At 60.5% G+C, this 111,120-nt stretch carries 119 protein-coding genes and 5 tRNA genes (2 of these 124 cut by a window edge); 85 read left to right on the top strand and 39 right to left on the bottom strand.

Annotated features, from left to right (window positions below):
- Positions 1-121 carry the final stretch of a cob(I)yrinic acid a,c-diamide adenosyltransferase gene (locus SYNCC9605_RS01965; RefSeq protein WP_011363404.1) on the top strand. It extends 1,028 nt beyond the left edge of the window, so the window shows 121 of its 1,149 coding nt (coding positions 1,029-1,149); the start codon falls outside the window, past its left edge; it ends in the stop codon at positions 119-121.
- A gap of 9 nt (positions 122-130) precedes the next feature.
- Here SYNCC9605_RS01965 and moeB read toward each other — a convergent pair whose 3' ends face one another.
- Both moeB and SYNCC9605_RS01955 read right to left on the bottom strand, forming a co-directional pair.
- Positions 131-1,267 (bottom strand): molybdopterin-synthase adenylyltransferase MoeB, encoded by a 1,137-nt coding sequence (gene moeB, locus SYNCC9605_RS01960; RefSeq protein ID WP_011363403.1) that lies wholly within the window; start codon positions 1,265-1,267, stop codon positions 131-133.
- Positions 1,260-1,778: a M67 family metallopeptidase gene (locus tag SYNCC9605_RS01955; protein WP_049749405.1), complete on the bottom strand. Its 519-nt coding sequence runs from the start codon at positions 1,776-1,778 to the stop codon at positions 1,260-1,262. Before SYNCC9605_RS01955 ends, moeB begins: the two co-directional genes overlap by 8 nt.
- Here SYNCC9605_RS01955 and SYNCC9605_RS01950 point away from each other — a divergent pair.
- Complete coding sequence (locus SYNCC9605_RS01950) at positions 1,777-2,163, top strand: CAAD domain-containing protein (protein WP_011363401.1); 387 nt, start codon at positions 1,777-1,779, stop codon at positions 2,161-2,163. The genes SYNCC9605_RS01955 and SYNCC9605_RS01950 overlap by 2 nt on opposite strands.
- A 3-nt stretch (positions 2,164-2,166) precedes the next feature.
- On the opposite strand, the gene SYNCC9605_RS01945 is transcribed toward SYNCC9605_RS01950, so the two are convergent.
- The gene (locus tag SYNCC9605_RS01945) at positions 2,167-3,054 is read right to left on the bottom strand and encodes a fructosamine kinase family protein (protein WP_011363400.1); all 888 of its coding nucleotides are present in this window, start codon (positions 3,052-3,054) and stop codon (positions 2,167-2,169) included.
- 50 nt (positions 3,055-3,104) lie between these two features.
- On the opposite strand from SYNCC9605_RS01945, the gene crtD reads away from it, so the two are divergent.
- Entirely contained in the window at positions 3,105-4,607 is a 1,503-nt protein-coding gene (gene crtD / locus SYNCC9605_RS01940) for a C-3',4' desaturase CrtD (protein WP_011363399.1), read from the top strand.
- On the opposite strand, the gene SYNCC9605_RS01935 is transcribed toward crtD, so the two are convergent.
- Positions 4,591-5,472: a prephenate/arogenate dehydrogenase gene (locus SYNCC9605_RS01935; protein WP_041434351.1), complete on the bottom strand. Its 882-nt coding sequence runs from the start codon at positions 5,470-5,472 to the stop codon at positions 4,591-4,593. The genes crtD and SYNCC9605_RS01935 overlap by 17 nt on opposite strands.
- Positions 5,473-5,555: 83 nt before the next feature.
- On the opposite strand from SYNCC9605_RS01935, the gene SYNCC9605_RS01930 reads away from it, so the two are divergent.
- From SYNCC9605_RS01930 to SYNCC9605_RS01920, 3 genes are all read left to right on the top strand, one after another.
- A complete protein-coding gene (locus SYNCC9605_RS01930) occupies positions 5,556-7,001 on the top strand; it encodes a helicase (RefSeq protein WP_011363397.1) in 1,446 nt (481 codons plus the stop codon).
- A gap of 35 nt (positions 7,002-7,036) precedes the next feature.
- A complete protein-coding gene (locus SYNCC9605_RS01925; RefSeq protein WP_011363396.1) occupies positions 7,037-7,285 on the top strand; it encodes a DUF2839 domain-containing protein in 249 nt (82 codons plus the stop codon).
- Positions 7,286-7,354: 69 nt separating this feature from the next.
- Positions 7,355-7,699 (top strand): DUF1815 family protein, encoded by a 345-nt coding sequence (locus tag SYNCC9605_RS01920; RefSeq protein ID WP_011363395.1) that lies wholly within the window; start codon positions 7,355-7,357, stop codon positions 7,697-7,699.
- 2 nt (positions 7,700-7,701) lie between these two features.
- On the opposite strand, the gene recA is transcribed toward SYNCC9605_RS01920, so the two are convergent.
- The 6 genes from recA to SYNCC9605_RS01890 form a co-directional block, all read right to left on the bottom strand.
- Positions 7,702-8,826, bottom strand: a complete 1,125-nt coding sequence (gene recA, locus SYNCC9605_RS01915; protein ID WP_011363394.1) for a recombinase RecA — start codon at positions 8,824-8,826, stop codon at positions 7,702-7,704.
- A gap of 86 nt (positions 8,827-8,912) precedes the next feature.
- On the bottom strand, positions 8,913-9,662 hold the full coding sequence (locus SYNCC9605_RS01910) for an HAD family hydrolase (RefSeq protein WP_011363393.1): 750 nt from the start codon (positions 9,660-9,662) through the stop codon (positions 8,913-8,915).
- 9 nt (positions 9,663-9,671) lie between these two features.
- Positions 9,672-9,743 (bottom strand) — tRNA-Gln (locus SYNCC9605_RS01905).
- 102 nt (positions 9,744-9,845) lie between these two features.
- Positions 9,846-11,486 carry an AAA family ATPase gene (locus tag SYNCC9605_RS01900; protein ID WP_011363392.1) on the bottom strand — a complete coding sequence of 547 codons (1,641 nt, stop codon included), beginning with the start codon at positions 11,484-11,486 and terminating at the stop codon, positions 9,846-9,848.
- Positions 11,487-11,508: 22 nt separating this feature from the next.
- Positions 11,509-12,540: an LdpA C-terminal domain-containing domain gene (locus SYNCC9605_RS01895; protein ID WP_011363391.1), complete on the bottom strand. Its 1,032-nt coding sequence runs from the start codon at positions 12,538-12,540 to the stop codon at positions 11,509-11,511.
- Positions 12,507-12,968, bottom strand: coding sequence for an NAD(P)H-quinone oxidoreductase subunit N (locus SYNCC9605_RS01890; RefSeq protein ID WP_011363390.1), 462 nt, complete (start codon positions 12,966-12,968; stop codon positions 12,507-12,509). The genes SYNCC9605_RS01895 and SYNCC9605_RS01890 overlap by 34 nt, the downstream gene beginning before the upstream one ends.
- Positions 12,969-13,349: 381 nt before the next feature.
- Between SYNCC9605_RS01890 and rplC the strand changes: the two genes are divergently transcribed.
- The 30 genes from rplC (at position 13,350) to prfA (ending at position 29,798) form a co-directional block, all read left to right on the top strand.
- Positions 13,350-14,006 (top strand): 50S ribosomal protein L3, encoded by a 657-nt coding sequence (gene rplC, locus SYNCC9605_RS01885; RefSeq protein ID WP_011363389.1) that lies wholly within the window; start codon positions 13,350-13,352, stop codon positions 14,004-14,006.
- Positions 14,006-14,641, top strand: coding sequence for a 50S ribosomal protein L4 (rplD, locus tag SYNCC9605_RS01880; protein WP_011363388.1), 636 nt, complete (start codon positions 14,006-14,008; stop codon positions 14,639-14,641). The genes rplC and rplD overlap by 1 nt, the downstream gene beginning before the upstream one ends.
- Positions 14,634-14,936: a 50S ribosomal protein L23 gene (locus tag SYNCC9605_RS01875; protein WP_006850625.1), complete on the top strand. Its 303-nt coding sequence runs from the start codon at positions 14,634-14,636 to the stop codon at positions 14,934-14,936. Before rplD ends, SYNCC9605_RS01875 begins: the two co-directional genes overlap by 8 nt.
- A gap of 15 nt (positions 14,937-14,951) precedes the next feature.
- Entirely contained in the window at positions 14,952-15,815 is an 864-nt protein-coding gene (gene rplB, locus SYNCC9605_RS01870) for a 50S ribosomal protein L2 (protein ID WP_006851794.1), read from the top strand.
- 35 nt (positions 15,816-15,850) lie between these two features.
- Positions 15,851-16,126, top strand: coding sequence for a 30S ribosomal protein S19 (gene rpsS / locus SYNCC9605_RS01865; RefSeq protein WP_006849645.1), 276 nt, complete (start codon positions 15,851-15,853; stop codon positions 16,124-16,126).
- Between the two features lie 3 nt (positions 16,127-16,129).
- The gene (gene rplV / locus SYNCC9605_RS01860; RefSeq protein ID WP_011363387.1) at positions 16,130-16,495 is read left to right on the top strand and encodes a 50S ribosomal protein L22; all 366 of its coding nucleotides are present in this window, start codon (positions 16,130-16,132) and stop codon (positions 16,493-16,495) included.
- A 20-nt stretch (positions 16,496-16,515) separates the two neighbouring features.
- Entirely contained in the window at positions 16,516-17,244 is a 729-nt protein-coding gene (rpsC, locus tag SYNCC9605_RS01855; RefSeq protein ID WP_011363386.1) for a 30S ribosomal protein S3, read from the top strand.
- 16 nt (positions 17,245-17,260) lie between these two features.
- Positions 17,261-17,737, top strand: a complete 477-nt coding sequence (rplP, locus tag SYNCC9605_RS01850) for a 50S ribosomal protein L16 (RefSeq protein WP_011363385.1) — start codon at positions 17,261-17,263, stop codon at positions 17,735-17,737.
- Positions 17,738-17,739: 2 nt separating this feature from the next.
- On the top strand, positions 17,740-17,949 hold the full coding sequence (gene rpmC / locus SYNCC9605_RS01845) for a 50S ribosomal protein L29 (RefSeq protein ID WP_011363384.1): 210 nt from the start codon (positions 17,740-17,742) through the stop codon (positions 17,947-17,949).
- Positions 17,950-17,966: 17 nt separating this feature from the next.
- Entirely contained in the window at positions 17,967-18,263 is a 297-nt protein-coding gene (gene rpsQ / locus SYNCC9605_RS01840; RefSeq protein ID WP_006850241.1) for a 30S ribosomal protein S17, read from the top strand.
- Positions 18,260-18,625 carry a 50S ribosomal protein L14 gene (gene rplN / locus SYNCC9605_RS01835; protein ID WP_006851211.1) on the top strand — a complete coding sequence of 122 codons (366 nt, stop codon included), beginning with the start codon at positions 18,260-18,262 and terminating at the stop codon, positions 18,623-18,625. The genes rpsQ and rplN overlap by 4 nt, the downstream gene beginning before the upstream one ends.
- A 2-nt stretch (positions 18,626-18,627) precedes the next feature.
- A complete protein-coding gene (gene rplX / locus SYNCC9605_RS01830) occupies positions 18,628-18,984 on the top strand; it encodes a 50S ribosomal protein L24 (RefSeq protein WP_006852039.1) in 357 nt (118 codons plus the stop codon).
- Positions 18,985-19,024: 40 nt separating this feature from the next.
- Entirely contained in the window at positions 19,025-19,564 is a 540-nt protein-coding gene (gene rplE / locus SYNCC9605_RS01825; protein ID WP_011363383.1) for a 50S ribosomal protein L5, read from the top strand.
- 19 nt (positions 19,565-19,583) lie between these two features.
- Positions 19,584-19,985 (top strand): 30S ribosomal protein S8, encoded by a 402-nt coding sequence (gene rpsH / locus SYNCC9605_RS01820; protein WP_011363382.1) that lies wholly within the window; start codon positions 19,584-19,586, stop codon positions 19,983-19,985.
- A 14-nt stretch (positions 19,986-19,999) separates the two neighbouring features.
- A complete protein-coding gene (gene rplF, locus SYNCC9605_RS01815; protein ID WP_011363381.1) occupies positions 20,000-20,545 on the top strand; it encodes a 50S ribosomal protein L6 in 546 nt (181 codons plus the stop codon).
- Between the two features lie 33 nt (positions 20,546-20,578).
- Entirely contained in the window at positions 20,579-20,947 is a 369-nt protein-coding gene (gene rplR / locus SYNCC9605_RS01810) for a 50S ribosomal protein L18 (RefSeq protein ID WP_011363380.1), read from the top strand.
- A 14-nt stretch (positions 20,948-20,961) separates the two neighbouring features.
- Positions 20,962-21,606: a 30S ribosomal protein S5 gene (gene rpsE / locus SYNCC9605_RS01805; protein WP_011363379.1), complete on the top strand. Its 645-nt coding sequence runs from the start codon at positions 20,962-20,964 to the stop codon at positions 21,604-21,606.
- 6 nt (positions 21,607-21,612) lie between these two features.
- A complete protein-coding gene (gene rplO, locus SYNCC9605_RS01800) occupies positions 21,613-22,068 on the top strand; it encodes a 50S ribosomal protein L15 (RefSeq protein ID WP_011363378.1) in 456 nt (151 codons plus the stop codon).
- A 104-nt stretch (positions 22,069-22,172) separates the two neighbouring features.
- A complete protein-coding gene (gene secY, locus SYNCC9605_RS01795; protein ID WP_011363377.1) occupies positions 22,173-23,492 on the top strand; it encodes a preprotein translocase subunit SecY in 1,320 nt (439 codons plus the stop codon).
- Positions 23,493-23,544: 52 nt separating this feature from the next.
- Entirely contained in the window at positions 23,545-24,096 is a 552-nt protein-coding gene (locus SYNCC9605_RS01790) for an adenylate kinase (RefSeq protein WP_011363376.1), read from the top strand.
- 46 nt (positions 24,097-24,142) lie between these two features.
- Positions 24,143-24,256 (top strand): 50S ribosomal protein L36, encoded by a 114-nt coding sequence (gene rpmJ, locus SYNCC9605_RS13555; RefSeq protein WP_006850859.1) that lies wholly within the window; start codon positions 24,143-24,145, stop codon positions 24,254-24,256.
- Positions 24,257-24,327: 71 nt separating this feature from the next.
- Positions 24,328-24,693, top strand: a complete 366-nt coding sequence (gene rpsM / locus SYNCC9605_RS01785) for a 30S ribosomal protein S13 (RefSeq protein WP_011363375.1) — start codon at positions 24,328-24,330, stop codon at positions 24,691-24,693.
- A 36-nt stretch (positions 24,694-24,729) separates the two neighbouring features.
- Positions 24,730-25,122 carry a 30S ribosomal protein S11 gene (gene rpsK, locus SYNCC9605_RS01780; protein WP_006850182.1) on the top strand — a complete coding sequence of 131 codons (393 nt, stop codon included), beginning with the start codon at positions 24,730-24,732 and terminating at the stop codon, positions 25,120-25,122.
- 47 nt (positions 25,123-25,169) lie between these two features.
- Positions 25,170-26,108, top strand: coding sequence for a DNA-directed RNA polymerase subunit alpha (locus tag SYNCC9605_RS01775; RefSeq protein WP_011363374.1), 939 nt, complete (start codon positions 25,170-25,172; stop codon positions 26,106-26,108).
- A gap of 49 nt (positions 26,109-26,157) precedes the next feature.
- Positions 26,158-26,508 carry a 50S ribosomal protein L17 gene (rplQ, locus tag SYNCC9605_RS01770; protein WP_006851925.1) on the top strand — a complete coding sequence of 117 codons (351 nt, stop codon included), beginning with the start codon at positions 26,158-26,160 and terminating at the stop codon, positions 26,506-26,508.
- A 25-nt stretch (positions 26,509-26,533) separates the two neighbouring features.
- On the top strand, positions 26,534-27,415 hold the full coding sequence (truA, locus tag SYNCC9605_RS01765; RefSeq protein WP_011363373.1) for a tRNA pseudouridine(38-40) synthase TruA: 882 nt from the start codon (positions 26,534-26,536) through the stop codon (positions 27,413-27,415).
- Positions 27,416-27,571: 156 nt separating this feature from the next.
- Positions 27,572-28,024 carry a 50S ribosomal protein L13 gene (rplM, locus tag SYNCC9605_RS01760; RefSeq protein WP_011363372.1) on the top strand — a complete coding sequence of 151 codons (453 nt, stop codon included), beginning with the start codon at positions 27,572-27,574 and terminating at the stop codon, positions 28,022-28,024.
- Positions 28,021-28,422, top strand: coding sequence for a 30S ribosomal protein S9 (rpsI, locus tag SYNCC9605_RS01755; protein ID WP_006849745.1), 402 nt, complete (start codon positions 28,021-28,023; stop codon positions 28,420-28,422). The genes rplM and rpsI overlap by 4 nt, the downstream gene beginning before the upstream one ends.
- An 11-nt stretch (positions 28,423-28,433) precedes the next feature.
- Entirely contained in the window at positions 28,434-28,685 is a 252-nt protein-coding gene (gene rpmE / locus SYNCC9605_RS01750) for a 50S ribosomal protein L31 (RefSeq protein WP_006851595.1), read from the top strand.
- A 15-nt stretch (positions 28,686-28,700) separates the two neighbouring features.
- Positions 28,701-29,798 carry a peptide chain release factor 1 gene (prfA, locus tag SYNCC9605_RS01745; RefSeq protein ID WP_011363371.1) on the top strand — a complete coding sequence of 366 codons (1,098 nt, stop codon included), beginning with the start codon at positions 28,701-28,703 and terminating at the stop codon, positions 29,796-29,798.
- Between the two features lie 3 nt (positions 29,799-29,801).
- On the opposite strand, the gene SYNCC9605_RS01740 is transcribed toward prfA, so the two are convergent.
- Positions 29,802-30,302 (bottom strand): HNH endonuclease, encoded by a 501-nt coding sequence (locus SYNCC9605_RS01740; RefSeq protein ID WP_041434350.1) that lies wholly within the window; start codon positions 30,300-30,302, stop codon positions 29,802-29,804.
- A 69-nt stretch (positions 30,303-30,371) separates the two neighbouring features.
- On the opposite strand from SYNCC9605_RS01740, the gene alr reads away from it, so the two are divergent.
- The 5 genes from alr (at position 30,372) to SYNCC9605_RS01720 (ending at position 36,285) form a co-directional block, all read left to right on the top strand.
- Positions 30,372-31,502 carry an alanine racemase gene (gene alr, locus SYNCC9605_RS01735; protein WP_011363369.1) on the top strand — a complete coding sequence of 377 codons (1,131 nt, stop codon included), beginning with the start codon at positions 30,372-30,374 and terminating at the stop codon, positions 31,500-31,502.
- Between the two features lie 321 nt (positions 31,503-31,823).
- Positions 31,824-32,939 (top strand): glycosyltransferase family 61 protein, encoded by a 1,116-nt coding sequence (locus SYNCC9605_RS13550; protein ID WP_071812991.1) that lies wholly within the window; start codon positions 31,824-31,826, stop codon positions 32,937-32,939.
- 158 nt (positions 32,940-33,097) lie between these two features.
- Positions 33,098-33,697: a hypothetical protein gene (locus tag SYNCC9605_RS01730; protein WP_156782945.1), complete on the top strand. Its 600-nt coding sequence runs from the start codon at positions 33,098-33,100 to the stop codon at positions 33,695-33,697.
- Positions 33,698-33,798: 101 nt separating this feature from the next.
- The gene (locus SYNCC9605_RS13545; RefSeq protein WP_011363366.1) at positions 33,799-35,718 is read left to right on the top strand and encodes an NTP transferase domain-containing protein; all 1,920 of its coding nucleotides are present in this window, start codon (positions 33,799-33,801) and stop codon (positions 35,716-35,718) included.
- 478 nt (positions 35,719-36,196) lie between these two features.
- Positions 36,197-36,285 (top strand) — tRNA-Ser (locus SYNCC9605_RS01720).
- A gap of 16 nt (positions 36,286-36,301) precedes the next feature.
- Here SYNCC9605_RS01720 and SYNCC9605_RS01715 read toward each other — a convergent pair.
- Complete coding sequence (locus tag SYNCC9605_RS01715) at positions 36,302-37,216, bottom strand: serine hydrolase (RefSeq protein WP_011363365.1); 915 nt, start codon at positions 37,214-37,216, stop codon at positions 36,302-36,304.
- Between the two features lie 17 nt (positions 37,217-37,233).
- On the opposite strand from SYNCC9605_RS01715, the gene SYNCC9605_RS01710 reads away from it, so the two are divergent.
- Positions 37,234-37,962 carry a C40 family peptidase gene (locus SYNCC9605_RS01710; protein WP_011363364.1) on the top strand — a complete coding sequence of 243 codons (729 nt, stop codon included), beginning with the start codon at positions 37,234-37,236 and terminating at the stop codon, positions 37,960-37,962.
- Positions 37,963-38,022: 60 nt separating this feature from the next.
- Positions 38,023-38,985 carry a glycosyltransferase family 2 protein gene (locus tag SYNCC9605_RS01705; RefSeq protein WP_011363363.1) on the top strand — a complete coding sequence of 321 codons (963 nt, stop codon included), beginning with the start codon at positions 38,023-38,025 and terminating at the stop codon, positions 38,983-38,985.
- Here SYNCC9605_RS01705 and SYNCC9605_RS01700 read toward each other — a convergent pair.
- A complete protein-coding gene (locus tag SYNCC9605_RS01700) occupies positions 38,943-39,410 on the bottom strand; it encodes a HEAT repeat domain-containing protein (RefSeq protein WP_011363362.1) in 468 nt (155 codons plus the stop codon). The two genes, SYNCC9605_RS01705 and SYNCC9605_RS01700, sit on opposite strands and share 43 nt — an antisense overlap.
- A 90-nt stretch (positions 39,411-39,500) precedes the next feature.
- Here SYNCC9605_RS01700 and SYNCC9605_RS01695 point away from each other — a divergent pair, with 90 nt between their 5' ends.
- The 5 genes from SYNCC9605_RS01695 to SYNCC9605_RS01675 all read left to right on the top strand — a co-directional run bounded on the left by SYNCC9605_RS01695 (position 39,501) and on the right by SYNCC9605_RS01675 (position 45,538).
- Positions 39,501-39,617 (top strand): photosystem I reaction center subunit VIII, encoded by a 117-nt coding sequence (locus SYNCC9605_RS01695; RefSeq protein ID WP_006851672.1) that lies wholly within the window; start codon positions 39,501-39,503, stop codon positions 39,615-39,617.
- Positions 39,618-39,660: 43 nt separating this feature from the next.
- Complete coding sequence (locus tag SYNCC9605_RS01690) at positions 39,661-40,152, top strand: photosystem I reaction center protein subunit XI (RefSeq protein ID WP_011363361.1); 492 nt, start codon at positions 39,661-39,663, stop codon at positions 40,150-40,152.
- A gap of 108 nt (positions 40,153-40,260) precedes the next feature.
- Positions 40,261-43,371, top strand: coding sequence for an efflux RND transporter permease subunit (locus tag SYNCC9605_RS01685; RefSeq protein ID WP_011363360.1), 3,111 nt, complete (start codon positions 40,261-40,263; stop codon positions 43,369-43,371).
- Complete coding sequence (locus SYNCC9605_RS01680; RefSeq protein WP_011363359.1) at positions 43,368-44,492, top strand: hypothetical protein; 1,125 nt, start codon at positions 43,368-43,370, stop codon at positions 44,490-44,492. Before SYNCC9605_RS01685 ends, SYNCC9605_RS01680 begins: the two co-directional genes overlap by 4 nt.
- Positions 44,493-44,581: 89 nt before the next feature.
- A complete protein-coding gene (locus SYNCC9605_RS01675; protein ID WP_011363358.1) occupies positions 44,582-45,538 on the top strand; it encodes a cupin in 957 nt (318 codons plus the stop codon).
- A gap of 11 nt (positions 45,539-45,549) precedes the next feature.
- Here the strand turns inward: SYNCC9605_RS01675 and SYNCC9605_RS01670 are convergent, their stop codons facing one another.
- The 3 genes from SYNCC9605_RS01670 to psaA all read right to left on the bottom strand — a co-directional run bounded on the left by SYNCC9605_RS01670 (position 45,550) and on the right by psaA (position 50,985).
- Entirely contained in the window at positions 45,550-46,380 is an 831-nt protein-coding gene (locus SYNCC9605_RS01670) for a DUF3598 family protein (protein WP_011363357.1), read from the bottom strand.
- Positions 46,381-46,445: 65 nt separating this feature from the next.
- A complete protein-coding gene (gene psaB, locus SYNCC9605_RS01665) occupies positions 46,446-48,659 on the bottom strand; it encodes a photosystem I core protein PsaB (protein ID WP_011363356.1) in 2,214 nt (737 codons plus the stop codon).
- Between the two features lie 22 nt (positions 48,660-48,681).
- Positions 48,682-50,985, bottom strand: a complete 2,304-nt coding sequence (psaA, locus tag SYNCC9605_RS01660; protein WP_011363355.1) for a photosystem I core protein PsaA — start codon at positions 50,983-50,985, stop codon at positions 48,682-48,684.
- 404 nt (positions 50,986-51,389) lie between these two features.
- Between psaA and SYNCC9605_RS01655 the strand changes: the two genes are divergently transcribed.
- Together SYNCC9605_RS01655 and cobJ are read left to right on the top strand one after the other, a co-directional pair.
- On the top strand, positions 51,390-52,697 hold the full coding sequence (locus SYNCC9605_RS01655) for a hypothetical protein (RefSeq protein WP_011363354.1): 1,308 nt from the start codon (positions 51,390-51,392) through the stop codon (positions 52,695-52,697).
- 69 nt (positions 52,698-52,766) lie between these two features.
- Complete coding sequence (gene cobJ / locus SYNCC9605_RS01650; protein ID WP_011363353.1) at positions 52,767-54,506, top strand: precorrin-3B C(17)-methyltransferase; 1,740 nt, start codon at positions 52,767-52,769, stop codon at positions 54,504-54,506.
- Positions 54,507-54,573: 67 nt separating this feature from the next.
- Here cobJ and SYNCC9605_RS01645 read toward each other — a convergent pair.
- Positions 54,574-54,647, bottom strand: a tRNA-Pro gene (locus tag SYNCC9605_RS01645).
- An 86-nt stretch (positions 54,648-54,733) separates the two neighbouring features.
- Here SYNCC9605_RS01645 and lipA point away from each other — a divergent pair.
- Complete coding sequence (lipA, locus tag SYNCC9605_RS01640; RefSeq protein ID WP_011363352.1) at positions 54,734-55,603, top strand: lipoyl synthase; 870 nt, start codon at positions 54,734-54,736, stop codon at positions 55,601-55,603.
- Here lipA and SYNCC9605_RS01635 read toward each other — a convergent pair.
- Positions 55,581-55,889 (bottom strand): YciI family protein, encoded by a 309-nt coding sequence (locus SYNCC9605_RS01635; RefSeq protein WP_011363351.1) that lies wholly within the window; start codon positions 55,887-55,889, stop codon positions 55,581-55,583. The two genes, lipA and SYNCC9605_RS01635, sit on opposite strands and share 23 nt — an antisense overlap.
- Before the next feature lie 15 nt (positions 55,890-55,904).
- Positions 55,905-60,506 (bottom strand): glutamate synthase large subunit, encoded by a 4,602-nt coding sequence (gene gltB / locus SYNCC9605_RS01630; RefSeq protein ID WP_011363350.1) that lies wholly within the window; start codon positions 60,504-60,506, stop codon positions 55,905-55,907.
- Positions 60,507-60,608: 102 nt separating this feature from the next.
- Here gltB and SYNCC9605_RS01625 point away from each other — a divergent pair, with 102 nt between their 5' ends.
- From SYNCC9605_RS01625 to SYNCC9605_RS01585, 9 genes are all read left to right on the top strand, one after another.
- Positions 60,609-62,294: a phosphodiester glycosidase family protein gene (locus SYNCC9605_RS01625; protein ID WP_011363349.1), complete on the top strand. Its 1,686-nt coding sequence runs from the start codon at positions 60,609-60,611 to the stop codon at positions 62,292-62,294.
- 34 nt (positions 62,295-62,328) lie between these two features.
- A complete protein-coding gene (locus tag SYNCC9605_RS01620; RefSeq protein ID WP_011363348.1) occupies positions 62,329-62,655 on the top strand; it encodes a HesB/IscA family protein in 327 nt (108 codons plus the stop codon).
- A 72-nt stretch (positions 62,656-62,727) separates the two neighbouring features.
- Positions 62,728-63,102 carry a 30S ribosomal protein S12 gene (gene rpsL / locus SYNCC9605_RS01615; protein WP_006850614.1) on the top strand — a complete coding sequence of 125 codons (375 nt, stop codon included), beginning with the start codon at positions 62,728-62,730 and terminating at the stop codon, positions 63,100-63,102.
- A 41-nt stretch (positions 63,103-63,143) separates the two neighbouring features.
- A complete protein-coding gene (rpsG, locus tag SYNCC9605_RS01610) occupies positions 63,144-63,614 on the top strand; it encodes a 30S ribosomal protein S7 (RefSeq protein WP_006849937.1) in 471 nt (156 codons plus the stop codon).
- 89 nt (positions 63,615-63,703) lie between these two features.
- On the top strand, positions 63,704-65,779 hold the full coding sequence (gene fusA, locus SYNCC9605_RS01605) for an elongation factor G (protein ID WP_011363347.1): 2,076 nt from the start codon (positions 63,704-63,706) through the stop codon (positions 65,777-65,779).
- 44 nt (positions 65,780-65,823) lie between these two features.
- The gene (tuf, locus tag SYNCC9605_RS01600; RefSeq protein WP_006851621.1) at positions 65,824-67,023 is read left to right on the top strand and encodes an elongation factor Tu; all 1,200 of its coding nucleotides are present in this window, start codon (positions 65,824-65,826) and stop codon (positions 67,021-67,023) included.
- A 121-nt stretch (positions 67,024-67,144) separates the two neighbouring features.
- Positions 67,145-67,465, top strand: coding sequence for a 30S ribosomal protein S10 (gene rpsJ / locus SYNCC9605_RS01595; RefSeq protein WP_011363346.1), 321 nt, complete (start codon positions 67,145-67,147; stop codon positions 67,463-67,465).
- Positions 67,466-67,521: 56 nt separating this feature from the next.
- Positions 67,522-68,157 carry an LON peptidase substrate-binding domain-containing protein gene (locus tag SYNCC9605_RS01590; RefSeq protein WP_011363345.1) on the top strand — a complete coding sequence of 212 codons (636 nt, stop codon included), beginning with the start codon at positions 67,522-67,524 and terminating at the stop codon, positions 68,155-68,157.
- Positions 68,157-69,089 carry a methyltransferase domain-containing protein gene (locus SYNCC9605_RS01585; protein WP_041434346.1) on the top strand — a complete coding sequence of 311 codons (933 nt, stop codon included), beginning with the start codon at positions 68,157-68,159 and terminating at the stop codon, positions 69,087-69,089. The genes SYNCC9605_RS01590 and SYNCC9605_RS01585 overlap by 1 nt, the downstream gene beginning before the upstream one ends.
- Positions 69,090-69,092: 3 nt before the next feature.
- On the opposite strand, the gene pheA is transcribed toward SYNCC9605_RS01585, so the two are convergent.
- Positions 69,093-69,935: a prephenate dehydratase gene (gene pheA, locus SYNCC9605_RS01580; RefSeq protein WP_041434345.1), complete on the bottom strand. Its 843-nt coding sequence runs from the start codon at positions 69,933-69,935 to the stop codon at positions 69,093-69,095.
- A gap of 31 nt (positions 69,936-69,966) precedes the next feature.
- Between pheA and SYNCC9605_RS01575 the strand changes: the two genes are divergently transcribed.
- The gene (locus SYNCC9605_RS01575) at positions 69,967-70,563 is read left to right on the top strand and encodes a DUF1997 domain-containing protein (RefSeq protein ID WP_041434343.1); all 597 of its coding nucleotides are present in this window, start codon (positions 69,967-69,969) and stop codon (positions 70,561-70,563) included.
- Here SYNCC9605_RS01575 and SYNCC9605_RS01570 read toward each other — a convergent pair.
- From SYNCC9605_RS01570 to SYNCC9605_RS01560, 3 genes are all read right to left on the bottom strand, one after another.
- Positions 70,510-71,109, bottom strand: a complete 600-nt coding sequence (locus SYNCC9605_RS01570) for a ribonuclease HII (protein ID WP_011363341.1) — start codon at positions 71,107-71,109, stop codon at positions 70,510-70,512. The two genes, SYNCC9605_RS01575 and SYNCC9605_RS01570, sit on opposite strands and share 54 nt — an antisense overlap.
- Before the next feature lie 5 nt (positions 71,110-71,114).
- A complete protein-coding gene (locus tag SYNCC9605_RS01565) occupies positions 71,115-73,055 on the bottom strand; it encodes an Rne/Rng family ribonuclease (RefSeq protein ID WP_011363340.1) in 1,941 nt (646 codons plus the stop codon).
- Positions 73,056-73,311: 256 nt separating this feature from the next.
- Positions 73,312-75,975, bottom strand: a complete 2,664-nt coding sequence (locus tag SYNCC9605_RS01560) for a TIGR03960 family B12-binding radical SAM protein (protein ID WP_011363339.1) — start codon at positions 75,973-75,975, stop codon at positions 73,312-73,314.
- Between the two features lie 53 nt (positions 75,976-76,028).
- Here SYNCC9605_RS01560 and SYNCC9605_RS01555 point away from each other — a divergent pair, with 53 nt between their 5' ends.
- The 3 genes from SYNCC9605_RS01555 to SYNCC9605_RS01545 are packed head-to-tail and all read left to right on the top strand — an operon-like array spanning position 76,029 to position 78,500.
- The gene (locus SYNCC9605_RS01555) at positions 76,029-77,255 is read left to right on the top strand and encodes an LL-diaminopimelate aminotransferase (RefSeq protein ID WP_011363338.1); all 1,227 of its coding nucleotides are present in this window, start codon (positions 76,029-76,031) and stop codon (positions 77,253-77,255) included.
- 47 nt (positions 77,256-77,302) lie between these two features.
- Entirely contained in the window at positions 77,303-77,623 is a 321-nt protein-coding gene (clpS, locus tag SYNCC9605_RS01550; protein WP_011363337.1) for an ATP-dependent Clp protease adapter ClpS, read from the top strand.
- A 4-nt stretch (positions 77,624-77,627) separates the two neighbouring features.
- Positions 77,628-78,500, top strand: a complete 873-nt coding sequence (locus SYNCC9605_RS01545) for a CPBP family intramembrane glutamic endopeptidase (protein ID WP_011363336.1) — start codon at positions 77,628-77,630, stop codon at positions 78,498-78,500.
- On the opposite strand, the gene SYNCC9605_RS01540 is transcribed toward SYNCC9605_RS01545, so the two are convergent.
- Entirely contained in the window at positions 78,440-80,029 is a 1,590-nt protein-coding gene (locus SYNCC9605_RS01540) for a photosystem II high light acclimation radical SAM protein (RefSeq protein WP_011363335.1), read from the bottom strand. The two genes, SYNCC9605_RS01545 and SYNCC9605_RS01540, sit on opposite strands and share 61 nt — an antisense overlap.
- 171 nt (positions 80,030-80,200) lie before the next feature.
- On the opposite strand from SYNCC9605_RS01540, the gene psbA reads away from it, so the two are divergent.
- The 4 genes from psbA to aroC all read left to right on the top strand — a co-directional run bounded on the left by psbA (position 80,201) and on the right by aroC (position 83,848).
- A complete protein-coding gene (gene psbA / locus SYNCC9605_RS01535) occupies positions 80,201-81,280 on the top strand; it encodes a photosystem II q(b) protein (protein WP_006850357.1) in 1,080 nt (359 codons plus the stop codon).
- 220 nt (positions 81,281-81,500) lie between these two features.
- Entirely contained in the window at positions 81,501-82,259 is a 759-nt protein-coding gene (locus SYNCC9605_RS01530) for an aspartyl/asparaginyl beta-hydroxylase domain-containing protein (RefSeq protein WP_011363334.1), read from the top strand.
- Positions 82,256-82,714, top strand: a complete 459-nt coding sequence (locus tag SYNCC9605_RS01525; protein WP_011363333.1) for a cupin domain-containing protein — start codon at positions 82,256-82,258, stop codon at positions 82,712-82,714. Before SYNCC9605_RS01530 ends, SYNCC9605_RS01525 begins: the two co-directional genes overlap by 4 nt.
- Before the next feature lie 39 nt (positions 82,715-82,753).
- A complete protein-coding gene (gene aroC, locus SYNCC9605_RS01520; RefSeq protein ID WP_041435385.1) occupies positions 82,754-83,848 on the top strand; it encodes a chorismate synthase in 1,095 nt (364 codons plus the stop codon).
- A gap of 19 nt (positions 83,849-83,867) precedes the next feature.
- Here aroC and SYNCC9605_RS01515 read toward each other — a convergent pair whose 3' ends face one another.
- The 5 genes from SYNCC9605_RS01515 to SYNCC9605_RS01495 form a co-directional block, all read right to left on the bottom strand.
- Positions 83,868-84,335, bottom strand: coding sequence for a hypothetical protein (locus tag SYNCC9605_RS01515; RefSeq protein WP_011363331.1), 468 nt, complete (start codon positions 84,333-84,335; stop codon positions 83,868-83,870).
- A 62-nt stretch (positions 84,336-84,397) separates the two neighbouring features.
- The gene (locus SYNCC9605_RS01510) at positions 84,398-85,042 is read right to left on the bottom strand and encodes a bifunctional 4-hydroxy-2-oxoglutarate aldolase/2-dehydro-3-deoxy-phosphogluconate aldolase (protein ID WP_257929884.1); all 645 of its coding nucleotides are present in this window, start codon (positions 85,040-85,042) and stop codon (positions 84,398-84,400) included.
- A 28-nt stretch (positions 85,043-85,070) separates the two neighbouring features.
- Positions 85,071-86,921 (bottom strand): ATP-dependent zinc metalloprotease FtsH, encoded by a 1,851-nt coding sequence (ftsH, locus tag SYNCC9605_RS01505; protein WP_011363329.1) that lies wholly within the window; start codon positions 86,919-86,921, stop codon positions 85,071-85,073.
- A gap of 44 nt (positions 86,922-86,965) precedes the next feature.
- Complete coding sequence (sat, locus tag SYNCC9605_RS01500) at positions 86,966-88,138, bottom strand: sulfate adenylyltransferase (protein WP_011363328.1); 1,173 nt, start codon at positions 88,136-88,138, stop codon at positions 86,966-86,968.
- Between the two features lie 106 nt (positions 88,139-88,244).
- Positions 88,245-89,075 (bottom strand): photosystem II manganese-stabilizing polypeptide, encoded by an 831-nt coding sequence (locus SYNCC9605_RS01495; protein ID WP_011363327.1) that lies wholly within the window; start codon positions 89,073-89,075, stop codon positions 88,245-88,247.
- A gap of 120 nt (positions 89,076-89,195) precedes the next feature.
- On the opposite strand from SYNCC9605_RS01495, the gene SYNCC9605_RS01490 reads away from it, so the two are divergent.
- Complete coding sequence (locus tag SYNCC9605_RS01490; RefSeq protein ID WP_041434341.1) at positions 89,196-89,501, top strand: hypothetical protein; 306 nt, start codon at positions 89,196-89,198, stop codon at positions 89,499-89,501.
- Here SYNCC9605_RS01490 and coaBC read toward each other — a convergent pair.
- Together coaBC and SYNCC9605_RS01480 are read right to left on the bottom strand one after the other, a co-directional pair.
- Positions 89,474-90,760: a bifunctional phosphopantothenoylcysteine decarboxylase/phosphopantothenate--cysteine ligase CoaBC gene (coaBC, locus tag SYNCC9605_RS01485; protein WP_011363325.1), complete on the bottom strand. Its 1,287-nt coding sequence runs from the start codon at positions 90,758-90,760 to the stop codon at positions 89,474-89,476. The two genes, SYNCC9605_RS01490 and coaBC, sit on opposite strands and share 28 nt — an antisense overlap.
- The gene (locus SYNCC9605_RS01480) at positions 90,750-90,950 is read right to left on the bottom strand and encodes a protein IsiD (protein WP_011363324.1); all 201 of its coding nucleotides are present in this window, start codon (positions 90,948-90,950) and stop codon (positions 90,750-90,752) included. The genes coaBC and SYNCC9605_RS01480 overlap by 11 nt, the downstream gene beginning before the upstream one ends.
- A gap of 66 nt (positions 90,951-91,016) precedes the next feature.
- Here SYNCC9605_RS01480 and SYNCC9605_RS01475 point away from each other — a divergent pair.
- The 5 genes from SYNCC9605_RS01475 (at position 91,017) to SYNCC9605_RS01460 (ending at position 93,623) form a co-directional block, all read left to right on the top strand.
- Positions 91,017-91,089, top strand: a tRNA-Ala gene (locus tag SYNCC9605_RS01475).
- 8 nt (positions 91,090-91,097) lie between these two features.
- Positions 91,098-91,235, top strand: coding sequence for a hypothetical protein (locus tag SYNCC9605_RS14990; protein ID WP_198002463.1), 138 nt, complete (start codon positions 91,098-91,100; stop codon positions 91,233-91,235).
- A 44-nt stretch (positions 91,236-91,279) separates the two neighbouring features.
- On the top strand, positions 91,280-91,480 hold the full coding sequence (locus SYNCC9605_RS01470) for a hypothetical protein (protein ID WP_011363323.1): 201 nt from the start codon (positions 91,280-91,282) through the stop codon (positions 91,478-91,480).
- Between the two features lie 175 nt (positions 91,481-91,655).
- Positions 91,656-92,036, top strand: a complete 381-nt coding sequence (locus tag SYNCC9605_RS01465) for a DUF565 domain-containing protein (RefSeq protein WP_049749403.1) — start codon at positions 91,656-91,658, stop codon at positions 92,034-92,036.
- Between the two features lie 72 nt (positions 92,037-92,108).
- The gene (locus tag SYNCC9605_RS01460) at positions 92,109-93,623 is read left to right on the top strand and encodes an NAD(P)/FAD-dependent oxidoreductase (protein WP_011363321.1); all 1,515 of its coding nucleotides are present in this window, start codon (positions 92,109-92,111) and stop codon (positions 93,621-93,623) included.
- Here the strand turns inward: SYNCC9605_RS01460 and SYNCC9605_RS01455 are convergent.
- Together SYNCC9605_RS01455 and SYNCC9605_RS01450 are read right to left on the bottom strand one after the other, a co-directional pair.
- A complete protein-coding gene (locus SYNCC9605_RS01455; protein WP_011363320.1) occupies positions 93,563-94,612 on the bottom strand; it encodes an aspartate carbamoyltransferase catalytic subunit in 1,050 nt (349 codons plus the stop codon). The genes SYNCC9605_RS01460 and SYNCC9605_RS01455 overlap by 61 nt on opposite strands.
- Entirely contained in the window at positions 94,609-95,250 is a 642-nt protein-coding gene (locus tag SYNCC9605_RS01450; protein WP_049749402.1) for a DNA-3-methyladenine glycosylase, read from the bottom strand. Before SYNCC9605_RS01450 ends, SYNCC9605_RS01455 begins: the two co-directional genes overlap by 4 nt.
- 28 nt (positions 95,251-95,278) lie before the next feature.
- Here SYNCC9605_RS01450 and SYNCC9605_RS01445 point away from each other — a divergent pair, with 28 nt between their 5' ends.
- The 4 genes from SYNCC9605_RS01445 to gatC are packed head-to-tail and all read left to right on the top strand — an operon-like array spanning position 95,279 to position 97,317.
- Positions 95,279-96,010, top strand: a complete 732-nt coding sequence (locus tag SYNCC9605_RS01445; protein WP_156782941.1) for a queuosine precursor transporter — start codon at positions 95,279-95,281, stop codon at positions 96,008-96,010.
- A 41-nt stretch (positions 96,011-96,051) separates the two neighbouring features.
- Positions 96,052-96,195, top strand: coding sequence for a hypothetical protein (locus SYNCC9605_RS14985; protein WP_170950905.1), 144 nt, complete (start codon positions 96,052-96,054; stop codon positions 96,193-96,195).
- Between the two features lie 43 nt (positions 96,196-96,238).
- The gene (locus SYNCC9605_RS01440) at positions 96,239-97,027 is read left to right on the top strand and encodes a creatininase family protein (protein ID WP_011363316.1); all 789 of its coding nucleotides are present in this window, start codon (positions 96,239-96,241) and stop codon (positions 97,025-97,027) included.
- Positions 97,024-97,317, top strand: coding sequence for an Asp-tRNA(Asn)/Glu-tRNA(Gln) amidotransferase subunit GatC (gene gatC, locus SYNCC9605_RS01435; RefSeq protein WP_011363315.1), 294 nt, complete (start codon positions 97,024-97,026; stop codon positions 97,315-97,317). The genes SYNCC9605_RS01440 and gatC overlap by 4 nt, the downstream gene beginning before the upstream one ends.
- A 7-nt stretch (positions 97,318-97,324) precedes the next feature.
- Here the strand turns inward: gatC and crtR are convergent, their stop codons facing one another.
- Both crtR and SYNCC9605_RS01425 read right to left on the bottom strand, forming a co-directional pair.
- Positions 97,325-98,356: a beta-carotene hydroxylase gene (crtR, locus tag SYNCC9605_RS01430; protein WP_041434339.1), complete on the bottom strand. Its 1,032-nt coding sequence runs from the start codon at positions 98,354-98,356 to the stop codon at positions 97,325-97,327.
- Positions 98,357-98,410: 54 nt separating this feature from the next.
- Positions 98,411-98,492 (bottom strand) — tRNA-Leu (locus SYNCC9605_RS01425).
- Between the two features lie 54 nt (positions 98,493-98,546).
- Between SYNCC9605_RS01425 and SYNCC9605_RS01420 the strand changes: the two genes are divergently transcribed.
- Together SYNCC9605_RS01420 and ileS are read left to right on the top strand one after the other, a co-directional pair.
- Positions 98,547-99,053 (top strand): Ycf66 family protein, encoded by a 507-nt coding sequence (locus tag SYNCC9605_RS01420; RefSeq protein WP_011363313.1) that lies wholly within the window; start codon positions 98,547-98,549, stop codon positions 99,051-99,053.
- Positions 99,054-99,080: 27 nt separating this feature from the next.
- Positions 99,081-102,005 carry an isoleucine--tRNA ligase gene (ileS, locus tag SYNCC9605_RS01415; protein ID WP_011363312.1) on the top strand — a complete coding sequence of 975 codons (2,925 nt, stop codon included), beginning with the start codon at positions 99,081-99,083 and terminating at the stop codon, positions 102,003-102,005.
- On the opposite strand, the gene SYNCC9605_RS01410 is transcribed toward ileS, so the two are convergent.
- Together SYNCC9605_RS01410 and SYNCC9605_RS01405 are read right to left on the bottom strand one after the other, a co-directional pair.
- Complete coding sequence (locus SYNCC9605_RS01410) at positions 101,990-102,283, bottom strand: hypothetical protein (protein WP_011363311.1); 294 nt, start codon at positions 102,281-102,283, stop codon at positions 101,990-101,992. The two genes, ileS and SYNCC9605_RS01410, sit on opposite strands and share 16 nt — an antisense overlap.
- Positions 102,283-102,894 (bottom strand): DUF3177 family protein, encoded by a 612-nt coding sequence (locus SYNCC9605_RS01405; RefSeq protein WP_011363310.1) that lies wholly within the window; start codon positions 102,892-102,894, stop codon positions 102,283-102,285. The genes SYNCC9605_RS01410 and SYNCC9605_RS01405 overlap by 1 nt, the downstream gene beginning before the upstream one ends.
- A 69-nt stretch (positions 102,895-102,963) precedes the next feature.
- Between SYNCC9605_RS01405 and SYNCC9605_RS01400 the strand changes: the two genes are divergently transcribed.
- From SYNCC9605_RS01400 to SYNCC9605_RS01385, 4 genes are read left to right on the top strand one after another with little or no spacing between them, the layout of a single operon-like run.
- Positions 102,964-104,259, top strand: a complete 1,296-nt coding sequence (locus SYNCC9605_RS01400; protein WP_011363309.1) for an FIST signal transduction protein — start codon at positions 102,964-102,966, stop codon at positions 104,257-104,259.
- 24 nt (positions 104,260-104,283) lie between these two features.
- Positions 104,284-104,988, top strand: a complete 705-nt coding sequence (gene trmB / locus SYNCC9605_RS01395) for a tRNA (guanosine(46)-N7)-methyltransferase TrmB (RefSeq protein WP_011363308.1) — start codon at positions 104,284-104,286, stop codon at positions 104,986-104,988.
- 9 nt (positions 104,989-104,997) lie between these two features.
- Positions 104,998-106,314 carry an IctB family putative bicarbonate transporter gene (locus SYNCC9605_RS01390; protein WP_011363307.1) on the top strand — a complete coding sequence of 439 codons (1,317 nt, stop codon included), beginning with the start codon at positions 104,998-105,000 and terminating at the stop codon, positions 106,312-106,314.
- Positions 106,311-107,264, top strand: coding sequence for a BadF/BadG/BcrA/BcrD ATPase family protein (locus SYNCC9605_RS01385; protein WP_011363306.1), 954 nt, complete (start codon positions 106,311-106,313; stop codon positions 107,262-107,264). The genes SYNCC9605_RS01390 and SYNCC9605_RS01385 overlap by 4 nt, the downstream gene beginning before the upstream one ends.
- On the opposite strand, the gene glmM is transcribed toward SYNCC9605_RS01385, so the two are convergent.
- The gene (gene glmM, locus SYNCC9605_RS01380) at positions 107,251-108,645 is read right to left on the bottom strand and encodes a phosphoglucosamine mutase (RefSeq protein WP_011363305.1); all 1,395 of its coding nucleotides are present in this window, start codon (positions 108,643-108,645) and stop codon (positions 107,251-107,253) included. The two genes, SYNCC9605_RS01385 and glmM, sit on opposite strands and share 14 nt — an antisense overlap.
- Positions 108,646-108,798: 153 nt before the next feature.
- Between glmM and SYNCC9605_RS01375 the strand changes: the two genes are divergently transcribed.
- Entirely contained in the window at positions 108,799-110,844 is a 2,046-nt protein-coding gene (locus SYNCC9605_RS01375) for a transglycosylase SLT domain-containing protein (protein ID WP_011363304.1), read from the top strand.
- On the opposite strand, the gene SYNCC9605_RS01370 is transcribed toward SYNCC9605_RS01375, so the two are convergent.
- Positions 110,749-111,120, bottom strand: the 3' portion of a protein-coding gene (locus SYNCC9605_RS01370) for a hypothetical protein (protein ID WP_011363303.1). 132 nt of this gene lie beyond the right edge of the window; 372 of the gene's 504 nt are visible here — the last part of the coding sequence; its start codon lies beyond the right edge, outside the window — the gene reads right to left on this strand; its stop codon occupies positions 110,749-110,751. The genes SYNCC9605_RS01375 and SYNCC9605_RS01370 overlap by 96 nt on opposite strands.

Genomic DNA, 111,120 nt, shown 5'->3' with positions numbered 1-111,120 from the left:
CACGGGGCGCTGCAAAAACCCTCCGGCCTATTTCGACCTGGCCAGCATCCATTCAGAGATGGTGTGCCACAAGCACTACGCCGAACAGGGCGTCGACCTGAAGCGAGGGGTGGATTATTAACCCCCGGATTCAGTAGCGAGGGATTGCAGGATCCACCTGCTGTGACCAGGCATCAATTCCACCGGTCACATTCGTTGCCGCGATGCCCTGCTGAGCCAACAGCTCAACGGCACGCGCAGAGCGCCCCCCAAGCTTGCAGTGCACCAAGAGGCGTCGTCCCTCTGCCAATGCACGAACGCGATCGATCGCCTCTCCACTCTCCAGCGAGGCCAACGGAACCAAGTGGCTTCCTTCAATCGAAGCCATCTCTGCTTCAGCAGGATTGCGCACATCAACCAGCGCAATCTCGTCTGGAGCGGAGTCGAGCAGAGCCTTCAGCTCCGTGACAGTGATGGCTTCCATCTCCGATGACGCCGGACGGCAGAACTGGCGGTAGTCAATCAGGCTCTCGACCTTCGCTCGATCGGGATCAACGCGGAGGGTGAGTTCGCGAAATCGCATCGCCAGGGCATCAACCACCAGCAGCCGACCATCCAGGCATTCGCCAATGCCGGTGATCAGCTTGATCGCTTCGGTGGCCTGAAGCAGACCGATCAGTCCCGGCATCACACCCATCACCCCAGCCTCCGAGCAGGAAGGGACAGCATCCGGCGGAGGTGGTTCCGGCAGCAGATCGCGGTAATTGGGGCTCGTCGGCGTGCGGTTGAACACGCTCACCTGGCCGTCGAAGCGCTGCACGGAGCCATAGACCAGGGGCTTGCCAAGCAACACACAGGCGTCGTTGATCAGATACCGGCTGGGGAAGTTATCGGTGCCGTCACAGACCAGGTCGTAGTCAGCGATGAGGTCCAGGGCATTGCCCACATCCAGCATGTGTTCATGCACCTCCACCTGGCAGTGGGGGTTGAGGTCGTGGATCCGTGCTGCGGCTGAGCGGGCCTTGGAGCCGCCAACCCCGCTGGAGCTGTAGATCACCTGGCGCTGGAGATTGGAGAGCTCCACCACATCTCCATCCACGATTCCAATACGGCCCACGCCTGCCGCGGCCAGGTACAGCAGCAGGGGAGATCCCAGCCCTCCACTGCCAACACACAGCACAGAAGCCTCCTTCAACCGGAGCTGACCGGCCGGACCAACCTCAGGAAGAATCAGATGGCGGGCGTAACGCCCCCGCTCATCAGCACTCAGCATCGGTTGGTCATGCATTTTTGTGAGTGTCCCAGAGCTGAATCGGGATTTCATCCACGCTGCGGTCACCATGCAGCCACCAGGCCCGCAGGCCAAGCGAGGCAGACAGAATCAGCATCACACTCTCCGCCTCCCCCCACTGCCGATCATGGGGCGAGGGCACGGGCTCGGATGCTGGATGGGAGTGAGCCACGCCTAAACAATATTGATGGCGATTCCGGGCCCATCGCTGGGCGGCCAACTGCTCCCTCGGATCCACCAGAAACCGTCTGCAACGGTCGTGAACGGGCCGCTGGCCTGACGCCCCCCGTCCCCAGACGTTGCAACACGGCCAGGTCGTGGTCACCCTCAAACACCCTGAATTCGTCCGCTGTCCCAGCAGCAAGGCACAGCCTTCTTCGGGATGGGGCGCCAACAAAATGCGGCGCAGATCCGTGTGGCATCGGTGATCAATTTGCAGCACGGATGGCGTAGACCGCGTCGCACCGATACGCTCAGCTGAAATTGTGAAGGACTTAGTCGTTCTCATGAGTGACGCCACCACTGAAGTAAAGGATGCCGCCACAACCGTGACGACACCCGTCGACGCTCCCTCTCAGGAGGACACCACCTCCTTTGCTGAGCGCTACAGCGACGTTCTCGGCAAGGTGAACGACACCCTCGACCAGGTCGATTGGAGTCAGATGGGACGGATCGGCAAGATCGTCGGCATCTTTGCGGCAGTGATCATTGCTCAGATCCTGATCAAGGGAATCCTCGACACGATCAATCTGCTGCCGATCGTTCCGGGGCTGCTTGAACTGCTCGGCGTGGTTGTGGTGGGTCAGTGGAGCTGGAAGAACCTCACCACCAGCGACAAGCGCAATGCCCTGGTGCAGCGTGTTCAAACCCTCCGCAAGGAATACCTGGGCTGATGCTCAAAACCGCCGAGCCAGTTCTCTGAGACTGGCTCGGCATTGGCTCAAATAACTCCCCCCAAACAAATTGGCGTGGTTTAGCAGGTGGTAGAGGTTGTAAATCTCCACCCGACCGTCAGCGCCAGGAGCATCGGGCAGCACGTCCCGATAGCCCGACCTGAAGGCTTCGCCAAAGCCGCCAAAGAGCCTGGTCATCGCCAGATCAACTTCCCGATCAGCCCACCAGCTGGCGGGATCAAAAATGCTTCCCCGTCCATCGCTCAGGCTGGCGGCATTCCCTCCCCAGAGATCACCGTGCACCAAGGCCGGGTGTGGTTGATGCTCGTTCAGATGCTCGGCGAGACGAAGCAACAACGGATTGAGGTCCGTTGAATCCTGCTGCAAACCATCAAGGGCTTCCAGTTGCGGGCGCAGCCTGAGCTCCACGAAGGCCGATCCCCAGTCATCGCGCCACCCCCCCAGTTGAGGTCCAGCGCCAATGAAGCCGTCACGGTGCCAGCCGAAACGAGCAGGGCTGGAAGACATCGACGACTGATGCAGTAGTGCCAAACCCCGGCCGAGGGCTGTTTGGTCGTTGCCACCGCAATCCAACCAGGGCAACAACAGCACCGCACCATGGCGCAGTGCCGCCAGGGCGATGGGCTGCGGCACAACCAGGAACGAAGCATCGGCTTGGGCATGCAGGGTCTCAAGGGCCTCCGCCTCCACCTCAAACAGGGGCAGCGCGCTGGCGCCACCGCTTTTGGCAAACAACAGCTGGCCATCACTGAGGCAAAGCTTCCAGGCCTGATGAATGAAGCCCCCACCGACGGGGGAGACATCCGTGATCACAGCCCCCGCCAACGGCCCGTCCTCCGCGGTGAGATCCCGGCGCAGTTCGCTGTTCATCCTCGGCAGGCCCCCTGGCTTGCCAGCATGGCCTGATTCTTCAGGGCGTCGTGAGAGATTCCAGCGTGATCGTGGTGGGCGGCGGGATCGCTGGCTTAACGGCAGCGGCACTGCTGGCCCGCGACGGCGTCGACGTCACGCTGCTGGAAGCGCATCAACAACCGGGGGGGTGTGCAGGAACATTCCGGCGGGGTCCATGGGTGTTCGATGTTGGGGCGACCCAGGTGGCTGGGTTGGAGCCCGGAGGAAGTCATGCGCGACTGCTTAAGCATCTGAACATGCCTCTGCCCAGCGCAGAGCTTCTGGACCCAGGTTGTGTGGTCGACCTGGGCGATGGCTCCCCTCCCATTTCGCTCTGGCATGACCCGGAAGCCTGGGCCGCTGAACGTGAGCGTCAATTTCCAGGCAGCCACCGCTTCTGGAGCCTTTGCCACCAGTTGCATTCCAGCAACTGGCAGTTCGCCAGCGAAGACCCCGTGGTGACACCGCGTTCCCTCTGGGATCTCGGCACATTGCTGCGGGCCCTGCGGCCCGCAACGCTGGCATCGGGACTGTTCACAGGTCTGACCATTGCCGATCTGTTGCGGCTGTGTGGGTGCGGTGACGATCAACGGCTGCGGCGCTTTCTCGACCTCCAGCTGAAGCTGTACTCCCAGGAACCGGCCGATCGCACGGCGGCGCTGTACGGCGCAACCGTCCTGCACATGGCCCAAGCACCACTCGGGCTCTGGCATCTGGAGGGATCGATGCAGGTGTTGAGCAATCAGCTGGTGGCCGCCATTGAGCGCGACGGCGGGACGGTGCTGATGCAGCATCGGGTCACCAAGCTGCAGCCCAGCTCATCCGGTTGGCAGGTGACGATCAGCACCGGCAAGGGCGCGGAACACCAACGGAGCAGCCGGGATGTGGTCTGCAGCCTCCCCCCCCAATGCCTGCTGGAGCTGATCGAACCGGATCAGCTGCCGAACGGGTACCGCAAGCGACTGGACAACCTGCATGCACCGAGTGGTGCGCTGGTGCTCTACGGAGCGGTGCGGCGTGATGCACTCCCACATCCCTGCCCAGGCCATCTCCAGCGGGGCTGCGCATCCCCGGGGCCTCTGTTCGTCTCCATCAGCCGCGAGGGCGATGGGCGTGCGCCCCAGGGGCAGGCCACCTTGATTGCCAGCGTGTTTACCCCAACGGGCGACTGGTGCCGCTTGCCGGAGCCGGAGTACCAACAGCGCAAAATAGGGATGCTCAAGCTGATCCAAGCCGAGCTGAACCGCTGGCTGTCCCTCGAAGACGACGCCTGGTTGCACGCTGAACTGGCAACACCAAGGGGCTTCGCCGGCTGGACGGGTCGTCCCAACGGCATGGTCGGAGGCCTTGGACAGCATCCAAGCCGGTTCGGCCCCTTCGGCCTGGCAGGACGAACGCCCATGCCGGGTCTTTGGCTCTGCGGCGACAGCCTCCATCCAGGCGAGGGCACAGCGGGAGTGAGCCTGTCGGCCCTCAACGCCTGCCGTCAGCTCAGGGCCGAGCGGGGACAACCGCTCAGCTTTCGGAGCTGACCTCCCCCGGTGCCCTCAAAAAATCCGGGCGCAGGGTCTGGGTTCGGCGCAGTTCCAACGCGAGCTGAGACCAGCTTTGCTGAAGCACAGCATCTTCGAGCTGCTCCAGGCTCCAGCGGTAGGCCGCCAAGCCGCGTAACACCGCATCCCTGTTGGTGGAGGCCATCGCCACCCCCAGCTCGGGATTCCCTCCGCCCACACGACTGGTGTCGGCAAAGCCACTGGACGCCAGCACCATGGCCAGCTGCCGGATCTCCGGATCCCGTTCATCGCCCACGGCCCGCAGCAGTGCAGCACTCACCAGCACCGGCATGTGGGAAATCAGAGCAACCGCCTGGTCGTGCTGAAACGCGGTGGACGTCAGCCAGTGGCCACCCACACTGACGGCCAGATCACGAACCTTGGCCAGGGCAGCGGGGTCTGTTGCCGCATCAGGAGTCGCGATCCAAGGGCGACCACGGAACAGATCCACCACCCCGGCCTCAACGCCCGCCTGAGCTGTGCCTGCCATGGGGTGACTGGCCACAAAGCGTGGATGCCGCTGGCGCCAAGCCTCCAACACAGGCTGTTTGACCGAACCGACATCGGTGACCACCGCTGCCTCAGGCAGGGCCTCAATGAGCTCATCCGGTGGATTCAGCAGCAAGGGAATGGGCAATGCCAGGATCACCACATCGCAATCCGAGAGGCAGCTGGGATCGGTCGACACCGCTCCCACCAGCCCTCGGGCCATGGCGCGATCCGCCGTGGCCTGGCGATGCACGAGCCCCTGCACCGTCCAGCCCCGCGCCTGGAGATCCAGACCAAGGGATCCCCCGATCATGCCAAGGCCGACGATCCCCACACGTCCCGGTTGCACCGCCATCCCTCCCGCAGGGTCGTGAAGCCATGTTGATGGATGGATTGCCATGAACCAATCGCCAGGGGAACCCTGCTTAGGGTTTGACGATGTTGGAAGCCCAGGCCCACCACCAGATCAAAACCCTGCTCCGTCAGGAGGAATCCGACTGGCCCCACCACCTGACCCTGAGCCGGCTGGTGGCACGAAGCCTGAGGCGTCGCGACACGACACTCGTTCAACTCCCCCCCAGCAGCAGTGAACGCTGGTGGCTCGGCCTACTGGTGCCGCTGTGTCTGGCGCCCGAAGCGGGGGCACTGGTGCTGACGCCCCCCCAGCGCAGGCGCCTGCTCCAGTTGGAGTTGCCCCGTCTACGCAACCAGGGGCTACGGCTTCCCTGCTGGCAGGGATCAACCCCTCCCGAGGGGCCACAGCTCTGGCTGATGGATGTCGGCGAGCTGATTCAGGCCCATCGCGACGGGCACTTGGGCACACGCCAACTGCTGATCCCGGAGATGGATCAGTTGAGCCGGCGAATGCGCAACGCTCTCACCTTTGAGATCGAGCATCAGCACTGGGATGAGCTCCGCCAGGCCAGCCCCCAGGCGGAATCTGGATTGCTGGAGCTGCATGACCGCATGAGCCGCCAGCTGTTTGCTGATGCCACAAGGCCCGGTGGCGCGGTGCGACTCGAAGGCTCAGCCGGGCAAGCCCTGCGTGACCTGCTCCAGCTGCTGCCAGCCAGCCCGGAGCCGTGGAACACCCTCCGCAGCATCAACCCAGCGGAGTGGAGTCAATGGGCTGAACTGGATCACCGACTGCTGCAGTGGCGCTGGAAGCTGGCCCCCCTCGAACCGCTCCAACTGCTGAGGGGGGTGCTGCTGGATCACCCCTGCCTGATGTTCAGCAGCAATGGAGACAACGCCAGGCTTGATCTGGAATTTGAACAGGCCGGCGTTGTCCCCGACGTGCGAGCATCACTGCGGGAACGGGAGCTGAATGAACCCCTCCCCCTCTATGCCCCGCGTCGCCAACCGCTGCCGAACACCCGGATTTACGCTCAACATCTCCTGGAGGAGAGCAGAAGGCTCATCCTTGGCCAGGCGGGGCTCACCCTTGTTCTGATTAATGACGACCAGCTGCGTCGGCAACTGACCAGCTCCCTGGCTGCGGAATTTGGACGCCGTGTGCTGCATGAGTCGACAGCACCCGAAAGCAATGGCGTGGTGACCTGCAACTGGGACTGGTGGCTGGAGCATCAGGAGCAGCTGCCGGCCCCGGCGCAGCTGATTGTCGCCATGCTCCCCATCGCCAGCCTGGACAATCCGCTCACTTCAGCTCGGGTGGAGCGGTTGAAACAGCAGGGAGAGGACTGGTTCCGCACCCTGCTGCTGCCTGAAGCCCTGAGCCTGATTCCTGCCGCAATTGCGCCGCTGCGCCGCAGTGGTGGTCGCCTGGCCATCCTCGATGGCCGCCTCCGAGGGCGCAGCTGGGGTGATCAGGTGCTGCACCGACTGGAACCTTGGATTCCATTGCAGCGACTGCTTCCGGATTGAACAACGCCTAACCTCCCTTCAACGCTCAGAAGTGCATGGGAGAAGCACGCCGCCGGGCTGCCCAGGGCTTACCCCCTCGTCAGTCAAAGGCCAGCACCAAAACTGTGGACACCTCCCCAAGGGTCGTGTCCTGGCTTCCGCTTACCCGCAACCAGACGCAGCAGTTCATGGCGGTGACAACCCGCGGCGCCTGGATCGGAATCGGAGGGATGGTGGTGCTCTGGATCACGGTGCGCTTCATCGGCCCAGCGGCCGGCTGGTGGACGCTTGCAGATACCCCCTGAGCAACCGGCTCAACCGAACAAACGAAAACAAAAGAAAATCTTTAGACTGGTCTCAATGGAGACTCAGTTATGTTTCCGCGCCTAGCCGAGCACTACCGATCCGTCGTTGAAGACCTGGTGATGAGCCTTCAGGCCCTCGCCAGCAGTCTTCAAAGCGCGGGCTTCACAGCCACCTGTTACTCCTGTGGCGACGGCCGTGATGGCCATGGAGCTTCGTTTGTGGCTGACATCGGCGATGGCCACATGGTGCGCTTTCTTGTCTCAGATTTCGGCATCAGCTGGGTGGAATCCCGCAACGGGCGAGAACTGGTGAAGCTGGAGGGAGCCGAAGCCATCCAGGAATTGCAACGGATGGCCGATTTGGCCCAGGAGGGCCAGGTCCGCGTCATGCAGCCCCTGGCCCAGACCGCCTGAAATCAGGCCGCCGCCTCTGAGGCCTTGGCCGGAGCCGACTTATCGGCAGCAGCCGTCTTCGCAGCAGCGGCAAGGGGGCGCATCGAATTCGCCTTCACCTCAGAACCCTCCGTCAACTTCTGACGCACCAACGTTTCGATGGTGGCCGTTGCGTCCGGGTTCTCCTCCATCCAGGAGATGGTGTTGTCGCGACCCTGACCGATGTTGTCTCCCTCGTAGCTGTACCAGGCGCCCTTGCGGACAACAACGCCCGTTTCTTCAGCCAGATCAAGCAGACAGCCCAGGGTGCTGATGCCGCGGCCGAAGAGAATGTCGAATTCAGCGATGCGGAAGGGCGGCGCCACCTTGTTCTTCGCCACTTTCACCTTGGCCCTGATACCGAACTCTTCGGTTCCCTTCTTGAGCGTCTGAATTCGACGGATGTCGAGGCGAACCGAGGCATAGAACTTGAGCGCGTTGCCGCCAGTGGTGGTCTCTGGGTTGCCGTAGGTCACACCAATCTTGAGACGCAACTGGTTGAGGAAGATGACGGTGCAACCCGACTTGCCTATGTTGCCTGTGATCTTCCGCATCGCCTGACTCATCAGACGCGCTTGAGCACCAACCGCCAGGTCTCCCATCTCACCTTCGATCTCAGCACGAGGGGTGAGAGCCGCCACCGAGTCGACGACGACGAGGTCAACCGCCGCGGATCGCACCAACTGGTCAACAATTTCCAGCGCCATCTCACCGGTGTCGGGCTGGGAGACCAGCAGGTTCTCGACATCAACGCCCAGAGAAGCGGCATACACGGGATCCAGGGCATGCTCCGCATCCACAAAGGCCGCCACACCACCACGCTTTTGCACTTCAGCAATCGCGTGCAGAGTGAGCGTGGTTTTACCGGAACTTTCTGGGCCGTAGATCTCCACCACGCGACCCTTCGGATAACCACCACCCAACGCGAGGTCAAGGGTCAGCGCACCGGTGGAAATCGTCTCCACCCGCATGCGGGAGGCATCGCCCAGCCGCATGATCGATCCCTTGCCGAAGTTGCGTTCGATCTGACCCAAAACCAGATTCAGCGCCTTGTCCCTCTCTCCGGAGGGACGGGGATCGGAAGCGCCGGATTTCATATCTGCAGGCATGAGAAGGACCTGAAACTAAGGAACGAGAGATCCAATGCCACAGAAGCGCCGAATCGTCTCAAGTAGTACAAGCGTACCGTAACGAATCAGGGCCATTGCGCCAGGGGGGCCCGAAAGCGATCCGGATGGAGCAACGCAATTCCAGGCGGAAGACCGCTCTGATCCTGCGGGCGAAGATAGCCCCAACTCACCAGAAAACAGGGCAGCTGTTCCAACCCTGGCGTTAAGCGGACCGCCTCCAGGGTCGCCCGGCGGTCTTCCACGAAGCCACTCAGCCTTCGCTGCTGCTGAAGCTGGAGCAGAACCTGAGGTTTGGCGCCAGCCTCCCGACCATCCAGGCGCCAAGGATTCAGGCCAAGGCCGTTCAGCAGCTCGGCAGTGAAGGCCTGGGTTTTGGTGGTCAAAACAGACCAGTCCACCCCCTCAGCCTCCAACTGCTGCAGCCGCTCCACCAGGCCGGGGAAAGGTCGGTGCAGGGCCAACCAGGCGGAACGGTTCTGCCGAACGGCTTGATCTCTGGAGGCATCAAGTGCTGTCTGCAGCTGCTCCGGCTGCCATCCACGCCGTTGCAGTGCCGAGGCCTGCGCCTCCCCATAGGACTGCAGCCAAACCGGAAGGTTCAGCACGGGCAGCTCAGCGGCCAGCAGCACCATCTCCCAACCTTGATGCACCCACGGCCGCAGCTGACGGAAGGCGTCTGGCACCTGATCGGGCGTCAAGCCCTCGGGGGCAGCCTCAAGACGAAGGCAGGCATGCCAAGCACTCCACCAGTACTCCGCCATGCCATCGACGATGACTCCGTCGAAATCGAAGACCAGCAGAGGGCGATCATTCATGGACAAAAACTGGGCCGCTAGGATTCGAACCTAGGAATGGCGGGACCAAAACCCGCTGCCTTACCACTTGGCGACGGCCCATTGATCCGTTTGAACCGCAACCTGCGGATCACCGGAGTACCCATAGTTACCCACAGCAGCCAACCCTTCGTCAATCCACCGGGCGAATCAACCGACGGCCGATCAGCGGGGGAAAACCCTCAGCCTTGACATTTCAGCCTCACCGAAAACATCGCTGCGCAGTCGGTAACGGCGCACGAGGTCGGCCTGCATCCGGAGAACACGCTCGCTGCGAGGCAGCAACTCCACCGGCCGGCCTTGCGGCATCACCACCTGTTCCACCGCAAGACGGCATTCTTCGAGAGCAGCCAATTCATCGTCCTGAGACGCCTGATCCGGCGGGGTGACCTCTGGGGCTGTTTCGGTGGCCTGACGGCGCAGAAGACGGGCCATGGCACGGGTCACCTGGGGCAGAGTGTCGGACTTGATCACCAGGATCGGGATCCCCAGATCCCTGACCTGACGGCGCAGTGATGGTTGACGACTGAGACCCAGCCGAACGCTCAACACCACATCGGCCTCACTCAAGTCCTCCACAACCCGCGCCTTCCAGCCGTGGGACCGGATGGCCTCCTCCACCACACGGGGAGGAACCCCGCAACAGAGAACCTGCAGATGCTCGGCGCTGGTCTCCGGCGAAGCTGGTTTCTCTGCTGCACTGACCTCTCGGTCACTGGCCGCAGGCATGGGCACGGGAACAGAGACCGGCTGATCCGCGAACGACCGCTGGGACGGAGGCCGCAGCAGACCCGAAGATTGCGGCGGGTCCACCAGCTGAACGCCCCCTTCAGGCGTCAGCTCGCGCTCCTGAACCCTTGGCTTCAGGCCCCGGAGCAATTGATCCACGGTGGCGGCAACGTCGGTGTGCACGGCCCATCGCTGACGGCTGTGCATTTCAACCGCCACCGGAAACGTCGGTTCGGCGGCGCGCTCCAACACCGTTTTTTGACTGCGCCGCCTCCGGGCCTCCTCATCCCCGAGGGTGACCGCCTGTATTCCCCCCACCAGATCGCTGAGGGTGGGGTTCTTGATCAGGTTGGCCAAAGCATTGCCGTGGGCTGTGGCGACCAGCACCACGCCACGTTCAGCGATGGTGCGCGCGGCCTGCGCCTCCAGCTCCGTGCCGATCTCATCGATCACGATGACTTCGGGCATGTGGTTTTCCACCGCCTCGATCATGGTTTGGTGCTGCAGCTCAGGCCTGGCCACCTGCATGCGGCGGGCCCGACCGATCGCGGGGTGCGGAATGTCGCCATCACCGGCGATCTCATTGCTCGTGTCGATCACAACCACGCGCCGCTCCAGCTCATCCGCAAGCACCCGAGCGATCTCGCGCAACGCCGTTGTCTTGCCCACACCCGGGCGCCCCATCAACAGCAGGGACTGCCCTCCATCCAGAAGGTCCCGCACCATGGCAACGGTGCCGAACACGGCTCGGCCCACCCGGCAGGTCAGACCGACCACGTCGCCCTGACGGTTGCGGATCGCGCTGATCCGGTGAAGCGTTCGTTCGATTCCCGCACGGTTATCGCCACCGAACTGACCAAGCCTGGCCACCACGACCGCGAGATCCTCGCGGGACAGGGGCGTGGAGCCCAGCGCCAGGGCACGGCCTGGATAACGCGCTTCCGGAACCCGACCGAGATCGAGCACCACCTCAAGCAACTGCTGCCGCGCCTCCACCGGCCGCAACTGCTCCCGCACGGCCTCCGGCAGGAGCTCGAGGAGGCGATCCAGATCGTCGGTGACCCGTTGCGTGCCCATGGGATCTGCGCGTTTCAGCCTTCTAGCAAGAGCGCTGCAGCCATGGCGCCACCAATGGACGCGCGAGGGAGAGGGCACGCTCCCAACCCTCGGGCCATTGCCACAGGGCGAGCCGACGGGTTTGCGCCTCATCCAGCACAGGCATCAGCAAGCGACGGGCCACACCACCAAAGGCGATGCCAGCCGGCCGTTCCGTGGGACGCAAGAACTCCAGCGTTGCGGCGTTGGTACCACCGGCCAGCTGCAACGGGCCCGGCGGGGCCAGACTCCGCATGGCACGCCAGAGCTGAACTGCTGCCCGCGCGGTGCCAGCCCCCACATCGCCGCTCATCGGACGCCCATCCAGCTGCCAGAGGGGTCTGTAACCGGCTTGCCGCAGGCGGGAGTAGCGACGCCAAAGCAAATCAGCCAACTGATCGGCCTTCACGCCGTGGCCCTCCAAGCCGGAGCTCACAGCCAAGCGCCGCAAGGGAACCTTGTGCTGCTGAAGGCTTTGGATCAGCGTTGCGAAGCCCTCGTCATGCCCAGATGCGGTGTGAATCTCCAGAGCATCGGGCTGAATCGATTGGAGCAGGGAGATCACCTGCTCGGGCGCCAAGCGGTGGTCGCGCTCCTCGATCAACCCATGGGGGCAAGCCGGCAGGCAGCGGCCGCAGCCATAGCAACGCTGCTGGTCGATGCCAGCACCGGGCGGAATCGCTGCCGCCGGACAAATCCTTTCGCATGGCCGCGGACAGTCCACAGGGCAGCGACCAGGATCGAACCAAGCCTTGCGGAAGTGAGCATCGGTGCCATCGCTGAGGCTCACCATCAGCCAGGGGCGACGCCCTGTTTGCGCCTCAGCCCAGTCCAGGCCGCGACGGGCTGCAAGAGCGACCGCTGGATCGGCAGCCACGTCAACGCAATGAACGCCAACAGCCGCAAAGACTGCGGTCAGGTCGGCAATGGCAGGCAGATCCTGGTTGCTTGCCCCACAGATCAGCTTGACCCAGAGGCCCTGAGCGAGGGCGTCGTCAGGCGTCAGGCCTTCAGATATGTGGTCATCGGTTCCCACTTCAGGCTGCGAGCACCACCCATCTCCACGATGATGCGTAAACGCGGTTCGCGCTTGCACAGATCGCAGAGCGAGAGAAGTTCGGAGCGCGAGAGCACCTGGCCTTCCAGCAGCCAGAGAGCCACAGGAGCATCACTTTCAAACAAGTCGCCGAGCTGGGGAGCCACCTCCTGCACTTCTCCCACAGCAGCACCACGACCAACACTTTGATGGCCGAGATGGGGCGGACGAATGCCGTGCTTCTGGGTGAGAAACACCTCCGGATCACCAAGACCACGGGCCGATGTCATGCGAGTGCTGTATCCGGCGCCGCGCAGACGTCTTAATAGACGGGTTTCTGCACCGCCTTCGAGCGGAGCCTGCACCGCCAGGCAGCCATTGGCTTCGAGATCACGGCGAAATGCCTGACCGGTGAGAAGCAGAGGCATGGCAGCTACAGGGATTGAAGGGGATTCTGGCAGCAGGCAGAGGGATCAGGGGAGAGGGAAGGTCGGTGTTGTAAGTTCGTTGTTTGTTCTGTGTTTCTGTGCCCGTCCGCTAGCCGGGCCTCCAGTCGGCAGAACAGATTCGACGATTGCGTCGAATCCCCAGGCCAGTACGGAAGCTTTCTTCGGAGATTTCCGTCGGGAAACTGCAACAGCACATCGTGCAGATGCAAGTCCCAGCCTCGCTGAATCGTTCGCTAGCCCATTCGAATCAACTCCTTCGGGAGTTCCGCTTCGAAACACGTCTGCGTCCAATCGATCAGCACCTGACCCCATGCGGTTCTCCGCCTGGTGGTTGTCCACGCTGGCGCTTCCTCCCCATCCATGTCCATCGGCATCCTCGGGAAGAAGCTGGGTATGTCCCAGTTCTTCGACGAGCAGGGCAGAGCTGTTCCGGTCACCTTGATCGAAGCCGGCCCCTGCCGCATCACCCAACTCAAAAACGACGACACTGACGGTTATTCCGCAGTGCAGATCGGCTTTGGCGAAACCCGCGAGAAGCTGATCAACAAGCCCGCCCAGGGTCACCTCAACAAATCCGGTGAGGGTCTTCTGCGTCATCTGCGCGAATACCGCGTCGACAGCGTTGAAGGTCTCGAACTCGGTGGCGCCATCACCGTCGGCGATTTCGAAGCCGGCCAGAAGGTGGACGTCAGCGGTGACACCGTTGGCCGCGGCTTCGCTGGCTACCAGAAGCGCCACGGCTTCAGCCGGGGTCCAATGACCCACGGTTCGAAGAACCACCGCGAGCCCGGTTCGACCGGTGCCGGTACCACCCCGGGCCGCATCTATCCCGGAAAGCGGATGGCCGGTCGCTACGGCGGCAAGAAAATCACCACCCGCGGCCTAACCATCCTCAAGGTGGACAGCGAGCACAACCTGCTGGTGGTGAAGGGATCCGTGCCCGGCAAGCCTGGTGCGCTGCTCAACATCCGCCCGGCCTTGCGCGTGGGCGCCAAGCCCGCCAACGGAGGTAAGTGATGGCCAGTTGTGTCGTTCGTGATTGGCAGGGCAAGGAAGCCGGCAAGGCAACCCTGGACCTGAAGGTGGCCAAAGAGACCACCGCCGTTGATCTCATGCATCGGGCTGTTCTGCGTCAGCAGGCCCATGCACGCCAAGGAACCGCCAGCACCCTCACCCGCTCGGAAGTGCGCGGTGGTGGTCGCAAGCCCTACAAGCAGAAAGGAACGGGTCGGGCCCGTCAGGGATCCATCCGGACTCCCCTGAAACCTGGCGGCGGCATCATCTTTGGACCCAAGCCCCGCACGTACAACCTTGCGATGAACCGCAAGGAGCGTCGTCTGGCCCTGCGCACTGCGTTGATGGCCCGCATCGACGACGTCACCGTCGTGCAGGACTTCGGTGCTTCGCTGGAGGCCCCCAAGACCCGTGAGATCACGGATGCTCTGGGACGCCTCGGTGTTGCTGCCGGCTCCAAGGTGCTCATCGTTCTGACGAACCCCTCCGATGTTGTTCGCCGTTCCGTGCGCAACCTGGAGAAAGTCAAGTTGATCTCCGCAGATCAGCTGAACGTCTTCGACCTGCTCCACGCCAATGCTCTGGTGCTGGGCGAGGAAGCTCTCGCAACCATCCAGGAGGTCTACGGCGATGACTGAACGTTTCCAAGGACGCCTGGCGGATGTGATCCGACGTCCCCTGATCACCGAGAAGGCCACCCGCGCCCTCGAAATCAACCAGTACACCTTCGAGGTGGACCACCGCGCCGCGAAGCCCGACATCAAGGCCGCCATTGAGCAGCTCTTCGATGTGAAGGTCACCGGCATCAGCACCATGAATCCCCCGCGACGCTCCCGTCGCATGGGTCGCTTCGCCGGCAAACGTGCCCAGGTGAAGAAAGCCGTGGTGCGCCTGGCGGAGGGCAACTCGATCCAACTCTTCCCTGAGTCCTGAGGGGTCTGAATCGTCATGGCAATCCGTAATTTCCGCCCCTACACCCCCGGTACCCGCACCCGGGTGGTCACTGATTTCAGTGAGATCACCAGCCGCAAACCAGAGCGGACCCTGGTGGTGGCCAAACACCGCCGCAAGGGCCGCAACAACCGCGGTGTGATCACCTGCCGCCACCGTGGTGGTGGCCACAAGCGCCTTTATCGCGTGGTGGATTTCCGTCGCAACAAGCACGGTGTCCCCGCCAAGGTGGCCGCAATCCACTACGACCCGCACCGCAACGCGCGTCTGGCACTGCTCTTCTACGCCGATGGCGAGAAGCGCTACATCCTGGCTCCCGCAGGAGTTCAGGTGGGTCAGACCGTGGTCTCCGGCCCTGATGCCCCGATCGAAAACGGCAACGCCATGCCGTTGTCCTCGGTGCCCCTCGGTTCGGCGGTTCACTGCGTTGAGCTCTACGCCGGTCGTGGTGGCCAAATGGTCCGTACCGCCGGTGCCAGTGCCCAGGTGATGGCGAAAGAAGGCGACTACGTCGCTCTGAAGCTGCCCTCCACCGAGGTTCGCCTGGTTCGCCGCGAGTGCTACGCCACCCTCGGCGAGGTCGGTAACTCCGAGATGCGCAACACCAGCCTGGGTAAGGCCGGTCGTCGCCGCTGGCTCGGACGTCGTCCTCAGGTTCGAGGCAGTGTGATGAACCCTTGCGATCACCCCCACGGTGGTGGTGAGGGTCGTGCACCGATCGGCCGTTCCGGCCCGGTGACCCCCTGGGGCAAACCCGCCCTCGGTCTCAAGACCCGCAAGCGGAACAAACCCAGCAACCAATACGTGCTCCGGAAGCGTCGCAAGACCTCCAAGCGGAGCCGTGGCGGACGCGATTCCTGATGCAAACCATCACTTATCCGCTTGCTTAAACCGTTATGGGACGTTCACTCAAAAAAGGTCCGTTTATTGCCGACAGCCTGCTTCGCAAGGTTGAAAAGCAGAACGACAACGACGACAAGTCTGTGATCAAGACCTGGTCACGGGCCTCCACGATCCTGCCGATGATGATCGGCCACACGATCGCGGTTCACAACGGCCGCACCCATGTGCCGGTGTTCATCACCGAGCAGATGGTGGGCCACAAGCTGGGAGAGTTCGCTCCCACCCGCACATTCAAGGGCCACATCAGAGACAAGAAAGGAGGCCGCTAATCCATGACATCGTCAACACCAACGGCACCCACCGCCCAGGCTCACGGTCGCTTCATCCGAGGCTCCGTGTCGAAGGTGCGCCGTGTGCTCGACCAAATCCGTGGCCGCACTTATCGCGACGCGCTGATCATGCTCGAGTTCATGCCCTACCGCTCCACCGGCCCGATCACCAAGGTGCTCCGGTCTGCGGTGGCCAACGCTGAGCACAACCTCGGTCTCGATCCCTCATCTCTGGTGATCTCGAGCGCGACCGCTGACATGGGCCCCTCCATGAAGCGCTATCGCCCCCGCGCCCAGGGCCGGGCTTACCAGATCAAGAAACAGACCTGCCACATCAGCATTGCTGTGGCGGCTCAGACCGATTCCTGACCCCCGAGGACTCTGACCCAATGGGACACAAAATCAACCCAACCGGTCTGCGCCTGGGGATCACCCAGGAACACCGGTCACGCTGGTACGCCTCCAGCAAGAACTATCCGGCCCTCCTCCAGGAGGACGACCGGATTCGCAAGTTCATCCACAAGAAGTACGGCTCCGCCGGCATCAGTGATGTGCTGATCGCCCGCAAGGCCGATCAACTGGAAGTTGAACTCAAGACCGCACGCCCCGGCGTGCTGGTCGGCCGTCAAGGCAGCGGCATCGAAGAGCTTCGCTCCGGCATTCAGAAGACCATCGGCGACTCCAGTCGTCAGGTACGGATCAATGTTGTCGAGGTCGAACGCGTCGACGGCGATGCCTTCCTCCTTGCCGAGTACATCGCCCAGCAGCTGGAGAAGCGTGTGGCCTTCCGCCGCACCATCCGCATGGCTGTGCAGCGCGCTCAGCGTGCCGGCGTTCTGGGTCTGAAGATCCAGGTGTCCGGTCGCCTGAACGGTGCTGAGATCGCCCGGACGGAATGGACCCGCGAGGGTCGGGTGCCCCTGCACACCCTGCGTGCCGACATCGACTACGCCACCAAGGTGGCCAGCACGACCTACGGCGTGCTCGGCATCAAGGTTTGGGTATTCAAGGGCGAAGTGCTGAGCGAACAGGCTCAGCCCATGCCGGTGGGTGCAGCCCCCCGGCGCCGGGCCAGCCGTCGGCCCCAACAGTTCGAAGACCGCTCAAACGAGGGTTGAACAGGAGGCCTGAACCATGCTGAGTCCAAAACGCGTCAAATTCCGTAAGCAGCAGCGAGGCCGCATGCGCGGCGTCGCCACCCGGGGCAACACCATTGCCTTCGGACAATTCGCGCTGCAGGCACAGGAATGTGGCTGGATCACCTCGCGCCAGATCGAGGCCAGCCGTCGTGCCATGACCCGCTACGTCAAGCGTGGCGGAAAAATCTGGATCCGGATCTTCCCCGACAAGCCGGTCACCATGCGTGCTGCCGAAACCCGGATGGGTTCCGGTAAGGGCAACCCAGAATTCTGGGTGGCGGTGATCAAGCCCGGCCGGATCTTGTTCGAGATGGGCGGTGACGAAATCACCCCCGAAATCGCCAAGGAAGCCATGCGCCTCGCGCAGTACAAGCTTCCCGTGAAGACCAAGTTCATCCAACTGGATGAGCAGGAGAAGTCAGCTGGTGCCAAGGCTCCGGCAGCTTCTGAAGCCATCACCGTGGAGTCCTGACCATGGCCCGTCCCAACGCCGCCGATGTGCGCAGCCTGTCCGATTCGGACATCAACGAACAGATCGACGGCCTTCGCCGCGAACTGTTCCAACTCCGTTTCCAGCAGGCCACGCGCCAGCTCGCTAACACGCACCGTTTCAAAGAGGCCCGCATCAAGCTGGCCCAGCTGATGACGGTGCAGTCGGAGCGCCAGCGCTCCACCGCCTCCTGATCCCCCACTCCGTAACCATGGCAGTCAAGGAAAGGATCGGCACCGTCGTCAGCGACAAGATGGAAAAAACGGTGGTGGTCGCGGTGGAAAGCCGCTTCCCACACCCCATCTATCAAAAGACGGTCAGCCGTACCACCCGTTACAAGGCTCACGACGAAGACAACACCTGTCGCGTCGGTGACCGCGTTCGCATCACTGAAACCCGTCCGATGAGCCGCCAAAAGCGGTGGGCCATCGCCGAGGTTCTCAGCCACAGCCCGAAAGCCGCAGCTGAGGAAGCCAACAAGGCTGAAGCTCAGGAGGTGAAGCAGTGATCCAGCAGGAGTCTTATCTCACCGTTGCCGACAACAGCGGCGCCAAGCGCATCCAGTGCATTCGCGTCCTCGGCACCAACCGTCGCTATGCCCACGTGGGCGACGTGATCGTTGCCGCCGTGAAGGATGCCGCCCCCAACATGGGCGTCAAAAAGTCCGACGTGGTGAAGGCCGTTGTGGTCCGCACCAAAGCCACCATGCGTCGTGAAACCGGAAACTCGATCCGTTTCGACGACAACGCCGCCGTCATCATCAATGACGACAAAAACCCGAAAGGCACCCGCGTCTTCGGACCGGTGGCCCGTGAGCTGCGTGAGCGCAGCTTCACCAAAATCGTGTCCCTCGCTCCGGAGGTGATCTGACCATGGCGACTGCAACCACCAAGGCTAAGGCCACCGAGCGCATCAAGATGCGCATCCGCAAGGGCGACACCGTTCAGGTGATCGCCGGCAAGGACAAGGGCAAAACCGGTGCCGTCCTGCGCACCCTGCCCAACGAGAATCGTGTCGTCGTAGAGGGCGTGAACATGCGCACCCGCCACGAAAAGCCCACCCAGGAGGGCGAGACAGGTCGCATCGTGACGGAGGAAGCGTCCCTGCATGCCTCCAACGTGATGCTGTACTCCACCGACAAAAAGGTGGCAAGCCGCGTTGAAATCGTCGTCGAGAAGGACGGCACCAAGAAGCGCCGGCTGAAGAAAACCGGTGAAGTCCTCGACTGATCCCGACTTCTGACCACGCCCAGAAGCACCCCAACCCGTTATGTCACTCAAGAAGCGCTATCGGGAGACCATCCAGCCCAAGCTGCAGAAGGATCTCTCCCTCACCAACATCCACGAAGTCCCCAAGGTGTTGAAAGTCACCGTCAACCGGGGTCTCGGCGAAGCCGCCGCCAATGCCAAGTCCCTCGAGGCTTCGGTGAATGAGCTGGCGCAGATCACCGGCCAGAAGGTCGTTGTGACCCGCGCCAAAAAAGCCATCGCCGGCTTCAAGATTCGGCAGGGCATGCCGATCGGCTGTGCGGTCACCCTCCGTGGTGATCGGATGTATGCCTTCCTGGAGCGCCTGATCAACCTGGCGCTACCCCGCATCCGCGACTTCCGCGGGGTCAGCCCCAAGAGTTTCGATGGCCGCGGCAATTACACCCTTGGGGTGCGCGAACAGATCATTTTCCCTGAGATCTCCTTCGACAAGATCGATGCGATCCGGGGCATGGACATCACCATCGTGACCACTGCCCGTTCGGACGAAGAGGGCCGGGCCCTCCTCCGCGAGATGGGAATGCCGTTCCAGAGCAACTGAGCCCTCCCCGTCGACACCTATGGCCAACCACGACCCCATTTCCGACATGCTCACCCGCATTCGCAATGCGAGTGAGAAACGTCACGAAACCACCAAGATCCCCGCTTCGCGGATGACCCGCAGCATCGCCAAGGTGCTGCAGCAGGAGGGCTTCATCTCCGAGATCAGCGAGCAGGGTGAAGGCATTCGCACCGAACTGGTGCTCGCCCTCAAGTACAGCGGCAAGCACAGGCTGCCCACCATCCGCTCCATGCAGCGGGTCAGCAAGCCCGGTCTCCGCATCTACAAGAACACTCGCGGCCTGCCCAAAGTCCTCGGCGGACTGGGCGTGGCGATCATCTCCACCTCCAAGGGTGTGATGAGCGACCGCGATGCCCGTCGTGAGGGCGTCGGTGGCGAAGTGCTCTGTTACGTCTACTGATCCGGAGCTGAACCATGTCACGAATCGGCAAAAACCCTGTCCCCGTCCCTGAAAAGGTCACGGTTTCCCTCGACGGTCTCACCGTCAAGGTGAAAGGACCCAAAGGCGAACTGGAGCGCACCCTTCCTGAAGGCGTCAGCGTCAGCGTCAGCCAGGACAACAACACCATCGTGGTCTCCCCCACGAGCACCAAGCGCATCTCCCGTGAGCGCCACGGCCTGAGCCGTACCCTTGTCGCCAACATGATTGAGGGTGTCAGCAACGGCTACAGCAAGGCCCTGGAGATCGTTGGTGTGGGCTCCCGTGCCCAGGTCAAAGGCAAAACTCTCGTGGTGAGTGCTGGCTACAGCCACCCCGTCGAGATGGAAGCCCCCGAGGGCATCACCTTCAAGGTGGAGAACAACACCAGGGTGATCGTCTCCGGTATCGACAAGGAGCTGGTGGGCAACGAAGCCGCCAAGGTCCGCGCCATCCGTCCCCCCGAGCCCTACAAAGGCAAGGGCATCAAGTACGAGGGCGAGCGCATCCTGCGCAAGGCAGGCAAGTCCGGCAAGAAATAAGCCTTGTCCTGACGTTCCTTCCCTTCACCCACCATGTCCCAAATTTCCCGCAAACAGCAGACGCAGAAACGCCACCGGCGACTGCGTCGTCACATCACCGGAACCTCAGACCGTCCGCGGCTGGCCGTGTTCCGCTCCAACAACCACATCTACGCCCAGGTCATCGACGACGCGGCCCAGAGCACACTCTGCTCAGCCTCCACTGTTGATAAGGAGCTGCGCACCGGCCTCAAGGCTCCGGCTGGCAGCTGCGACGCCTCTGTCGCCGTTGGCGAACTGGTTGCCAAGCGCGCCATGGCCAAAGGCATCCAGCAAGTGGTGTTCGACCGCGGCGGAAATCTGTACCACGGCCGGATTAAAGCCCTCGCCGATGCTGCCCGGGAAGCGGGCCTTCAGTTCTGATTCCTGCTCAACCCATGACAGATTCCTCCCCCCAATCCAATCCCAACGCCGTGCCGGGCGCAGCCGACGTTCCAGCCGCAGCCGAAGGGCAGCAGCAACAGGAACAGCGCCGCGGCCGTGGCGACCGTGACGGTCGTCGTGGCGACCGACGTGGTGGTCGTCGCGGCCAGGAGCGCGATTCCGAATGGCAGGAGCGCGTGGTTCAGATCCGCCGCGTCTCCAAGACCGTCAAAGGCGGTAAGAAGATGAGCTTCCGAGCCATCGTCGTCGTCGGCAACGAGAAAGGTCAGGTCGGCGTTGGTGTCGGCAAAGCCGGTGATGTGATCGGTGCCGTCCGCAAGGGTGTTGCCGATGGCAAGAAGCACCTCGTCAAAGTGCCGTTGACCCGCCACAACTCCATCCCGACCCTCTCCAATGGTCGTGATGGTGCTGCCAGCGTGCTCATCCGCCCTGCAGCCCCTGGTACCGGTGTGATCGCTGGCGGCTCCATCCGCACAGTGCTCGAACTCGCCGGCATCAAGAATGTCCTGGCCAAGCGCCTGGGCAGCAAGACCCCCCTGAACAATGCACGGGCTGCCATGGTGGCTCTGTCGCTTCTCCGCACCCACAAGGAGACGGCCAAAGAACGGGGAATCTCCCTCGAACAGATCTACTCCTGATTCGCGATGACTCTCCGACTCGATTCCCTCAAATCCAACAAGGGCGCTCGTCGCCGCAAATTGCGCAAAGGCCGCGGCATCGCCGCCGGTCAGGGTGCCAGCTGCGGCTTCGGTATGCGCGGCCAGAAATCCCGCTCGGGTCGCCCCACGCGCCCTGGCTTCGAGGGTGGCCAAATGCCTCTGTACCGCCGGGTGCCGAAGCTGAAGCACTTCCCTCTGGTGAATCCAAAGCACTTCACCGTGCTCAACGTCTCGGCGTTGAACGACTTGAAGGACGGCAGCACCGTCAATTTGGATTCCCTGGTCAAGGACGGCATCGTGACCAGCCCCAAGCATCCGCTGAAGATGCTCGGCAACGGTGAACTAACAGCCAAAAAGCTGACCGTTCAAGCCGCGGCGTTCACATCCTCCGCCCTCACCAAGATCGAAGCCGCAGGCGGCACCTGCGACATTCTCCACTAATAAAGGGCTCGCCCCCAAGTCAGCCCTAGGGTCTGAGCCGTCCGCTGGATTTCGATCCACGGGCGGCTTCTTGGCTTTTCGCCCAACTTCACTTTCTTCCGGACATGCTCGTCAGTCGGGGTCGCAACCCCAACGCCTCCGAAGTGATCGGCCAGCTGATCACCAACCCTGGGCTCCGCAGTCGTGTGCTCACCACGCTCGGCCTGCTGTTGTTGGTGCGCCTTGGGATCTACATCCCGATGCCCGGAATCGATCGTGAAGCGTTCAAGCAGTTCATCGATCAAGGCGGACAGCTGATCGGTTTTCTCGACATCTTCACGGGCGGAGGGATCTCCACCCTGGGCATCTTTGCCCTGGGGATCCTGCCCTTCATCAATGCCTCGATCATCCTTCAGCTGCTGACCGCAGCGTTGCCGCAGCTGGAAGACCTCCAGAAGAATGAGGGCGAGGCCGGCCGACGCAAGATCGCCCAGATCACACGCTATGTGGCGCTGGGATGGGGTCTTGTGCAGAGCGTGGTCTTCGCCATGATCCTGCGCCAATACGCCGTGGAAGGCCTCAGCGAGGTGACCTTTGTGGTGCAGACCGCACTGGCCCTTGTCACCGGCTCAATGGTAGTGATGTGGCTAAGTGAAGTGATCACGGAGCGGGGCATCGGCCAGGGCGCATCCCTGGTGATTTTTCTGAACATCGTCGCCACCCTGCCCCGCACCCTCGGCGCCACGATCGAAGCCGCTCAAACCGGTGACCGCGACACCGTGCTGGGCATCATTGTTCTGGTGCTGGTGTTCCTGGCCACGATCGTTGGAATCATCTTTGTGCAGGAGGGGGCTCGCCGTATCCCCATCGTCAGTGCCAAGCGCCAAGTGGGTGGACCAGGTGTTCTCCCCACGCGTCAGAGCTATCTGCCGCTCAAGCTGAATGCCGGCGGTGTGATGCCGATCATCTTCGCCTCAGCCCTGATTTTCCTGCCGGTCACCATCGCCAATCTCACCAAGAGTGAGTGGTTGATCCGTGCAGCCAGTGCCCTGAATCCTGGGGCTGCGAACCCTTGGCCGTACGCGCTCACCTTTTTTGCATTGATCCTGGGCTTCTCTTATTTCTACTCATCTCTCACGGTGAATCCCTCTGACATCGCCACCAACCTGAAACGGGGTGGTGTGGCGATTCCAGGCGTTCGCCCCGGCAGCGCCACGGCCACCTATCTCTCAGGAGTCCAGAACCGCCTCACCTTGCTGGGTGGTCTGTTCCTCGGCGCCGTCGCCATCATTCCTGCGGCCGTCGAACGCGCCACCAATGTTCAGACCTTCCAGGGGCTTGGCGCCACGTCACTGCTGATCCTGGTCGGTGTGGCCATCGACACGGCCAAGCAGGTGCAGACCTATGTGATCTCACAACGCTACGAAGGCCTCGTTCGCCAGTGAGCGCTGCTGGGCAGCGCACCTTCCGTTCACGTCACCTCACGCTTACGCAACCATGAAAAATCGCTTGCTCTTTCTTGGTCCTCCCGGAGCCGGCAAAGGCACACAGGCTGCTCGGCTGTGCGATGCCAACAGCATGAAGCATCTATCCACAGGCGATCTGCTGCGCTCTGAAGTGGCAGCCGGCAGCGATCTGGGCAAAGAAGCTGAAGCGGTGATGAACCGCGGCGAGCTGGTGAGCGACGCCCTCGTGCTGGCGATTGTGGAAAGCCAGATGAAGGCACTCACCACAGATGGCTGGCTGCTGGATGGGTTCCCCCGCACGGTGCCCCAGGCTGAAGCCCTCGAACCCCTGCTGGCCGAATTGCAGCAACCCATCCAGGCCGTGGTTCTGCTGGAGCTGGATGACGCCGTTTTGATTGAACGGCTGCTGGCCCGCTGTCGCGCCGACGACAACGAAGCGGTGATCCGCAATCGCCTGGAGGTTTACCGCGAGAAAACCTCACCCCTGATTCGCTTTTACAGCGATAAGGGTCTCCTGGTTTCCGTCCCCGCCCAGGGCACAGTCGAGGAGATCACCAAGCGGATCGATTCCATTCTTGGTTGACCGGCATGGTACCGTTACCGTTTGGAAATTTGGAGAGCCACGCCTCATGAAGGTGCGCAGCTCAGTGAAAAAAATGTGTGACAAGTGCCGGGTGATCCGTCGCCACGGCAAGGTCATGGTCATTTGCGCCAACCCCAAGCACAAACAGCGCCAGGGCTGATCCCCAGCTGTTCTGAAACATTCCTCGCCTCCAGGACCTCGGAGGTATCTGTCCTTTTCAACTGAACGAACGTGGCACGGATCGCCGGCGTTGACATTCCCCGCGACAAGCGGATTGAAGTGTCCCTCACCTACATCTACGGAGTTGGGCTCACCCGCTCACAGGCCATCCTGGCCAAAACCGGTGTGAACCCCGACATCCGGGTTAAAGATCTGGAGGACGGAGATCTTCAGAAACTCCGCGGTGCTCTAGAGAATTACACGGTGGAAGGTGATCTGCGCCGTCAGGAAGGCATGGCCCTCAAGCGTTTGCAGGACATCGGCTGCCTCCGTGGCCGTCGCCACCGCATGAGCCTTCCGGTTCGTGGCCAACGCACCCGCACCAACGCCCGCACCCGCCGCGGCGCGCGGAAAACTGTGGCTGGCAAGAAGAAGTAAGTCCTCAACATCCTTAATCACTGACTGCATACGGCCATGGCTAAAACCGTCAAAAAATCCGGGCCCAAGAAGGCCAAGCGAAACGTCCCCAACGGTGTTGCTCACATCCAGAGCACCTTCAACAACACCATCGTGTCCATCACCGACACGGCCGGTGAGGTGATCTCCTGGTCGTCTGCAGGCGCCAGTGGCTTCAAAGGTGCTCGCAAAGGCACCCCCTTCGCGGCTCAAACCGCCGCAGAAGCAGCAGCACGTCGCGCCCTCGACCAAGGCATGCGTCAGATCGAAGTGCTCGTAAGGGGTCCTGGCTCAGGCCGTGAGACCGCCATCCGTGCTCTCCAAGTCGCTGGACTCGAAATCACCCTGATTCGCGACGTCACCCCCCTGCCCCATAACGGTTGCCGCCGGCCCAAGCGCCGCCGCGTCTGAACCGAGCTGATTTACCTCCGGTTTCTCCCCTTACCCCGATTCAGACCGTGTTGCAGTACCAGATTGATCGCATTGAGCATCAGGTGGCCGACGATCGCGCCCAGTCCGGCGTTTTCCTGATCGGCCCCCTCGAGCGTGGCCAGGCCACGACCCTGGGCAACGCGCTGCGCCGCGTGCTGATGGGTGGGCTGGAAGGCAGTGCTGTTACCGCCATCCGCATTGCCGGTGTCAATCACGAATACGCCACGGTTCCTGGGGTCCGTGAGGACGTTCTCGACATCCTGCTGAACTGCAAGGAGCTCACCGTCAACAGCCGTTCGGCCGAACTCGAGATCGGCCGTCTCGTGGTTGCTGGTCCCGCTGAGGTGAAGGCCGGAGATCTTCAGTTCTCCTCCCAGGTGCAGGTGGTGGACACCGATCGTCCGATTGCCACCGTGGCTGACGGCCACAGCCTCGAGCTGGAGCTTCACGTTGAGCGCGGCGTCGGCTATCGCCCGGTTGATCGCCACAACGAAGAAACCAGTGCCATCGATCTACTCCAGATCGATGCGGTGTTCATGCCCGTGACCCGGGTCAACTTCACCATCGACGAAACCGCTGTTGCCGAAGGCGGTTCGGCCCGCGAGCGCCTGCGGATGGAGATCGTCACTGACGGCTCCATTACCCCCGACGAAGCCCTGGCTCAATCAGCCAATCAATTGATTGAGCTTTTCCAGCCGCTGGCCACGGTCACTCTCGTGGAGGAAGTTCCTGCTGAACCCGAGCCCTCGGCGGAAGCACAGATTCCTCTTGAGGAACTGAACCTTTCGGTTCGCGCCTACAACTGCCTCAAGCGGGCCCAGGTCAACTCCGTTTCTGACCTGATGGGCTTCAGCTACGAGGATCTTCTGGAGATCAAGAACTTCGGTTCCAAATCTGCTGATGAAGTGATCGAAGCCCTCGAGCGCATCGGCATCTCCATCCCCCAGAGCCGCACTTCTGCATAACTGCAGAACGGCCTGAACGTCCTTTTTCGTCTTCGTCACCGACAGAACCATGCGTCATCAATGCCGAGTTCCTCAGCTGGGACGTCCAGCTGACCAGCGCAAGGCAATGCTGCGCGCCCTGACCACCCAGCTGATTCGCGAAGGTCGAGTCACCACCACCAAGGCACGGGCCAAGGCGCTTCGCGACGAAGCCGAGCGCATGATCACCCTGGCCAAGGACGGCAGCCTCGCCTCCCGTCGCCGGGCCATGGGTTACATCTACGACAAGCAGCTGGTGCATGCCTTGTTCGACAAGGCCCCCAACCGCTACAGCGATCGCAAGGGTGGTTACACCCGCATCACCCGCACCGTTCCCCGTCGTGGCGACAACGCCGAGATGGCCATCATTGAACTGGTCTGATCAGACCTCACGTCAGTCCTGACGTTTGAACACCGAACCCTCGTCTGCAGGTCCTGAGCCGGCATCCCTTCAGCGGATCGCGCTCAGCCTTCAGTACGACGGTTCTTCGTTTTGTGGGTGGCAGCGCCAACGCAACGGTCGCAGTGTTCAGGCAGTACTGGAGGACGCCATCGCCCAGCTCGATCCGCACCGACCGGTGCAGACCTTTGCCGCTGGTCGCACCGATGCCGGCGTTCATGCCGCCGGTCAGGTGGTGCACTTCGACTGCAGTGGACCGATCCCAGCGCGCAAATGGGCCCCGGCCTTGAACGGACGCCTGCCGAGCACCATTCGTGTGCGCGAATCGGTCGCCCGTCCCCTGGATTGGCATGCCTGTTACTCCGCCACCTACAGGCGGTACCGGTACACGATTCACAACGGCCGCCGCCCCAATTTGTTTTTAAGCCCCTGGAGCTGGCACTGCTACCAACACAGGCTGGATGAGTCCCGCATGCGGGACGCTTTGAGCAGCATGCTTGGTCTGCACGACTTCAGCGCCTTCATGAAGGCAGGCAGCCGTCGCGCCCATGCCCGAACCACCGTGCAGGAGGTGCTCGTGGAGCGCCAAGGCGATCTTCTGCGAGTCGAAATTCAGGCCAGTGGTTTTCTGTACGGCATGGTTCGCCTGCTGATGGCCCAATTGGTGGCCGTTGGCGAGCACCGCCTGAGTGTTGCCGCCTTTGAACAGCGCTGGCGGGAACGACGACGCCACGAGGTGAAGGAGGCGGCACCCGCCGCGGGCCTCTGCCTGCTTCGGGCTGGCTATGCCAAGCCCATCTTCACCAAAGCCGGCTGGTACGATAGTCAACCGTGGTTTTTTCTGGCCGAGAGCGATCCCCCTACGGATCCACCCTCAACGCCGGGATAAACGGGCCTCTACTTCGAAAGCTGCCCAACTCACAGGAGCTGGAGGGCTGAAGAGTAAGCTCGATCTTTAGCCCCGTCAGGTCCAGATCTGGACCGACCCCCTTTGCCCAGTTCCGCTGACTCAGGCGGGACATACACGATCCGGCATGCCGGCGCGATGAACAAGACCTCTCTCCCCCCGATTGATTCGATCGACCGCCAGTGGTACGTGGTGGACGCTGAGAATCAAACCCTCGGCCGTCTGGCCACTGAAGTGGCCGCCGTGCTGCGTGGCAAGACCAACCCCAGCTTCACCCCCCATCTGGACACCGGTGATTTTGTCGTCGTTGTGAACGCCGAGAAGATCAAGGTCTCCGGCCGTAAGCCCCAGCAGAAGCTGTACCGCCGTCACTCCGGACGTCCCGGAGGCATGAAGGTGGAAACCTTCGAGGCTCTGCAGGAACGGATCCCCGAGCGGATCGTGGAGAAGGCCATCAAAGGCATGCTTCCTCACAACGCCCTGGGTCGTCAGATGTTCCGCAAGCTCAAGGTCTACAAGGGCACCGAGCATCCCCACGCCGCTCAGAAGCCCCAGCCTCTTCAGCTCAACCCCTCCGCATCCGCCCAATGAGCAACAATTCCGTCGTCTACTGGGGCACCGGTCGTCGCAAGACCTCTGTCGCCCGTGTTCGCCTCGTCCCCGGCAATGGAACGATCACCATCAATGGTCGTCCCGGTGACAACTATCTGAACTACAACCCTTCGTACATTGCAGCGGTAAAGGCTCCCCTGGAGACCCTTGGCCTCAGCAGCGAATACGACATCCTCGTCAACGTTCACGGTGGTGGACTCACCGGTCAGTCCGGCGCCATCAAGCAAGGTGCAGCACGCGCCCTGTGTGAACTGTCCGCCGACAACCGCAAGCCGCTGAAAACGGAAGGCCACCTGAGCCGCGACCCCCGTGCCAAGGAACGCCGCAAGTACGGCCTCAAGAAAGCCCGTAAGGCTCCTCAGTTCTCCAAGCGCTGATTTTTTCACCGATGCCAAAACCCGACATCCATCCCACCTGGTATCCCGACGCCAAGGTGATCTGCAACGGCGAAGTGGTCATGACCACGGGCGCCACCCAGCCGGAGATCCACGTCGACGTCTGGAGCGGCAACCACCCCTTCTTTACCGGCACCCAGAAGATTCTCGACACCGAGGGGCGTGTGGATCGCTTCATGAAGAAGTACGGCATGGGCACCAAGAAGAAAGGTGCCGACTCCGCTAAGGCCGAGTCCAAAGCCTGAGGGTGAGAACGGGGCATGGACGCCTCGACCTTGTTCACACGGCTGGAGACAGCCACAGCCAGCTTCCGCAACCTCGAGCGGCAGCTGGCTGACCCTGATGTGGCCGCTGATCCGAAGCGGCTTGAATCGATCGCAAGGGAGCGATCAAGACTTGAGCCGCTCGTGCTCGACTTCGAGGAACTCCAGAGGCTCGAATCCGAGCGGGATTCGGCACGTCAACTGCTCAAAGACAGTCGCGGTGACGCTGCGATGGAGGAGCTAGCGCAGGATGAGTTAGCCAGCCTCCAGGAACAGCACGCAACGCTGACCGAGCGGCTCACCCTGGCTCTGCTGCCTCGGGATCCCCGAGATGAACGCAGTGTGATGCTGGAAATTCGTGCCGGCGCAGGCGGCGACGAAGCCTGTCTCTGGGCTGGTGATCTGGCACGGATGTATGAGCGCTACAGCCAAAAAGTGGGCTGGGCCGTGCAATCCATCAGCTGCACCGAGGCCGACCTGGGCGGGTTTCGCGAACTGATCCTTTCGGTGCGTGGCGACAGCGTCTACAGCCAACTGAAATTTGAAGCGGGAGTGCATCGGGTACAACGGGTCCCTGCCACGGAATCCCAAGGTCGGGTCCACACCTCAACAGCCACGGTGGCCGTGATGCCGGAAGCCGATGCCGTGGAAGTTCAGCTCGACCCGAAGGATCTCGACATCAGCACCGCGCGTTCAGGCGGTGCTGGAGGTCAGAACGTCAACAAAGTGGAAACAGCCGTGGACCTTCTCCACAAACCCACAGGCATCCGCGTGTTCTGCACACAGGAACGCTCCCAGCTGCAGAACCGGGAACGAGCCCTGGAGATCCTGCGCGCCAAATTGTTGGAGCGGGAGCAGGCGGCTGCCGCAGAACGCGAAAGCAGCGACCGACGTGCCCAGGTGGGCAGTGGTGACCGCTCCGAAAAAATCCGCACCTACAACTACAAAGACAACCGAACCACCGATCACCGGCTGGGCCGAAACTTCACCCTTGAGCCTGTGCTGGAGGGCCAGCTGGAAGACCTGATTGGTGCATGCATCGCCGAAGAGCAACGTCAGAAACTCGAGGCCCTGAGCGATCAGGCCGAGGCCTGACGGTCAAGCACCGATCACGTATTTCGCCCATTCCTGGTGATGACCGGAATGGATCTGGCGCCGGGCCTCAAAACTGAGGCTGCTGGCTGGCCGCCGCGGGACATGACTCAGAGGCATGGAGGCTTCTTTCGGAGTACGGTTGCCCTTTCGCACATTGCAGCTGAGGCAAGCCGTGGTCACGTTCTCCCAGGTGTCACCGCCTCCCCGACTGCGGGGGATCACATGGTCGATTGACAACTGATTGTCACGACTGCCGCAGTACTGGCAGGTGTGGTTGTCCCGCTGGAAGAGGTTGCGACGCGTCAGGGGCAGCTGACGAAACGGCACGCGGACGTACTGACGCAGGCGAATCACTGTCGGCAGGTGGGTGCCCTGACGCAATTGCCGACAGGGATCGTGTTCCAGACTCTCGGCTTTGCCCTTCAGCATCATCACTACTGCCCGTCTCCAGGTGGTGATATTGAGCGGCTCGTAGGACGCATTGAGAACGAGAACCTGGCCCATGCCAGCCCACTCAATTATGATCATGCTATCGGCGATGTGAAGCTGTCTCGGTAGCGCCGAGCACTGCCTGTGATTCCGGAGCTGAATCCACGTCAGCGCGCCTGGGTGGAGGTTTCACCTGCGGCGATTCGGGCCAATGCCAGGGCGCTGTGCCAGCACCTAGGCCCTCGCACCCAACTGATGGCAGTGGTGAAGGCCGATGGCTACGGCCACGGTGCCGAAACGGTGGCAAGGGCGGCGCTTCAGGGTGGAGCAACGAGCCTTGGCGTGGCCACGCTCCAGGAAGGTCTTGAACTGCGGCGGGCCGGTCTGGAGGCACCGGTGCTGTTGCTCAGCAACCTCAATGAACCGGACGACCTGCGCACCTGCCTGCACTGGCGGTTGATGCCCACCCTGAGCAGCCTCAGGGATGCCCAGCTCTGCAACGCTTTGGCTGCCGACAGCGGTCGATGTTTCGACGTGCAGCTGAAGATCGACACCGGCATGGCACGGCTGGGCTGCTCCCTCAGCGAGGGACATCAGACCGCGGCGGTGCTGCAGAGCCTGGAACACCTCAATCTGGAGGGCATCTACAGCCATCTGGCCTGTGCCGATGAGCCTGACGATGCCTTGACAAGCCTCCAGCAGGAGCGCTTCGTGAGCATGCTCTCGGCCCTGCCCCGAGGCGGCGCCGGCATCACCCGCCATCTGGCCAACTCGGCAGGAACCTTGCTCAACCGGGAGCTGCATCACGACCTCGTTCGCGTTGGGTTGGCCCTGTACGGCCATGCCCCTGCAAGTCATTTGAACAACGTCATTCCCCTGCAACCCGCCCTGGCAGTTCGCGCCCGGGTCAGCCTGATCCGTGACGTTATCGCCGGCACAGGGGTCAGCTACGGCCATCGCTTCATCACCCAGCGCCCCACTCGGCTTGCCGTGGTGGGCATCGGCTATGCCGATGGTGTTCTGCGGTCCCTCAGCGGGCACATTCACGCCCTGCATAGCAATCGCCAGCTGCCGCAGGTGGGAGCCATCACCATGGACCAGCTCCTGCTGGATGCCACCGATGCAGCTGGGCTGGAGCCAGGCGACATCGTCACTCTGCTTGGGCAGGACGGTGACCTGGAGTTAAGCCCTCAAAACTGGAGCGACCACTGCGGCTCGATTCCCTGGGAGATCCTCTGTGGTTTCAAACGACGCCTACCTCGAGTGGATGTATAACCAAAATCACTCCGCCTTAAACGGAGACGAACAAATGGAAACTACTACCCAATCAATCGAGACCCAACTCTCGCCCAAATACAAATTATTCTTTAACACTACGATGCAAAGCATTCGACAGACAACAAGAGAACATTATCAAGAAGTAACATGTCAGAGTTATGTGCATGACGCTCAAAATTGTCGCCAAATAAAGCCTCACTGCAGGCTTTAAAAACGCTTGCGTTAGATCAAGATCAACCACTCCAAAGAGTTGGCATGTAAATGATATGCTAGATTGATTTATATCGCACTTTGAATTTGATGAAATATTCAAATTTGATGGAATGGGCCATCAAAAATCATGCAATCTTCACTACGAATGATAAACATCCAGATTCTCCTGAATTAAAAACTAATTTTCAAACGATTGTAAGTGGTACTGAAGTCACCCAAGGAATCTTAAATGTTAACGAAATGCCTTATGGCCTCGCCAGAGTTAAAAACGCAGTAGTTGATGGAACAACAGGGCTAATACTAACCGAGAACAACGATTTAGTTTACCCCGGCCTTCTATCAGATGGTCAAATCAAGGGACCAAGGTTTATAAAAGAACAAAAGGAAGCAAATGAAAAAATTACAATAAATACCCCCGAAGTAGAAATTGAAGATGGAATCATCGCTTGCTTTGGATCAAAGTATTTTGGACATATGATTGTTTATACGGTAGGCATCGTGAATGCATTAATAGACTGTCCAACAAAAGACATACCATTTTACTTTATCTCACCAGCTTCAAAAAAGTTTATCAGTGAAATACTTGACACAGCCGGCATAAAAACAAATCAAATAAGAGCTTTAAACAAAAGAGATCGCCTAAAGTTCAAAAATTTATGGTGCCCAATCATGCCTGTGTCGTATGGCAAAGGCACTCATCACACCTCCACAGATTTCTTAACACGCTTCAGAGAAATTGCAAATATTCCACAAGGTTTGCCCGAAATATCCAGCGAGCGTCAAAGAATTTATATTGCCAGAGGAGATGCATCATACAGGAAGGTTTTAAACGAGAAGGAAATCATAAAAGCACTTGAGAAATATTCTTTCCAGACAATTGAGGCCTCGAAATATTCTTTTTCAGAACTACGCAACATTCTCGGCAGTGCCGAAATAATCATAAGCGCTCTAGGTTCAAATATGTTCAATTGCATTTTTGCTCCTGCCCACGCCCAGGTCGGAGAATTCGTTCCAGATTTCTATAAATGTGACCCATCGAACATGAATTGCGTCAGTACAGTCGTCGCAGGATGCGGTCAAGATTACTGGAGAATTAACTGCGATGTGATCAAAGAAGAAGGCACAAAGTATTCAAAATGGAATTTTCATGTTCCCATTGAAAACGTAACTGCATGCGTAGACAGAATGCTTGGCAATTTAAGCCCCCCCACAACAAAATAAATTCGCAAAATGCTTATGCGATTACTTAAAAAGCATCAACTTCCTTTGTAAATAAACCTTAGCTACTATGTGGTCTTTGCGTGAATAATAAACCTTTGTCCCCCTATGCATAGCGACAAACATGGTTTCCTGTACAATTGGACAAATTTCATCAAGATATGAAACGTCACCCTCTTACGCTGGCATATGCAAATTGCATTAATGAGTTGAGCCCTTGCAAAGAACCAATGAATATAGACTCAATTCGAGCTATGGAAAACGAAATATTGAATATTTTTACCCAACAAAATACAGACCTAAAAAAAGATTTTATTGATTATTCAAGCCTATCAAGTACTCAAGAAGTCGACCATATCGGACTGAACACCATCGGCATGCTCGCTGACAGGCTGTCCATCTTATGCATCAGGCTATATATGAATAGCGAAAATATACTGACATCTGAGGGATTAAGCGACAATCAAATAATCGACATTGAAAGGGCTCTCACAGTGGCCAAAGCTGGTACCTCCAGCACTTTCAATAAAATGACAATAATGCAAGATACTTACATGCCACGGTCTTTTAGCGAAGCCGTAATGAGATTGGCTGCAACAAATTTATTATTATGGCTAGCTCAAGACGTGTTGTATCTGAGAGGTCCGGAGTCACTTCCAGACGAAGAGTTACGCAAATATATTATTTACTTTGCAGAAAAAAATATAGCCCGAAATAAAATGATAGCTTTGTCGAATAATCTCTTCTGGGATATAGGGTAATTACATTGAATAGAAATGCCCAACACCCTTAGCTTTAACCACAGCCAGGCATAATTTATAGACAATGTGTTAATATAGATATAGTCTTTACTGGTCTTGTCTTGAATATAATAATCCAAGCCGGCGGCCAGGGCAGGCGTCTCCAGAAATACACAACTAACATTCCAAAATGTCTCATTTCAGTAAATGAAAACATTTTACTTTACCACACAATAAACGCCTTAGATAAATCTTTCCCTGGGAGCAATTTCTATGTAGTTTGTGATTACAAAAGCGAAGTTGTTTCAAACTACTTTGAATCATATCCTCATCATCTTTCACCGCAACTTATTACGCCCAAGGGCATTGGAACATGTTCGGGTATCAATGATGCGCTTTCTACTTTAAACAATGAACCTCTATTAATTGTGTGGTGTGATTTATATTTTGATGAATCGAGTTTTGACAACTTCGATATCACGAATGGTGAAAATATTATCGGACTCTCAAGCGAATTTACTTGCAGGTGGTCACTAAATGAAGAAGGCAAGTTATTGGAAAAATCATCATCGACTTCTGGTGTGGCTGGAGTTTTCTTCTTTAAAGAACCGATAAAAATTCTAGAAAATCTGCCTCCTTCTGGCGAATTTGTCAGATGGTTATCGCTTAAAAATGACTTTAAATTTAGCGGACAATACATTAAAAACACTTTAGAACTAGGTGATATCAAACAATATGAGGCTTTGAAGACAACCAAACAATCCCGTTGCAGATTTTTTAACAACGTAATCTTTGAAGATAATCACGTAATCAAGGAATGTATTGATAGTGACTTTGAAAAGTTAATTGACAACGAAATAAATTGGTATAATTATGTTTCTGATCAAGGCTTTAAATACTCACCCGGAATATTTAGTGATTCCCCACTTACTATGGAGAGAATAATTGGCGATCATCCTGACGATCTAGAAAGTAATGAAAAAATCCTCAGCTCATGCCTTCAATCACTATCTACCCTACACAAATTAGAAAAGAGACCAGCAGATTCTAATGATACATCATCTGTATACATTCAGAAGACTCTTGAAAGAGTGAAAAAAGTTTCTTCTTTGCTCCCAATAAAAGAGAAAAATATAATCATTAATGACATCACTTACGAGAATCCGTTTCACGAAAGTTGTATCGCTTACGAGTTTGATCTCATAAAAGAGTACCTTTTAAGTACTCAGGATGATTTTGTCCCAATTCACGGAGATCCAACATTTTCGAATATTATTTATTCTAGCCGTAATAATAAAGCATATTTTATTGACCCTAGAGGTGTTTTCGGTAATAGTCAAATATTTGGTGATAGGTACTACGATATAGCAAAACTTCTATATTCCGCCGAGGGATCTTATGATCACTTTAATAAAAAAGATTTCGAACTTATTTCTTACTCGGGCAAAGAATTTTATTTGACTCTGCCTCAGTCTAAATTTAAACAGCATTCACATATAATTTACGGACAAGTCGAGAGACCAGAAAGACTCGTACTCATTCATTCTTTGATTTGGTTTAGTTTGTGTGGATACGTAAAAGACCACATCAATTCCATCGTGGGTGCCTTTCTTAAAGGAATCATGGTTTATAATCAGTATAAAAGTTTATTAGAGTCCACCGAAAGAAGTATTAAATTGTCAAACTTACCAAAGACTTGGATATTTGACATTGATGGAACACTTGTATTACACAACGGTCACATCTCAAACGAAAATGAGGATTTTCTTGTAGGTGTTGAGTCTTTTCTTGCCGAGAATATTGAGAAAGATGATGTAATCCTTCTAACAACCAGTAGAACTAAAGAGGAATCATCCTTAATTCTTGAAAAAGTTAAACAAATTTGCAATTGTGATGTCAGAGTAATTTCTTCGTTGCCATTTGGCGAAAGATTGCTTTTTAATGACGATAAACCTAGCGGGTTAAAAACAGCACATGCCATCAATCTTCAAAGAGACTCCGGATTAGAAAACGTAATTATTAGAGTTGATCAATCCATTTAATAAGAGATTCCATAGAATTAATTCATCTGTCAAGATAAAATACCAAATTATTTCGAGGTAATGCAATCACTCTTAATAGAGGAATCTTAAAATTCCACAATAGTCTTTCGTCTAAAATAACTACATCTTAATTATGTTTACGCACAAAACTTAGACCCACACGCGACTGAAAACTTAGACATAAATACCAATCTAAACGATTCTGACCTTCTCATTCATACCTCTAAGTGCACTTGAAATCAGTGCTTAATTGGCGCAAGAGGCACACTTTGTGTTAAGTAATCATTTCATCAATTGTGCGATTTACGTTTTTTATTGAATGTAATGCACTAGCCTCGGATAACTTATATAAAACAATGAACAAAATAATCATGTCGAGGCAAAATAAAGCTCTAGTAAAAAGATTTCTGAACACATCTTTAACTCAGAGTTACATTTCGTTTTCTGGTCCTTGGCTTGGTAGTATTGAAAAGCCCCTGGAGAGGTGGCTGAGTGGTTGAAAGCGGCTCCCTGCTAAGGAGTTACAGGAGGCAACTTCTGTCGAGGGTTCGAATCCCTCCCTCTCCGTTCCAAGTTCATTGACTCAATCCGCCGGTTCCTCGGAGCTGCTGAACTGGTTGAGTTGCCGGGCCAGCTCCGGCAAGAGCGATGCGTCCCTGGCGCGATCAGCCCCCGTGGTGAAGACCACCAGCAAGGTGGGGGGCTGCTGTTCGGAGGCCTGAAACCAAGCTGCGTCATGACGGGCCTGACTCATCCAGCCGGCCTTGCTCCAGAGGAGCGCGTCATCGGGTAGGCCCTCACCGAGAAACCCATCCACTTGGTTTTCAGGATCAGCGCGACGCTGATCCTGATCGAGCGAGCGCCGCAACAGACCCTGCAACCGATGACAGGCCGGCGGCGACACCACCGCACGGGTCATCACCGCCTCAAGTATCCGGGCTGTTGCAGCGGTGGACAAGCCGTTGCGGTTGCTGTTGTCGGCCCCATAGAACATCTTTTCCCGGCCATAGGGACCATCACCCCAGGTCTTCTGGCAGCAATTCACCGCCTCAAGTTCCGGCCAGGCCAGGCTCTGCAACCAGCCATTGATCAAGCGACGCTGCTGCGTCCAAAGCTCCCAGCGTTCGCCGTGAAGTGCAGGGCCACTAGTGGTGCCTGTGAGTAGATCAACCACAAGCCCAGTGGCATCGTTGCTGGAGTCGGCGATCATGTCGCGCACCGCACGCTGCAATTCGTCGCTTTCAGGGATCAGATCCCGTTGCAGCCACTGCTCAACGGCGACTGCATAGAACAGCTTCACCACGCTGGCCGGATAAAGGATCCGGTCTTGGTTCCAGAAAGCACCACTGCCCTGACCAGCCTCCGGTGCAGCGTCGTCGTACCGCACCCAGGTGATCGCCAGGCTGTTGCGCAGCCCTGGGCGGCCGGCGGCATCGAGCCCATCGAGGGCCGCCTCAAGCCGAGCCGCCATTGCAGGATCGGGACGGTAGAACGCCATAGCGATTCAATTGGGCCATGGCGACGTTAGGCACCCTGCTGGCCCCAGACCTGATTGAGACAGACTCCTGTTGGCAGCTGTGCACTGACGTCAATGGCTACTCGAGATCTGACGGCGAGAGCCTGACCACCCAGGCCTGTTCTGGACGCCGCTTTCGCATCCTGGAGAGGCAGCGCAGGAGGATCGCTGTTCAGCTGCTTGAGGATGGTTACCGCTGCTGGCTCGCACTCGAGTCGGTTCTGGGACGAGCTGAGCTATGTGCACCCTGGCGACCGTCGCCGCTGAACGTGGCGGACATTGAACGACGTCTACCCGGCGTGCTCGCCTGGAGCGAAACCGCCCAGAAACGTCCCAACGTCTATCTCTGGGGAGGAACCACTGAACCGGACATGGATTGTTCTGGTCTGATGCAAATGGCCTTCGCCAGCCAGGGTATTTGGATTCCGCGAGATGCCTATCAGCAGGAGCGATTCTGCAAACCTATTGCCGCTCTCCCCAACGATCACAGCCTGCTGCTCCCAGGAGATCTACTGTTTTTTGGCACACGCCGGCGTTGCACCCATGTGGGGCTCCATCTCGGCGATGGCCGCTACCGCCATAGCTCAGGCCAGGACCATGGGCGCAATGGAATCGGCGTCGACAACCTCCACAGCAGCGATCAACACCCGGTGGCTTGCCACTACAGGGCTGAATTCCGCGGCGCAGGCCGTGTGGTGCGATGCCATGACGGATCGCATCTCTCCTGACGTTGTCAGCCTGATCAACCGGGCCCCTGCTTAAGTTGACCGACTCGCAGCGCGACCGGCATGAGTGCACCCCTGAATCTCTCGGTGGTGGTGCCGCTGTACAACGAAGAGGAAAGCCTGCCCCACCTGGTTGAGCAGCTCCTTTCAGCACTGCGTCCAACCGACGAGACGTTTGAGCTGGTCCTGGTCGACGACGGATCCAGCGACCGTACCGCCAAAGTGCTAGCCGAGGTCAGCGCAGAGGTGCCCGAAGTGGTAGCTGTGCTGTTGCGCAAGAACTATGGCCAGACCGCAGCCATGGCGGCTGGTTTTGATGTGGCTGGCGGAGAGGTCATCGTCAGCCTGGATGGGGATCTTCAGAACGATCCAGCCGACATCCCCATGCTGCTGGCCAAGTTGCGTGAGGGGTATGACCTCGTGAGTGGCTGGCGCCATCAGCGCCAGGACGCCGCCCTCCAGCGCAAACTTCCCTCCCAGATCGCCAACCGCTTAATCGGCCGGGTGACCGGTGTGCGGCTGCATGACTACGGCTGCTCCCTCAAGGCCTATCGACGGGAAGTGCTCTCAGACATGCGTCTCTATGGCGAGCTGCATCGCTTTCTTCCCGCCCTGGCCTTCATCGAGGGTGCTCGGATCACCGAAGTGAAGGTGAACCACCAGGCGCGTCAGTTCGGCAGCAGCAAGTACGGGATCGATCGCACGTTCCGTGTGCTGATGGATCTGCTCACCGTCTGGTTCATGAAGCGTTTCCTGACCAGGCCGATGTACGTGTTCGGCTTCGGAGGACTGCTGGCCATTGCTGCCAGCCTGGTGACCAGCACCTATCTGTTCGTGATCAAGGTGATGGGAGGCGACATTGCCAATCGCCCACTGCTCACCCTGGCGGTGGTGCTTGGCCTGGCGGGCATTCAACTGTTCTGCTTCGGCCTTCTCGGCGAACTGCTGATCCGTACATACCACGAAAGCCAGGACCGACCGATCTATCGCATCCGCGAAACGTTGCGCGGCGGCCGCGCCGGCTGACGGATCGGGGCAGCGGCGGGCGCACCGCGGAACGGTGCAATCGCAGCCGCCGCTTCTTCCACCACACGCGCATCGCTGTCCCGCAGGGCCTGGCGCAGCAGGGGCAGAGCCGAACGATGTCCCCATCGGGCGGCCAAACGAACGGCGCGCAAACGCTCCTCAGGGCCAGCCTCCATATCAGCCTTGAGGCGACGCTCCAGGGCAAGACGCTCCAGGGGAGTTGTCGGCGCCGTCCATGACTCGAGGGAATCATCGGCGGATTCCCCATCAGCGGCAGGCTCAATCACCAGTTCCAGCTGAGCACGGTTGATCTGTGCGACACGGCTGGCATCCGTGCTGGAGAGCATCGGCTTCACCGGTTTCCTGCGCAACCAGAGCACCACCGTGAGCAGCACGACGGCACCAGGGAGGAGAACGTTCTGCATGCGGATTGAACTTTTATGTCGCCGTTGGGGCCTAAAGCAGGCCGTCAGAACGGACCTACTTACAGTAGCTGCGAAGCTTTTGGCCTCGACATGACTGGAGATTTCGCTGCTGCCTGGCTGCCTGCGATTTTCGTGCCCATCACCGGAATCGTGTTCCCCGCAGTGTTCATCGTCCTTGTTGGTCGAGTGATCACCGCTGCCGAGTGACCGCGACCTGCGGACCATTTCAACCCCTCAGCACTCGTACCTCATGACCGTCACTCCTGCTGCTGATCCCTGCGTCGGCAACCTTGCGACACCAGTCAACAGCGGCTATTTCATTAAGGGTCTGATCAACAATCTGCCCCTGTACCGCCCCGGGATTTCTCCGAACTTCCGTGGTCTCGAAACCGGCGCAGCCTTCGGTTACCTGCTCTACGGCCCGTTCACCATCTGTGGCCCCCTACGTGCCACGGAGTATCAGCAAACCGCTGGACTGCTGGCTGCCATCGGCGCTGTGCACATCCTCAGCCTGCTGTTCCTGCTCTACAACCAGCCCGGCAAGCAACCCAACATCCCCCCTGCGGATGTGACGGTTGAGAATCCCCCCGCCGACCTGTTCACCCGCACAGGCTGGGCCGACTTCACCAGTGGTTTCTGGCTTGGCGGTTGCGGCGGTGCCGTTTTCGCCTGGTTCCTCTGCAACACCGTTCACGTGCAGGAGCTGTTCAAGATCGCTGCTGGCGTCTGGAGCGTCGGCTGAAGCCTTTCACTGAACCCCCTGACCAACACAATTCATCCCCCGGTTGCGTGGTTCAAGGCAGCTCGGGGATTTTTCCTGGCAGGATTCATCCACATTTGAGACGTCCCAGTGCGGTCGATCTCCCAGCCGTTTCTTCGGCGGCCGGTTCTGACGGTCGTCTGCAGCCTGCTGATCCTTTTAGCGGGCTGCACGGCTTTGTTCGGCCTAGGACTGGAGGATCTTCCGCCCCTCGCTCCCACCCGCGTGAGTGTGAGCGCCAACTTCCCGGCGGCTTCACCAGAGGTGGTGGAGCAGAGCGTGACCCGGGTATTGGAACAACAGCTGAACGGCCTAGAAGGGGTCGAAAGCATCAGCTCAACCAGCAGGCAGGGCGGCGCCAGCATCTCGTTGCACTTCAAAACGGGTGATCCCGAGCTGAATGCGATCAAGGTTCAAAACGAGGTGAACCTGGCCAGCCGACGGCTGCCCCAGGCCGTGACGCGCCAGGGGCTCCAGGTGCGGCGCTCCTCGGAAGACCTATTGATGATCCTGGGGTTCAGCCACCCACTGGATCAATACGTCCCCACCTTTCTCACGGGCTGGCTGGACCAGACCCTGCGGGATGAACTCCTCACCACACCTGGCATCGGCGATGTGCAGATCTTCGGCAGCAGTGAACTCTCCTTTCGCCTGTGGTTGGATCCGCAACGCCTCGAACAGACCAACCTCACCCTTGGCGAAGTCAGCCGAGCCCTGGCTGAACAGAACGTCTTGGCTGCCATTGGCAGCATCGGAGCTGCCCCAGTTCCAGCGGGCCAAGTGCTGAGCCTTCCGGTGGAAGCGGAAGGGCGACTTCGCAGCCAATCGGATTTCGAGAACCTCGTCTTGCGCCGGTTGGACAACGGCGGGCTGCTGCGCCTGAAGGATGTGGGACGGGTTGCCCTCGGACAGCGCAACTACGGACGCGAGGCCATGAATCTGGCTGGCGAGCGCTCCGTGGCCGTGGGGGTCTACCAGCGCGATGGGGCCAATGCCCTGGACGTGAGCAGGGCGATCAAGCGCAAGCTGCAGCAGTTGGAAGCGAGCTTTCCCCCGGGGATCGAACTGTCGATGATCGTGGATGTGGCCGACACGGTTCAGGCCAACCTCGATCGCACCTTCATTACCCTGCGCGATGCCGTGTTGCTGGTGCTGGTGGTGCTGGTGCTGTTTCTGGGCCGCTGGCGTCTCGCCCTGATCCCTGGCCTTGCCGTGCCGGTGGCGCTGGTGGGAAGCCTCAGCCTGGTGAAACTGAGCGGTTCCAATCTCAACAGCCTGATCCTCTTTGGGCTGGTGCTGGCCACCGGGATCGTTGTGGATGACGCCATCGTCGTCAGCGAAGACATCGCCGGACGCATCGAACGGGGCACACCCCCCGAACAGGCGGCCGAGGACGCCATGGCTGAGCTGGCGACGGCCGTTGTGGCCACCTCATTGGTGCTGGCAGCCGTGTTCCTGCCCGTGCTGCTCATTCCCGGATCGATCGGACGCCTCTATCAACCGATCGCCCTGGCCATCAGCGGAGCGATTCTGTTCTCCACCTTGAATGCGCTCAGCTTCACCCCGATGGCCTGCGCCCGGGTGTTGGGCCCAGGGGGCGGCCGTCTTCCTGGGGCCATCGGCAAGCTGAGCCGCTGGCTTCGGCATGGCATGCAAACCCTGCAATCCCAATACTCGAAACAACTTGAGCACTGGTTGCAGCGCAGGCGACGCATCGCCCTCGTGCTGCTGAGCGGCCTGGTCATCACGGCCTCAGGATTGGCCGTGATGCCGACGGCGTTCATCCCCGATGACGACCAAGGCCAGATCCGCGGCTACTTCACCCTTCCCGACGGCGCCAGCTTGGAGCGCAGCATGGCCGTGATGGACGACATCCGACGCGTCGTGAGTGAAGAGCCCCAGGTGCGCACTGGCAACTTTTATGCCGGCAGCTCCTTCGGGCAAAGCGGAGAAGACCGTGGATCATTTTACCTGCGCCTTCAGCCACTTAAGGATCGGCCCGGCAAAGAACAGAGCAGCAACGCCATCAAAGGTCGTCTCAACCGAAAGATTCAGCAACGAATTGGTGATGCCAGGGTCGTGCTGATCACACCACCAACCGTGCGGGGCTTCAGCAGTGAATCAGGACTCTCCCTGGAACTGCTGGACCGCAGCGGAGGGCAATTCAGCCTGGAGCAATTCGGCCAAGTCGCCCAGGACTTCATCCAGACGGCCAAGGCGACAGAGCGGTTTGAACGGGTGAGCACCCGCTTTGATGCCAGCTTCCCCCGCTGGCGGCTGGAGCTCAACCGCGACCAACTGGCTGCTCTCGACCTCGACTACGGCGCAACACTGCGGGAGATCGGCACCGCCTTCGGCGGCAGCTACATCGATGACACCTACGACGACGGTCGCATCCGCTCCATTGTTCTTCAGCTGGATGGCCGCGAGCGACGTCGGCCGGAGGATCTGACGGGTCTGATGGTGCGCAACCGCAGCGGTGAGCTGGTGTCGGTGGCAAGCGTTGCCAGCCTGACCCGCGAGGAGGGCGTTAACAACATTCGCCACTTCGGGCTCAACCGGGCCATCCGGATCACGGCCATCCCCGCACCAACGGTCAGCAGCGGAGAAGCCATCGATGCCCTGACCCAGGCCGGTGATCGCATTGGCGGCAGCAACATCGACCTGGCCTTCACGGGCCTGGCGTTGGAAGAGCAACGGGCTGGGCAGGTGACTTGGGTGCTGTTCGCCCTCGGCGTGACGGTGGTCTATCTGCTTCTTGCCGCTCTCTACGAGAGTTTCATCGACCCATTGATCATCCTGCTCACGGTGCCATTGGCCCTGCTCGGAGCCCTGATCGGCTTGAAATTGCGGGGCCTTCCACTGGATGTTTACGGCCAGATGGGACTCCTGGTGCTGGTGAGCCTGGCGGCCAAAAACGGAATTCTGATCGTGGAGTTCGCCAACCAGCGGATTGCAGCAGGCCTGCCCCTACACGAAGCAACTGTTGTTGCCGCCGTGAACCGGATGCGCCCGATCCTGCTGACAGCGATTACATCCCTGGCAGGTTTCCTGCCGCTTTTGTTCGCCCAGGGCACGGGAGCCGCCAGCAGGATCAGCATTGGCACCGTGGTGTTCAGCGGACTGCTGGTGGCCTCATTGCTGTCTCTCTATGTGGTACCAACTGTTTACCTGTTGCTGAAGCGCTGGAGATCGGCATGAGCGACCCACCTGCCATGGCGAGAACTCGACGACTGATCCTGCATGCAGGCACCCATAAGACAGCATCGTCAGACATTCAGTGCCGGTTGCGCCGCAGTGCATCCCTTCTGGCGGACCAGAAGATCATTTACCAATTCCCCGACGAGGATCAGTGGGATTTCAAACAGCTCGTGAAAGCCATGAGCAAGGAGCGATGGGGTCCATGGCATTCCTATCTCAAGCGTTGGAGCAAGACCGATGCAGACGTGTTGATCAGCGCCGAACAATTTGGCCCGCAGCTCACATGCGTCGGGGCCGTAAGCGCCCTGCAGACAATCGCCAGAGAGCATGGATTTAAGCTGACAATTGTCATCTTTATCCGCTCCCAGCTCGATTACATCAATTCACGATATGGATACAGTTTAAAACGTTTTTATCACAGCAAAACCTTTGCCGAATACGTCCAAGACGTCCTGGACGGCGAACGAATGATCAAAGGAAAAGCAGTAGAAATAGACAACAGACGATCCGATATCTTTGATTTCTGGAACTACTTTTCTTCTCTTCTGAATGAGCGTAACTGCGGACTCGATGTGCGTTTCATCCCGTTCCGACAAACCCATCCAGATCCATTCATCCAGTTTCTACACTCACTCGAACTTGACCCATCTCTGCCCTGGGCAGAACACAGAGAGAGCAGCCTGAATTCAGGAACAGGGCCGAGGGGAACCTGGCTGGCGAGGGAGCTTTCACAAAGGCTGCGACATCACGGCATCTCCCCGAGAGCAATTTCAGGATCAACAACAATCATCCCCAAGGAAACCGCATTTCGCGGTTGGGATGACGGCAAATTCTGGGGATTTAATGCGGCGCTAGCCCATCGCGTTCAGGACCATTTCAAAGCCAACAACAATTTTTTTGCACAAGCGGCCTGGGGCCGCCCATGGAACGATGTATTCGTCCACGACAACGGACTATTAAATCGACCTGAGAATAGTTTTGTGCCCTCAGGACCCGAGGAAACCGTTCAGATGCACCGTATTGCCGATCATCTTCTGTTGCGCATTCATCGGCGCCAGACGCACCGCCGCCTGCATTGGCTGCGGGAGCCAATCGAACGACTGATGAGCCGCGTTTTTTAGCGGAGCGCAACAGTTGCCACAACAGCCATGAAAGTCAGCGGCGTAAGGTGCCGTTCACTGCGTCGAAGACGCATTGTATTGAGATCAGGATGACGGTCACCCCACAGGCGAGTACTCCCACCAGCGCCCAGGCCCAATTCTTTGACTACAGCGCTGCAGCCAACCCCCTGCAGAAGGGATTGATCAGCAGAATCCCCTATCGGAGCTTTCCCGCCAGTTTCTTTGACGGGAGCGGCAATGAGCTGATGCCACTAGACCTCAGCCCGGAGCTCGATTGCGAAGGCCCGGCCACTGGTCCATCGCTCTGCGGCAACTTCATTCGGCTGGATCAGGGGTCCTTGCGAACCCATGCGGATGCGACCAGTCAGCTGTTCTTCGTCGCCCGAGGCCATGGGCAAACTGAAGCCTGTGGTCAGATTTTTCACTGGAGCGAGGGAGACACGTTCGTGCTTCCGGCTGGCGGTGAAGCCATTCACAGCAGCGACAGCCACGCAGGCCTGTATTGGGTGCATGATGCCCCGCTGCTTCGTTATCTGGGCGTGAGCACCGTAAAACCGGTGTTCGAACCCTGCTTCTACAGCCATCAGGATGCTCGCGCACAGCTGGATGCCATCGCCAGCAATCCCCGCGGAGCCAACGCCAATCGCGTGAGTGTGCTGTTAAGTAACAACGCCTTCCCGCAGACGCGCACCATCACCCACACCTTGTGGGCCATGTTGGGAATCCTCCCCGCAGGCCAGGTGCAGCCCCCCCACCGACATCAATCGATCGCCCTTGATTTTGCGGTGGCCTGCCAACCGGGTTGCTACACGATGATCGGCACCGAGCTAGACGAGAACGGGATGATCCGCAATGGGCACCGGGAAGACTGGGCAGCCGGCGCAGCCTTCGTGACACCGCCCGGCTACTGGCACTCCCACCACAACGAATCCGGCGCCGACGCCTACGTGCTGCCGATTCAGGATGCCGGCCTGCACACCTATTTGCGCACCCTCGACATTGCCTTCAGCAACAGAGGCCGCGCTAACTTAAGCAATACCCCATAGCCATCCCTGGCTCAACGGGTGAGCAATTGGTGGTCTACCGACATCAGGGCACCATGTTCTGAATAGCGACGTGAAATACGCTCGAGGCGCGTCGCACTCGACAGCCAAAGCGCTTCGATGCTGAAGGGCTGGTGGGAATCAATCTGAGCTGGCGCCAGAAAGGCTCCTCCATCCGGCAAAAAGATCCAGCGATCGAGATCGCCTGCGGAAAAACAGATGTTGTCCCCAGGCGAAGGGAGGTCGCAACGCCAGTCACCGATCAACTGATCTGCCTCCAGGGATGGACGTTCCACAGCTGAACTTCCGGAGAGGAACTCACGGATCAGCACGATCCGATCCAATTGCCCAACACCATCCCAAAGCAGCACTAGGCGGTGACGGCGTTGGTGATGCAGGAAGCCGAACTCGGCATAGAGCTTGGTCCAGGTGGACCGGTACAGCGTCCCCCTTGAAAAACTGCCGGTACCGAAGACCCCCATGTCGGGATCCAGTCGCGTGAAGCTTTGAACGATCCGTTTTTCAGGCTCGCCGGCAGGCGGTTGATGGGGGGAACTTAATCCCGCTTCCTCAGGCCAGAACAGCAGGGTCAGATTGAGTGGCACACCAGGTGGAGCCGGTTCGAGCGTGAGCAGGGAGGGCTGACGCTTGGTGCGTTGAAGCGTCCGGTCCAGGCTGTCGAACCAGCCGCGCCACTCACCAACATTGCGCTGCAGGTGCTCCCAGTCGCCCACGTTCAGCCAGATCCCATCGAGGCTTGAGGCTAGGCAAGGCCCAGGCCAAGACGAGAAAAACAACGCGGTCCAACAGAACCACTCCGAAGCAAAGACAACAAAAATCCCCACCCGGAGAACCGGGTGGGGACGTTTGAAACGAGGAACGACTCGTCGCGGGTTAATTCAGGAAGGAATTAACCGAATTTTCCTGAAGTCGAGGCAATCAGGAAGGCGGCATACGTCAGGACGTAGCCAACCGTGAAGTGAGCCAAGCCGACGACACGGGCCTGAACGATGGACAGTGCCACGGGCTTGTCGCGGTAACCCATCATGTTGGCGATGGGGCTGCGCTGGTGAGCCCAGACGATGGTCTCGATCAGTTCCTGCCAGTAACCCCGCCAGGAGATCAGGAACATGAAGCCGGTGGCCCAAACCAGGTGTCCGAAGAGGAACATCCAAGCCCAGACGGCGAGGTTGTTGCTGCCGAACGGGTTGTAGCCATTGATCAACTGGGAGGAGTTGAGCCACAGGTAGTCACGGAACCAGCCCATCAGGTAGGTGCTGGATTCGTTGAACTGGGCCACGTTGCCGGACCAGATGGCCAGGTGCTTCCAGTGCCAGTAGAAAGTCAGCCAACCCACGGTGTTCAAAGCCCAGAAGACAGCCAGGTAGAAGGCGTCCCAGGCAGAGATGTCGCAGGTGCCGCCACGGCCCGGGCCGTCGCAGGGGAATGAATAGCCGAAGTCCTTCTTGTCGGGCATCAGCTTGGAGCCGCGGGCATCAAGGGCACCCTTCACAAGGATCAGGGTGGTGGTGTGCAGACCCAGAGCAATGGCGTGGTGAACCAGGAAGTCACCAGGGCCGATGGGCAGGAACACATCGGTGTTGCCATTGATCGCGTCCAGCCAGTAGTGCTCACCAGGAATGTTCTGGGCAGCAAGGCTGGCGGAGCTGGAGGCGTTGGAGAGCAGCACGTCCATTCCGTACATGGCCTTACCAGAGGCGGCCTGAACGAACTGGGCGAACACGGGCTCAACCAGGATCTGCTTCTCGGGGGTACCGAAGGCAACGACCACATCGTTGTGGACGTAAAGGCCGAGGGTGTGGAAGCCGAGGAACAGGGAGACCCAGCTCAGGTGGCTGATGATCGCTTCCTTGTGCTCGAGCATCCGAGCCAGGACGTTGTCCTTGTTGGCTTCGGGGTCGTAGTCACGGATGAAGAAGATCGCACCGTGGGCGAAGGCACCACACATCAACGCTATGGCGATGTACTGATGGTGGGTGTACAGGGCTGCCTGAGTCGTGTAGTCCTTCGCGATGAAGGCGTACGACGGCATCGAGTACATGTGCTGCGCCACGAGGCTGGTGACCACGCCGAGGGAGGCGAGAGCAAGACCCAGCTGGAAGTGCAGGCTGTTGTTGATGGTGTCGTAGAGACCCTTGTGGCCAGCGCCGAGGTCACCGGGGGTGCCCTTCGGGGGGTTGTGGGTTTCGAGGATCTCCTTGATGGAGTGACCGATACCGAAGTTGGTCCGGTACATGTGGCCGGCGATCACGAAGATGCAACCGATGGCCAGGTGGTGGTGGGCGATGTCCGTCAGCCAGAGGGCTTCTGTCTGAGGGTGGAAACCACCGAGGAAGGTGAGGATGGCGGTGCCGGCACCTTCGGAACTACCGAAGACCTGATTCAGAGAATCGGGGTTTTCGGCGTACACACCCCAGTTACCGGTGAAGAAGGGTCCAAGACCGGCGGGGTGAGGCAGAACATTGAGGAAGTTGTCCCAACCAACGTGCTGACCGCGGGCTTCGGGGATCGCAACGTGAACCAGGTGACCGGTCCAGGCGATTGAGCTGAAGCCGAAGAGGACAGCAAGGTGGTGGTTCAGACGCGATTCAGCGTTTTTGAACCAGGCCAGGGAAGGACGGAACTTGGGCTGCAGGTGCAACCAGCCGGCGAAGAGAGCCCAAGCCGACAGGATCATCATGAAGATGGAACCCTGATACAGCTCGGCATTTGTCTTCATGCCGATTGTGTAGAACCAGTGATACAGGCCTGAGTAGGCGATGTTCACCGGGGAGGAAGCGCCCGCTTGGGTGAAGGCGTCAATGGCGCCTTGACCGAAGTGGGGATCCCAGATTGCGTGAGCGATGGGGCGCACGTGCAGGGGGTCGGCGACCCACTGCTCGAAGTTGCCCTGCCAGGCGATGTGGAACAGGTTTCCCGAAACCCACAGGCCGATGATCGCGAGGTGACCGAAATGAGTGGAGAAGAGCTTCTGATAGAGGCGCTCCTCCGTCATTCCGTCATGGCTCTCGAAGTCGTGAGCCGTGGCGATCCCGTACCAAATACGGCGGGTTGTCGGGTCCTGGGCCAGACCCTGGCTGAACGAAGGAAATTTCGTTGCCATTAGAGGGAGAGGTCAGGTGAGGTCAGCCGACCACAAGAATGTGGGCGTGGAAGAAGGCCCACGTGGTCGCAATTCCGCCCAAGAGGTAGTGGGCAACACCCACTGCACGGCCTTGGATGATGGAAAGAGCACGGGGCTGGATGGCGGGAGCCACCTTCAGCTTGTTGTGAGCCCAGACGATGGACTCGATCAGTTCCTGCCAGTAGCCGCGGCCACTGAAGAGGAACATCAGGCTGAAGGCGAACACGAAGTGGGCGCCGAGGAACATGATTCCGTAGGCGGCTGTGTTCGAGCCATAGCTGTTGATCACCTGAACGGCCTGAGCCCACAGATAGTCACGCAGCCAGCCATTGATGGTGATGGCGCTTTGGGCAAAGTTGCCGTTGGTGATGTGCGCGACGGAACCGTCGGCATTCACCGTTCCCCAGATGTCGCTCTGCATCTTCCAGGAGAAGTGGAAGATCACGATTGACAGGGAGTTGTACATCCAGAACAGGCCCAGGAACACGTGGTCCCAAGCGGAGACCTGGCAGGTGCCACCACGACCAGGACCGTCGCAGGAGAATCGGAAGCCCAGGTTGGCCTTATCAGGGATGAGGCGGGAGCTACGGGCATACAAGACACCCTTCAGCAGGATCAACACCGTCACGTGAATCGTGAAGGCGTGGATGTGGTGAACCATGAAGTCGGCGGTGCCGAGCGGCATGGGAGCAGCGGCAACCTTGCCGCCGACGGCGACAACGGAACCGTTGAACACTTCACTCACACCGGCGAGGGCGTTGGGAGCCGTGCTGCCGGCAGCTGCGGCGTGCACGTTCTGAATCCACTGAGCAAAGATCGGCTGAATGGAGATGGCCGAATCGCTGAACATGTCCTGGGGACGACCCAGGGCACGCATGGTGTCGTTGTGGATGTACAGGCCGAAGCTGTGGGCTCCGAGCCAGATGCAGACCCAGTTGAGGTGACTGATGATGGCGTCGCGAGCCTTGAGCACCCGATCCAGCACGTTGTCGATGTGCTTGGCGGGGTCATAATCGCGAACCATGGCGATGGCGGCGTGAGCGCCGGCACCAACGATCAGGAAACCGCCGATCCAGATGTGATGGGTGAAGAGCCCGATCTGGGTGGGGTAGTCGATCGCTTGGTACGGATACGGAGGCATCGCGTACATGTGCTGAGCAACGATGATGCTCACTGAACCGCCGATGGCGAGGTTGACCGCCAGCTGGGCATGCCAGGAATTGGTCATGAAGTCGTAAAGACCGTCGTGACCGTTGGTGGCAGGGAACAGCAGGGGATCACCCTTCTGGCCTTCGTGGATCTCCTTGATGGAGTGACCGATGCCCCAGTTAGTCCGGTACATGTGACCGGCAACGATGAACATCACGGCGATCGCCACATGGTGGTGGGCGATGTCGGTCATCCAGAGGCTTCCCGTCACAGGATTCAAACCACCCTTGAAGGTGAGGAAATCGCTGTAAGCAGCCCAGTTGCCGGAGAAGAAGGCACCGACACCAGCACTGAAGCCTGGATACAGCTGCGCCAGCAGGTCCTGATTGAAGAACTCGTGGGGCAGCGGAATGTCTGCAGCCGAAGCGATGGTCTTGCCATTCAGCACCAGCGGTTGGCCGGCATCGATGGCATCCATCAACTTGGTGACAGGGGCAGACACGTGGATGACGTGACCAGCCCAGGACAGTGAACCAAGACCCAGCAGACCTGCCAGGTGGTGGTTCAGCATCGACTCAACGTTCTGGAACCACTCCAGCTTCGGCGCAGCCTTGTGGTAGTGGAAAACACCGGCGTTGAGCATGAGGCCGGCCATCACCAGAGCACCGATGGCCAGAGCCATGAGCTGGGTTTCGCTGGTGATGCCCCAGGCCCGCCACATCTGGAAGAGGCCTGAGGTGATTTGGATGCCTTGGAAACCGGCACCCATGTCGCCATTGAGAACTTCTTGGCCGAAGACGGCCCAGACCTGCTGGGCGCTTGGCTTCACATGGGTGGGGTCAGCAAGCCAACCGGAATAGTTGGAGAAGCGGGCGCCATGGAAGAAGGCACCGCTGAGCCAGATGAAGATGACGGCCAGGTGGCCGAAATGGGCGGAGAAGATCCGCCGAGAGACCTCTTGAAGGTCGCTCGTGTGAGCGTCGAAGTCGTGAGCGTTGGCGTGAAGGTTCCAAACCCAGGTGGTGGTTTTGGGACCTTTCGCGAGAGCTCGGTCAAAGTGTCCGGGCTTACCGAACAGCTCGAAGGTTGCTGGATTGTCAACCTTCTCGACCTGGCTTTTCGCGTCACTCCCACGCTCAGGTGGGCTGATGGTCATCGAGTCGTTCCTCGAGGGACGGGTTTCGAGGTGGTGGGCCACCCCTCCGACGGGCCGAAGCCAATCGGGGCCCCGAACACGGATTCACAAGGAATCAGCATTCGGGCGTCAGTACGGCAAAGGGGTCGAAACCCCTTGTCTGCACTGAAGCTGGGGCCCCTAAGAGGGGACCGCTGGCGGAAGCATAGGGGCGGAGAAGGGGGTTAAAGGGCCCTGAGTTACAAAGGTTCAATCCCGTGGCGGGCCAGTCAGCGACAGGCGTCTGCAGAAGGCTGAGAATCAGCGAAACAACAAAGATCTCAAGCGCTAAGCAATACAATTGCACGCATATTTCCTTCCTAAATAACTAAAACTCTGACAGTGAAGGGCGGATTGTTCAGAATGATCGGATCTGTTCATGCCCGATGCGTCGCCCTGGCCTGAAGTCGATATGGGCTGTTCTGCTGGTAGCAGTGCTGTTTCTTGGTGCCGGCTTACCTGTTCATGCGCGCCCTGGATTCTTCAATCGCGATTCAGGGTCTGCTGCCAAACCGCTGTCGATTTCAGCCCCCAGCGGGAAGCTCCAGGAAGTGGCTCCTCCAGGGGCAGTGCAACAGCTGCGCCAGAACCTGCAACAGCACCGCCCCTCCCTGCGGCTGATCGATCCAAGCAACGACAGCATCGTTTCTTCTGACGACCTTGAGCTGCGTTTGGAAATCGACGACTGGCCCCTCAGCAGCGACCCAGAATTGGGTCTGGGCCCCCATGTGGTGCTTCAAATCGACAACCGCGCTCCCCTACGGCTGAGCGAAAGCGATGGAAACCGCCTGAAAGTCCGCATCGATGACCTGGAAGCCGGCAGTCACCGCTTCAGCGCCTGGGCCGCTTACCCCTGGGGAGAAGCCTTACAAGCACCGGGAGCCTCAGTCCAGGGACGCGTGCACCTCTGGCAAAAACTGCAGGGCACACAACCCGAACGCGATGCTCCCTGGCTGGTCCCTGTCTCGCCAGCCGGAGAGCAGGGCCTGCAACCCCTTTTGGTGGATTGGCTGATCTGGAATGCTCCGCTGCAAAACCTGCGGGAGGGCGATGGACGCTGGCGGCTCCGCATCAGCATTGATGGGGACAGCTTTTTGGTTGATCACAAGGAAGCCCTCTGGCTCAAAGGATCAAACGGCTCAGGCAGCCACGACATTCAGATGGAACTGCTGAACGGGCTGGGCGAGCCAATTACACCGGTCTTCAACAATCAGCTGATTCATCTGAAAGCCGCATCTGGTGCCAAGCCGGGCTGGATGCGCTCACGCCTCACCGACAGTCAGCTCGCTCGCCTGAGCGGCTCCCCTGAGCCTGAGGTTCTGGAGGTGGTCGAATACTCGCCAGAGCCCCCTCAAAAGACTGAGGAGAAACAACAAAAGCAGATAGAACAGCTCCGAGACCTCTCTCAGGCTGAGCTCAAAGTCGAGGATGAGGTCGATACCCAGACCACGGCCGCCCCTCAGCCCACTGCACCAGTGGAAAAAGAAGAGCGGGAGCCTGAGCCACCCATAGCTGAACAGCAGCCTGCTGAACAGCCATCCAAAGCAGAAACTGCTCGGCCCACTCCTGCCCCGGAGAAGCAAGCGGAGCCTCATCAGCCAGCCGACGAAGAACCCAAGCTGAAGCCAAGCAGCAGCCTGGGAGGATCAGCCCGTGAGTTGCTCAACAGCGATGGGCGCTTGCGCAAGCCCTGATCCGGATTTCCTGCCCTGAACCCCACATCTGCCGCTCCCGCTCTGGGCCTAGGACTAAGCCCCAGCGCCATGCCGCTGTTGGAGCGTTTGCTGCTGCGCGGCCACATCGACCGGATCAAGCCAGCCGATCAAGACATCAGCACCGCCCTTGATGGGCACTGGACGGCAGAGAGCGTCGTGTTGTTCGTGGGTGCCGTGGGAGCGGTGACGCGCCTGATTGCAGCTCGGATCCAAGGAAAGGAGAAGGATCCAGCCGTTCTGGTACTTGACCCCAAAGGGGAGTTCATCATCCCTCTTCTAGGAGGCCACTCCGCAGGCGCTGAACAACGTGCCCGAGAGATCGCGATGGATCTCGGAGGGCAGGCGGTGATCACGGGTGCCTGCGCCCATGAAGGACGTCTCCCCCTGGATGCCTTTGGTGAGAGCTGGGGCTGGAAACGCAGGGGATCGGTGGTCCATTGGCGCGATCTGATGGTGCGGCAATCCCAGGGATCCAGCATCAGCGTTCACCAGAGCAGTGGATCCACCGCCTGGCGAGGCCCTGAAGGCCATCCCTTGCTGCACAACATTGATCCCAAGGGGGGGCCAGACGCCGCTGATCTTGTGATCGGAGCGCGCCGTCAGGGTGATTGCCAGTGGCATCCAGCAACGCTCTGGATCGGCATCGGCTGTGAACGCAACACCAGCGTTTCCCTGGTGGAGAAGGCCATTGCCGAGGCCTTGGCAACAGCAGGACTGGCGGAAGAGGCTGTCGCTGGAATGGTCAGCGCAGCCCGGAAATCCGATGAACCGGCCCTGCAGCATCTGAGCCAGACCCGGGCATGGCCGTTCCGAACTTTTGCGGAGCACGCTCTTGCATCCATCGACGTGCCCAATCCCTCCGAAGTGGTGCGCAAGGAAATGGGGACCGCGTCGGTGGCTGAAGCGGCAGCCTTGCTGGCTGCGGGCGAACAAGGTCATCTGATCCAGCCCAAGAGAATCAACCGTCCGGAAACAGGGGAGCAGGGCGCCGTGACGGTGGCCATTGCCGAGGCGGCCCTCCCCTATGCGCCAGAGAGGGGGGAGCTGCACCTGGTGGGCAGTGGTCCAGGAGATCTGTCCCTGCTCAGCGGAGACGCCAAAGCGGCCCTCTCCCGTTGCTGCGCCTGGGTTGGCTACAGCCTCTACCTCGATCTTCTGGAGCCCCTGCGCCGGCTGGATCAGGTCCGATTCGATGGCCAGCTCACCCGGGAATGGGACCGCTGTGCCGAAGCACTGCGCTTGGCCCAACAAGGGGCCAAAGTTGCTCTGATCTCCTCCGGCGACAGCGGGATCTACGGCATGGCGGGATTGGCCCTGGAGCTGCTGCTCCAGCAACCCGAGCAGGACCGGCCCAGCTTCGCGGTGCATCCAGGCATTTCAGCCTTCCAGTTGGCCGCCGCCCGGGCCGGAGCGCCACTGATGCATGACTTCTGCTGCGTGAGCCTCAGCGATCGCCTCACGCCGTGGGCCGTGATCGAAAAGCGACTGGAGGCCGCTGCTGCTGGAGATTTTGTGCTCGCCCTCTATAACCCGCGGTCCAAGGGACGGGACTGGCAGCTGGGACACGCCAAGGAGATCCTGTTGAAACACCGCCCCCCCACAACCCCGGTGACGCTGGCGCGGCAGCTGGGCCGCGCAGAGGAATCCCGTGAGCTCACGAGTCTTGAGCGCTTGGAGCCGGAATCCGTGGACATGCTCACGCTTGTTCTGATCGGGAACAGCAGCAGCCGTGCCGATGGTGACTGGGTGGTGACGCCGCGGGGGTACTCAGGGGCAAGTCTTCAATGAGGGCTGAGTTTTTTCAGGCTTAGCTCAGGTATCCATCAAGACCTGGCAGTGCCACGCAAACCAAGAATCGGGATGACAGGATTCGAACCTGCGGCCCCTTCGTCCCGAACGAAGTGCGCTACCAAACTGCGCCACATCCCGGCGCTGCAATCTTAAAAGATCACAGTGGAGCGAAATCCAGGCAGATCTCAGCAGCGACTAAGGTCATGGATTGAAGATGCTTCGCCGTGCTCAAGCCGGAGTGGTTGCGCGTTAAGGCTCCGCAGCGCGAGCGGATCGGCGCCGTAGCCGACCTGCTGCTGGATTTAAACCTGAACACGGTCTGCCAGGAGGCGAGCTGCCCCAACATCGGCGAATGCTTCGCAGGCGGCACCGCCACGTTTTTGATCATGGGGCCCGGCTGCACCCGCGCCTGCCCCTACTGCGACATCGACTTTGACAAGAGGGTGCGTGAGCTCGATCCCACTGAGCCGCAACGGCTTGGGGAAGCGGTGGCCCGTCTGGGACTGAAGCATGTGGTGATCACCTCGGTGAACCGCGACGATCTCGCCGATGGAGGTGCGTCCCAGTTCGTTGCCTGCATCGAACAGGTGAAGCAACGCTCACCGCTCACCACGATCGAGCTGCTGATTCCCGACTTCTGCGGCAACTGGGATGCCCTGGCAACGGTGATGGCCGCCGCCCCCCACGTGCTGAACCACAACATTGAAACGGTGCCGCGGATGTACCGCCTGGCGCGGCCCCAGGGCATTTATGAACGCTCCCTCGAGCTGCTGCAACGGGTGAGGGAGCAATGGCCCAAGGCCTACAGCAAGTCGGGACTGATGGTGGGGCTCGGGGAAACCGATGAGGAGATAATCGAGACGCTCCGGGATCTGCGCAAACACAAGGTCGACATCGTCACCATCGGTCAGTACCTCTCACCTGGCCCAAAGCACCTGGCCGTCGACCGCTTTGTCTCTCCGGCTCAATTCGAGACCTACAGAACAGTGGGCGAAGAGGAGCTGGGCTTCCTCCAGGTCGTCAGCACACCACTCACCCGCAGCAGCTACCACGCCGGCGAGGTGCAACGGCTCATGGCCAGCCATCCCCGCTGACAGGGATCCATTCCTGCACCTGCCAGTCCACCAGGCCGGCGATGATCATCGGGTCGTTCTGGACCCACGCCAGGGCATCGGCGTAGGACGACGCCTCAAATATCAGCAGCCCACCGCCGCCCGGACGCCGGTCGCCATCCACTAGGTAACCGCTGCGTACACGGCGGCCTGCTGCTGCTTCATCTGCAACCCAACGGCGGTGAGCCTCCAAGGAGGGTCGCCGCTGCTCAACGGGGAGGGCGGAGGCGACAGCCGTGAATGTTTCGGTCTTGACAAACCAGGCCACGGACTGGGGACGGCGCTAGGCCGCCACAGCCTGCTTGTCGGCCAATCCCATCGACTCCCGCTCACTGGGAGGGACCAACACCTTGAAGCGACCCTTCGCCGCAGACCAATCGGCCAGGAGAGCAGCAGCCTTCTCGCTTCCCGTGAGCGCCACATGCCGTTCCAGCAGACCCTTCAGCAGCGACTCCTGCTCATGGGTGGTGATGGTGCAGACCTCAACAATCTCCGGGTTCACCCGAGGAGCAACATGCCCCTCCTCATCCAGCAGGAAGGTCACACCACCGGTCATGCCAGCGCCGACATTGCGACCGGTGCTGCCGAGAACGACGACGACACCACCGGTCATGTACTCACAGCAGTGGTCACCAGCTCCCTCCACAACCGCGCGGGCACCGCTGTTGCGAACACCGAAGCGCTCACCAGCCCGGCCATTGGCGAACAACTCACCGCCGGTGGCCCCGTAGAGGCAGGTGTTGCCGAGGATCACCTGGTCACCCGGAGAGGCACAACCGTCTGATGGCACCAGGGTGATGCATCCACTGTTAATGCCCTTGCCCACGTAGTCGTTGGCCTCGCCTTCCAGACGAACCTGCATGCCCTGCACCAGGAAGGCCCCGAAGCTCTGGCCTGCAGCACCCCGGAAGGTGAGATCGAGCTGTCCGTTGAAGCCGCGGTTGCCATGGCGCTGGGCGATTTCACCGGCCAGACGGGCACAGACACTGCGATCGGTGTTGATGATCTCGATGCTGCGGCTGAGGGAACCGTGGTTCTCCAGGGCAGCCATCAGCTCAGCGTCGGCGAGGAGCTGATCCTCAAGGATCGGTCCGTTGCCGTGGGCCTCGTCGCTATGGCGAAGCCAGGAGCGATCTTCGGCACCGCTGATCGGAGCCCGCAGGCTGGAGAGATCCACACCCTTGGTCTTGGCCAGATCAACCGAGCGAGCCTGGAGCAGATCGGTGCGACCGATCAGCTCCTCGAGGCGGCTGACGCCGAGCAGGCTCATCAGCTGACGCACTTCCTCGGCGACGTACCAGAAGAAATTGACGACATGCTCAGGAACACCGGTGAAACGCTTGCGCAGGTTCTCCTTCTGCGTGGCCACACCCACAGGGCAGTTGTTGGTGTGACAAACTCGAGCCATGACGCAGCCCTCGGCGATCATCGCGATCGATCCGAAGCCGTATTCCTCCGCCCCCAGCAGGGCAGCGATCATCACGTCCCAGCCTGTCTTCAGGCCTCCATCGGCGCGCAACAGAACCCGATCGCGCAAACCGTTCTCCACCAGGGAGCGGTGCACCTCGGTGAGGCCCAGTTCCCAGGGGCTGCCGGCATGCTTGATCGAACTCAGGGGAGATGCACCCGTGCCACCGTCGTGACCGGAGATCTGGATCACATCGGCGTTGGCCTTGGCCACACCCGCAGCGATGGTGCCGATGCCGATCTCGGCCACCAGCTTCACGCTCACAGGAGCAGCGGGATGCACCTGATGCAGGTCATGGATCAACTGCGCCAGGTCTTCAATCGAATAGATGTCATGGTGTGGCGGCGGTGAAATCAAGGCCACACCTGGCTTGCTGTTGCGCAACCAGGCGATGTACTTGTCGACCTTGGGCCCTGGCAGCTGACCGCCTTCACCGGGCTTGGCGCCCTGGGCCACCTTGATCTCCAACTGCTTGCCGCTGCGCAGGTATTCCGCCGTCACACCGAAACGGCCTGAAGCCACCTGCTTGATTGCCGAGCAGGCGGTGTCCCCATTGCGCAAACCACCAATGCTGGGGAATGAGGCGGAACGGCCCTCGCCATCCACATCCTTGAGGATCTGGAAGCGGGCAGGGTCTTCACCGCCTTCACCGCTGTTGCTCTTGCCGCCGATGCGATTCATCGCCACGGCCAACACTTCATGGGCTTCGCGGGACAAAGCGCCCAGGCTCATCCCGCCCGTGCAGAAGCGGGTGCAGATGCTCTCGACGCTCTCCACCTGATCCAGGGGGACTGGGTTGGGAGCCAACTTGAACTCCAGCAGGTCCCGCAGGGCCATCACCGGTCGATTCTCCAGCAAGTCCTGGTAGGTGGAGAAATGGTCATAACCAGGGCCCTGAGCCACCGCCTTGTGCAGCGCCTTCGACAGCTCGGGATTGTTGCGGTGGTACTCAGCACCACTGCGGTACTGAACAAAGCCCATGAATTCGAGCTTGCTGCGGTTGAGCTCAGGGAAGGCCTTGGCGTGCATCGAGAGCGTTTCGTTCGCGAGCTCGGCCAGCGTCATGCCGGCAACACGGCTGGTCGTTCCCGCGAAGGCGGTCTCCACCACATCCGCTCCCAGGCCGATCGCTTCGAAGATCTGAGCGCCGTGATAGCTGGCCAGCAATGAAATTCCGATCTTGGAGAGGATCTTGCGCAGGCCATTCTCCAGCGACTCACGAACGTTGGCCTGGGCTTGATTTGCATCGAGGGCGGGCAACTTGCCCTGTTCGATCCGCTTCTTGGTCTTGGGGTGATCCAGCCAGTGGCGGGTGGTCTCCCAGGTGAGCCAGGGGCAGACGGCACTGGCGCCGTAACCAATCAGGCAGGCCATGTGATGGGTGCTCCAGCACTGGGCCGTATCCACCACCAGAGAGCACTGCAGCCGAAGCTTCTGGCGCAGCAGATGGTGATGAACAGCACCCACGGCCAGCAAGGCCGGCATCGCCACTGTTGTGGGGGTCAGCGGGGCCGCCGCCCCTGTGCCACCGACCCGGTCGGACAGCACCAGAACTTGGGCTCCGTCACGCACCGCCTGTTCCGCAACGCTGCACAGCGCCGCAATGGCATGTTGCAGGCCTCCCGCACACGACTCCACAGCCACCTGGGTGGACACCGTCTTGACGGGCAAGCCCTGCTCACTGATCGCCGCCAGTTCCGCCTCGTTCAAAACGGGCGTCTCCAGATGGATGACGGAGGCAGCTTCCGGCTGGGGCTTCAGGGCGGGCCGACGCTCACCCAGGTGCATCTCCAGGCTCATCACCAGCTTTTCCCGCAGGGGATCAATAGGAGGGTTGGTGACCTGGGCGAAGCGCTGCTTGAAGTAGTCGTAAAGCAAATGGGGCTTGTCGGAGAGCACCGCCAGGGGAATGTCATCGCCCATGCAGTAGGTCGGCTCCTTGCCGAGGGCAGCCATGTCCTCGATGATCAGATCGAAGTCTTCGGCGGTGAACCCCATCGCGGTCTGCAACCGAAGCAGATCGAGTTCACCCACCTTCCGGTCCTGGGTCCACGGCTGGGGGGGCACGCCGCGGCGATGCTTCTGCAGCCAATCGGCATAGGGGAAGCGCCGCGCCGCGTCTTCCTTCACCGACCAGTTGTCCAGCAACTCGCCGCGTTCAAGATCGACGGCCACCATCTGACCAGGGCCAAGACGACCTTTCTGAACAATCGTCTTGCCGCTGAGGTCCACCACGCCGGTCTCCGATCCCATGATCACGAAGCCATCAGCGGTGGTGCACCAACGCGCCGGACGCAGCCCGTTGCGATCGAGCGTTGCACCTACTCGTTTGCCGTCGGCAAAGACCAACAGGGCCGGGCCATCCCAGGGTTCCTGAATGCCAGCGTTGAATTCGTACATCGCCGTCACATCAGGACGGCTGTCGAGATCGGGCTGATTGCGGAACGCTTCTGGCACCAGTGTGATCAGGCTGTCAGTGATCGACCGCCCACTACGCACCATCAATTCCAGGGTGGCATCGAGGTTGGCGGAATCGCTGAAGGCAGGGTTCACCACCGGAATTAGGTCATCAGCCGCCTCACCCCAGACGTTCTCGAGGCTGGCTTCTGAAGCCTTGGCCCAGTTTAGGTTGCCCAGCAGTGTGTTGATTTCGCCGTTGTGCCCCAGAAGGCGCATCGGCTGCGCCAGGGGCCAGCGCGGCAGGGTGTTGGTGCTGAAACGGCGGTGATACACCGCAAAGCTCACCTCAAATCGAGAGTCCTGCAGGTCGGCGTAGAACTGCTCCAGCACCTCGGATCGCACCATCCCCTTGTAAACAACCGTCCGGCTGCTCAGGGAGGCGACATAAACGTCCTGCGCCACCTCAGCACCCAGAGCGGCCCTCACACGGGCACCGATGCGGCGCCGCAACCGCAGCAGCTGGCCATCAAACGTTGAGTCGTCCGCATCACCATTCAGCACCCACTGCTCGATCACAGGCGCTGTGGCACGAGCCAAAGGCCCGAGAACCGCAGGTTCAACGGGCACCGTTCGCCACCCCAAAGGCTGCATGCCAAGGGATCTGGCCTCTTCATCACACAGGCCCCGCACCTCAGCACGACGGCTGGCATCGGTCGGCATGAACATCATGCCGAGGCCCCGTGCTGCAGCCGCCTCGGGCCAGACCGCTTTCAGATACGACCAGGGGATCTCACACAACACACCTGCTCCGTCGCCGGAGTCGCCATCACCACCGCAACCACCACGGTGCTCCATGCATCCCAGACCACGCAGGGCCTGCTCCAGCACCCAGTGACTGGCCTGCCCCTGGAGCTGAGCCAGGAAACCAACGCCACACGCATCCTTCTCGCCCGCAACTACTTGGGGTGCAGGGCTGTCGCAGTAAGGCCAGACAGCGGAACGGATGGCGTCAGACATAGGGAACTCAACCGGACGATCGCATGGGTCTGCAGCTTCGAGCTCTGCAGAGACCATCTCGAGGGACGATCCTAGGCAGGCGCCTCTCCGCCCAGGCATTTCATGCTGGCCTTTGCCCCACTTCCCCCACCACCACCTGAGCTTCGGCCTGCGCCCAACCAGAGCGGTGAGGAGGTGCTGATCGGGCAAAAGCGCAGCAAGGCGGTTTGGCTCTGGAAGGGCAGAGAAGCAGAGCCGGAAGAACTTTGGCTGCCCTTGGAGGTTCTGGAATCCCGTCTGGGTTTCAGGCGGGTGTCTCGCCTCGATGGAGAAGCACTCGAATGGTTTGGCCGAACGGTCTCCCTCACCGCACTGGCAACCCGTTCGCTCGGTGATGAAGTCGGCCTCGAGGTGAGCGACTGGCTGGCCGCAACTGGCGTGCGCTCGAAAGTGCGGGGAAACACCTTGGAGCTTCGGCTGCCCCGACCAACGGTGAACAACCTGCGCCGTGGCAAGGGTTCCACAGCTGATCGTTTGGTGCTGGACCTGGACGGCCCCGCCCTGGTGCAACGGTTGAAAGGCGACCTGTTACTGGAGCTCAAGCTGTCGCGAACCCAGCAACGTCAATTGAAGGCGTGGGGGCTCACCCCACAGCAGCATCGCCACGGGGGCATTGTGCTGAAGGGACAAGCCACCAAGCTGAGGAGCCTGAGCCTGGCGTCCCCCTGGCGGGTGGTGCTGGATGGTGTGCTGATCGGCGGTCGCCGCCCAGCCCAGAGCGCACATCTGCCCCTGCGCGACCCAGCTGTGGCCGAATGGCTGAGGCGGGGCTTCGTCTTAGAGCAACGCACCATCAAGGTGGGGGTGAAACCCATTCAGGTGTTCCGTGCCGGCGGCCAGCTGAGCCGTCTCGGCATCACCCTTCAGACCCTGGTCAAAGCCGAGCAGCAACAGGGCCTGCGTTTTCTGCCTCAGCTCTCCCAGCCCGCAGGGGCACTGGTCGCAGTCAACGGAGGCTTTTTCAACCGGATCAATCAACTCCCCCTGGGGGCCGTGCGGCATCAGGGGATCTGGCTGTCCGGTCCGATCCTGAATCGCGGCGTGATCGCTTGGGGAGCCTCAGGGGATCTGCAGTTCGGCCGGCTGCGGCTGAACCAGACGCTGCGGGTGAACAACGGTCGCCGTTGGAGCCTGATGGCACTCAACAGCGGCTACGTCCAGAAGGGACTGAGCCTCTACACACCTGCATGGGGGCCCCGCTACCGGGCCCTGAGCGGAGAAGAGGAAGCTCTGTTGATTCGAGGCGGGCGCGTCGAGACAACCTTCAATCAGCGCAGCCTGCAAAGCGGCATCGCCATTCCCGAAAACGCTGCGCTGGTGGTCGCCCGCGGGCGCACGCCGCTGCCGGCTCAACCTGGCGATCAAATCCAGGTGACAGAGCGATCCAGCTCTCCCCTGGCCCAACAGCCCAATGTTCTAGGGGGCGGTCCGCTCTTGATGCAGAACGGCCGCGTGGTGCTGAATGGACGTCAGGAAGGGTTTAGCCCTGGCTTCATGAGCTTGGCGGCACCAAGAACGGTGGTGGCTCAGGGGGCGAGCGGTCAGTGGCTGATGACCTTGCGCGGGGCCGCCGGCAGTGATCCCACCCTTGTGGAAACAGCTCTGGCTGCCAAGCAACTGGGCCTGCGCGATGCCTTGAACATGGATGGCGGCAGTTCCACCACCCTTGTGGTGGCCGGACGAACCGTGATGAACGGCCGAAGCAGCTCCCCGAGAGTCCACAACGGCCTGGGTCTCATCCCCCTCTGAGACCTGCAACAGTGGGGGCCCTGAGGAACTGAGTATGGCTGCCAATCTGCGGCTGACCGCTGCCGCTGCTGCTGAGCTGGGGCGACAGGCGGCCGTGGCGGGAACACCGGGGCAGATGCATCTCGATCTCACTCCCGGGGAGTGCGCACAACACGTGCTGCGCATCCGGGCAGGACATCTGGCAGGCGTCGCCATCGCAAGAGCCGATGGCGTGACCCTGCACGCCCCGGCGGAACAGCTCAAATTGCTTGAAGGCCTTTGCCTGGACTACCGGGGCGACCTGAGTGGCGGTGGTTTTCTGATCCGCAACAGCGATGGTGTTGAACCCTGTGCCTGCGGCAGTGCCTTCAGCCGGATTTAAGGGGGGACCATCACCCGGTATCGTGGTCGATTGTCGAATCAGGTCGGGAGTCCGACCGCTCACCGACCATCGATGCCAACCATCCAACAGCTGATCCGCACTGAGCGCTCACGTCTCAAGGCCAAGACCAAGTCCCCGGCTTTGAAGTCGTGCCCTGAGCGTCGCGGTGTTTGCACCCGCGTTTACACCTCGACGCCCAAAAAGCCCAACTCGGCGCTGCGCAAGGTGGCTCGTGTGCGCCTGACCTCCGGCTTTGAGGTCACGGCCTACATCGGCGGTGTCGGTCACAACCTGCAGGAGCACTCGGTGGTGTTGATCCGCGGCGGTCGTGTCAAAGACCTCCCTGGTGTCCGATACCACATCATCCGCGGAACCCTGGATACCGCTGGCGTGAAAGACCGGCGTCAGTCCCGCTCCAAGTACGGCGCCAAGGCTCCGAAGGAGTGATCACCGGTTTCTTCCCCATCCCCATCAAGTTCTGATCCCTAATGTCACGCCGCAACGCCGCTGAGAAGCGCCCGATTCTTCCCGACCCGCAGTTCAACAGCCGCCTCGCCACGATGATGGTGGTGCGCCTGATGCAGCACGGCAAGAAGTCGACAGCGCAACGGATCCTGTCCGACGCGTTTGGCCTGATCAACGAGCGCACCGGCGGAGATCCGCTCGAACTGTTCGAGACAGCCGTCAAGAACGCCACCCCTCTGGTGGAAGTGCGCGCCCGCCGTGTCGGTGGTGCCACTTACCAGGTGCCCATGGAAGTGCGCCAGGAACGCGGCACCGCTATGGCCCTGCGCTGGCTGGTGAGCTTCTCCCGCGCCCGCAACGGCCGGAGCATGGCCCAGAAGTTGGCTGGCGAACTGATGGATGCCGCCAACGAAGCTGGCAACGCCGTTCGCAAGCGCGAAGAAACCCACAAGATGGCCGAAGCCAACAAGGCTTTCGCCCACTACCGCTACTGAGCCTCGCGGGCCAGTCATCAACACAGATGTTCATGGCTGGCCTGTAGAGTCTCTCCGCCTTTTCACGCCCCACCCCCGGAGAATTTCCTGTGGCCCGCGACTTCCCCCTGGAACGCGTCAGAAATATTGGTATCGCTGCTCACATCGATGCCGGCAAAACCACTACGACAGAACGGATCCTGTTCTATTCCGGTGTGGTGCACAAAATCGGCGAGGTGCATGACGGCGCCGCCGTGACCGACTGGATGGCCCAGGAACGGGAGCGTGGCATCACGATTACCGCCGCTGCCATTTCGACATCTTGGCAGGATCATCGAATCAACATTATCGACACGCCTGGCCACGTGGACTTCACCATTGAGGTGGAGCGCTCCATGCGCGTGCTGGATGGCGTGATTGCCGTCTTCTGTGCTGTTGGTGGCGTTCAGCCCCAATCCGAGACCGTCTGGCGTCAGGCCGATCGCTATTCCGTTCCCCGGATGGTGTTCGTGAACAAGATGGACCGCACCGGTGCGGACTTCCTAAAGGTTCACGGCCAGATCAAGGATCGCCTCAAAGCCAACGCTGTTCCGATCCAGCTTCCGATCGGTGCCGAAGGTGAGCTCAGCGGCATCATCGATCTCGTTGCCAACAAGGCATACATCTATAAGAACGACCTCGGCACCGACATCGAAGAAGCCGACGTGCCGGCCGACATGGCCGACGAGGTCGCCGAGTGGCGTAACACCTTGATGGAAACCGTCGCTGAAACCGATGAGGCGCTGATCGAGAAATTCCTCGAAAGCGGCGAACTCAGCGTTGACGACCTCAAGAAAGGCATCCGTGAGGGCGTGCTCAAGCACGGTCTGGTGCCCATGCTCTGCGGCTCCGCCTTCAAGAACAAAGGTGTGCAGCTGGTGCTCGACGCTGTGATCGACTACCTGCCTGCTCCCGTCGACGTCCCCCCTATCCAGGGTGTGCTTCCTGACGGCAGCGAAGCGGTGCGTCCGTCCGACGACAGCGCCCCCTTCAGTGCCCTCGCCTTCAAGGTGATGGCCGATCCCTACGGCAAGCTCACCTTCGTGCGGATGTACTCCGGCATCCTCGAGAAGGGCAGCTACGTGCTCAACTCCACCAAAGGTGAGAAGGAACGCATCTCCCGCCTCGTGGTGCTTAAGGCCGATGACCGTGAGGAAGTTGACGCGCTTCGTGCCGGCGACCTCGGTGCGGTGCTCGGACTGAAGAACACCACCACGGGTGACACCCTCTGCACCCAGGACGATCCGATCGTTCTCGAGACCCTGTTCATCCCCGAACCGGTGATCTCCGTGGCTGTTGAGCCGAAGACCAAGGGCGACATGGAGAAGCTCTCCAAGGCCCTGGTTGCTCTGGCTGAAGAGGACCCGACCTTCCGCGTCAACACCGATTCTGAGACCGGCCAGACCGTGATCGCCGGCATGGGCGAACTCCACCTGGAAATCCTGGTGGACCGCATGCTGCGTGAGTTCAAGGTGGAAGCCAACATCGGCGCACCTCAGGTGTCCTACCGCGAAACCATCCGTGGTTCTGCAGGTGGCGAGGGCAAGTTCTCACGTCAGACCGGTGGTAAAGGCCAGTACGGCCACGTTGTGATCGAGATGGAACCGGGTGAGCCCGGCTCCGGCTTCGAATTCGTTAACAAGATCGTGGGCGGTGTCGTTCCGAAGGAATACATCAAGCCCGCCGAGCAGGGCATGAAGGAGACCTGCGAATCCGGTGTGATCGCCGGATACCCCCTCATCGATGTGAAATGCACCTTGGTGCATGGCTCTTATCACGACGTCGACTCCTCGGAGATGGCGTTCAAGATCGCCGGATCCATGGCCTTCAAGGACGGCGTTAAGAAGTGCAACCCTGTGCTGCTTGAGCCGATGATGAAGGTCGAGGTCGAAGCTCCCGAGGATTTCCTCGGTTCGATCATCGGCGACCTGTCCTCCCGTCGAGGCCAGGTTGAGGGCCAGTCCGTCGAAGACGGCACGTCCAAAATCTCGGCCAAGGTGCCCCTTGCCGAGATGTTCGGTTACGCCACCGAGCTCCGCTCCATGACCCAGGGCCGGGGCATTTTCTCGATGGAATTCGACAACTACGCCGAAGTTCCTCGCAATGTGGCCGAGGCCATCATTTCCAAGAATCAGGGCAATTCCTGATCTCTAAACTCCTCCAAATCCAACCCTCGATTCTTTAAACACCCATGGCACGCGAGAAGTTCGAAAGGAACAAGCCCCACGTCAACATCGGCACCATCGGCCACGTTGACCACGGCAAGACCACCCTCACCGCTGCGATCACCAACGTGCTCGCCAAGAAGGGTCAGGCTGAAGTGCAGAACTACGCCGACATCGACGGCGCCCCTGAAGAGCGTGAGCGCGGCATCACCATCAACACCGCTCACGTTGAGTACGAGACCGAGACCCGTCACTACGCCCACGTGGACTGCCCTGGCCACGCGGACTATGTGAAGAACATGATCACCGGTGCCGCTCAGATGGACGGCGCCATCCTGGTGTGTGCCGCCACCGACGGCCCGATGGCCCAGACCAAGGAGCACATCCTGCTGGCCAAGCAGGTGGGCGTTCCCGCTCTGGTGGTTGCACTGAACAAGTGCGACATGGTCGATGACGAAGAGATCATCGAACTGGTGGAGATGGAGATACGCGAACTGCTCTCCAGCTACGACTTCCCCGGCGACGACATCCCCGTGGTTCAGGTCTCCGGCCTGAAGGCCATCGAGGGCGAGGCTGAGTGGGAAGCCAAGATCGAGGAACTGATGGCGGCTGTTGACTCCAGCATTCCTGAGCCTGAGCGGGAAGTTGACAAGCCCTTCCTGATGGCTGTGGAAGACGTCTTCTCCATCACCGGTCGCGGCACCGTGGCCACAGGCCGTATCGAGCGCGGAATAGTCAAGGTCGGCGAAGAAATCGAAATTGTCGGTATCAAGGACACCCGCAAGACCACCGTCACCGGTGTGGAAATGTTCCGCAAGCTGCTCGATGAGGGCATGGCTGGCGACAACGTTGGTCTGCTGCTTCGCGGCATCCAGAAGGAAGACATCGAGCGCGGCATGGTGCTCGTGAAGCCCGGTTCCATCACCCCTCACACCAAGTTTGAGGGTCAGGTGTACGTGCTCAAGAAGGAAGAAGGCGGCCGCCACACTCCTTTCTTCGCTGGCTACCGCCCGCAGTTCTACATCCGTACAACGGACGTGACAGGCCAAATCACTGCCTTCACCGCGGAAGACGGTTCCAACGTGGAAATGGTGATGCCTGGTGACAACATCCAGATGACCGGTGAGCTGATCTGCCCCGTCGCCATCGAGCAGGGCATGCGCTTCGCCATCCGCGAAGGCGGCCGCACCATCGGTGCTGGCGTGGTCTCCAAGATCATTGAGTGATAAGCGCAAGCTGAACCAACCGGCAGGAGATGGAGGGGCCCAGTCCCCCATCTCCTACATTTCTCAGAACCTCGACAACTGAAGTCCTGCTTCGACCTCGAAGCTTTTTCGCCCCTTTCCTATGTCCACTGCCATCGCTCAGCAGAAGATCCGCATCCGCCTGAAGGCGTTTGACCGTCGCATGCTCGATCTTTCTTGCGAAAAAATCATAGAAACGGCCGATAACACCGCTGCAACCGCGATCGGTCCGATTCCCCTGCCCACGAAACGCAAGATCTACTGCGTTCTGCGCTCTCCCCACGTGGACAAGGATTCCCGCGAGCACTTCGAGACCCGTACCCACCGTCGCATCATCGACATCTACAGCCCGTCGGCTAAAACCATCGACGCGCTGATGAAGCTTGATCTCCCCAGTGGTGTGGACATCGAAGTGAAGCTCTGATCCGTTCAATCAGAACTTCATTTTCCTAGGATTCAAATGCCTACAACACGGCGTTCGTGTCCGATTTTTCTGTGAGGGAGCTTCCCCTGTTCCCCCTGCCGGACGTCGTGTTGTTCCCGCAGCAGCTCCTGCCGCTGCACATTTTTGAATCGCGTTATCGGATGCTTCTCCAGACGGTTCTGGAGACCGACAAGCGATTCGGCATCGTTCGCATCAACCCTGAGAACGGCGAAATGGCCGAAATCGGTTGCTGCGCTGAGGTGCTTCAGCATCAAACAACAGAAGACGGGCGCAGCTACATCGTTTCGTTGGGCCAACAGCGGTTCCGGCTGCTCAACATCACACGGGAAACGCCCTACCGAACAGGGATGGTGAGCTGGCTGGAGGATGAGCCCGTGGCCGACACTGACCAGCTCAACAGCCTGCGGGACAAGGTGAGCGAAGCCTTGAATGACGTCGTTCAACTGACCAGCAAGCTGCAGAACCGAGAGGTGGAACTGCCCGAAGATCTGCCTGATCTGCCGCGGGAACTGTCCTTCTGGATCAGCGCCCATCTGGATCAGGCCGCTTCAGAGCAACAGAGTCTTCTGGAACTAACCGACACCCACGAGCGGTTGAGCCAGCAATTTGAAATGTTGGATCACACCCGACGCCAACTGGCGGCCCGCACTGTGTTGATGGATCTGAAGTGATGTTGGGATCTCTGTTAATGGTGGCCGGCGCCGTTGGAACCACCGGAGTTGCGCTATGGCTTCGCCGCGACCGGCGCTACGAATCGTCGGAGAGTGTCGCCTCCGCCTACGACGCCTGGACGGAAGACCGTTTGCTGGAGCAGCTCTGGGGAGAGCATGTCCATCTCGGCCATTACGGGACCCCGCCGGGCTCCTTCGACTTCCGCGAAGCCAAGGAAGCCTTCGTCCACGAGCTGGTGCGCTGGAGCGGTCTGGACCAACTCCCCGCTGGCAGCCGGGTGCTGGATGTGGGATGCGGCATCGGTGGCAGCGCCCGAATACTGGCGCGGGATTACGGATTGGACGTTCTCGGCATCAGCATCAGCCCAGCCCAGGTGGAACGAGCCACACAACTCACCCCATCAGGCCTGAGCTGCCGCTTCCAGGTAATGGACGCCTTGGATCTTCAACTGCCCGACCAGAGCTTTGATGCGGTCTGGAGTGTGGAGGCCGGTCCCCACATGCCGAACAAACAGCGTTATGCCGATGAGCTGCTGCGGGCGATGCGACCGGGGGGTCTGCTAGCTGTGGCCGACTGGAACCGCCGAGACCCCTCTGACGGCGGCATGACGAGAACCGAACGCTGGGTGATGCGTCAGCTGCTCAACCAGTGGGCCCACCCTGAATTCGCCAGCATCAAGGGGTTCCGCCAGAACCTCGACAACAGCGTCCACCACCGTGGCGAGATCGTCACCGGCGATTGGACCCAGGCCACGCTCCCCTCATGGATTGACTCGATCATCGAGGGCATCCGACGCCCCTGGGCCGTGGTCAGCCTGGGGCCGAAAGCTGTCCTGCAAGGCCTGAGAGAAACGCCGACGTTGCTGCTGATGCACTGGGCCTTCGCCACCGGGCTGATGCAATTCGGCGTCTTCCGAATCAGCAAAGACTGATCCTCAAGAGCCACTCAAATCGCTGCTGGGGTAGGCACCGAAATGGGCCAGATGCTCACACAGAGGCTGCAACTGGGCAATCAGATCCTGCAGGGCCGTTGACGGATCCGGAGGAAGATCCACATCCACAAAAAAGACGTATTCCCCCAGCTCCCGTTTGGACGGTCGCGATTCAATCCGACTCATGTTCAGGCCCCGCTCAGCCAAACAGGCCAGTGCCTCCAGCAAGGCCCCCGGCGCATTGCGATGCAGCGAGAACGCCAAGCTGGCCACATCGCCATGTTCACTGCGCTGCCCACGACACAACAGCAGAAAACGGGTGCGATTGCCCGCAACATCGTTCACAGGAAACGCCAGCTCATCCAACCCGTGTTCCCGGGCGGCGGACTGGGAAGCGATCGCAGCACGAAAGGGACTGCCCGCCACCATGCGAGCTGCTTCAGCCGTGGATGAGGTGGGCAGTTGCAAGGCATCGGGCAGATGCTGGGCCAACCATCCACTGCACTGCGCCAGGGCCTGCGGGTGAGAGAGCACTTCCGTGACTCTGCTAAGTGGCCCACTGCCAAGCAGAGCGTGCTGAATCGGCAGCACCAAAGCCCTGCGAATACAAAGCTCGGGGTGGGACCACAGAGCATCGAGGGTCGCTGTCACCCCCCCCTCAACCGAGTTCTCAATCGGGACAACGGCTGCATCACACTCCCCCCCCGCCAGCTGTTCCACAACCGATCGAAGCCCAACGCAGGGCACCAGCTGAACATCCTCGAGAGCGTCCTGTTCGATCAGCACCCGGGCGGCCTGCTCGCCATATGTCCCGGCTGGGCCAAGGAATGCGAGACGTGTAGGCATCGAAGCCGCACTGCATGGACTCGATAAGATCATGCCGCGTCAGGTGAAGTCCATGCCCCTGGCCTTCGAAGCCAGTCAAAAGCTTGATCTGCCTGTCAGAACCGGAGCAGAGCGGTTGCCCACCTACCTGCTGGAGGAGGAGCGCGTCCTCGGGGCCCTTCTGGACGCCAAACAGCTCACCCGCCTGCAGCCAGGGCGTTACCGCTACGTGGTGACCAGCCTGCAGGTCTTTCAACTCCAAGTGAAACCCGTGGTGTCCCTCCAGATCCATATGGAAGGCGACACGTTGGTGATGCAGGCCCTCGACTGCGAACTGGAGGGTCTGGGAATCGTTGACGACTTCGCCCTGAACCTGGAAGCACGGCTCACCTCCACACCTGGCGGGCTGCAGGGGCATGCCCATCTGTCAGTGAGCGTCAGCCAGCCATCGCTGCTCAAGCTGATCCCCAAACGGGTGTTGGAATCGACGGGCGAATCAATCCTGAGTGGCATCCTCATCGGCATCAAAGCCCGGGTTGGCCGGCAGCTGATCGACGACTACCGCTGCTGGTGCCGGGAAACAGAGGAGCAACGCTCAACCGAGCAGACGCTTCAAGAACGTGTGCCGATGCAGGGGCGTGGGGCCTGAGTCGATCAGGCTCTGACGATGCTGTGCCGTGCCATAGCCCGCATGGCGTTCGAGTCCATAACCAGGGAAGCGAGCCGACAAGCGCCGGATGAGTGCATCCCTGGCTTCCTTGGCCAGAACACTGGCCGCAGCAATGGCCGCTGAACGGCTATCCCCTGCGATCACTGTGCGCTGCGGGCCGTGCCACAGCCGAAGGGGAAGATTGCCATCCACCAGCACAAGCCCAGGGCTCTGGGGCAGTCGCTGCAGAGCCCGCAACATGGCGCGTTCCGTGGCAACGCGGATGCCGCAGGCGTCAATTTCTCTCGCTGACGCCTGGCCCAAAGCGGACGCCACACACAGCGACTGAATCAAGGGAACCAGGGCAGCCCGACGCTTGGCCGAGAGTTTTTTGCTGTCGGTCAACCCTGCCTTCAACAGGCATTCGGCCGCTGAGCCCTCGAGCACCACAGCGGCCGCAAACACAGGACCGAACAAACAACCGCGACCGACTTCATCCACACCGGCCACGTCCCTCCCGAGAGGGAGGGACTCCTGCGCGGTCATCCGGCTCAGACCGTGGCGACAGCAGAAGAGCGGCGACGGCGACGGCGAGGCTCCTCAGGCTCAGCTGGTTCCACCACGGCCACAGGCTCGGGCTCAGCCGGTTCGCTGATGGGAGCCGGTTCTGGTTCGGTGATCGTCAGATTGGTCACCGCCTCCAAGGGGGTGATCTCAACCATCAAGGGAGCCGCCTCATCCGGGGCGGATGAGGTCACGACAACAGGCGTCTCAGAAGAAGAGTTCGATGTGGGCTGACTCGCCCCATTGCGTGAGCCAGAACGACCACCCCGTCCGCCGCGACGACGTCGCCTTCCGGAACTGGCCGCCAATTGCTGACGCGCCGCCTCAAGCACCTCCTGCTCATCCTCACCAGGACGCACAACCCTGACAACGACGTTGTCGGATGCAGGGGGCTCCTCCAGCAACAGGGCAGGGTTCAACCCCAGCCAACCAAACAACTGCTGTTGCTCGTCCGTCATCGGGACGGCAACCATTTCAGGATCCTGACGACGGGCAGTCGCGGGCTCCTGAGCCTCTTGGGTGGAGACCTCAGGGGCAGCGGTGTCGGACGTCTCTAGCGGAAGGACGGCATCCTGACTGCCGCGCCCTCGACCACCGCGCCGCCGACGGCCATTGCCACCGTTCTCTCCTGGCGCAACAACTTCGGCGCGGGCAGAGGCCGCCGAACGCACCAATCCCGTGGCCGTCGCCAGAGGTTGAAGCAGGTCTTTGCCGGGGAGAACGGCCACATGGCCCAAACCACCACAGCTGGGGCAGGCCCGACCGAACAGTTCATAGATGTTCTGCCCTTGTCGCTTGCGGGTGAGTTCCACCAGGCCCAGTTCGCTGAGCTGTGCGATCTGCGGGCGGGCTGAGTCGTCACGGACAGCTGTCGTGAAATACTCCAGCAGCTGGAGCTGATCACGGCGGGAATCCATATCGATGAAGTCGATGATGATTACCCCACCGATGTTGCGAAGCTTGAGCTGGCGAGCGATTTCGATCGCCGCCTCACAGTTGGTCCACAGCACAGTTTCGCGCGCATTGGCCGACCGTGTGAACGAGCCCGAGTTCACATCGATCACAGTGAGCGCTTCGGTGGGCTCGATGATCACGTAGCCACCGGACGGCAGATCAACCCGTGGCTTCAGCGCATCGCGGATAGCTGCATTGACCTTGTAGTGCTCCAGCAACTCGCTGGGTTCACTGTGCGCTTCCACCAGCACATTGCTGGCATCAGCACCGAGGAAACTGCTGACACGACCCACAGCGGCGGCATCTTCCACCACAACCCGGGCCAGATCCGGGCCCATGTGGTCCCGCAGAATCCGATGGATGAAGTCTTCGTCGCGGTTGAGCAGCACCGGCGGTGCAGCCGTTTCAGCGGCTTGCTGAATCGCCTCCCACTGGCGTAGCAAGGATTCCAGATCCTCAATCAATAATTCTTCGCTGATGCTGTCGGCTTCCGTACGGATCAGCAGACCAGCTCCAGGCGGCTTGATCAGAACACCCAGTGCACGCAGACGGTTCCGTTCTGCATCGGAACTGATGCGCCGGGAGATATTGACTCCCTGGCCATGGGGCTGAAGCACCAGGTAGCGACCTGGCAGAGCCAGATTTCCCGTCAACCGTGGGCCTTTGGTGCCGGTCGGTTCTTTCATCACCTGAACCAGAACCTTTTGGCGAGGCTCCAGAAGTTCAGTGATCCCAGCCGAACCTTTCTTCAGACGCAGCGGCCCAAGATCGGTGACATGAATGAACCCGTTTTTCTCACTCTCACCGATATTGACGAAGGCAGCATCAATGCCTGGCAGAACATTTTCTACCGTTCCTAAATAGACATCTCCGATCTGATAACGACCCTGCGCGACGATTAGTTCATCAACGCGTTCATCGGTTAGCACTGCTGCGATGCGCAGCTGCTCCGCGATGACAATTTGCTGGGGCATAAGAGAACTGGTTGAGCCCTATTGAGGGACAAATCCGTTGAGGAACCTGCCGGTTCTCCCTCACGGGTTGATGGAAAGATCTGGGCTGGTCAGCAAGACCAAAAGGTTGCGGAGCAGAAACTCCTATGAATCAGGCTGGGGGGTTCCAAAAAAGACCGCCATACAAGCCGTGATGTGGACCTCGATATCCGTGTTGGATCAGACAAGACCGGAACAAGGTTGGCCTCGACGGACGAAACACCTGTTCTGTGTCAAATTAGCACTGCGCATCGAGGAGCAGGGCTTCTCGGGCCAAGCGTTGCACCTGCAAGGGCTGGCCAACGTTCTCGGCAAGCCAGTGCTGAATCTGAGCAGGGCGCAAGCTTCGGCCCATCTCATCAACCGCTGCTTCCAAGCGAAGCCGAATGGATCCATCGGGGTTCTGATCCGTCACATGCAGCGCCTTCAACGCGGGGCGGCAATCCCGCTCCCGGGGGCGGCCCTTCTTATCGGTGTCATGCCACACCAAGCTTGTGGCCTGCAGGAGCTGATCCACCGCCGCATGCCAATCCAATGGCATCGAGGCCTGCGCCTCCGGCACGAGATCAAAACACCAAACAGCGCTCTTCAGTTCTTGCGAGAGGCTTTTGCCACTGACGGGGACCTCGGCTGCCGCTAGCAGCTGAATGCCCTCCGGCAACAACGGCTGGAGCGTCTTGCAGAAGTGATTGGGATCCAGGGCCTCAGTGAATTCAAGGTCCATCCACTCGCTCTCGGCCTCAGCGCCGAGGGGCAGGGCCAAGGCGATCTGAATCCGCGGCAGGGGATGAAACCCGCCGGTGAAGCTGATCGGAAGAGCACTACGACGCAGGGCCCGCTCCAACATGCGCATCAGGTCAAGATGGCTGAGCAGCGCCATCGATCCCGTTTTGGCGAATTGCACCCGGATGCGGCAGACCCGTTCACTGGGCGGCGCCTGGGTTGGCACCTGGGTTGGCACCTCGGGAGCGGAAACCACCACGTTGTGGCCGAGATCCGGGCCGCAGACCCCACAACTGCTGCAGCCATCAAAGGAGCAGTCGGGCACAACTGCCGCTGCCAAAGCCCGTTGCAGATCGTCGGCCAGCCAGGCCTTGTCGATGCCGGTGTCGATGTGATCCCAGGGGAGCGGCTGAGCACAGAACGCTTCCAGGTCCTCCCGATCCAGGGCAGCCACAGCACTCCAGCCACCCATCTCCATCTCCCGGTAATGCCCCTCCAGGCCAGCATCCGCGATGGCTCCGGTCCAGGCGGCGTAGGTGCGATCCAGCGACTCGAACCAGGCATCCATGCCGGCACCGGCCCGCCAGGCAGCCTCGATCACCGGAGCAAGGCGCCGATCGCTGCGGCCTACGAAATCCTCCATGGCCGACAGCCGCACATCGGTGAAATTCACCTTCGCGCCGCGCAAACGCCGGAAGGCCTCCTTGAGCAGGGCCTGGCGGCGTTCAAACTCGGCCGTAGAGACGCTATGCCACTGAAAAGGGGTGTGGGGCTTGGGCGTGAAATTGCTGATCGTGATGTTCAGGTTCAGTCGACCCAGGTCACGGCAGCGCTGCTGCAGCATCACGCAGGTCTCGGCAATGCCGAGAACATCGGCATCCGTCTCACCAGGGAGGCCGATCATGAAGTACAGCTTCACCTTGCGATAGCCGTTCTGCATGGCCGTGCGGATGCCATGCAGCAGGTCGTCATCGGTGAGGCCCTTGTTGACGATGTCGCGGAGGCGCTGTGTTCCTGCCTCGGGCGCGAAGGTGAGACCCGCTTTCCGCGTGCCGCCAAGGATGTGAGCAATATCTTCATCGAAGCGATCCACCCGCTGACTGGGCAGTTGAAGTGTGACGTTCTGATCGGCAAGGCGGTTGCGCAACTCAACCCCCACCGCCGGGAGTGCCAGATAGTCGCTGCAGCTCAGGGAGAGCAGCGAGAAATCGCTGTAACCGGTTTGTTTCATGCCGGTCTCCACTGCTTCGATCACCGCTTCGGGTTCCACATCCCGAGCCGGACGCGTCAACATCCCGGGCTGGCAGAAGCGACAACCCCGGGTGCAGCCGCGGCGAATCTCCACCGTGAGACGGTCATGGACTGTTTCCACATGGGGCACAAGGCCCATGGCGTAGTGGGGCATCGGCGTTGCCACACGCCGAAGAACCCGCGCCGGGACATGAGGATGAAGCGGCTCAAGGGTGACCCCATCGGCGCCAGTTGCATAAAGAGAAGGCACATAAACGCCAGGGACCTGCGCCAGATCGCGGAGCAGTTGCAATCGGGTCAATCCATCCCCTTTGGCCTGCGCCACCACCAGACCGATTTCGGGCAACAGCTCCTCACCGTCACCCAGGGCGATGAAGTCGAAGAACGGGGCATAGGGCTCTGGATTGCTGGTAGCCGTAGGACCGCCAGCAAAAATCAGAGGAGGTGCTGCAGGATCATTCAGCAGCAGATCGCCCCGATCAGCGGCGCGGATGGGCACCTGCGCGAGGTCCAACATCTCAAGGATGTTGGTGGCGCCCAGTTCATAGCTGAGGCTGAAGCCCAGGATGTCGAAGGCCGGCAAGGGCCGACGGCTTTCCACGGCAAACAACGCCTGGGAGCGCTCCCGCAAGCGGCCCGCCAGATCGGCCGCCGGCAGATAAGCGCGATCACACAACTGCCCGGGAACGGCATTGAGGATTGAATAAAGAATGATGTGGCCGAGGTTGCTGGAGCCGACCTCATAAATCTCGGGGTAGGTGAGCGCCCAGCGAACGGTCGCTGTCTGCCAGTCCCGTGGTTCAACCCCCAACTCATGCCCCATGTAGCGGGCTGGTTTGTTGATGCCGCTGTCCACCAGGGCATGAAAATCAACCGGGTGATCCAGGGATGAGACGACCACGTCGGATGTCCTGACTCCTGTGGTCATCGTATGGAGCTGCCGACACGGCAGGATGCCCCGCAGAAATAGCTCCCGATTCCGTGGTTCAGGTCAACGGCAATTACCTCAAGCTCAAGGCGGGCTACCTGTTCCCTGAGATCGGTCGGCGCGTCAAAGCGTTCAGCAGCGCCAATCCCGACGCAGCGCTGATCCGTCTGGGCATCGGTGATGTCACGGAGCCCCTGCCGCTGGCCTGCCGTGAAGCCATGAAAACCGCCATCGATGCGATGGGCACCGCCGAAGGCTTCCATGGCTACGGTCCCGAACAGGGCTACGGCTGGCTGCGGGAGGCCATCGCCAAAAACGACTTCCAGGCCCGAGGCTGCGACATCAGTGCCGAGGAAATTTTTGTTTCCGACGGCTCCAAGTGCGACAGCAGCAACATCCTCGACATTCTCGGCGAGGGCAACAAAGTGGCCGTCACGGACCCTGTCTATCCGGTGTATGTGGACAGCAACGTGATGGCGGGTCGCACCGGTGAAGCAGGGGAGATCGGTCGCTATGCGGGACTGACCTACCTGCCGATCAGCGCGGACAACGGCTTTGCAGCGCTGATTCCCAGTGAACCCGTCGACCTGATCTACCTCTGCTTCCCCAACAACCCCACCGGTGCCGTCGCCACCCGGGAACAACTTCAAGCCTGGGTGAACTACGCCCGCGCCAATGGCGCACTGATCCTCTTCGATGCTGCCTATGAGGCCTTCATCCAGGATCCGGAACTCCCCCGCTCCATCTTTGAGATCGAAGGAGCCCGGGACTGCGCCATCGAATTCCGTTCCTTCTCGAAAAACGCCGGCTTCACTGGCACCCGCTGTGCCTTCACCGTGGTGCCCAAGGGGCTGAAAGGCAAAGCAGCCAACGGCGAAGCCGTGGAACTCTGGGGGCTGTGGAACCGACGTCAGAGCACCAAGTTCAACGGTGTGAGCTACATCATTCAACGCGGAGCTGAGGCGGTTTACTCCGAAGCGGGTCAGGCCGAAGTGAAAGCTCTGGTGAGCTTCTACATGGAGAACGCCGCGATCATTCGCCGCGAACTCACTGCTGCAGGCCTCACCGTTTATGGCGGCGAACACGCCCCCTACGTCTGGATCAAGACCCCTGAGGGTATGGATTCCTGGGGCTTCTTCGACCATCTGCTCAACAAGGCCAACGTGGTGGGCACACCCGGCAGCGGCTTTGGCGCCGCGGGCGAATGTTATTTCCGCTTGTCCGCCTTCAACAGCCGCGCCAATGTGGATGAGGCCATGGCTCGCATCAAAGCCCTGTGAGCCGCTCCCTCTCCCTATTCCATTTAGATTTAAAAGGATTCGGATCAATGGTCATGGCGGTGGAGTCTCCCAGCCAAAAACCAGGTGGTGCAGCTGTTCTGGACAAGGCGCCAGAGAAGGTTCGCAAGCGGTCACCCCGCTACAAGGTGCTGCTGCACAACGATCCGGTGAATTCCATGGAATATGTGGTGGCCACCCTGCAGCAGGTTGTGCCGCAACTCAGCGAGCAGGACTGCATGGCGGTGATGCTGGAGGCCCACAACACAGGCGTGGGCTTGGTGATCGTGTGTGACATCGAGCCGGCTGAGTTCTATTGCGAGACGCTGAAATCCAAAGGCCTGACGAGCTCAATCGAGCCTGAAAACTAGAGCGATGCTGCAACCGCTGAACAGGTTCCTCCTGCTTCATCCGTTCTGGCTGCCCACGGTTCTCTTCATACCCCTGCTTTACGCACTGGGCTGGCTCGCTGCAGTCCCGCTGACCCTGCTTGGCCTGCCTGCAGAACGGGTCTCCCTCACGGGAACGGTGCTGAGCTTTGTGCTGTTCATCGCGCTGATGCCTCGATGGGTCGCCACGCGTTGGTCGGCTGAACAACCTTGGGCGGCCCTGGGCGTCTGCCGATCAAACCGGCAAGTACAACCCGCGCCTGCAGCAGCTCTTCTCAAAGGTCTTCTCCTTGCCGCAGGGTTGCTGACGCTGATCACGAGCATCGTTTTGATCGGAGGATGGGGGAATTGGCGAGGCGAAGTGAGTGCAACTCAGCTTACGAATGCTGTGTTGCTATGCCTCGGCGTTGGCTTTGCAGAGGAATTGATTTTCCGCGGCTGGCTCTGGACGGAACTCAACCAATTGACGGGCTCGCGTCGTGCAGCCTTGGCTCAGGCCAGCATCTTCAGCCTCGTTCACACACGCTTCAACCTGGGACTGGGTGCCATGAGCGCCCTGCTGATCGGCCTGTTTCTTCTGGGATTGGTGCTGGCCAGACAGCGTCAAACTAACCACGGATCACTTTGGGGCTGCATCGGCCTACATGGCGGACTTGTCGCTGGATGGTTTTTACTGCAGAGCGGCTTGCTTCAGCTGTCAACCAATGCGCCGTCGTGGTTGGTGGGCCCAGGAGGAAGCGCCCCAAACCCACTTGGGGGAGCTGTCGGACTGATCAGTTTGCTGATCCTGCTGCTGATTCAGCGCACAGCAGTTGCCAAGGCAGCACGGCCTGCCACAGGGGCTCGCAACGCTTCTTGAAGCGAAGCCACACCGTAATCCCTTTCGAGGAGTGACATCACTGTGCGACCGAAATCTGCAGGATTGCGATCAAAAGCCTCAAGACACACCCGGCCAAAGGTGCTCCCCATCGGCTCGGGGTTCCAGAGAAGTTTTCGCGCCGTCCACGGCATCATGCTCATTGGGTTGTAACCAGGCTTGATCAAACCCTGATCAAAACCGTATTGCTCCAAGTGGGTATGGGGCTGCAAACCGATGAAGAAGATCGCTGGCTCCACGAGATCAGCACCGAAAATGGCTTCCAGCTCACGGTGATAAGCCACGGTCTGACGGATCGTTTCCGGCCGCTCGTCGATCACATTGAAGGAGTAATTCACCGACACGTGATCTCGGAAGCCCGCATCCGCGAGCATCCGACAACTCTCCAGAACGGTGCGCAGGTTGTACCCCATGCGCATCTTGCGGACGAGCTCCTGAGAACCGGACGTAATGCCGATCTCGAAATAACTCATGCCCGTTTCAACCATGAGCTGAGCCAATTCGGGGTCCAGATTGTCGGCGCGGATGTAGGCGGCCCAACGAATGCCGGTCAGCCCTTCAGATTTGATCGCCCGCAGCAGTTCCTTGGCGTCTTCGATGTAGCGCCGCGCAGGAATGAACTGAGCATCGGTGAACCAGAAACCACGCACCCCGCGGTCATAAAGCTGGCGCATCTCTTTCACCACCTCATCGACAGGGTTGAGACGCACCTGCTTGCCTTCCACCACCGTGTAGACGCAGTAACAACAGTTGTGAGGGCAACCGCGCTTGGTCTGAACTCCCACGTAGAAATCACCACCTTCCAGGTACCAATCCAGCTGGGGCCAGATCGAGGCGATGTAGTCGTAATTACAAGCGGTTTTGGGCCTACTTTCCGGCTGCTCATGGATCAGGCCTGAACGTGGCTTCTCCCCAACCACGAAGCAACGTTCACCCTCAAGGGAGTGACCCTGGATCAACTTCTCCAGCAGCGGCTCCCCCTCACCGATGGACACAACTGTTCCCTTGGGGAGCGACTTGCCGAGTTGCTCATAGAACACACTGACGGCTCCACCGCCGAGAACTGCTCTGGCCGCAGGCTGGTGGCGTCGCGCACGTTTCAAGCCCTGACGCACCAGACGCTGGTTTCTGTGCAGCTCGCCGTAATGGCTGCTCATCAACTGAAGCCCACCCAAGGCGCCATGCAGACGTTTCAGTGGATTTCGGGCATAGAACACCTCAAACGAGTTCTGTAGGGGGTTGCCGCCACGGCCATCGACCGGCGCATAGATCTGAATGTCTCTCCAGGAAAAAACCAGCAGCGTCGGCTGGAACTGATCAACGGTGGCGTCCAGCACGCGGTGGACATCCAGCACCGGCAGTGCCGCCAGGTCAAGGATGCGCTGGGGCATCTCCGGAAAACACTTGTGGAGATGGTCGGCGAGATAAATGGGTCCGATCGGAAAGATCGGATTGCAGGGCAGCCGCACCAGCAACACCCGTTCTTCTTGTGGTGCCACGTCAGCTGCCATGGGGGTTTCGGGACGCTAACAAGCGCTGCCGCCAAAAGGGATGAAGGCTTCTTAACAACAGCTTCATCAAGTCAGCGACACACAGCGCAAACTTCCTTTACACTCCCCACCAGGCAGGGCTCTCCTGCCCTTCCTTAAACCGTTCCTTCGGGGACATTTCTTTCCGTTCTCATGACCACCACCCTCCAGCAGCGCTCCGGCGCTTCCAGCTGGCAGGCCTTCTGTGAGTGGGTCACCTCCACCAACAACCGTCTGTATGTCGGTTGGTTCGGTGTGCTGATGATCCCCACACTGCTGGCTGCCACCATCTGCTTCGTCATCGCTTTCGTCGCCGCTCCTCCGGTCGACATCGATGGCATCCGTGAGCCCGTCGCTGGCTCCCTGATCTACGGCAACAACATCATCTCTGGTGCTGTTGTTCCTTCCAGCAACGCCATCGGCCTGCACTTCTACCCCATCTGGGAAGCTGCTTCCCTCGATGAGTGGCTGTACAACGGCGGCCCCTTCCAGCTGGTTGTTTTCCACTTCCTCATCGGCATCTACGCCTACATGGGTCGTGAGTGGGAACTCTCCTACCGCCTGGGCATGCGCCCCTGGATCTGCGTTGCCTACAGCGCACCTGTCGCTGCAGCCTCCGCTGTCTTCCTGGTTTACCCCTTCGGTCAGGGTTCTTTCTCTGACGCAATGCCCCTGGGCATCTCTGGCACCTTCAACTACATGTTGGTGTTCCAGGCCGAGCACAACATCCTGATGCACCCCTTCCACATGCTGGGCGTCGCAGGTGTTTTCGGCGGCAGCTTGTTCTCCGCCATGCACGGCTCCCTGGTGACTTCCTCCCTGGTGCGTGAAACCACCGAGAGCGAGTCTCAGAACTACGGCTACAAGTTTGGCCAAGAGGAAGAGACCTACAACATCGTGGCTGCCCACGGTTACTTCGGTCGCCTGATCTTCCAATACGCCTCCTTCAACAACAGCCGTAGCCTTCACTTCTTCCTGGCTGCCTGGCCTGTTGTCGGCATCTGGTTCACCGCCCTCGGCGTGTCAACCATGGCCTTCAACCTGAACGGCTTCAACTTCAACCAGTCCATCCTTGATGGTCAGGGCCGCGTCCTGAACACCTGGGCTGATGTGCTGAACCGTGCCGGCCTCGGCATGGAAGTGATGCACGAGCGCAACGCTCACAACTTCCCCCTCGACCTGGCTGCTGCTGAGTCCACTCCTGTGGCTCTGCAGGCTCCTGCCATCGGTTGATCTGGAATCAACAAACGATTCAGATCAACTGAATCGGAAAGCCCCCTCCTCGGAGGGGGCTTTTTGTTGTGCATGCACTTTGTTGAGGCCGATCAACCGCGATCAGATAACGCCAACACTGCCTGGAACGACTAATCCAATCACCGCCACACAGATCCGCCTAACCCCTCCGTATCGAGATCAGCATGCAAAGCTCCTCGATCGAGAGAGCCGGCACAGCGTGAGCAGCTCAAAGGCAAAGCGAAAACAACTCACCACCATCCAACGCGTGATCCGCTGGGGACCATGGCACTACCGCTTCTGGCGCGAAATCGCACGCTGGTGCTACGAGCAATCGCTGCACAACCCTGCAGTAGTTCCGGCGGACGTCGGCTTCCCAGCCCATCGGCAGCTGCTGGAGTGTTATCAGCAGATCCGTCAGGAGACGCTGGAAGTGGCCCTCTCGGGGCGCTTGCCCGCCAACCACGACATCATGCAGCAACAGCGCACGCTGTATGAATTCGACCGCAAGATCTGGGGGATGCTGCCCTTACGGGGATATGGCTACAACTACCCCGCCAACCAAGCGCTGATCCCCTCACTGCGGAGCTTCCTCCAGCATCACCCTGACGTTGTTTCGGCTGCCGTGAGTCTGTTCCCCCCCGGGAAGGTTCTAAGGCCTCACAAAGGCCCCTTCAAAGGGGTATGGAGATATCACCTGCCGTTATTTGTGGAGGATTTTGGCGACGGCCGCAGTTCCTGCGAACTGACGATTGATGGCCAGAGCTATCACCTGCAGGAGGGTGAAGGATTTCTCTGGGACGACACCTTCATGCACTCCGCCATCAATCGCTCCAGCCAGCCAAGGGTGGTGTTGCTGTTCGACGTGTTTCGCAAAGACCAACCGTTTTGGCTGTTTGGGATGAGCTGGATCTTCCTCTGGGTGGCTCAGATCTGGCAGCACGTGCAGGACATGCGCGGGCGTGCAGGACTGCAATGAATCAGACGGAAGCCCTGATCCAGCAGCTCGGCCTGATGCCCCATCCGGAGGGGGGCTGGTACCGCGAGTTGCATCGCAGTTCAGACCGAGTGCAGCGACAGGACGGTGCCGAGCGATCTGCCTTGACGGCCATTTTATTTTTGCTGCCCGCCGGTGCTGTGAGTTGCTGGCATCGGGTGATCGGTGCGGACGAAGTCTGGACGCACGTTGATGGGGCAACCCTGGAGCTCTTGCAGTGCCAGGCCGATGGCACAGGGCTGCAACGTGATGCGTTGCAGCCATCGAACCCCGTGCAGGTTGTTCCTGCCAACGCCTGGCAGGCGGCGAGGAGTCTGGGTGACTACTCCCTGGTGAGCTGTTGTGTGGGGCCGGGGTTTGACTTCTGCGATTTCGAGATGGCCCGGCAGCAACCTACGACAGAACGCCCAAAATTGCCCCATCCGGAGTTGATCTGAACCGATGGCTTCGTAGCCTCTCCGCATCGATCAATGGCCATGGGCAGCAGCTTCGGCGACCTCTTCCGGATCAGCACCTTCGGTGAATCCCACGGGGGAGGGGTGGGTGTGATTGTTGAGGGCTGTCCACCACGGCTCAACCTCAGCGTCGAATCGATTCAGGCCGAACTGGATCGACGCAAGCCAGGCCAGAGTCACATCACCACACCGCGCAAGGAAGCGGACCAGGTGCAAGTTCTCAGTGGCCTGCTGGATGGCGAGACCACGCTTGGCACCCCAATCGCCATGGTCGTGCGGAACAAGGACCAACGGCCGGGGGATTACAAGGACATGGCGGTCGCCTTCCGCCCATCCCATGCCGATGCCACATACCAGGCGAAATATGGAATCCAGGCCCGCAGCGGTGGGGGCCGTGCATCGGCGCGGGAAACCATCGGCCGTGTCGCTGCAGGTGCAATCGCCAAGCAGCTGCTGAAACAAGCGGCAGGAACTGAAATCCTGGCCTGGGTGAAGCGGATCCACAACATCGAAGCCTCCGGCATCGACCCGCAACGGGTTCAGCTCAGTGATGTAGAAGCCAACATCGTGCGATGTCCCGAATCGGCAGTAGCCGAGCGGATGGTTGAGCGCATCGAAGCCATCGGCCGCGAAGGTGATTCCTGCGGCGGGGTGATCGAATGCGTGGTGCGCCATCCCGCCGTTGGTTTAGGCATGCCGGTGTTCGACAAACTCGAAGCCGACCTCGCCAAAGCTGTGATGTCGTTACCGGCCACCAAGGGTTTTGAAATTGGATCCGGTTTCGATGGAACGCTGTTGAAAGGCAGCGAGCACAACGATGCTTTTCTGCCGAGCGACGACGGTCGGCTGAAGACCGCCACCAACAACTCCGGCGGCATCCAGGGGGGCATCAGCAATGGTGAGCCGATTGTGATCCGGGTAGCCTTCAAGCCAACGGCCACGATCCGCAAAGAGCAGCAGACCATCGATTCCGATGGCAAGGCCACCACACTCGCAGGGAAAGGACGGCATGACCCCTGCGTTCTGCCACGGGCTGTACCGATGGTGGAGGCGATGGTGGCACTCGTTCTGGCTGATCACCTGCTGAGGCAACAGGGGCAATGCAGCCTTTGGTGAGCACCACCATTCGTTCAAATCAAACGGAACCCACCGCTGAGCTGACGTTGGAGCTCGCCGCCGCGGCGGCCGCTTTCGTTTTTGCCGCGCTACGGGTTCGGGTGCGGCGGGCGGGCTTTTTGCTGGCCTGAGGCTTGGCTGAGGCTGGTTTCTTGGCGGCCATCGTTTTCTTCACGGTCCGGCGTGCACGGCCGGTGGTGCCACGGCTGCGGTGACTCAACACCAAGGCCCACTCTTCATCACTGAGGGTGGATGGCTTGCTGCCATGGGCATAGGACAGCTTGGCCGCCTTCTCGATGTCCTTGATCAGATTCGTCCAGGACGTCGCGAAACGCTTGTCGGACTGCGATTTCGCGCCGCTTTCCACCAGGGTCTCCACAACACCTGCAGCCGAAACCTTCTTGCGCCGGCGATTGAAGATCTCCTTCTGAAGCTGAGCGATCAGGGCATCGGCCTTGTCGCTGAGCTTGATCGTGAGCTGCGACATGACGCAGTTGGATAGCTATCTCATCTGTAGCATCCTGGACGCATGTCGACCAGTGGTTGGCATCAGCGCTGGGTTGTCGATTGGCGCAACCAGTCCAGAAGTGCCTGAAAGGCAGGCGGCGATCCCACCACCCTGCGGCCCAGGGCAACGGCTCCATGCCCAGCCTCCAGCCATGCGGGCAAATCGCTCACCTCAAGACCACCAGCAGCAATCACAAAGGGCAAGGGGCCGAGGGGTGCCCGCAAGCGGCCCCAATACCCAGGCCCAAGGTTGACGGCGGGAAACAACTTGACGACTCGACAGCCGAACTGAATGGCTTGATGCACCTCCGTGGGGCTGAAAACTCCAGGCACCAACAAAACACCAAGCTCTCTGGCATGCTCCACAAGCTCCGGACACCAGCACGGTGCCATGGCATAGCTGAGATCCAGCCGCGAAAGATCGTTAAGCGCCTTGGAGACCGTCACCGAGGCCGCCCCCAGATTCAGTCCAGGGCAATGGTCCTGCACCCGTTGCATGAACCCCATCCAGCCTGGCTGGTCCAGCCATGCCACCTCGAGATGCCGAAGTCCTGCAGCATGAAGCTGCTGCACCTGTTCCAACAAACCCGAGCCTGAATCTGAAGCCACGAGGTCGCCTGGCTCAGGACGAATCACCAATAAAAGAGGCTGATGCTGCAGGGATGCCACCAAGAGCTCCTGCCGCACCAGCCAAGGGTTGGAAGACGAATCGAAATCAGACGTATTCGGCGACCCGGACGTCACGTTTGATCAGCAGCTCCTGAAGCTCTTCAGCATCAACAGTCTCCTGCTCAACGAGCATCTCAGCCAATTCATCCAGAACGGCTCGGTTATCGACGAGAACCTTGGTGGCCCGCTTGTAGGCCACATCCACCAGCTCGGAAACCTCTTTGTCGATCATCGCGGCGGTTTCCTCAGAGAAATCACGCTCTGCAGCAATGTCGCGTCCAAGGAACATGCCGCCTTGCGCACGACCAAGGGCAACGGGCCCCAGCTCGTCGCTCATACCGAATCGGGTGATCATCTGACGCGCGGTTGAAGCAACCTGCTGGAGGTCGTTGGAGGCACCCGTGGTGACCTCATCTTCGCCGTAAACAATCTCTTCAGCAACCCGGCCTCCAAGGGCCACGGCCATCTGGTTCTGGAGATAAGCCCGTGAATACAGGCCGGATTCCATCCGCTCCTCACTGGGGGTGAAGAAGGTCAGACCGCCGGCATTACCGCGGGGAATGATGGAGATCTTCTGAACTGGGTCGTAGTCAGGCATCAGGGCACCCACAAGGGCATGGCCAGCCTCGTGATAGGCAACAAGGCGAGCACGACGCTCACTCATCACGCGGTCCTTCTTCTCAGGACCCGCCATCACCCGTTCAATGGCATCGCTGATTTCGTCGTTGCTCACTTCGGTGAGTTCGCGACGGGCCGCAAGGATGGCGGCTTCGTTGAGAAGGTTGGCCAGATCAGCGCCGGTATAGCCGGGTGTCCGGCGGGCAACCTTGTCGAGATCAACGTCCTTGGCAAGGGTCTTGCCGCGGGCATGGACGCCAAGGATCTGTAGACGTCCGGAATAGTCAGGGCGATCCACGGTTACCTGACGATCGAAACGACCGGGGCGCATCAGAGCAGCATCGAGCACGTCCGGGCGGTTGGTGGCCGCCACGATGATGATGCCGGTGTTGCCCTCGAAACCATCCATCTCCGTCAGGAGCTGGTTCAGCGTTTGCTCTCGCTCGTCGTTACCACCGCCGAGACCTGCGCCCCGCTGTCGACCAACGGCGTCAATCTCGTCGATGAAGACGATGCAGGGAGCGTTTTTCTTGGCTTGCTCGAAAAGGTCACGAACGCGGCTTGCGCCAACGCCGACGAACATCTCAACGAATTCAGAACCGGAGATCGAGAAGAAGGGAACACCTGCTTCGCCCGCCACGGCTTTAGCGAGCAGGGTCTTACCGGTACCGGGAGGTCCCACAAGCAGAACACCCTTGGGGATCTTGGCGCCGACCGCCGTGAAGCGATCAGGGTTCTTTAGGAAGTCGACAACCTCAGTCAGCTCAAGCTTCGCGCCTTCAATGCCGGCCACATCGGTAAAGGTCACTTGGGTGGAGGGCTCCATCTGAACCCGCGCCTTGCTCTTGCCGAACTGCATGGCTGGATTGCCACCACCACCACCCTGGGCGCGCCGGAAGAGGAAGAACAGACCACCAAGCAGAAGCAGAGGGAAGATCAGACTTCCAGCAGCCTGCTGCCAGCCGGGGGTCTGACGGGAGGGCTGCACAGCGATGTCCACGCTGTGTTCGGTCAGCAAACCGAGCAGCTCACGATCAGGGGCCAGGTTGACCTGAGCACGACGGCCGTCGTTTTCAACCACCTGAGCGGTGCCCTGATCGGGAGAAATCAGCACACGGCTGATTTGGTCGTCCTTCACCGCCTCAACGAACTCGCTGTAGCGGATGGTGTTCACCTGGGGCTGGCTGCCACCACCGCCACCAAAGAACGCTGGTGCAATCACAACGATCGACAGAACCAGAAGGGCTCCGAGACCGATATTTCGCCAACGCTTGTTCACAGGTCGCCTCGTAGATGAAGGAATGTTAAACCGGTTCTCAGTCTTCAGGCGGCGCGGAGCACCTCAACCACGCTCTTGAAGGCGAACCACTCGGGAATCTCCTCACCACCGCGAAGCATCTTGCGGAACTGGGTGCCGCTGAGCTTCTTCACGTGCAGACCACGGGCTTCGGCATGCTCCGCCGTCACGTAGCCCTCTTCCTGGGTGTAGACGAGGTTCAGGGAAGGAACCGTTTCCATCGTTAGTTCGGGGGCGCACTCCTTAGCGAAGTTCTGCGCGTCGTAGGGGCCGTAGAAGTCGTCACCGGTGAGAGACGATTTGCAACCGGCCATATCGCGGCCAATGATGAAGTGAGTGCATCCGTAGTTGCGGCGGATGATCATGTGCTGCAGCGCTTCACGCGGACCTGCCATATGCATGGCGTAGGGCAGGTAGGCCCAGCGAATGCTGTCGTTGTTCACTTCGGTCGCCAAACGCTCGTAGGTCTGGAAGCGAACAGCACCAGGGATGTCGTCCTGCTGGGTGGGGCCACAGGTGGGATGCACGAGCACCACGGCGTTGTCACTCACGTTCTGTGCATGCAGAGCACGGGTGAATAGCTCGTAGTGCGCGCGGTGAATGGGGTTACGGCACTGGAATGCCACCACGTCCTCGCCTTCGGGAAGGCCTGCACGCACCTCAGCCGGGGTCTTGCAGGGGAAGACCCGCTCGGGAAGTGCAAGGCCCTGGAGGCTTCCACCCATGTAAAAGCGCTTGCGCTCCATCGTGATCATCCGCACCGCAGGGTGCTCGATGGAGGTGGTGCCGTAGCAGCCCTTGGCTTCGGCCACTTTGTTGGGTTCCCACTTGTCCTCCACCTCAAAGACGGCCAGATCCTGACCCTTGTAGGTGAGGAGCAGCTTGTCGCCCACCACCACGTCGTCGCGATCGGTGTCCATCACGATCGGCAGACCGAACAGCTGGCCCGCGGCCAGACGATGACCACTGACCACAGCGTCGTAGTCCTCCTGGTGCATGAAGCCACGCAGGGGCGAGAAGCCACCAACGCAGAGCAGCTCCACATCACAGGCGTTGCGATCGGAACACTCGATCGTTTTGGTCGCGGTGGCTTTCACAGCGGCGCGATCCACCTCGGCCACCATCAGATCGACCAGCGTTCCGCCGTAGGGAGCAATCACAACGGATCGCTGGGCGGGAGCAGAAGCTCTGGCGGTCATGACTTCAGGGAAAGATCGGGCGATTCTCCCAGATCGCCGGAAGATTGCAATGGGCCAAAAAAAAGGGGGGCTCAGCCCCCCTTGCAACCAGTTGTGATAGCCCCGATCAGGCCTCTTCAAGGCGGCCGTAGAGATCACCGGTGATCTTGATGTCGACCACTTCACGACCACCCATGTCGGAGTCGGAGGGTTGGATGGCGCTGAACACACCAGCGAATTCACCGGTTTCAGGATCGACCTTGGTGATGGACAGGCTCATGGTTCCAACGCCATCGATGTAGCGCTTGTTGTTGTCCTTCTCGAGCTGCTCGTCGTCACCACCAAGGGCCACGAGGCCTTGGGCGTATTGAACACCAGTGGTCAGGGCACGACCCTTGGGATCGATGAAGTTGCTGGTGCGGTAGCTGGGGGTGCGGTAGGTGCCTTCAAAGTCGGTGCTGGTGGTCAACGCCGAACCCTCAGCAGTGGCGTTGAGTGACTTGCTGGAGAACGTGAAAGGGAACTCCTCGCCACCGGGCACCAGAACGGTGATCGGCTGGAAGTCGATGCCGCCTTTCTCCTGAAATTGGAGGCCGGATTCCGTCACCTTCAGATCACCAAAGACTGAATCGAGGCTGGAGGTGTAACGGGTGAGGATCTTGCCCTCAACAAATTCCGCCTGCTGGCGAATGTTTTTGGGCTCCTCCTTTGCGTAAACCTGCACGGGGTGCATGCAGATCTCACGCAGCTCGTAACTGCCGCCGGCATCCAAAGGAATTGAACCCCGTGCCGAGTCACCGATCGTGGGGCAATCGTTGGCTTTGCCGGTGTTGTGGATGTCGTCGTAAGTGACGTTGGAACCACCACGCTGGACTGCATCACTGTCGCCACTGCAGGCCGTAGTGAAGAACGCGAGGCAGAGCGCCAGCACGACGGCCAGCAGAGGACGAATGCGCATGGAAAGTGCCGATCGGCTGAACGCTAATGGGGACGGAATGCCGTCAGATCTGGATCTTACAGGGCGAAAAATGACGTCAGGGCTAGCCTTTTGCAGCTCTCAACAACTTGTCGAAAGCACGTGACATCCAACGATCCCGATTCGACCCAGGCACGGATGGCTCCGGCACTGGCCGCCCTGGGCGAGCTGGCAGAGGAGTTGAGGGGGAATCCAGAAGCACTGCTCACCCTGCTGCGTGAGCTTGAGGCCCTGCATCGGGACGTTCAGGACGGTCCGTTTCGTCAAAGCCTTCCTGAAAACCGGCAGAAATTGTTCACACTTCTGCAAAAAATGGAAAAAAACGGCGGCTGGCCCTACATCCCCCGGCTTCAGTTGCGCACCTTCATCGACCTGCTCGGTCAAGACTCCATCGACGCCGCGGCCTGATCCCGAGCCTCGATCAGAGCATCAAGCAATTGATGCGCCAGAGAGAGCTTTGCCGTCACAGGCAGCTCTCGTCTCCAGCCATCTCCGAGCAACCAGCCTCCATTCGGCTGGTCTCCGAAACCCTGACCATCACGGTCCACGGGATTCACCATCATCAGATCGCAGCCCTTCGCCAGCCGCTTGCTTTCAGCCCGCTCCAGCAAATCGGCATCACTGCCTGTGAGCGCTGTGAAGCCGAGCACCAGCTGTTCAGAACGGCGTTGGCGGGTCAGGTTTGACAGCAGATCAGGCACCTCAGTCCAACCGGAGGTCAGAGCCTGCTGAAGCTCCAGCTTGGTCAGCTTGCTTGGAAGAGGCCCATCCCGCCGAAGGTCAGCAACGGCAGCAGCCATCACGAGCACATCGGATCCGGGCTGAGCCAAGAGCAGAGCTGAACCGAGTTCGGCGGCACTCTCCACCGCAGTGCATTTGAGGCCCTCAAGCCAGGCGTCGGGGAGGTCCAACGGGCCATGCACCAAATGCACGCTGGCACCACGGAAGCGTGCCGCCTGCGCCAAAAGCACTCCCATGCGACCGCTGCTGCGGTTGCTCAGGAAACGGGCCGGATCAATCGACTCCTGGGTCGGTCCGGCTGAAACAAGAACGGACAGCCCCGACCAATCAAGGGTCACGTCGGGAGTGCCCGAACCGCGGCTGAACACAGACGCAGCTGCCAGCTCAATCAAGAGCGGATCGGCCATGCGCCCATCGCCAACGCGATCACAGGCCAACAGGCCTGACGCTGGCACGAGCGGGACCACTGCAGGAAAGGATTGAATGCGCAGCCAGTTGCCTTGCACCGCGGGGTGGCGCCACATGGCCGTGTTCATCGCCGGAGCTGCGATGACCGGAACTTCCGTTGCCAGCAGAACGCTGGCGAGCAACCCATCAGCAGAACCCTGACTCCAGCGCGCCAGGCTGCTGGCACTCAAGGGCGCGACGATGATTAACTCCGCCCACTCCGCCAACTCGATGTGCAGCGGTTTCGATGCAGCGGGGTCCCACTGGTCGGCCTCGAGGTAGCAGCGATGGCGACTGAGGCTGGCGAGGGCGACGGGGCTCACCAGGGCCGCGCCACTGGCGGTAACAAGACAGCGCACCTCAGCACCGGCCTTGATCAGCGCGCTGACGAGCAAAGGCGTCTTCACAGCAGCAATGCTGCCGCTGACGGCCACCAGCACACGCCGCCCGCACAGTGGCGACGCCTGCTCAGTCTTCATCAAAAGGTTCTTGGTCCACCAGGTGGTGGTACGGGAGGATCAGTTCGGGCCTGTGGATGGCCAGTGCCCGAAGCAGGTGCCAATCCGAAAGGCTGTCGAAAGGTGAGGGGTAGTCGTCCTCCTCAAGCCGGCGGGCGAGCTCGGCCGTCGATGCCTCATCAAAAGCGTCGAGCCGTTCCTGCGTGAGCATCAAGCAGTCCCTAGACGACATCAACGGCAGTTTGACTCAGGCCGTGCCGGCTAGCGTTGGCTCACCGGGGAATTAGCTCAGTTGGTAGAGCGCTGCGATCGCACCGCAGAGGTCAGGGGTTCGAATCCCCTATTCTCCACTGCGGTTTTGCAGCGTCGTCTGCCACTGATCGGCCTGTTTACCCTTGTGGTTCTCAGCACCGTGGCACGACCGTCAGCCCTGCTCACCTTCACGCTCCTTGCCGCGGCCGGTGCGATAAGTCGCGCCCCATCACGCCGCACCTGACCCACCATGAGGTAAAAGAGAGTTGTTGAACTCCCCCGTAGCCGATGTCGCAATCGAAGCGCGAGCAGGTCGTGAGCCACCTGCGCTACATCCGTCAGGAGCTGCGTGAAATGCACCAGGGTGTGATGGAAGACGGCCTTCTCCCCGAAGCGGGCGAAGTTCGGGGTGTGATGGCCCAAATGGAAGCGCTGCTGGAGCTCCTCGAAGGCAAAGCGTCCAGAAAAGCGAAGGCTGAGTCCAAATAACTTTCTGCGCAAGCCATTGTCAAAGCCCTCAGCTCTGGCTTTGCTGCGCCAATCCCCATCACCTGGCCCGGGCTAAGCCCGGGTTTTTTTATTGAAATCTCCTATCCGTAGTGTCTGATGCCTGCAGGTTGCCCAGATGTTGTGTATAGAAGGGAGGCAGGGGCATGGCCGGGTGATGGGGATCACTGGTTTCAACCCTGCCTCTTCCCCTGAAACCCATGCCGTGCGACGGCTTCAATCCACCCGGCTGCAGACCAACGCTGGAGCAGCGCTCCAAAGGCTGGAGAACTGGGCACGCAACCCATGGCGGCGATTGTCTTTGCTGGCGATTGCCGGGTTGATTGGCTTTTTGATCGGCACCGCGATCACTCCGGTGGCCGGTGTTCTCGGTCAAATGGACCCTGTTGCAGCGCTGTTGGTAGTGCTGGGCACTGAGCTCACAATTCGGCGGCAACGCAGCTCCGAGCCATCACTGAAGCTGCCCCAACAGCTCCTCGATCTTGGTCGTATCGGCTTTCTCTACGGCCTCTTTCTCGAAGGGTTCAAGCTGATCTGAAGCAGAACCGTTCAAAACAGCCAACCCAGACTGCAATTCATACCCTTCGGAAGGGACTCCGATGGGCTGGAGGTGGCAGGCAACCATTACTTTCTGGAACTTGAACCGCCAGCTGAGCGGCTGCGTGATGCCCCGCATGTGGTCATCGTTGGCGGCGGCTTTGCAGGGGTGCATGCCTGCAAAGCCCTGGCCAAGGCCGATGTGCGCATCACCCTGATTGACAAGCGCAACTTCAACCTGTTTCAGCCGTTGCTGTATCAGGTTGCTACCGGATTGGTCTCAAGGAGCGATGTCGCCACCCCTCTGAGAGAACTGGTGGGGACGCAAGGCAACGTGCAGGTGCTCCTGGGCGAGGTCACCGCGGTGAACCCCGAGGGCAAGCAGATCGTGTTCAACGGCAAGGCCTACAGCTATGACCATCTGATCCTGGCGACGGGTTCGGGCAGCACCTACTTCGGCCATGAGGACTGGCGCACCTTTGCGCCCCCGATGAAAATCCTCGAGCACGCCGAAGAGATTCGACGCCGTCTGCTGATGGCGATGGAGCAGGCAGAGCAGACGCCGAATCCCGAGGCTCGCCAATTTCTGCAGACCGTTGTGATTGTGGGCGGAGGCCCCACCGGTTGTGAGATGGCTGGCGCCGTTTCAGAGCTCATGCGGTGGGCTCTGAACAGTGCCTTCAAACAGCTTGATTCTCAGAAAACGAGAATCGTGTTGGTGGACCCCGGCGACAGGGTTCTGAGAGCGATGCCAGAAGAGCTCTCCAAAGATGCTCAGAAAACCCTTGAGCTGAATGGCGTGGAATTCATACCCCAAGGCCGCGTCCAAACCATGCGACCCGGAGAGGTTGTGATCAGCAGCCCAGATGGGGATGTTCGTATCCAGGCGGCAACGGTGATCTGGACCGCTGGAGTCAAACCATCCCATCTGGGACAGAAGCTGACAGAGGCCACGGGCTGCGAACTCGATCGCGGTGGGAGGGTGATCGTCAATCCCGATTTCTCGATTCCGAACCATCCCGAGATCCGCATTGCCGGTGATCTCTGCAGCTACAGCCACACCGTGAATGGCAAGCCACTGCCTGGGATGGCCGCTCCCGCCAAACAGGCCGGCACATTCATCGGCAAGGACATCGCCGCGATCGTGGCTGGTCAAGACCGCCCCACGTTCCGCTATTTCGATTTCGGCAGCATGGCCGTAGTGCAGGCGAGTGCCGTCGCCGACCTGCATGGCTTCAAAGTTTCCGGCCGAATGGGTCTGCTGCTTTGGGCCATCGTCCACCTGGCTTTGATGCCGAACCGGGAGAACCGGATCACGTTGAGCATCAAGTGGTTGTACGTGCTTGCTACCCGTGAGCGGGCCTCAATTCTGCTCACAGGCATGCCGAGCCAGCATCTGGCCCTTGATGCGGAGGATGCCCACTTCCCGATGGCCAGCGGCAAAGGTCCCTCCATCGCCGAACCCGATGCCGCCCTCAAGGCAGCCATGGATTACTACGCCCATCAGCTCAGTGGCCTTCCCCAAACTCAGGAGCTGCTCGACACCAAGGATGCTTCAGCTGCGGATTCGGAAGCTGCCATCAAATAGAGCAAGGCCATCCGAGTGGGAACGCCATTCCTGACCTGCTCTTCCACCAGGCTGCAGCGCGGGTCATCCAAGAGCGAGCCACTCAGTTCAACGCCGCGATTGACCGGGCCGGGGTGCAGAACGGGAACGTTCTGACCGCAGAGCTGCATCCGCTCATGGCTCAGCCCGAAATCGCGGTGGTAGCGCTCCAGGCTGGTCAACAACTGCTGGCCCATTCGTTCCTTCTGAAGCCGCAGGGTCATGACGGCATCGGCGCCCGGCAGTGCATGCTCCAGGCGCCGTACCACGCTGACCTTGCCCCGTTGCGGGACAGGGTCTTCCGGCAGACCTGGGGGCGGAGCATCCACGAAGGCCGCGAAATCATCCGGAACAAGGCTGGGAGGACCGCACAGCACCACATCCGCTCCACAGGCCGACAACGCCCAGAGATTCGAGCGGGCCACCCGCGAGTGAAGGATGTCTCCAACAATCACAATCCGACGGCCTTGCAGCGCCTCCGGCATGGGGTGCCGAGGCGAGAAAAAGCGGGCAAGCGTGAGCAGATCCAGCAGACCCTGACTGGGATGGCTGTGAAGTCCATCGCCCCCATTGAGCACCACGGTGCGCTCGCCCATCTGCTGCAGGTCATGCGCCAGCTGCTGCGGGACACCCGTGGAACGATGGCGCACCACCAACACATCGGCCCCCATGGCCACATAGGTGCGCGCCGTGTCGAGAACGCTTTCCCCTTTGCTGAGTGAACTGCTGGAGGGTGAAAAGCTCATTACGTCGGCCGAGAGACGCTTGGCTGCCAACTCAAAACTGCTGCGGGTTCGGGTGCTGGGTTCAAAGAACAGCGTTGCCACCAAACGTCCCTGCAAGGCGGGAAGTTTGCGGGCACCGGTGATGGGCAGCGAACGAAACCGCTGGGCCAGCTCAAGCACCGCCGCGAAGTCTTCCCGCGAAAACGATGCGAGATCGAGAACGTGGCGATGCGGCCAGCCACTCATGACGACAGCTCCAGCGATGGCGACCAGCACTGTGCCTTGGGCGGCGTGCGATCACCCCGAGCACGCCTGCTGACACTGCGACTGCTCTGCAGATACCAGCGCCATGGGATTGCAGCGCCCTGAGAGATGCCGATCCGCGTTGTTGTCACAAGATCCTGGCTGGCAAACGTGTCTGACCTTGGGGCCATCCACACGTCATGTTCGCCCGTCACCGGACGGCTGTCATCACGGCGATCAAGCCCGAAACGACGGGCCAGCAGTCCTGGCCCTGCCGCAATCCGCTCCGGTTCATCGGGAAGAGCCACGGCACGCAGCAACACACCATTGGCCCAGTCGCCCCGATCGGTGACGACGTTCACGCAGTGGTGGATGCCATAGCTGACATACACATAAAACCGCCCTGGCTCGCCGAACAGGGTTTCGTTTTGCGGTGAGCGGCGGCGGTAGCCATGACAGGCGGGATCGTCCTGGGAATAGGCCTCTGTTTCCACGATCACGCCCCAGAGCAGGCTGCCGTCGTCTTGGCGCTTCACCAACCTGCATCCCACCAGATCAGGGCCCACGATCTGGGCAGGACGGGCAAAAAAGTTGAGCGGAAGCGAAACGAAATCGATGACAGGCTGCCGATTGGCGGCCACGCTTGTTCCAGCTTGAACGTTGCAGGCTGTGGACAGCAACCTCCAGGCACGGCGTGATGGGGTGTTTCTGGTGCTGGCGGGACTGTTTCTCGGGACCCTGGGCATGCTCAACATCCTGGGGCTGACTCGCTTCCTTCAGCTGGGCAGCATTGGCAGCTGGCCGATCGTGGTGGCCGTTGGCGCACTGCCCTACCCGATCACGTTCCTCTGCACTGATCTGATCAGCGAACTCTGGGGAGAACAGAAAGCGAATCAGGTGGTGTGGGTCGGGCTGCTGCTCAACGGCTGGGTGCTGCTGATCCTCTGGCTGGGGGGCGTTCTGCCGAGCATGAGCGGCAGTGATGACAGCACTTTTCGCACGATTCAGCAGCTCAGTTTCGGTTCTGTTGGAGCCTCGATGGTTGCCTATCTCACGGCGCAGTTCGTGGACGTGCGGCTGTTCCATTTCTGGAAACAGCTCACAAAAGGCAAAGCGCTCTGGCTGCGCAACAACGGCTCCACCCTGGTGAGCCAGTTGGTGGACACCAGTGCAGTGGTGCTGATCAGCCACTACGGCGCCCATGTGCTTCCTGTGCAGCCGGAACGGCCCGTGTTGCCGCAGCTGATCAGCTTCATCGGCAGCGGCTATCTGTTCAAGGTGCTAGCGGCGTTAACCGACACGCTTCCCTTCATCTGGCTCACGGGATGGCTGAGGGAGTGGCTGGACATGCCTGTGGAAGGAGGCGAAGTCACAACAGAAGCCACGTCATCGATGCAATAACGGCGCATCCACACCAAACTGAAGCCAGTTCATGCCAGGTGATGGACGCAGCCACCTCCAGCTTCAACCTCGGAACTGTGCTTCTCGCCAGCATCGTGCTGTTCCCCTTGGCCTGCCTGTTCTTCGGAACCCGCGGCGGCTACTACAACACCGATCAGTACGACGGCAACGGCACCGCCCACTGATCGGCTGGAGTTGAGCGATCATCAGGGCACTGGTTCTGCCTGAATGACCGCTGCAACTCCCGGTCCTGTCGACAGCACGGACGCCATTCGCCTCGCCCTGCGCAGTTGGCCTGAGGTAGAGAGCTACCTCCAGGGCTGCAAGGGGGTGATCATTCCCCTGGGATCCACCGAGCAGCACGGCCCCACGGGCGCCATCGGCACCGACGCCCTCACAGCAGAAGCGGTGGCCCTGGAGGTGGGACGTCGCACCGGCGTCTTGGTTACCCCAGCCCAGGCCTTCGGCATGGCGGAACACCACCTTGGTTTCGCGGGAACGATGAGCCTGCAGCCAGCAACACTTTTGGCCGTTCTGCACGACCTGGTGTTGTCATTGGGCCGACATGGCTTCGAACGGGTGTTCGTGATCAATGGCCACGGCGGCAACATTGCGACGGCCAAAGCCGCCTTTGCCCAGGCCCACGGCACCGCCACCACCCGCAATCTCCCCGTTGCCCCACAGCTGCGTTGTCGGCTGGCCAACTGGTTCATGGCGGGGCCCGTGATGCGCCAGGCACGCGATCTATATGGCGACAAAGAAGGCCATCACGCCACGCCCAGCGAAATCGCTGTCACCCTCGCTGTGGAGCCCAGCCTGCAGAGCAAGCAGCGACCACTGCCCGACCCCGCACCGGCAGGCCCCATTCATGGACCAGACGACTTCCGTCGCCGTCATCCCGATGGACGCATGGGGTCCCACCCTTCCCTGGCCACCGCGCAGCATGGGGATGCCTTGCTGGAGACAGCCGCCACCGCGTTGAGCGAGGATCTGCGCACGTTCCTCGGCGAGTCATGAGCCAGATTTCCAGCGACGACGTCCGCAAAGTGGCCCAGCTCGCCCGTCTTGATCTGCCCGAGGACAAGATTGCGACCTACACCGGTCAGCTCGAGTCCATCCTCGAATACGTGGGTCAGCTTCAGCAGGTGGACACCGAAGGCGTTCCGGAAACCACCCGAGCCGTGGAGGTGACCAACGTCACACGGGTTGATGGAGTGCAGCCGACCGCCGTTCGGGAGGACATCCTCGACCAGGCACCCCAAAGGGAGGGGGACTTCTTCCGGGTTCCTAAAATCCTGGCCGACTGAACGCGACTCAGCGGGACACCCAACGCTTGGGCTCGGTTTTGATTGCGATGCGGTCAACAAAACCGAGCCAATTGCGGCGCAGCCCCCGTCCCGGCATGAAGCGGGCAGCACGCCTCATCTTTCCGCTGCGGCGCTTGTGGCTGCGAACTCCCACAAGGATGTCGTAGAGGAAGTTATACCCATCCTGGCGGGTCTCAAAAATTCCCAAACGTTGGGGCGAGCCCTTGGAATCGAGCAGAGGCTTGGTGGCCTCGTAGGCCGGTTTGTATTCGAACCAGGGAATGGATGGCCAGAGGTGATGAACCAGGTGATAGTTCTGCCCCATGATCAGCCAGTTCATCAGCTTGCCGGGGTAGATCCGGGCATTCGTCCAGCGGTTGCGGGAGGTGAACGGCCGATGCGGGAGGTAGTCGAAGAACAAACCCAGCGTCACGCCGACCATTAGGGCAGGAGCAAACCAGCAGTTGAAGATGAACGGCAGGAAGTCAAAGCGCGCCGCTGCCAGAACGATCACCACAAAAATGCTGCGCTCCAGTCCCCACTGCATCAACTCCCAGCGTCGCCAGAGGCGACGCTGGAAGAAAAACCACTCGTGGTAGAAAAATCTCGGAGCGATCAGCCAGAGCGGCCCGAAGGTGCTCACGATGTGGTCCGGGTCGTTCTTCGGATCATTCACATGGGCGTGATGCTCCAGATGCACCCGCGTGAAGACGGGAAAGCTGAAGCCGAGCAGCAACGCCGAGCCATGGCCCATGGCCTGGTTGATCCATCGATTGGGATGGGCCGCGTTGTGGCAGGCGTCATGGATCACGGTCCCTTCCAGGTGCAGTGCCAAGAAGCCCGTACAGAGCAACACCGGCAGGGGCAGAGCCGCCACAAACCAGCCCCAGATGGTCAGGACCGCCAGGGCATAACCACCAAGGAAGAGGCCGACGGTGGGGTTCCAGAAGGACGGCGGGTCGACGAATTCACGTGGAACCGAGCGGTAGCCCACTCCAACCGGACGCGGCTGCTGTTGTTGAGCAGTGCTCTGATGCATCCGGAGGTCAGGCAACAAGTCTGTAACGATCCCGAACCACGGTAGAGAAAGGAATGCCCACCGGGGGACTTGAACCCCCACGACCAAAGCCACTGGTACCTAAAACCAGCGCGTCTACCAATTCCGCCAGGTGGGCATCGCCCTGACTTTAGAGATCGCACCAGAATGGGAGCACACCGTTACACCACGGATGCTTGCGACCCTCAGCGGCGATCTCTGCCTCCTGCTCGGCCTGGCACTCCTGTTGCTTCCCCTGCTGGCCGTTGAACTCAGCCGCCCCCGCGATGGTGTTTGGGGTGCGGTGGTGTTGCTGCTGGGTCTCGTTCTGGTCACCAGCACAGACCGGCTGCGGGGAGCGCCGATGCTTGCCGTTCTCTGCGCAGGCCTTTTGATCGCACGCTTGGGCTCCGAGGTCGGGCAGGCCCGCTGGAACAGCCTCAGCGAAACCGAGCAGCAGCGGTTCACCTCGCTGGATCATTGGCGCACCAGCCTTCAACAACTTTTTATCACCACAGGCCGTGTGGGCGTAGGCATCAGCGGCATCGCCAAACAACTCAAACCGGCCGGAAATTCAGGGGTGACGGGCAAAAAATGGGTGCGACCCGAGTCCCCTGAAACCACGGGCGCAAGCGAGACCGCGTCAACCGAAGCAGCCACCGAAGCAGCCGAGGTCACATCACCAGAGGGCGAAGACTGATAATCCCGAGGCCAGAGCAGGGACCCCGTGAGCAAGGAGACGCGCGACGCCGCCGCTGAGGAACGTCCCTCCTACAAACACACGCTCAACCTGCTGCAGACGGGTTTCGGCATGCGCGCCAATGCCGTCCAACGCGAACCTGAACTGCAGGCCTTCTGGAAGGACCAGGGCATCGACGGCAAGCTCGGCCTGAACAACAGCGGCCCGACCTTCACCCTCCATGACGGCCCGCCCTACGCCAACGGTGCTCTGCACATGGGGCATGCCCTCAACAAGGTGTTGAAGGACGTCATCAACAAATATCAGGTGTTGAACGGGCGGCAGGTGCGCTACGTGCCGGGCTGGGACTGCCACGGCCTGCCGATCGAACTGAAGGTGCTGCAGTCGATCGATCAGGAGCAGCGCAAGGCGCTGACACCGATCAAGCTGCGTAAAAAAGCCGCCGCCTACGCCCGCAAACAGGTGGATGGCCAGATGAAAGGCTTCCAGCGCTGGGGCATCTGGGCGGACTGGGAGCAGCCCTATCTGACCCTGCAAAAGGAGTACGAGTCAGCTCAGATTCGGGTGTTTGGCGAGATGGTGCTCAAGGGCCACATCTACCGGGGTCTGAAGCCGGTGCACTGGAGTCCGAGCTCACGCACAGCCTTGGCCGAAGCCGAACTGGAGTACCCAGACGGCCATACAAGTCCCAGCGTCTACGCCGCCTTCCCAGCCGTGGAGCTGCCGGAAGCACTGCGGGATTCCCTCAAGGCCGAGGGCCTGGACCTGCCCACGGAGACAGACGCCCTTGGGAAGGCCCTGCAAGTGGCGATCTGGACCACCACCCCCTGGACGCTGCCGGCCAACCTGGCGGTGTCGGTGAATGAACGGCTCGATTACGCCCTGGCCGACGACGGCGCAGGCCGACTGCTGCTGGTGGCTGCAGATCTGATCGAGGCGCTGAGCGGAACCCTGGAACGGCCACTGAGCCGGCGCGCCACGGTGAAGGGGGCCCTGCTCGCAGGTCTGACCTACCGCCACCCGCTTCTGGACCGCACCAGTCCAGTGGTAATCGGGGGCGATTACATCACCACCGAATCGGGCACGGGCCTCGTGCACACGGCGCCTGGTCACGGCGTCGACGACTTCCACACCGGCCAGAAGAACGGCCTGCCGGTGCTCTGCCCTGTGGACGAAGCCGGCAACCTCACCGACGAGGCCGGGCCGTTCGCAGGCCTGAATGTGCTGCAGGACGCCAACGCCAAAATCATCGAAGCACTGGAGAGCGCCGGGGCCCTGCTTAAACAGGAGGCCTATGGCCACCGCTACCCCTACGACTGGCGCACCAAGAAACCCACCATCTTCCGAGCCACAGAACAGTGGTTCGCCTCTGTGGAGGGATTCCGTCAGCAGGCCCTCGATGCGATCGCTGCGGTGGAGTGGACCCCTGCCTCCGGTCGCAACCGAATCGAATCGATGGTGAAGGAGCGGGGCGACTGGTGCATCTCCCGTCAGCGCACCTGGGGGGTGCCGATCCCTGTCTTCTATCACCGCAACAACGGCGAGGTGCTGCTGAACGCCGACACCCTGGACTACATCCAGGCGTTGATCGCCGAGCACGGTGCCGACGTTTGGTGGGAGAAAGACGAAGCGGATCTGCTGCCGCCCACCTACGCCGACCAGGCCGACCAGTGGCGCAAGGGCACCGACACCATGGATGTGTGGTTTGACTCCGGCTCCAGCTGGGCCGCTGTCGCCCGTCAGCGCGACAACCTCAGCTATCCCGCCGACCTCTACCTGGAGGGATCCGACCAGCACCGCGGCTGGTTCCAGAGCTCACTGCTCACCTCAGTTGCCGTCAATGGCCACGCCCCCTACAAGCGGGTACTCACCCATGGCTTCGCCTTAGATGAGAAAGGCCGCAAGATGAGCAAATCCCTCGGCAATGTGGTCGACCCGATGGTGATTATTGAGGGGGGCAAGAACCAGAAACAGGAACCGCCCTACGGCGCCGATGTGCTGCGGCTCTGGGTGAGCTCGGTGGATTACTCCGCCGATGTGCCGATCGGAGCCGGGATTCTGCGGCAACTGGCCGATGTGTACCGCAAGGTGCGCAACACCAGCCGCTATCTGCTGGGCAACCTGCACGACTTCAATCCGGCAACCGACGCGATTCCCACTGCTGAGCTGCCGTTGCTTGACCGCTGGATGCTGCAGCGCACGGCCGAGGTGATGGACGAGATCACAGAAGCCTTCGAAAGCTTCGAGTTCTTCCGCTTCTTCCAGCTGCTGCAGAACTTCTGCGTCACCGATCTGTCGAACTTCTACCTCGACATCGCCAAGGACAGGCTCTACGTGAGCGCCCCCCAGGACCAGCGCCGGCGCAGCTGCCAGACCGTGATGGCCCTGATCATCGAACGGCTGGCCGGCTTGATCGCTCCGGTGCTGTGCCACATGGCCGAAGACATCTGGCAAAACCTGCCTTACCCCGTGGAGGAGACCTCGGTCTTCCACCGCGGCTGGCCGCAGATTCCAGCCGAGTGGCGTGATGCCACTCTCAGCGCTCCGGTTCAAGAGCTGCGGGAACTCCGCGCCGCCGTCAACAAAGTGCTGGAAGATTGCCGCGGCCGTCAGGAACTCGGCGCATCACTCGAGGCAGCCGTTCGGATTGAGGCCCACCGTACGGAACTTCAGGCCGCTCTGTCCTGGCTGAGTGAGACGGGAGATGCCGAGGTGGATGGCCTGCGGGACTGGCTGCTGGTCTCACAACTGCAGCTTGGCGGCGAGCCCTGGGCCGAAGTGCTGGCCAGCCAAGACGACGAGCTCGCATCGATCGAGGTGAGCCGAGCGCGGGGAACCAAATGCGAGCGCTGCTGGCACTACGAGGGGGATGTGGGTCAGCACCCGGAGCATCCCCACATCTGCGGACGCTGTGTTGGCGTTCTGGAACGCCGGACTCACCAGTTGCCCTGAGCCAGGAGGTCGTTCGGCGGCATCGGCCCAGCCAGGACCACCTCCTGGCTGGGAGACAAGGGGCCCTGCAGCAGCTCAGCCTGATCCAGGCTTGTTCCTTCAGGGAGAACAGAGGCATCAGGGTCAAAGGCGGTTGGGTGGGTGGTGCTGCTGCTGAACCCACGAAAGATCAGCAACTCAAACAGCTCGTCCCTCACCTGGCCCCGCAAGCGGACAACCCGCTGGGGCTGAACACGCGTACGCTCCTCCAGGGCCTGAACCACCGCCTGGTCAGTCATCAGAAATCTCCAGCCACGCGGCCGTAACGGGGCAAACGCACCAACAACCACTGCAGCAGACCAGCCAGGTAGGCCACCAGGGCGACATACCCCACAAAGGCAGCAACGGCCTCGGTCCACAGACCACCGAACAGAAAATTGAACACCGTGGCCGCGAGGCCATGGATGCCCTGAGGAGCTTCCAGCCAGGTGAGACAGGCCGGGGACTGCAGCTGTTGCATGCAGCCCAAACCCGTCACGCTCATGCCCAAGCTGAGCAGACCGAACCCACTGAACGCCCAACGCCACACCTTCACGGCAAGGGGCAGCGGACGCCAGGACGGCTGGTCGGCCAGTTCTTCGTTGATGTCGACCCAGAACCACATGCTGATCACCATCAACACCGGTGCTGCAACCGCCATGGCGTAGCCGAGGGGGCGCTGGTCGGTCAGCAGCAGCAGGCTGATCGCCATCAGGCTCGCCACCTTCCAGTAGATGCCGAGCAGCCGCAGCACCAATGGCTCGCGACGCCAGGCCGACCAGATCAACAGCACCAAGGGCACACCCACGGCAAAGGTGGCGGCCAGGCGATAGGTCAGCCACACCAGAGCGCGGTACGTGAGCTCGTTCACCGGGGACTGTCACAGTGCCGCCATTATCAACGTCCCGAGCTGACCTCCAAGGTTGATAGGGTCTGCCTCATGGCACCGTTCGCACCGTTCAGCTGGTTCCGTTCTGGGGGCGCTGAAGCCAGTTGCCGGACAGGGCTTTCTGCGAAAGCGTCCCTGGACGAGGCCGTTCGGGATGTGGCCGAGCAACTGGGCCGCTCCAGGGGCGAAGCCGATCTCGCCCTCGTCTTCACCTCCACGGGTTACGCCACCGACCTGCCGCGACTGCTACCGATGCTGCGCGCCCAGATCAGCGCGAAGCATTGGATCGGATGCACCGGGGGAGGCGTGGTGGGCACCCGCGGTGACGGCAGCGCCTCGGAACTGGAGCAGACGCCTGCTTTGAGCGTGACGGTGCTCTCCCTGCCGGGGGCCTCAATCGCCACCCAACATCTGAACACAGAGGAGTTGCCTGATCTGGATGGAGCGGCCCAGCAATGGCATGACTGGGTTGACATCACCCCCAAGGCTGCCCGCAGCCAGATCCTGCTGATCGACCCCACCAGCAGTGGAATCAATGACCTGTTCAGCGGGCTGGATTACGCCTATCCGGGCGCAGAGAAGATTGGTGGCATCGCATCACCCCACAACAGCCCACACGGATCGCTGCTGCTGGATGACCAGGTTGTGACCGGGGCAGTGGTCTGCTCCATCGGGGGTAGCTGGCGACTCGAAACAGTGGTGGCACAGGGCTGTCGACCCATCGGCCCGGTTTTCTCAATCGAGCAAGTGCAGCGCAACGTGTTGCTGGAACTGAGTGATGGCAGCACCAAGGCCAGCCCCATCAATTGCCTGCAACGGGTTCTGGCCGACCTCAGCGAACGGGAGCGCGAGCTGGTGCGACACTCGCTGTTCCTCGGCGTGCAACGCAGCAGCCTGCGGCTGAACGCCAACGGAGCAGCCTCAGAAGCAAGTGCCTTCCTGATCCGCAACCTGATCGGAGTCGATCCCAACAACGGCGCCGTGGCCGTTGCTGAGCGGGTGCGTGCCGGTCAAAACGTGCAATTTCACCTGCGCGAAGCTGCCGCCTCCCAGGACGAAGCCGTTTCCCTGCTCAAGGCAGCGACAGCTGATTCAGGCGACACGGTCCACTTCGGACTGCTCATGGCCTGCCTGGGACGGGGCCAGGGGCTTTTCGGTCGTGCCGATGGCGACATCAGCGTGGCGCGCCAACTGATGCCTGACCTGCCCGTGGCAGGAGCGTTCTGCAACGGTGAGATCGGGCCCGTCGGCGGAACGACGCATCTCCATGGCTACACCGCCTGCTGGGGCCTGCTGCGCCAGGACCCCGACAGCACCTCTGGCAGCAGCTCTGACAATCTCGGTTGAACCGGATCGCATCGCCTCGGAACCTTGCGTCAGCACGTCAATCCCCTCAGCAGCTTCTTTCAGCTTCCGCTGGAACTTCCACCACCTGAGCAGCTGTTCCGGGTTCCTGATCAGCCGATCCATCTTGATATCGGCTGTGCCCGCGGGCGTTGCCTGCTTGGTCTGGCCGAACGTGATCCCCATTGGAACCATCTCGGCGTTGAAATCCGCCGACCGCTGGTGACGTCCGCCGATCGAGATGCTCTTGCCTCGGAGCACGGCAATGTTCGGATCCTGTTCTGCAACGCCAACATCAGCCTGGAAGGCTGGATGAAGGCCCTGAAGCAGGACCAACTCCAGCGGGTCTCCATCCAGTTCCCCGATCCCTGGTTCAAACGGCGCCACCGCAAGCGCCGGGTCCTGCAACCCGCGCTGCTTTTGGCCATTGCAACCGCGCTCCAGCCCGGCCGTGAGCTGTTTTTGCAGAGCGATGTTCTCAACGTGATTGAGCCGATGGTGGCTCTCACCGAACTCAGCGCCTGTTTTGACCGCCCCGTGGAGGATCAACGTCACTGGCGCGCCAGCAACCCGCTTTCGGTTCCCACGGAACGGGAGCGGTACGTGCTTAAGCAAAACCTCCCCGTCTACCGGGTGCTCTACCGCCGCAACCAGAATCCACTTCCTTCCGTGTCAGATCTGGAACAGCGCTGGCAAGAGATCGATAATCCGGCGGAAGCACTCACCACTTGAAGCCCCACGATGGCCTCTGCGGATGCAACCCAGACGGCGAACGGTGGGGCACTGTTGGTGCGCTGGCAGGGGCTGATTGCTCCGGATCAAGCGGTGCTGAAACGCCTTGAAAGCCTGGCGGGACTGCTCCTGCTGGTCTTGCTCACGGGTCTTCCCCTGTTCTCACGCACAGGCCTGGCCCTGGTGGTTACAGCCTGCGGAGCTCTGTGGCTGCTCTGGTGCCTCTGCAGTCCACCACACGAGCGCATCGGAACCATCTCGCGCTGGCTGATGCTTTTTCTGGCCATCGCGATTGTGGCCACGGGGTGTTCTCCGGTTCCAATTGCCGCCAGCAAAGGCCTGATCAAACTGCTCAGCTACCTGGGCGTTTATGCCTTGCTCTGCAAGCTGCTGCTGAGCAACAGCCGATGGTGGGACCGTCTGGTCGCCGGACTGCTGAGTGGCGGGCTGCTCAGCAGCGTTCTGGCCTTGCGACAGCTGTATGCCTCCAGCGAGGAACTGGCGCGCTGGGCCGATCCGAATTCCATCAGCGCCGGCACCATTCGGATCTACGGCCCCCTGGGCAACCCCAACCTCCTGGCGGGTTACCTACTGCCGCTGATTCCCTTCGCCGCGATTGCACTGGTGCGCTGGCGCGGCGTGGGAGCCCAGCTGTTTGCCGGCACCACCTTGGTGTTGGCACCAACAGCCACGCTGTTCACCTACAGCCGCGGCGGCTGGCTGGGGATGGTTGCTGCCGGGGCCGTGCTGCTGCTGTTGCTGTTGCTGCGCTGGACGCGCCACTGGCCTCCACTCTGGAGACGTCTGGTGCCCCTCGCCATGCTGCTGGTTGGAGCCGCTTGTCTGGTGGTAGCGGCCACCCAGATCGATCCGATCCGCACACGCATCACCAGCCTGCTGGCGGGACGGGGGGATAGTTCCAACAATTTCCGCATCAACGTCTGGATGGCAGCCATCCAGATGGTTCAAGACCGTCCCTGGCTGGGCATCGGCCCTGGCAATGCAGCGTTTAACAGCATCTATCCCCTGTATCAGCAACCGAAGTTCAACGCCCTCAGTGCCTACTCCGTTCCCTTGGAAATCCTTGTGGAAACAGGCATTCCCGGGCTGCTGGCTTGCCTGGGATTGCTAGCCACCAGCCTGCGGCAGGGCCTTCTTCAACTCAACGCGAACGGTTCAAGCGCCTTGACGTCCATCGCCAGCCTCGCTGCCATCGCTGGCCTACTGATGCAGGGCAGCACCGACACGATCTTCTTCCGCCCCGAAGTTCAGCTGATCGGATGGTTTGCCCTGGCCAGCCTGGTGAGTCAACCCATGAAATCATGAGACTGCTCGCTGGATTCGATGCCGGACAGACGCACACGCGCTGCCGCCTCAGTGTGGTTCAAAACGGCTTGCACCAGCCTGTTGGCGAAGGCGAAGGACCCGGAGTCAGTCACCTGGATGCCCCCCAGGGTGAACGACGTTTCCTCGAGGCGATCCGCACCAGTGCACAGCAGGCCCTCAAGACGCATCCCGATGGCGTGATCCAGGCGGCCGTCGTGGGAGCCAGCGGCATCGAACACGGAACAGCGTTGCAACAGCGCGCTGAACGTTTGGTGAGTCAAGCCCTGGCCATCGGTGATGCCACAGGGGTGATCAAGGTGCTGGTCACCGGAGACGAACGCACAGCCTTGCGAGGTGCGATCCCTGAAGGTGCAGGAATCCTGGCGATCAGCGGCACGGGAATGATCGTGCTGGGCCGAGACGAGAACGGCCATGAACACCGCTGTGGCGGCTGGGGATGGCTGCTTGATGGAGCCGGCTCGGCCTTTGACCTCGGCCACCAGGGATTGCAACTGACCCTGCGCATGGCCGATGGGCGCCTGCCCGACCATCCTCTGCGCCTGCAGATCTGGAATCAGATGGGGTGCGACAGCCACGCAGCGGTCAAAGCCCGGGTGGTGCAGCACGGCTTCAGCACAGCGGACTTCGCGGCCTTGGCTCCGCTGGTGGTGGAGGCAGCAGTCCAGGATTGCCCGGGCGCGAAGGAGATTGTGCAGCGATCAGCAGCAGCCCTCTCCAGCTGCATCAGCACCGTGGTCCAGCAGCTGTACCTGCGCTCCCCCGTGGTGATCTGCCATGGGGGAGCCGTGACCCATCTCCCGGGGTTCCGAACGGCCGTGCAACAGGCCATTCGCCAGTCGATTCCTGAGGCTCAATGGGGCAAGGCCAAAGGCGATGCCTGTGATGGCGCCCTGCAGATGGCTGAAGCCTTGCCCCTCAGGCCACGTTGAGATGTTCCTCTGCAACGGCAGCCAGATGCCCCGTCAAATGCTCAACAGCATCCGACTGCTCAGCTTCCACCATCACCCGGAGCACGGGCTCGGTACCGCTGGCTCGCACCAAAATGCGACCGTTCTCGCCCATCGACTGCTCAGCTGAAGCAATGGCGTCGGTGAGAGCGGTGCAGGCACTCCAGTTTTTGCGACGCGCACGGTCCATCACCCGCACATTGACCAATTTCTGCGGGTAGGCCTGGAAACTGCGGTCCAACCAATCGCTGAGACTGATGCCCTGGGCATAGCAGAGGGTGGCCAACTGCACGGCGGTCAGCACACCATCGCCACAGAGTCCATGGGAGGCCGAAAGGATGTGGCCGGATTGTTCTCCACCAAGGGCCGCGCCACTGGCCACCATCGCGGCATGGACATGCTGATCTCCCACCGGCGTGCGCTCGAGGGTGCCGCCCCGCTGCTGCCAGGCCCTCTCGAAGCCGAGGTTCGACATCACGGTGGCCACCAAGCGCTGCTCAGGGAGCGCCTGCTGCTCCTGCAACACGGATCCCCAGAGGAAGAGCACATGATCTCCGTCGATGATGCGGCCGCGGCCATCCACTGCCAGCATCCGATCAGCATCACCGTCAAAGGCAAAACCCATCGCTGCGCCGCGCTCGATCACAGCCCGCTGCAGCGGTTCCAGATGGGTTGACCCGCAAGCCACATTGATGCGGGAGCCATCGGGTTCTCCATGCAGCACGGTGAGATCAGCCCCCAAGGCACGAAAAGCATCAGCACCACAGGCCGTCGCGGATCCCCAGCAGAGGTCGAGAACGATGGGAACGCCATCCAGTCGGCGTTCAGCCACCGATTCCTGCAACACCTCCCTGTAGCGATCGAGGAGATCGGCGCTGGGGCGCGCCACACCGCAGCGGAATTTCCCCTGCTCAGCCATAGACGTCTGCCCCTTCAGACAGGCTTCCACCTGGGCCTGACGGGAGGCGCTGAGTTTGGCGCCATCAACACCAAACACTTTGATGCCATTGTCTGCAGGTGGGTTATGGCTGGCGGAGACCATCAGGCCGCCGGCGACTCCCAGCTGGCGGATCAACAACGGAACCGCCGGCGTCGGACAAAGACCAAGGGTCCACACATCTCGACCGGCCGCTGTTAAACCAGCCGTCAAGGCAGCAACCACCATGCTGCCGCTGGTCCGGGAGTCCATCCCTATCAGAACAGGGCCTTCCGCCTGGAGAACCCGACCAACCCAATAGCCCACCTGAAGACACAGGGCGGGGGTCAGAACGGTGCCGGCGAGCCCACGGATTCCATCGGTCCCAAACCCTGGCGCAGCATCACCGAGAGCGGGGCCAATCGGGGAACACGCCTCTTGAACCATGGGTCTCAATCGTGGACAGCACCATAGGAAGCACCTCTGACGCTGATTCCCAGGAACGTGACAGGTGCAGCTCTGCCCTTCATAGCCCTCAGCTGATCAAAGGCTCACCAACAAACTGAGGAGCGTCAGAATGCAACCAGCTGCAGGTTGGATGTGCAGGCAGGGCCGCGAATCGGAACGCTGCTGCTGCTGTCGGTTGCTGGTTTCAGTGGGTTGGCTGCATGGGGCGGGCAGCACCTGCTGAAGAGGCAGCATCAGCCCCTCACTCCTGAGGTCTCGCAGGCAAGCCTCTGGCAGCACTACCGCTGGGCCATCGATCCACAGACCCGTCGCGAAGCCGCCTTGTTGATGGTGGCCAGGGATGGGGCACCGGACCTGCTCCATGGCCAGGGCTGGGGGCGTGATCCGATGGCGGCCGTGGTGCTCGAACGGGCAGCCCTCACCGCCGACGCCCTTGGGAAGACGTCGGAAGCCACGCAGACCTGGCAGTTCCTGTTGGATCGCTTTCCCAAAGCACCTGGCTCCGCCTGGGCACGATTGGCGCTTGGCAACACCAACCCGGCGCTTCATCAGCGGCTGCTCCAACTGCAACCCGCCCACCCAGCAGCACTGACCTTGGCGGCTCGGGATGGCTCCGAAGCGCTGCCAAACCATCAGGGCGCCCTGCACCTGGCCCGTTGGAATGCACGCCAAGCCGGCGCGCTGGAGCTGATGGTTGACGCCTGCCAAGCCACGGGGGCGCAGGCACCTCAAGCTGATCAGCGCCAAACCTTGGTGCAAGCACTGGCAAAACGCGGCCATGCCGACGCCGCTCTGACCTGCCTTCAGGAGCTTGATGCCGCCCCGCAGACCCAACTGGCCATCGGTCGTTCCCTCCTGCTGCATGGCGACCCTGACGTGGGTACAGCCCAGCTGCTGACCCTGGCGCAGAGCCACCCAAACCATCCCGCCAGCCTTGAAGCAGCACAGATCTTGAGCGAACCGCTCAATCCCCAGCCTGGGGTTCTGGATGCCCTTCCGGAGCGCTCAGCTGCCGTTACCGCAGCCCGCGTGCGACTCGCCGGCGGCAACGGGGCAGATGCCGCCCTGAGCCGCTGGCCCAACGACCCCGATGTCTGGCAACTCCAATGGGACCTGGCCCGCGAGGCTTTTCTTGCTGGGGATTGGGAGCGTGCCCGCGACCTGCTGAAACGCCACAACGAGGATGGACCCTTGCCTTCACCATTGGAGACGCGGCGGCTGTTCTGGTTGGGGCTGAGCCAAAAGCAACTCGGCGAAACGGCAAAGGCAGAACGCACCTGGCGCCGCCTGATCGAGGCCTTCCCAGGGGGCTACTACCGATGGCGTGCCATGGAGCAACTGGGCATGGCCGAACCTCTGGATTTGCGAGCCCCAGCCCCACAGCGCGAGTCCGCCACCTGGCAACCGCTCAACAGCCACAACAACCTGGTGAACGAGCTCTGGCGCCTGGGCCAGGTGCACGCCGCCTGGGAAGCCTGGCAGGCCCAGGCAGATCCTGAGATCCCACCGCCACCCGAGGAACGTCTGGCCGAGGGCAGGCTGCGCCTGGCTGTCGGGGACACCTGGATGGGATTGGATCAGCTCTGGTGGCTCAGTCTCCGCTGGCGTGATCCCAGCTGCCAGCAAAGGAGCCTTCTGCATCGCAGCCAATTCCCTCGCCTCTTCGAAGCTGAAATAAAGACAGCCGCCAAGCAAGAAGGTCTTCAGGCCAATCTGCTGCGAGCGATCGCCAAACAGGAGTCACGCTTCGCACCTGGAGTGGTCTCCCCTGCCGGGGCCGTTGGCGTCATGCAATTGCTGCCCTCCACTGCCGCAGAGATGGCTGGCGAGCCCACCAGCACACCGATGCTGAAAGATCCCGCCAACAACTTCGAATTGGGTGCGCGTTATCTCAACCAATTGCTGAATCAATGGGAGAACGACCCCTTTCGCAGCATTGCCAGCTACAACGCCGGGCCCGGTGCCGTGGACTCTTGGGCGGATCCCAAGGCTGCTGCCGAAACCGCGCTCTGGGTGGAACGCATTCCATACCCCGAAACACGTTTCTACGCCAAGAAAGTGCTCGACAATCTGATGGGTTACCTAGGCGGTAATCCATCCTTCTGCAAAAAAGCTGATGCTGGGATGCGGAAGCAGCGTGCCGGAAACGATGCCACCGATCACGACCACACTCATTAGACAAAGACAGATCCCAGCGGCGGGCAGAACACCGATGCGGATGAGATCGAGCCGAGCCAACATCACGGCGGACGCCAGGATCAGCACGTCGGTAAGCACATTCAGCTTCAACAGATAGATCCCACCGGTGATCACAACCAGCAGCGTGACCACCAACGTCATCACCCGACTCGACGCCATCAGCATCGACACCTGTCGCAACAGCAGATCCGGCATCGTGCAAAAGACGACAACCACCTGAACCTGCAGCAGCACGAAACACCAAAACCAGGCCGC

The sequence above is a fragment of the Synechococcus sp. CC9605 genome, from assembly GCF_000012625.1.
In the GTDB taxonomy this organism is placed as follows: domain Bacteria; phylum Cyanobacteriota; class Cyanobacteriia; order PCC-6307; family Cyanobiaceae; genus Parasynechococcus.
Note: the sequence above shows the minus strand (reverse complement) of the source record. Positions and strands in the feature narration are given on the sequence as shown.

Coding starts and splice junctions, on each gene's coding strand:
- rplX (WP_006852039.1), top strand. CDS start 18,628: ATGGCGACTGCAACCACCAAGGCTAAGGCCACCGAGCGCATCAAGATG.
- SYNCC9605_RS01730 (WP_156782945.1), top strand. CDS start 33,098: ATGAAACGTCACCCTCTTACGCTGGCATATGCAAATTGCATTAATGAG.
- SYNCC9605_RS01390 (WP_011363307.1), top strand. CDS start 104,998: ATGGCCTCTGCGGATGCAACCCAGACGGCGAACGGTGGGGCACTGTTG.
- SYNCC9605_RS01560 (WP_011363339.1), bottom strand. CDS start 75,975: ATGACCACAGGAGTCAGGACATCCGACGTGGTCGTCTCATCCCTGGAT.
- SYNCC9605_RS01570 (WP_011363341.1), bottom strand. CDS start 71,109: ATGACCGCGCAGGAGTCCCTCCCTCTCGGGAGGGACGTGGCCGGTGTG.
- rpsS (WP_006849645.1), top strand. CDS start 15,851: ATGGGACGTTCACTCAAAAAAGGTCCGTTTATTGCCGACAGCCTGCTT.
- rpmE (WP_006851595.1), top strand. CDS start 28,434: ATGCCAAAACCCGACATCCATCCCACCTGGTATCCCGACGCCAAGGTG.
- SYNCC9605_RS01575 (WP_041434343.1), top strand. CDS start 69,967: ATGCCGCGTCAGGTGAAGTCCATGCCCCTGGCCTTCGAAGCCAGTCAA.
- SYNCC9605_RS01440 (WP_011363316.1), top strand. CDS start 96,239: ATGACCGCTGCAACTCCCGGTCCTGTCGACAGCACGGACGCCATTCGC.
- SYNCC9605_RS01400 (WP_011363309.1), top strand. CDS start 102,964: ATGGCACCGTTCGCACCGTTCAGCTGGTTCCGTTCTGGGGGCGCTGAA.
- SYNCC9605_RS01470 (WP_011363323.1), top strand. CDS start 91,280: ATGTCGCAATCGAAGCGCGAGCAGGTCGTGAGCCACCTGCGCTACATC.
- rplR (WP_011363380.1), top strand. CDS start 20,579: ATGTCCCAAATTTCCCGCAAACAGCAGACGCAGAAACGCCACCGGCGA.
- SYNCC9605_RS01920 (WP_011363395.1), top strand. CDS start 7,355: ATGTTTCCGCGCCTAGCCGAGCACTACCGATCCGTCGTTGAAGACCTG.
- rplE (WP_011363383.1), top strand. CDS start 19,025: ATGTCACTCAAGAAGCGCTATCGGGAGACCATCCAGCCCAAGCTGCAG.
- rplC (WP_011363389.1), top strand. CDS start 13,350: ATGTCCATCGGCATCCTCGGGAAGAAGCTGGGTATGTCCCAGTTCTTC.
- SYNCC9605_RS01740 (WP_041434350.1), bottom strand. CDS start 30,302: ATGGGCCAGGTTCTCGTTCTCAATGCGTCCTACGAGCCGCTCAATATC.
- SYNCC9605_RS01420 (WP_011363313.1), top strand. CDS start 98,547: ATGCTTGCGACCCTCAGCGGCGATCTCTGCCTCCTGCTCGGCCTGGCA.
- cobJ (WP_011363353.1), top strand. CDS start 52,767: ATGCCGCTGTTGGAGCGTTTGCTGCTGCGCGGCCACATCGACCGGATC.
- SYNCC9605_RS01540 (WP_011363335.1), bottom strand. CDS start 80,029: ATGGCAGCTGACGTGGCACCACAAGAAGAACGGGTGTTGCTGGTGCGG.
- rpsG (WP_006849937.1), top strand. CDS start 63,144: ATGTCACGCCGCAACGCCGCTGAGAAGCGCCCGATTCTTCCCGACCCG.
- pheA (WP_041434345.1), bottom strand. CDS start 69,935: ATGCCTACACGTCTCGCATTCCTTGGCCCAGCCGGGACATATGGCGAG.
- SYNCC9605_RS01890 (WP_011363390.1), bottom strand. CDS start 12,968: ATGCCTCTGCTTCTCACCGGTCAGGCATTTCGCCGTGATCTCGAAGCC.
- rplF (WP_011363381.1), top strand. CDS start 20,000: ATGTCACGAATCGGCAAAAACCCTGTCCCCGTCCCTGAAAAGGTCACG.
- psaA (WP_011363355.1), bottom strand. CDS start 50,985: ATGACCATCAGCCCACCTGAGCGTGGGAGTGACGCGAAAAGCCAGGTC.
- clpS (WP_011363337.1), top strand. CDS start 77,303: ATGGTCATGGCGGTGGAGTCTCCCAGCCAAAAACCAGGTGGTGCAGCT.
- SYNCC9605_RS01935 (WP_041434351.1), bottom strand. CDS start 5,472: ATGGCGGTGCAACCGGGACGTGTGGGGATCGTCGGCCTTGGCATGATC.
- rplB (WP_006851794.1), top strand. CDS start 14,952: ATGGCAATCCGTAATTTCCGCCCCTACACCCCCGGTACCCGCACCCGG.
- psaB (WP_011363356.1), bottom strand. CDS start 48,659: ATGGCAACGAAATTTCCTTCGTTCAGCCAGGGTCTGGCCCAGGACCCG.
- prfA (WP_011363371.1), top strand. CDS start 28,701: ATGGACGCCTCGACCTTGTTCACACGGCTGGAGACAGCCACAGCCAGC.
- SYNCC9605_RS01545 (WP_011363336.1), top strand. CDS start 77,628: ATGCTGCAACCGCTGAACAGGTTCCTCCTGCTTCATCCGTTCTGGCTG.
- SYNCC9605_RS01675 (WP_011363358.1), top strand. CDS start 44,582: ATGACGGTCACCCCACAGGCGAGTACTCCCACCAGCGCCCAGGCCCAA.
- SYNCC9605_RS01955 (WP_049749405.1), bottom strand. CDS start 1,778: ATGAGAACGACTAAGTCCTTCACAATTTCAGCTGAGCGTATCGGTGCG.
- SYNCC9605_RS01875 (WP_006850625.1), top strand. CDS start 14,634: ATGACTGAACGTTTCCAAGGACGCCTGGCGGATGTGATCCGACGTCCC.
- SYNCC9605_RS01700 (WP_011363362.1), bottom strand. CDS start 39,410: ATGCAGAACGTTCTCCTCCCTGGTGCCGTCGTGCTGCTCACGGTGGTG.
- rpsH (WP_011363382.1), top strand. CDS start 19,584: ATGGCCAACCACGACCCCATTTCCGACATGCTCACCCGCATTCGCAAT.
- SYNCC9605_RS01620 (WP_011363348.1), top strand. CDS start 62,329: ATGGCTGCCAATCTGCGGCTGACCGCTGCCGCTGCTGCTGAGCTGGGG.
- secY (WP_011363377.1), top strand. CDS start 22,173: ATGCTCGTCAGTCGGGGTCGCAACCCCAACGCCTCCGAAGTGATCGGC.
- SYNCC9605_RS01945 (WP_011363400.1), bottom strand. CDS start 3,054: ATGAACAGCGAACTGCGCCGGGATCTCACCGCGGAGGACGGGCCGTTG.
- rpsJ (WP_011363346.1), top strand. CDS start 67,145: ATGTCCACTGCCATCGCTCAGCAGAAGATCCGCATCCGCCTGAAGGCG.
- rplD (WP_011363388.1), top strand. CDS start 14,006: ATGGCCAGTTGTGTCGTTCGTGATTGGCAGGGCAAGGAAGCCGGCAAG.
- SYNCC9605_RS01930 (WP_011363397.1), top strand. CDS start 5,556: ATGTTGGAAGCCCAGGCCCACCACCAGATCAAAACCCTGCTCCGTCAG.
- psbA (WP_006850357.1), top strand. CDS start 80,201: ATGACCACCACCCTCCAGCAGCGCTCCGGCGCTTCCAGCTGGCAGGCC.
- sat (WP_011363328.1), bottom strand. CDS start 88,138: ATGACCGCCAGAGCTTCTGCTCCCGCCCAGCGATCCGTTGTGATTGCT.
- rplP (WP_011363385.1), top strand. CDS start 17,261: ATGCTGAGTCCAAAACGCGTCAAATTCCGTAAGCAGCAGCGAGGCCGC.
- SYNCC9605_RS01585 (WP_041434346.1), top strand. CDS start 68,157: ATGTTGGGATCTCTGTTAATGGTGGCCGGCGCCGTTGGAACCACCGGA.
- aroC (WP_041435385.1), top strand. CDS start 82,754: ATGGGCAGCAGCTTCGGCGACCTCTTCCGGATCAGCACCTTCGGTGAA.
- SYNCC9605_RS01790 (WP_011363376.1), top strand. CDS start 23,545: ATGAAAAATCGCTTGCTCTTTCTTGGTCCTCCCGGAGCCGGCAAAGGC.
- rpsK (WP_006850182.1), top strand. CDS start 24,730: ATGGCTAAAACCGTCAAAAAATCCGGGCCCAAGAAGGCCAAGCGAAAC.
- SYNCC9605_RS01925 (WP_011363396.1), top strand. CDS start 7,037: ATGGGAGAAGCACGCCGCCGGGCTGCCCAGGGCTTACCCCCTCGTCAG.
- rpmC (WP_011363384.1), top strand. CDS start 17,740: ATGGCCCGTCCCAACGCCGCCGATGTGCGCAGCCTGTCCGATTCGGAC.
- SYNCC9605_RS13550 (WP_071812991.1), top strand. CDS start 31,824: ATGGAATGGGCCATCAAAAATCATGCAATCTTCACTACGAATGATAAA.
- rplQ (WP_006851925.1), top strand. CDS start 26,158: ATGCGTCATCAATGCCGAGTTCCTCAGCTGGGACGTCCAGCTGACCAG.
- coaBC (WP_011363325.1), bottom strand. CDS start 90,760: ATGAAGACTGAGCAGGCGTCGCCACTGTGCGGGCGGCGTGTGCTGGTG.
- SYNCC9605_RS01910 (WP_011363393.1), bottom strand. CDS start 9,662: ATGAATGATCGCCCTCTGCTGGTCTTCGATTTCGACGGAGTCATCGTC.
- rpsC (WP_011363386.1), top strand. CDS start 16,516: ATGGGACACAAAATCAACCCAACCGGTCTGCGCCTGGGGATCACCCAG.
- gatC (WP_011363315.1), top strand. CDS start 97,024: ATGAGCCAGATTTCCAGCGACGACGTCCGCAAAGTGGCCCAGCTCGCC.
- crtR (WP_041434339.1), bottom strand. CDS start 98,356: ATGCATCAGAGCACTGCTCAACAACAGCAGCCGCGTCCGGTTGGAGTG.
- gltB (WP_011363350.1), bottom strand. CDS start 60,506: ATGTCTGACGCCATCCGTTCCGCTGTCTGGCCTTACTGCGACAGCCCT.
- SYNCC9605_RS01515 (WP_011363331.1), bottom strand. CDS start 84,335: ATGTCGCAGCTCACGATCAAGCTCAGCGACAAGGCCGATGCCCTGATC.
- SYNCC9605_RS01565 (WP_011363340.1), bottom strand. CDS start 73,055: ATGCCCCAGCAAATTGTCATCGCGGAGCAGCTGCGCATCGCAGCAGTG.
- SYNCC9605_RS01465 (WP_049749403.1), top strand. CDS start 91,656: ATGGGGATCACTGGTTTCAACCCTGCCTCTTCCCCTGAAACCCATGCC.
- SYNCC9605_RS01385 (WP_011363306.1), top strand. CDS start 106,311: ATGAGACTGCTCGCTGGATTCGATGCCGGACAGACGCACACGCGCTGC.
- recA (WP_011363394.1), bottom strand. CDS start 8,826: ATGCCTGCAGATATGAAATCCGGCGCTTCCGATCCCCGTCCCTCCGGA.
- SYNCC9605_RS01525 (WP_011363333.1), top strand. CDS start 82,256: ATGAATCAGACGGAAGCCCTGATCCAGCAGCTCGGCCTGATGCCCCAT.
- rplV (WP_011363387.1), top strand. CDS start 16,130: ATGACATCGTCAACACCAACGGCACCCACCGCCCAGGCTCACGGTCGC.
- SYNCC9605_RS01410 (WP_011363311.1), bottom strand. CDS start 102,283: ATGACTGACCAGGCGGTGGTTCAGGCCCTGGAGGAGCGTACGCGTGTT.
- SYNCC9605_RS01680 (WP_011363359.1), top strand. CDS start 43,368: ATGAGCGACCCACCTGCCATGGCGAGAACTCGACGACTGATCCTGCAT.
- rpsE (WP_011363379.1), top strand. CDS start 20,962: ATGACAGATTCCTCCCCCCAATCCAATCCCAACGCCGTGCCGGGCGCA.
- glmM (WP_011363305.1), bottom strand. CDS start 108,645: ATGGTTCAAGAGGCGTGTTCCCCGATTGGCCCCGCTCTCGGTGATGCT.
- SYNCC9605_RS01690 (WP_011363361.1), top strand. CDS start 39,661: ATGACCGTCACTCCTGCTGCTGATCCCTGCGTCGGCAACCTTGCGACA.
- SYNCC9605_RS01705 (WP_011363363.1), top strand. CDS start 38,023: ATGAGTGCACCCCTGAATCTCTCGGTGGTGGTGCCGCTGTACAACGAA.
- rpsI (WP_006849745.1), top strand. CDS start 28,021: ATGAGCAACAATTCCGTCGTCTACTGGGGCACCGGTCGTCGCAAGACC.
- SYNCC9605_RS01900 (WP_011363392.1), bottom strand. CDS start 11,486: ATGGGCACGCAACGGGTCACCGACGATCTGGATCGCCTCCTCGAGCTC.
- SYNCC9605_RS01455 (WP_011363320.1), bottom strand. CDS start 94,612: ATGAGTGGCTGGCCGCATCGCCACGTTCTCGATCTCGCATCGTTTTCG.
- SYNCC9605_RS14985 (WP_170950905.1), top strand. CDS start 96,052: ATGGACGCAGCCACCTCCAGCTTCAACCTCGGAACTGTGCTTCTCGCC.
- rpsQ (WP_006850241.1), top strand. CDS start 17,967: ATGGCAGTCAAGGAAAGGATCGGCACCGTCGTCAGCGACAAGATGGAA.
- SYNCC9605_RS01495 (WP_011363327.1), bottom strand. CDS start 89,075: ATGCGCATTCGTCCTCTGCTGGCCGTCGTGCTGGCGCTCTGCCTCGCG.
- SYNCC9605_RS01655 (WP_011363354.1), top strand. CDS start 51,390: ATGCGTCGCCCTGGCCTGAAGTCGATATGGGCTGTTCTGCTGGTAGCA.
- rpsL (WP_006850614.1), top strand. CDS start 62,728: ATGCCAACCATCCAACAGCTGATCCGCACTGAGCGCTCACGTCTCAAG.
- rpmJ (WP_006850859.1), top strand. CDS start 24,143: ATGAAGGTGCGCAGCTCAGTGAAAAAAATGTGTGACAAGTGCCGGGTG.
- SYNCC9605_RS01625 (WP_011363349.1), top strand. CDS start 60,609: ATGCTGGCCTTTGCCCCACTTCCCCCACCACCACCTGAGCTTCGGCCT.
- SYNCC9605_RS01695 (WP_006851672.1), top strand. CDS start 39,501: ATGACTGGAGATTTCGCTGCTGCCTGGCTGCCTGCGATTTTCGTGCCC.
- SYNCC9605_RS01950 (WP_011363401.1), top strand. CDS start 1,777: ATGAGTGACGCCACCACTGAAGTAAAGGATGCCGCCACAACCGTGACG.
- rplM (WP_011363372.1), top strand. CDS start 27,572: ATGAACAAGACCTCTCTCCCCCCGATTGATTCGATCGACCGCCAGTGG.
- SYNCC9605_RS01480 (WP_011363324.1), bottom strand. CDS start 90,950: ATGCTCACGCAGGAACGGCTCGACGCTTTTGATGAGGCATCGACGGCC.
- tuf (WP_006851621.1), top strand. CDS start 65,824: ATGGCACGCGAGAAGTTCGAAAGGAACAAGCCCCACGTCAACATCGGC.
- SYNCC9605_RS01710 (WP_011363364.1), top strand. CDS start 37,234: ATGGCGACGTTAGGCACCCTGCTGGCCCCAGACCTGATTGAGACAGAC.
- SYNCC9605_RS01715 (WP_011363365.1), bottom strand. CDS start 37,216: ATGGCGTTCTACCGTCCCGATCCTGCAATGGCGGCTCGGCTTGAGGCG.
- moeB (WP_011363403.1), bottom strand. CDS start 1,267: ATGCATGACCAACCGATGCTGAGTGCTGATGAGCGGGGGCGTTACGCC.
- rplO (WP_011363378.1), top strand. CDS start 21,613: ATGACTCTCCGACTCGATTCCCTCAAATCCAACAAGGGCGCTCGTCGC.